113 protein-coding genes and 4 tRNA genes (1 of these 117 running past the window's edge) are annotated in these 108,962 nt (G+C 65.5%); 72 read left to right on the forward strand and 45 right to left on the reverse strand.

Annotated elements, in window-relative coordinates; all coding sequences use genetic code 11:
* Window positions 1-969 precede the first annotated feature (969 nt).
* Window positions 970-1,707 carry a Crp/Fnr family transcriptional regulator gene (locus C8J26_RS11620; RefSeq protein WP_107958235.1) on the reverse strand — a complete coding sequence of 246 codons (738 nt, stop codon included), beginning with the start codon at window positions 1,705-1,707 and terminating at the stop codon, window positions 970-972.
* A gap of 1,209 nt (window positions 1,708-2,916) precedes the next feature.
* Between C8J26_RS11620 and C8J26_RS11625 the strand changes: the two genes are divergently transcribed.
* Window positions 2,917-3,321, forward strand: a complete 405-nt coding sequence (locus tag C8J26_RS11625; protein ID WP_107958237.1) for a LexA family protein — start codon at window positions 2,917-2,919, stop codon at window positions 3,319-3,321.
* A complete protein-coding gene (locus C8J26_RS11630) occupies window positions 3,302-3,919 on the forward strand; it encodes a hypothetical protein (RefSeq protein ID WP_146168817.1) in 618 nt (205 codons plus the stop codon). Before C8J26_RS11625 ends, C8J26_RS11630 begins: the two co-directional genes overlap by 20 nt.
* On the opposite strand, the gene C8J26_RS11635 is transcribed toward C8J26_RS11630, so the two are convergent.
* Window positions 3,896-4,141 (reverse strand): response regulator transcription factor, encoded by a 246-nt coding sequence (locus C8J26_RS11635; protein ID WP_334000473.1) that lies wholly within the window; start codon window positions 4,139-4,141, stop codon window positions 3,896-3,898. The genes C8J26_RS11630 and C8J26_RS11635 overlap by 24 nt on opposite strands.
* Window positions 4,142-4,573: 432 nt before the next feature.
* On the opposite strand from C8J26_RS11635, the gene C8J26_RS11640 reads away from it, so the two are divergent.
* Genes C8J26_RS11640 through C8J26_RS11650 form a run of 4 tightly spaced genes read left to right on the forward strand, consistent with a single transcriptional unit; the run spans window position 4,574 to window position 6,010 of the window.
* The gene (locus C8J26_RS11640; RefSeq protein WP_146168818.1) at window positions 4,574-4,840 is read left to right on the forward strand and encodes a hypothetical protein; all 267 of its coding nucleotides are present in this window, start codon (window positions 4,574-4,576) and stop codon (window positions 4,838-4,840) included.
* Window positions 4,840-5,007, forward strand: a complete 168-nt coding sequence (locus tag C8J26_RS20475; protein ID WP_165391676.1) for a hypothetical protein — start codon at window positions 4,840-4,842, stop codon at window positions 5,005-5,007. The genes C8J26_RS11640 and C8J26_RS20475 overlap by 1 nt, the downstream gene beginning before the upstream one ends.
* Entirely contained in the window at window positions 5,004-5,642 is a 639-nt protein-coding gene (locus C8J26_RS11645; RefSeq protein ID WP_056411395.1) for a DUF3164 family protein, read from the forward strand. The genes C8J26_RS20475 and C8J26_RS11645 overlap by 4 nt, the downstream gene beginning before the upstream one ends.
* A 5-nt stretch (window positions 5,643-5,647) precedes the next feature.
* The gene (locus C8J26_RS11650; RefSeq protein ID WP_244185271.1) at window positions 5,648-6,010 is read left to right on the forward strand and encodes an HNH endonuclease; all 363 of its coding nucleotides are present in this window, start codon (window positions 5,648-5,650) and stop codon (window positions 6,008-6,010) included.
* Between the two features lie 55 nt (window positions 6,011-6,065).
* On the opposite strand, the gene C8J26_RS20105 is transcribed toward C8J26_RS11650, so the two are convergent.
* Window positions 6,066-6,482: a hypothetical protein gene (locus C8J26_RS20105; RefSeq protein WP_146168819.1), complete on the reverse strand. Its 417-nt coding sequence runs from the start codon at window positions 6,480-6,482 to the stop codon at window positions 6,066-6,068.
* Between the two features lie 47 nt (window positions 6,483-6,529).
* Window positions 6,530-8,179 (reverse strand): hypothetical protein, encoded by a 1,650-nt coding sequence (locus C8J26_RS11660; RefSeq protein WP_107958244.1) that lies wholly within the window; start codon window positions 8,177-8,179, stop codon window positions 6,530-6,532.
* On the opposite strand from C8J26_RS11660, the gene C8J26_RS11665 reads away from it, so the two are divergent.
* From C8J26_RS11665 to C8J26_RS20885, 3 genes are read left to right on the forward strand one after another with little or no spacing between them, the layout of a single operon-like run.
* Window positions 8,178-8,438, forward strand: coding sequence for a hypothetical protein (locus C8J26_RS11665; RefSeq protein ID WP_107958246.1), 261 nt, complete (start codon window positions 8,178-8,180; stop codon window positions 8,436-8,438). The two genes, C8J26_RS11660 and C8J26_RS11665, sit on opposite strands and share 2 nt — an antisense overlap.
* A complete protein-coding gene (locus C8J26_RS21085; protein WP_268796141.1) occupies window positions 8,435-8,569 on the forward strand; it encodes a hypothetical protein in 135 nt (44 codons plus the stop codon). Before C8J26_RS11665 ends, C8J26_RS21085 begins: the two co-directional genes overlap by 4 nt.
* A gap of 41 nt (window positions 8,570-8,610) precedes the next feature.
* Window positions 8,611-9,495, forward strand: a complete 885-nt coding sequence (locus C8J26_RS20885; RefSeq protein ID WP_235516719.1) for a glycoside hydrolase family 108 protein — start codon at window positions 8,611-8,613, stop codon at window positions 9,493-9,495.
* An 872-nt stretch (window positions 9,496-10,367) separates the two neighbouring features.
* On the opposite strand, the gene C8J26_RS11675 is transcribed toward C8J26_RS20885, so the two are convergent.
* Window positions 10,368-10,652 carry a hypothetical protein gene (locus C8J26_RS11675; RefSeq protein WP_146168821.1) on the reverse strand — a complete coding sequence of 95 codons (285 nt, stop codon included), beginning with the start codon at window positions 10,650-10,652 and terminating at the stop codon, window positions 10,368-10,370.
* Window positions 10,653-10,663: 11 nt separating this feature from the next.
* On the opposite strand from C8J26_RS11675, the gene C8J26_RS11680 reads away from it, so the two are divergent.
* Window positions 10,664-11,869, forward strand: a complete 1,206-nt coding sequence (locus C8J26_RS11680; protein ID WP_056411387.1) for a tyrosine-type recombinase/integrase — start codon at window positions 10,664-10,666, stop codon at window positions 11,867-11,869.
* A 212-nt stretch (window positions 11,870-12,081) separates the two neighbouring features.
* On the opposite strand, the gene C8J26_RS11685 is transcribed toward C8J26_RS11680, so the two are convergent.
* From C8J26_RS11685 to C8J26_RS11700, 4 genes are all read right to left on the reverse strand, one after another.
* Window positions 12,082-12,969: a hypothetical protein gene (locus C8J26_RS11685; protein ID WP_107958248.1), complete on the reverse strand. Its 888-nt coding sequence runs from the start codon at window positions 12,967-12,969 to the stop codon at window positions 12,082-12,084.
* A 298-nt stretch (window positions 12,970-13,267) separates the two neighbouring features.
* A tRNA-Arg gene (locus C8J26_RS11690) sits at window positions 13,268-13,344 on the reverse strand.
* A gap of 172 nt (window positions 13,345-13,516) precedes the next feature.
* On the reverse strand, window positions 13,517-13,777 hold the full coding sequence (locus C8J26_RS11695) for an SWIB/MDM2 domain-containing protein (RefSeq protein ID WP_056411383.1): 261 nt from the start codon (window positions 13,775-13,777) through the stop codon (window positions 13,517-13,519).
* Window positions 13,778-13,824: 47 nt separating this feature from the next.
* A complete protein-coding gene (locus tag C8J26_RS11700) occupies window positions 13,825-14,028 on the reverse strand; it encodes a hypervirulence associated TUDOR domain-containing protein (protein WP_056411381.1) in 204 nt (67 codons plus the stop codon).
* Window positions 14,029-14,147: 119 nt separating this feature from the next.
* Between C8J26_RS11700 and C8J26_RS11705 the strand changes: the two genes are divergently transcribed.
* The 3 genes from C8J26_RS11705 to fghA are packed head-to-tail and all read left to right on the forward strand — an operon-like array spanning window position 14,148 to window position 16,480.
* Window positions 14,148-15,254: an S-(hydroxymethyl)glutathione dehydrogenase/class III alcohol dehydrogenase gene (locus tag C8J26_RS11705; protein WP_056411378.1), complete on the forward strand. Its 1,107-nt coding sequence runs from the start codon at window positions 14,148-14,150 to the stop codon at window positions 15,252-15,254.
* A 9-nt stretch (window positions 15,255-15,263) separates the two neighbouring features.
* Window positions 15,264-15,647 carry a VOC family protein gene (locus C8J26_RS11710; protein ID WP_056411377.1) on the forward strand — a complete coding sequence of 128 codons (384 nt, stop codon included), beginning with the start codon at window positions 15,264-15,266 and terminating at the stop codon, window positions 15,645-15,647.
* Window positions 15,647-16,480 (forward strand): S-formylglutathione hydrolase, encoded by an 834-nt coding sequence (gene fghA, locus C8J26_RS11715; protein ID WP_107958250.1) that lies wholly within the window; start codon window positions 15,647-15,649, stop codon window positions 16,478-16,480. The genes C8J26_RS11710 and fghA overlap by 1 nt, the downstream gene beginning before the upstream one ends.
* Before the next feature lie 506 nt (window positions 16,481-16,986).
* On the opposite strand, the gene C8J26_RS11720 is transcribed toward fghA, so the two are convergent.
* Window positions 16,987-19,947 (reverse strand): TonB-dependent receptor, encoded by a 2,961-nt coding sequence (locus tag C8J26_RS11720; RefSeq protein ID WP_107958252.1) that lies wholly within the window; start codon window positions 19,945-19,947, stop codon window positions 16,987-16,989.
* A gap of 203 nt (window positions 19,948-20,150) precedes the next feature.
* Here C8J26_RS11720 and folE point away from each other — a divergent pair, with 203 nt between their 5' ends.
* The 4 genes from folE (at window position 20,151) to C8J26_RS11740 (ending at window position 22,679) form a co-directional block, all read left to right on the forward strand.
* On the forward strand, window positions 20,151-20,789 hold the full coding sequence (gene folE, locus C8J26_RS11725) for a GTP cyclohydrolase I FolE (RefSeq protein WP_107958254.1): 639 nt from the start codon (window positions 20,151-20,153) through the stop codon (window positions 20,787-20,789).
* Window positions 20,786-21,547: an SDR family NAD(P)-dependent oxidoreductase gene (locus tag C8J26_RS11730; protein WP_107958256.1), complete on the forward strand. Its 762-nt coding sequence runs from the start codon at window positions 20,786-20,788 to the stop codon at window positions 21,545-21,547. The genes folE and C8J26_RS11730 overlap by 4 nt, the downstream gene beginning before the upstream one ends.
* Window positions 21,540-21,896 carry a dihydroneopterin aldolase gene (locus C8J26_RS11735; RefSeq protein WP_107958258.1) on the forward strand — a complete coding sequence of 119 codons (357 nt, stop codon included), beginning with the start codon at window positions 21,540-21,542 and terminating at the stop codon, window positions 21,894-21,896. Before C8J26_RS11730 ends, C8J26_RS11735 begins: the two co-directional genes overlap by 8 nt.
* A 105-nt stretch (window positions 21,897-22,001) precedes the next feature.
* The gene (locus C8J26_RS11740; protein WP_107958903.1) at window positions 22,002-22,679 is read left to right on the forward strand and encodes a type 1 glutamine amidotransferase domain-containing protein; all 678 of its coding nucleotides are present in this window, start codon (window positions 22,002-22,004) and stop codon (window positions 22,677-22,679) included.
* Window positions 22,680-22,721: 42 nt separating this feature from the next.
* Here the strand turns inward: C8J26_RS11740 and leuA are convergent, their stop codons facing one another.
* From leuA to miaA, 6 genes are all read right to left on the reverse strand, one after another.
* On the reverse strand, window positions 22,722-24,380 hold the full coding sequence (gene leuA / locus C8J26_RS11745) for a 2-isopropylmalate synthase (protein WP_107958260.1): 1,659 nt from the start codon (window positions 24,378-24,380) through the stop codon (window positions 22,722-22,724).
* Window positions 24,381-24,573: 193 nt separating this feature from the next.
* Window positions 24,574-25,179 carry a YceI family protein gene (locus C8J26_RS11750; protein WP_107958262.1) on the reverse strand — a complete coding sequence of 202 codons (606 nt, stop codon included), beginning with the start codon at window positions 25,177-25,179 and terminating at the stop codon, window positions 24,574-24,576.
* A 535-nt stretch (window positions 25,180-25,714) separates the two neighbouring features.
* Window positions 25,715-26,734: a ketol-acid reductoisomerase gene (ilvC, locus tag C8J26_RS11755; RefSeq protein ID WP_031439771.1), complete on the reverse strand. Its 1,020-nt coding sequence runs from the start codon at window positions 26,732-26,734 to the stop codon at window positions 25,715-25,717.
* Window positions 26,735-26,917: 183 nt separating this feature from the next.
* Entirely contained in the window at window positions 26,918-27,433 is a 516-nt protein-coding gene (gene ilvN, locus C8J26_RS11760; RefSeq protein ID WP_031395186.1) for an acetolactate synthase small subunit, read from the reverse strand.
* Between the two features lie 138 nt (window positions 27,434-27,571).
* Entirely contained in the window at window positions 27,572-29,320 is a 1,749-nt protein-coding gene (locus tag C8J26_RS11765; protein ID WP_107958264.1) for an acetolactate synthase 3 large subunit, read from the reverse strand.
* Between the two features lie 82 nt (window positions 29,321-29,402).
* Entirely contained in the window at window positions 29,403-30,326 is a 924-nt protein-coding gene (gene miaA, locus C8J26_RS11770) for a tRNA (adenosine(37)-N6)-dimethylallyltransferase MiaA (protein WP_208631383.1), read from the reverse strand.
* Here miaA and serB point away from each other — a divergent pair.
* Entirely contained in the window at window positions 30,325-31,206 is an 882-nt protein-coding gene (gene serB / locus C8J26_RS11775) for a phosphoserine phosphatase SerB (protein WP_107958266.1), read from the forward strand. The two genes, miaA and serB, sit on opposite strands and share 2 nt — an antisense overlap.
* Window positions 31,207-31,361: 155 nt before the next feature.
* Here serB and C8J26_RS11780 read toward each other — a convergent pair whose 3' ends face one another.
* The 4 genes from C8J26_RS11780 to C8J26_RS11795 all read right to left on the reverse strand — a co-directional run bounded on the left by C8J26_RS11780 (window position 31,362) and on the right by C8J26_RS11795 (window position 33,388).
* Window positions 31,362-31,844, reverse strand: a complete 483-nt coding sequence (locus C8J26_RS11780; protein ID WP_107958268.1) for a hypothetical protein — start codon at window positions 31,842-31,844, stop codon at window positions 31,362-31,364.
* Between the two features lie 100 nt (window positions 31,845-31,944).
* Window positions 31,945-32,145: a hypothetical protein gene (locus C8J26_RS11785; protein ID WP_107958270.1), complete on the reverse strand. Its 201-nt coding sequence runs from the start codon at window positions 32,143-32,145 to the stop codon at window positions 31,945-31,947.
* Window positions 32,146-32,207: 62 nt separating this feature from the next.
* Window positions 32,208-33,212, reverse strand: coding sequence for an SPOR domain-containing protein (locus C8J26_RS11790; protein WP_341871502.1), 1,005 nt, complete (start codon window positions 33,210-33,212; stop codon window positions 32,208-32,210).
* Complete coding sequence (locus tag C8J26_RS11795) at window positions 33,209-33,388, reverse strand: hypothetical protein (protein ID WP_107958272.1); 180 nt, start codon at window positions 33,386-33,388, stop codon at window positions 33,209-33,211. Before C8J26_RS11795 ends, C8J26_RS11790 begins: the two co-directional genes overlap by 4 nt.
* 37 nt (window positions 33,389-33,425) lie before the next feature.
* Here C8J26_RS11795 and C8J26_RS11800 point away from each other — a divergent pair, with 37 nt between their 5' ends.
* From C8J26_RS11800 to C8J26_RS11810, 3 genes are read left to right on the forward strand one after another with little or no spacing between them, the layout of a single operon-like run.
* Window positions 33,426-34,130: a ParA family protein gene (locus tag C8J26_RS11800; RefSeq protein WP_056411350.1), complete on the forward strand. Its 705-nt coding sequence runs from the start codon at window positions 33,426-33,428 to the stop codon at window positions 34,128-34,130.
* Between the two features lie 4 nt (window positions 34,131-34,134).
* Window positions 34,135-34,590, forward strand: coding sequence for a hypothetical protein (locus C8J26_RS11805; protein WP_107958274.1), 456 nt, complete (start codon window positions 34,135-34,137; stop codon window positions 34,588-34,590).
* Window positions 34,591-34,607: 17 nt separating this feature from the next.
* Entirely contained in the window at window positions 34,608-35,900 is a 1,293-nt protein-coding gene (locus tag C8J26_RS11810; protein WP_107958276.1) for an SPOR domain-containing protein, read from the forward strand.
* A gap of 152 nt (window positions 35,901-36,052) precedes the next feature.
* Here the strand turns inward: C8J26_RS11810 and C8J26_RS11815 are convergent, their stop codons facing one another.
* The 4 genes from C8J26_RS11815 to C8J26_RS11830 form a co-directional block, all read right to left on the reverse strand.
* Window positions 36,053-37,273, reverse strand: coding sequence for a dihydroorotase (locus C8J26_RS11815; RefSeq protein ID WP_107958278.1), 1,221 nt, complete (start codon window positions 37,271-37,273; stop codon window positions 36,053-36,055).
* Window positions 37,270-38,256: an aspartate carbamoyltransferase catalytic subunit gene (locus C8J26_RS11820; RefSeq protein ID WP_107958280.1), complete on the reverse strand. Its 987-nt coding sequence runs from the start codon at window positions 38,254-38,256 to the stop codon at window positions 37,270-37,272. Before C8J26_RS11820 ends, C8J26_RS11815 begins: the two co-directional genes overlap by 4 nt.
* Before the next feature lie 202 nt (window positions 38,257-38,458).
* Window positions 38,459-38,926 carry a Holliday junction resolvase RuvX gene (gene ruvX, locus C8J26_RS11825; RefSeq protein ID WP_055872724.1) on the reverse strand — a complete coding sequence of 156 codons (468 nt, stop codon included), beginning with the start codon at window positions 38,924-38,926 and terminating at the stop codon, window positions 38,459-38,461.
* Entirely contained in the window at window positions 38,923-40,032 is a 1,110-nt protein-coding gene (locus C8J26_RS11830) for a DUF3089 domain-containing protein (protein WP_107958282.1), read from the reverse strand. Before C8J26_RS11830 ends, ruvX begins: the two co-directional genes overlap by 4 nt.
* A 357-nt stretch (window positions 40,033-40,389) precedes the next feature.
* Here C8J26_RS11830 and gatC point away from each other — a divergent pair, with 357 nt between their 5' ends.
* The 3 genes from gatC to gatB are packed head-to-tail and all read left to right on the forward strand — an operon-like array spanning window position 40,390 to window position 43,659.
* Entirely contained in the window at window positions 40,390-40,692 is a 303-nt protein-coding gene (gene gatC / locus C8J26_RS11835) for an Asp-tRNA(Asn)/Glu-tRNA(Gln) amidotransferase subunit GatC (RefSeq protein ID WP_031396405.1), read from the forward strand.
* On the forward strand, window positions 40,692-42,176 hold the full coding sequence (gene gatA / locus C8J26_RS11840) for an Asp-tRNA(Asn)/Glu-tRNA(Gln) amidotransferase subunit GatA (protein WP_107958284.1): 1,485 nt from the start codon (window positions 40,692-40,694) through the stop codon (window positions 42,174-42,176). Before gatC ends, gatA begins: the two co-directional genes overlap by 1 nt.
* Before the next feature lies 1 nt (window position 42,177).
* On the forward strand, window positions 42,178-43,659 hold the full coding sequence (gene gatB / locus C8J26_RS11845) for an Asp-tRNA(Asn)/Glu-tRNA(Gln) amidotransferase subunit GatB (protein ID WP_107958286.1): 1,482 nt from the start codon (window positions 42,178-42,180) through the stop codon (window positions 43,657-43,659).
* Window positions 43,660-43,910: 251 nt separating this feature from the next.
* Here the strand turns inward: gatB and C8J26_RS11850 are convergent, their stop codons facing one another.
* The 3 genes from C8J26_RS11850 to C8J26_RS20480 are packed head-to-tail and all read right to left on the reverse strand — an operon-like array spanning window position 43,911 to window position 45,016.
* Entirely contained in the window at window positions 43,911-44,579 is a 669-nt protein-coding gene (locus tag C8J26_RS11850) for a retropepsin-like aspartic protease family protein (protein ID WP_244185272.1), read from the reverse strand.
* 60 nt (window positions 44,580-44,639) lie between these two features.
* Window positions 44,640-44,858 carry a hypothetical protein gene (locus C8J26_RS11855; RefSeq protein WP_056411332.1) on the reverse strand — a complete coding sequence of 73 codons (219 nt, stop codon included), beginning with the start codon at window positions 44,856-44,858 and terminating at the stop codon, window positions 44,640-44,642.
* A 2-nt stretch (window positions 44,859-44,860) separates the two neighbouring features.
* Window positions 44,861-45,016 (reverse strand): hypothetical protein, encoded by a 156-nt coding sequence (locus tag C8J26_RS20480; protein ID WP_165391673.1) that lies wholly within the window; start codon window positions 45,014-45,016, stop codon window positions 44,861-44,863.
* A gap of 111 nt (window positions 45,017-45,127) precedes the next feature.
* On the opposite strand from C8J26_RS20480, the gene C8J26_RS11860 reads away from it, so the two are divergent.
* The 5 genes from C8J26_RS11860 to clpX all read left to right on the forward strand — a co-directional run bounded on the left by C8J26_RS11860 (window position 45,128) and on the right by clpX (window position 50,391).
* A tRNA-Leu gene (locus C8J26_RS11860) sits at window positions 45,128-45,212 on the forward strand.
* A gap of 69 nt (window positions 45,213-45,281) precedes the next feature.
* On the forward strand, window positions 45,282-46,922 hold the full coding sequence (gene tig, locus C8J26_RS11865) for a trigger factor (protein ID WP_107958288.1): 1,641 nt from the start codon (window positions 45,282-45,284) through the stop codon (window positions 46,920-46,922).
* Between the two features lie 222 nt (window positions 46,923-47,144).
* Window positions 47,145-48,071: a glycosyltransferase family 2 protein gene (locus tag C8J26_RS11870; RefSeq protein ID WP_056411327.1), complete on the forward strand. Its 927-nt coding sequence runs from the start codon at window positions 47,145-47,147 to the stop codon at window positions 48,069-48,071.
* 230 nt (window positions 48,072-48,301) lie between these two features.
* Window positions 48,302-48,991, forward strand: a complete 690-nt coding sequence (locus C8J26_RS11875) for an ATP-dependent Clp protease proteolytic subunit (protein WP_056411324.1) — start codon at window positions 48,302-48,304, stop codon at window positions 48,989-48,991.
* Between the two features lie 134 nt (window positions 48,992-49,125).
* Window positions 49,126-50,391 (forward strand): ATP-dependent Clp protease ATP-binding subunit ClpX, encoded by a 1,266-nt coding sequence (gene clpX / locus C8J26_RS11880; RefSeq protein ID WP_056048170.1) that lies wholly within the window; start codon window positions 49,126-49,128, stop codon window positions 50,389-50,391.
* A 479-nt stretch (window positions 50,392-50,870) separates the two neighbouring features.
* Here the strand turns inward: clpX and C8J26_RS11885 are convergent, their stop codons facing one another.
* The gene (locus tag C8J26_RS11885; RefSeq protein WP_107958290.1) at window positions 50,871-51,329 is read right to left on the reverse strand and encodes a hypothetical protein; all 459 of its coding nucleotides are present in this window, start codon (window positions 51,327-51,329) and stop codon (window positions 50,871-50,873) included.
* A gap of 100 nt (window positions 51,330-51,429) precedes the next feature.
* Between C8J26_RS11885 and C8J26_RS11890 the strand changes: the two genes are divergently transcribed.
* Window positions 51,430-52,554, forward strand: coding sequence for a calcium:cation antiporter (locus C8J26_RS11890; protein WP_107958292.1), 1,125 nt, complete (start codon window positions 51,430-51,432; stop codon window positions 52,552-52,554).
* Window positions 52,555-52,558: 4 nt separating this feature from the next.
* Here the strand turns inward: C8J26_RS11890 and C8J26_RS11895 are convergent, their stop codons facing one another.
* Genes C8J26_RS11895 through C8J26_RS11905 form a run of 3 tightly spaced genes read right to left on the reverse strand, consistent with a single transcriptional unit; the run spans window position 52,559 to window position 54,977 of the window.
* Entirely contained in the window at window positions 52,559-52,945 is a 387-nt protein-coding gene (locus C8J26_RS11895; protein ID WP_107958294.1) for a c-type cytochrome, read from the reverse strand.
* Window positions 52,942-53,256, reverse strand: coding sequence for a hypothetical protein (locus tag C8J26_RS20890; protein WP_244185273.1), 315 nt, complete (start codon window positions 53,254-53,256; stop codon window positions 52,942-52,944). The genes C8J26_RS11895 and C8J26_RS20890 overlap by 4 nt, the downstream gene beginning before the upstream one ends.
* Window positions 53,253-54,977, reverse strand: coding sequence for a M1 family metallopeptidase (locus C8J26_RS11905; protein ID WP_107958298.1), 1,725 nt, complete (start codon window positions 54,975-54,977; stop codon window positions 53,253-53,255). The genes C8J26_RS20890 and C8J26_RS11905 overlap by 4 nt, the downstream gene beginning before the upstream one ends.
* Before the next feature lie 246 nt (window positions 54,978-55,223).
* Here C8J26_RS11905 and lon point away from each other — a divergent pair, with 246 nt between their 5' ends.
* From lon to C8J26_RS11940, 7 genes are all read left to right on the forward strand, one after another.
* Window positions 55,224-57,617, forward strand: a complete 2,394-nt coding sequence (gene lon / locus C8J26_RS11910) for an endopeptidase La (RefSeq protein WP_107958300.1) — start codon at window positions 55,224-55,226, stop codon at window positions 57,615-57,617.
* Between the two features lie 128 nt (window positions 57,618-57,745).
* The gene (locus C8J26_RS11915; RefSeq protein WP_056411315.1) at window positions 57,746-58,018 is read left to right on the forward strand and encodes an HU family DNA-binding protein; all 273 of its coding nucleotides are present in this window, start codon (window positions 57,746-57,748) and stop codon (window positions 58,016-58,018) included.
* A gap of 67 nt (window positions 58,019-58,085) precedes the next feature.
* Window positions 58,086-58,160 (forward strand) — tRNA-Val (locus tag C8J26_RS11920).
* A gap of 272 nt (window positions 58,161-58,432) precedes the next feature.
* A complete protein-coding gene (locus C8J26_RS11925; RefSeq protein ID WP_107958302.1) occupies window positions 58,433-59,071 on the forward strand; it encodes a CerR family C-terminal domain-containing protein in 639 nt (212 codons plus the stop codon).
* Window positions 59,068-60,240, forward strand: coding sequence for an HlyD family secretion protein (locus tag C8J26_RS11930; RefSeq protein WP_107958304.1), 1,173 nt, complete (start codon window positions 59,068-59,070; stop codon window positions 60,238-60,240). The genes C8J26_RS11925 and C8J26_RS11930 overlap by 4 nt, the downstream gene beginning before the upstream one ends.
* Window position 60,241: 1 nt before the next feature.
* Window positions 60,242-61,858: a DHA2 family efflux MFS transporter permease subunit gene (locus tag C8J26_RS11935; RefSeq protein WP_056411308.1), complete on the forward strand. Its 1,617-nt coding sequence runs from the start codon at window positions 60,242-60,244 to the stop codon at window positions 61,856-61,858.
* Window positions 61,858-63,321: an efflux transporter outer membrane subunit gene (locus C8J26_RS11940; RefSeq protein ID WP_107958306.1), complete on the forward strand. Its 1,464-nt coding sequence runs from the start codon at window positions 61,858-61,860 to the stop codon at window positions 63,319-63,321. Before C8J26_RS11935 ends, C8J26_RS11940 begins: the two co-directional genes overlap by 1 nt.
* 593 nt (window positions 63,322-63,914) lie before the next feature.
* Here C8J26_RS11940 and acnA read toward each other — a convergent pair.
* A complete protein-coding gene (acnA, locus tag C8J26_RS11945; RefSeq protein ID WP_107958308.1) occupies window positions 63,915-66,599 on the reverse strand; it encodes an aconitate hydratase AcnA in 2,685 nt (894 codons plus the stop codon).
* 245 nt (window positions 66,600-66,844) lie between these two features.
* Between acnA and C8J26_RS11950 the strand changes: the two genes are divergently transcribed.
* A complete protein-coding gene (locus C8J26_RS11950) occupies window positions 66,845-67,957 on the forward strand; it encodes a lactonase family protein (RefSeq protein WP_107958310.1) in 1,113 nt (370 codons plus the stop codon).
* On the opposite strand, the gene C8J26_RS11955 is transcribed toward C8J26_RS11950, so the two are convergent.
* Complete coding sequence (locus C8J26_RS11955) at window positions 67,954-68,229, reverse strand: hypothetical protein (RefSeq protein WP_146168822.1); 276 nt, start codon at window positions 68,227-68,229, stop codon at window positions 67,954-67,956. The genes C8J26_RS11950 and C8J26_RS11955 overlap by 4 nt on opposite strands.
* A gap of 320 nt (window positions 68,230-68,549) precedes the next feature.
* On the opposite strand from C8J26_RS11955, the gene C8J26_RS11960 reads away from it, so the two are divergent.
* Genes C8J26_RS11960 through C8J26_RS11970 form a run of 3 tightly spaced genes read left to right on the forward strand, consistent with a single transcriptional unit; the run spans window position 68,550 to window position 70,956 of the window.
* The gene (locus tag C8J26_RS11960; protein WP_107958314.1) at window positions 68,550-69,560 is read left to right on the forward strand and encodes a KpsF/GutQ family sugar-phosphate isomerase; all 1,011 of its coding nucleotides are present in this window, start codon (window positions 68,550-68,552) and stop codon (window positions 69,558-69,560) included.
* A 5-nt stretch (window positions 69,561-69,565) separates the two neighbouring features.
* Window positions 69,566-70,384 (forward strand): 3-deoxy-manno-octulosonate cytidylyltransferase, encoded by an 819-nt coding sequence (gene kdsB, locus C8J26_RS11965; RefSeq protein WP_107958910.1) that lies wholly within the window; start codon window positions 69,566-69,568, stop codon window positions 70,382-70,384.
* Window positions 70,381-70,956, forward strand: a complete 576-nt coding sequence (locus C8J26_RS11970) for a histidine phosphatase family protein (protein WP_341871503.1) — start codon at window positions 70,381-70,383, stop codon at window positions 70,954-70,956. The genes kdsB and C8J26_RS11970 overlap by 4 nt, the downstream gene beginning before the upstream one ends.
* 5 nt (window positions 70,957-70,961) lie before the next feature.
* Here the strand turns inward: C8J26_RS11970 and kdsA are convergent, their stop codons facing one another.
* Both kdsA and C8J26_RS11980 read right to left on the reverse strand, forming a co-directional pair.
* Window positions 70,962-71,798 carry a 3-deoxy-8-phosphooctulonate synthase gene (kdsA, locus tag C8J26_RS11975; RefSeq protein WP_107958318.1) on the reverse strand — a complete coding sequence of 279 codons (837 nt, stop codon included), beginning with the start codon at window positions 71,796-71,798 and terminating at the stop codon, window positions 70,962-70,964.
* Window positions 71,798-72,103, reverse strand: coding sequence for a hypothetical protein (locus C8J26_RS11980; RefSeq protein WP_107958319.1), 306 nt, complete (start codon window positions 72,101-72,103; stop codon window positions 71,798-71,800). The genes kdsA and C8J26_RS11980 overlap by 1 nt, the downstream gene beginning before the upstream one ends.
* A gap of 74 nt (window positions 72,104-72,177) precedes the next feature.
* Between C8J26_RS11980 and C8J26_RS11985 the strand changes: the two genes are divergently transcribed.
* Both C8J26_RS11985 and C8J26_RS11990 read left to right on the forward strand, forming a co-directional pair.
* The gene (locus tag C8J26_RS11985) at window positions 72,178-73,248 is read left to right on the forward strand and encodes a hypothetical protein (RefSeq protein ID WP_244185275.1); all 1,071 of its coding nucleotides are present in this window, start codon (window positions 72,178-72,180) and stop codon (window positions 73,246-73,248) included.
* Complete coding sequence (locus C8J26_RS11990) at window positions 73,245-74,591, forward strand: cytochrome P450 (protein WP_107958323.1); 1,347 nt, start codon at window positions 73,245-73,247, stop codon at window positions 74,589-74,591. Before C8J26_RS11985 ends, C8J26_RS11990 begins: the two co-directional genes overlap by 4 nt.
* 6 nt (window positions 74,592-74,597) lie before the next feature.
* Here C8J26_RS11990 and C8J26_RS11995 read toward each other — a convergent pair whose 3' ends face one another.
* From C8J26_RS11995 to C8J26_RS12010, 4 genes are all read right to left on the reverse strand, one after another.
* Window positions 74,598-76,148, reverse strand: a complete 1,551-nt coding sequence (locus C8J26_RS11995; protein WP_107958325.1) for a DHA2 family efflux MFS transporter permease subunit — start codon at window positions 76,146-76,148, stop codon at window positions 74,598-74,600.
* A 289-nt stretch (window positions 76,149-76,437) separates the two neighbouring features.
* Entirely contained in the window at window positions 76,438-77,613 is a 1,176-nt protein-coding gene (locus tag C8J26_RS12000) for an HlyD/EmrA/EmrK family protein (RefSeq protein WP_107958327.1), read from the reverse strand.
* Window positions 77,610-79,025, reverse strand: coding sequence for an efflux transporter outer membrane subunit (locus C8J26_RS12005; RefSeq protein WP_107958911.1), 1,416 nt, complete (start codon window positions 79,023-79,025; stop codon window positions 77,610-77,612). Before C8J26_RS12005 ends, C8J26_RS12000 begins: the two co-directional genes overlap by 4 nt.
* Window positions 79,026-79,030: 5 nt before the next feature.
* A complete protein-coding gene (locus C8J26_RS12010) occupies window positions 79,031-79,501 on the reverse strand; it encodes a MarR family winged helix-turn-helix transcriptional regulator (protein WP_056411276.1) in 471 nt (156 codons plus the stop codon).
* A gap of 256 nt (window positions 79,502-79,757) precedes the next feature.
* Between C8J26_RS12010 and C8J26_RS12015 the strand changes: the two genes are divergently transcribed.
* Window positions 79,758-81,497: a glycosyltransferase family 2 protein gene (locus C8J26_RS12015; RefSeq protein ID WP_107958329.1), complete on the forward strand. Its 1,740-nt coding sequence runs from the start codon at window positions 79,758-79,760 to the stop codon at window positions 81,495-81,497.
* A gap of 2 nt (window positions 81,498-81,499) precedes the next feature.
* Window positions 81,500-82,768 (forward strand): glycosyltransferase, encoded by a 1,269-nt coding sequence (locus tag C8J26_RS12020; RefSeq protein ID WP_107958331.1) that lies wholly within the window; start codon window positions 81,500-81,502, stop codon window positions 82,766-82,768.
* Between the two features lie 355 nt (window positions 82,769-83,123).
* Here the strand turns inward: C8J26_RS12020 and rplA are convergent, their stop codons facing one another.
* Window positions 83,124-83,816, reverse strand: coding sequence for a 50S ribosomal protein L1 (gene rplA, locus C8J26_RS12025; RefSeq protein ID WP_056411270.1), 693 nt, complete (start codon window positions 83,814-83,816; stop codon window positions 83,124-83,126).
* Between the two features lie 4 nt (window positions 83,817-83,820).
* Window positions 83,821-84,252 (reverse strand): 50S ribosomal protein L11, encoded by a 432-nt coding sequence (rplK, locus tag C8J26_RS12030; RefSeq protein ID WP_031392847.1) that lies wholly within the window; start codon window positions 84,250-84,252, stop codon window positions 83,821-83,823.
* Between the two features lie 301 nt (window positions 84,253-84,553).
* Here rplK and C8J26_RS12035 point away from each other — a divergent pair, with 301 nt between their 5' ends.
* The 4 genes from C8J26_RS12035 to C8J26_RS12050 all read left to right on the forward strand — a co-directional run bounded on the left by C8J26_RS12035 (window position 84,554) and on the right by C8J26_RS12050 (window position 89,741).
* Window positions 84,554-86,983 carry a TonB-dependent receptor gene (locus tag C8J26_RS12035; RefSeq protein ID WP_244185277.1) on the forward strand — a complete coding sequence of 810 codons (2,430 nt, stop codon included), beginning with the start codon at window positions 84,554-84,556 and terminating at the stop codon, window positions 86,981-86,983.
* Window positions 86,984-87,194: 211 nt separating this feature from the next.
* The gene (locus tag C8J26_RS12040) at window positions 87,195-87,953 is read left to right on the forward strand and encodes a hypothetical protein (protein ID WP_107958334.1); all 759 of its coding nucleotides are present in this window, start codon (window positions 87,195-87,197) and stop codon (window positions 87,951-87,953) included.
* 1 nt (window position 87,954) lies between these two features.
* Window positions 87,955-89,136: a M48 family metallopeptidase gene (locus tag C8J26_RS12045; RefSeq protein ID WP_244185278.1), complete on the forward strand. Its 1,182-nt coding sequence runs from the start codon at window positions 87,955-87,957 to the stop codon at window positions 89,134-89,136.
* Between the two features lie 8 nt (window positions 89,137-89,144).
* Window positions 89,145-89,741 (forward strand): hypothetical protein, encoded by a 597-nt coding sequence (locus C8J26_RS12050; protein WP_107958914.1) that lies wholly within the window; start codon window positions 89,145-89,147, stop codon window positions 89,739-89,741.
* 329 nt (window positions 89,742-90,070) lie between these two features.
* Here the strand turns inward: C8J26_RS12050 and nusG are convergent, their stop codons facing one another.
* Complete coding sequence (gene nusG, locus C8J26_RS12055; protein WP_055872668.1) at window positions 90,071-90,607, reverse strand: transcription termination/antitermination protein NusG; 537 nt, start codon at window positions 90,605-90,607, stop codon at window positions 90,071-90,073.
* A gap of 13 nt (window positions 90,608-90,620) precedes the next feature.
* Window positions 90,621-90,818 carry a preprotein translocase subunit SecE gene (secE, locus tag C8J26_RS12060; RefSeq protein ID WP_056047594.1) on the reverse strand — a complete coding sequence of 66 codons (198 nt, stop codon included), beginning with the start codon at window positions 90,816-90,818 and terminating at the stop codon, window positions 90,621-90,623.
* 751 nt (window positions 90,819-91,569) lie between these two features.
* Here secE and C8J26_RS12065 point away from each other — a divergent pair.
* Entirely contained in the window at window positions 91,570-94,314 is a 2,745-nt protein-coding gene (locus C8J26_RS12065; protein ID WP_208631384.1) for a methyl-accepting chemotaxis protein, read from the forward strand.
* 251 nt (window positions 94,315-94,565) lie between these two features.
* Here C8J26_RS12065 and C8J26_RS12070 read toward each other — a convergent pair.
* Window positions 94,566-94,642, reverse strand: a tRNA-Trp gene (locus tag C8J26_RS12070).
* Between the two features lie 419 nt (window positions 94,643-95,061).
* Here C8J26_RS12070 and rpsL point away from each other — a divergent pair.
* From rpsL to C8J26_RS12095, 5 genes are all read left to right on the forward strand, one after another.
* The gene (gene rpsL, locus C8J26_RS12075; RefSeq protein ID WP_010164594.1) at window positions 95,062-95,433 is read left to right on the forward strand and encodes a 30S ribosomal protein S12; all 372 of its coding nucleotides are present in this window, start codon (window positions 95,062-95,064) and stop codon (window positions 95,431-95,433) included.
* 77 nt (window positions 95,434-95,510) lie between these two features.
* Window positions 95,511-95,981 carry a 30S ribosomal protein S7 gene (gene rpsG, locus C8J26_RS12080; protein WP_055872660.1) on the forward strand — a complete coding sequence of 157 codons (471 nt, stop codon included), beginning with the start codon at window positions 95,511-95,513 and terminating at the stop codon, window positions 95,979-95,981.
* Window positions 95,982-96,105: 124 nt separating this feature from the next.
* On the forward strand, window positions 96,106-98,202 hold the full coding sequence (gene fusA / locus C8J26_RS12085) for an elongation factor G (protein WP_056411262.1): 2,097 nt from the start codon (window positions 96,106-96,108) through the stop codon (window positions 98,200-98,202).
* A gap of 106 nt (window positions 98,203-98,308) precedes the next feature.
* Window positions 98,309-99,502 carry an elongation factor Tu gene (gene tuf, locus C8J26_RS12090; protein WP_031393767.1) on the forward strand — a complete coding sequence of 398 codons (1,194 nt, stop codon included), beginning with the start codon at window positions 98,309-98,311 and terminating at the stop codon, window positions 99,500-99,502.
* Window positions 99,503-99,616: 114 nt separating this feature from the next.
* On the forward strand, window positions 99,617-100,057 hold the full coding sequence (locus C8J26_RS12095) for a hypothetical protein (protein ID WP_146168824.1): 441 nt from the start codon (window positions 99,617-99,619) through the stop codon (window positions 100,055-100,057).
* Between the two features lie 91 nt (window positions 100,058-100,148).
* On the opposite strand, the gene C8J26_RS12100 is transcribed toward C8J26_RS12095, so the two are convergent.
* The gene (locus C8J26_RS12100; protein WP_244185279.1) at window positions 100,149-100,466 is read right to left on the reverse strand and encodes an endonuclease domain-containing protein; all 318 of its coding nucleotides are present in this window, start codon (window positions 100,464-100,466) and stop codon (window positions 100,149-100,151) included.
* Between the two features lie 267 nt (window positions 100,467-100,733).
* On the opposite strand from C8J26_RS12100, the gene rpsJ reads away from it, so the two are divergent.
* The 17 genes from rpsJ to rplF form a co-directional block, all read left to right on the forward strand.
* The gene (rpsJ, locus tag C8J26_RS12105; RefSeq protein ID WP_007406109.1) at window positions 100,734-101,042 is read left to right on the forward strand and encodes a 30S ribosomal protein S10; all 309 of its coding nucleotides are present in this window, start codon (window positions 100,734-100,736) and stop codon (window positions 101,040-101,042) included.
* 287 nt (window positions 101,043-101,329) lie between these two features.
* Window positions 101,330-102,076: a 50S ribosomal protein L3 gene (gene rplC, locus C8J26_RS12110; protein WP_055872654.1), complete on the forward strand. Its 747-nt coding sequence runs from the start codon at window positions 101,330-101,332 to the stop codon at window positions 102,074-102,076.
* Between the two features lie 2 nt (window positions 102,077-102,078).
* The gene (rplD, locus tag C8J26_RS12115) at window positions 102,079-102,705 is read left to right on the forward strand and encodes a 50S ribosomal protein L4 (protein WP_056411256.1); all 627 of its coding nucleotides are present in this window, start codon (window positions 102,079-102,081) and stop codon (window positions 102,703-102,705) included.
* Window positions 102,698-103,012, forward strand: coding sequence for a 50S ribosomal protein L23 (locus tag C8J26_RS12120; RefSeq protein WP_031393763.1), 315 nt, complete (start codon window positions 102,698-102,700; stop codon window positions 103,010-103,012). Before rplD ends, C8J26_RS12120 begins: the two co-directional genes overlap by 8 nt.
* A 4-nt stretch (window positions 103,013-103,016) precedes the next feature.
* Window positions 103,017-103,856, forward strand: a complete 840-nt coding sequence (rplB, locus tag C8J26_RS12125) for a 50S ribosomal protein L2 (protein ID WP_056411252.1) — start codon at window positions 103,017-103,019, stop codon at window positions 103,854-103,856.
* A 1-nt stretch (window position 103,857) separates the two neighbouring features.
* Entirely contained in the window at window positions 103,858-104,133 is a 276-nt protein-coding gene (rpsS, locus tag C8J26_RS12130) for a 30S ribosomal protein S19 (protein WP_031393761.1), read from the forward strand.
* Complete coding sequence (gene rplV / locus C8J26_RS12135; RefSeq protein WP_037529220.1) at window positions 104,133-104,510, forward strand: 50S ribosomal protein L22; 378 nt, start codon at window positions 104,133-104,135, stop codon at window positions 104,508-104,510. The genes rpsS and rplV overlap by 1 nt, the downstream gene beginning before the upstream one ends.
* Window positions 104,510-105,217 carry a 30S ribosomal protein S3 gene (gene rpsC, locus C8J26_RS12140; RefSeq protein ID WP_055872646.1) on the forward strand — a complete coding sequence of 236 codons (708 nt, stop codon included), beginning with the start codon at window positions 104,510-104,512 and terminating at the stop codon, window positions 105,215-105,217. Before rplV ends, rpsC begins: the two co-directional genes overlap by 1 nt.
* Before the next feature lie 15 nt (window positions 105,218-105,232).
* Complete coding sequence (gene rplP / locus C8J26_RS12145; protein ID WP_031393758.1) at window positions 105,233-105,667, forward strand: 50S ribosomal protein L16; 435 nt, start codon at window positions 105,233-105,235, stop codon at window positions 105,665-105,667.
* Between the two features lie 4 nt (window positions 105,668-105,671).
* The gene (gene rpmC / locus C8J26_RS12150) at window positions 105,672-105,878 is read left to right on the forward strand and encodes a 50S ribosomal protein L29 (RefSeq protein WP_055872644.1); all 207 of its coding nucleotides are present in this window, start codon (window positions 105,672-105,674) and stop codon (window positions 105,876-105,878) included.
* Window positions 105,879-105,888: 10 nt separating this feature from the next.
* Window positions 105,889-106,161 carry a 30S ribosomal protein S17 gene (gene rpsQ / locus C8J26_RS12155; protein WP_031393756.1) on the forward strand — a complete coding sequence of 91 codons (273 nt, stop codon included), beginning with the start codon at window positions 105,889-105,891 and terminating at the stop codon, window positions 106,159-106,161.
* Window positions 106,162-106,325: 164 nt separating this feature from the next.
* Complete coding sequence (gene rplN, locus C8J26_RS12160) at window positions 106,326-106,694, forward strand: 50S ribosomal protein L14 (protein ID WP_031393755.1); 369 nt, start codon at window positions 106,326-106,328, stop codon at window positions 106,692-106,694.
* Entirely contained in the window at window positions 106,694-107,011 is a 318-nt protein-coding gene (gene rplX, locus C8J26_RS12165; RefSeq protein ID WP_055872640.1) for a 50S ribosomal protein L24, read from the forward strand. Before rplN ends, rplX begins: the two co-directional genes overlap by 1 nt.
* The gene (rplE, locus tag C8J26_RS12170) at window positions 107,004-107,627 is read left to right on the forward strand and encodes a 50S ribosomal protein L5 (protein ID WP_208631385.1); all 624 of its coding nucleotides are present in this window, start codon (window positions 107,004-107,006) and stop codon (window positions 107,625-107,627) included. The genes rplX and rplE overlap by 8 nt, the downstream gene beginning before the upstream one ends.
* A 158-nt stretch (window positions 107,628-107,785) precedes the next feature.
* Complete coding sequence (rpsN, locus tag C8J26_RS12175; RefSeq protein WP_056015537.1) at window positions 107,786-108,091, forward strand: 30S ribosomal protein S14; 306 nt, start codon at window positions 107,786-107,788, stop codon at window positions 108,089-108,091.
* Window positions 108,092-108,101: 10 nt separating this feature from the next.
* Window positions 108,102-108,497 carry a 30S ribosomal protein S8 gene (rpsH, locus tag C8J26_RS12180; protein WP_031393751.1) on the forward strand — a complete coding sequence of 132 codons (396 nt, stop codon included), beginning with the start codon at window positions 108,102-108,104 and terminating at the stop codon, window positions 108,495-108,497.
* Window positions 108,497-108,962, forward strand: the 5' portion of a protein-coding gene (gene rplF / locus C8J26_RS12185; RefSeq protein WP_107958338.1) for a 50S ribosomal protein L6. 68 nt of this gene lie beyond the right edge of the window; 466 of the gene's 534 nt are visible here — the first part of the coding sequence; the start codon lies at window positions 108,497-108,499; its stop codon lies beyond the right edge, outside the window. The genes rpsH and rplF overlap by 1 nt, the downstream gene beginning before the upstream one ends.

Genomic DNA, 108,962 nt, shown 5'->3' on the forward strand with positions numbered 1-108,962 from the left:
CGGTTGTTCGTTCATGAAGGAAGATTCTTACGCTGTGTCGTACGGCGCACCTATCCTATGTTTGGGACAGAATGTCTAACCTATGCATCGTCCGAGACTGGCGGCGGTATAGAACATGTTCCGCGCGAAGATGAGCGGAAGCGGAGTGGTCGGAATGGGCACGATTGCGGACCGTCCGCTTTGGAGCATAGTCGTTCGTTTAAGACCAAGCGATGCACTGTTGAACGTTTGCCCCGCCCTCGTTCGTGCTAACCGAGCAGCCGGGCTTTGCCGTCCTCACAAGGCCCGAGCATCTCGAGCGCCTCCGCGATCTGGATAGCTACCAGTGATAGGTCTAAGGCATCTGCCTGCGCCAAGGCATCCTCCAGGTCTTCGCGCAGGCGCTGAACGGGCGAGAGGGCGACTCGTGGCATGACGATGACTTAAACTATATCAAGATTTATGCTATCCCAGCCGTCATTGTTTACTTTCCTCGCCCCGTGTAGCTGAGACTGTCCGATCACGCGGTAAACCCGACTGGATGTCGCCTCATAAAAAGTGCCGGTTGGGAAAGGAAAGCTGTCAGGCTGCTTTGGATGAAAACTGACGCATATTGACGTTTTAGCGTTCAGTCTCAGCTTTACGCATCCGTTGGATAAGTGCGGCGATCCCACACAGCAGCCAGAAGCTGCCTCCCAGCAGCATTACTGTGCTGGGCGTTGGATCATCCCACCACAGCGACAAATGACTGGCGCCAATTAAGGCAGGTAGCCAGATGTAAACAGCGTACCGATCGGTATGGCGAGCCCGCATGCGGCCCTTCTACAGCCAATGGGAACGGACGCAAATACATGGTCGGGAATGGCCAGTAAGGAAAGGAGCGCAAACTGTCTGCTTACGGTATCAGGGATGGAGAGGTAAGGCGATAATAGCCGACATGGAACCGCTTAGCATTTAACGTTATATGTCGAGGTATCCACGCAGCAATAATTATTCAAAAAAATCATTGACTGTAAGAAATTGTTCTGAGAATTGACCAGCTTGCCTAAATCCGTCTAGATTAACTATTTTGTATTCTCTGTTTGTGTGATTGATTAACTCGCTTTCAACTAGAGACCTGATAGCCCTGTTAACGTGAACAGGTGTAATTCCGACGGCGTCCCCAATCTGCTCCTGCGAGATGGGCAGGTAAAACCGCAAACCATCATTCAAGCCGCGTAGCCTCGTTCTAGCAGCAAATTCGTTCAAGAAATGAGCTACACGAGTTCTTGCGGAACGCCCGCCTATATTTAATAGCCACTCCCGTAATTGGCGTGATTCTGCAGTAGTGATTAAATCTAAGGCCAGCCGAATGTATGAATGGGAGTCCATTAATGAATCAAACTCGGATTTTTGCACATACCCGATGCTAGATTTTTCCGCACAAACCACGTTATGGTCCAGATTATTCACAAATCTGTTTTCTGGATTAACTATGTCTCCAGGAATTATTAATGATACAATTTGCCGGTGACCGTCCGATGTCTGCTTTTGGCGGAATAAATACCCCGATATTACAAATGCATATTCTGAAATTGGCAAGCCTTCCCTGAATACGTAGCTTCCCGAATCGAAGGTTCTTGTTCGAGCTTTCAAACGGCCCAAAGCTCCGTCGTCAAAAACCTGTATCTGCGAATGCGCTAAGAGATTTTTTGCAAACAAACCGCGAGGGTCAATTTCTGAGATCAAAACGCAGTTCCCGTAATATCGGCGGGAGCATTGAGTCTCTCAGTTGCCAAGGGCCGTGCTCGATCAGCAATTTGTGACTCATACCATAGGTTGCCGGATAATACTTGATTGAAGTTAATCTTCACGGCGCCTTTACGGTACGGCGGCAGGTAAGGGTCGCCGTTCGGAGCAGATGGGGCAAATTTAAACCGGGAAAGATGCGCTGAACGAATGGCCGTTATCGGGAGTCATGATTTGTGACCGAAGCGTCCGGAATTGAGCGGAAGCGGGCTGGCCGGTATGGGAGGAAAGCGGTCTTATGATCGTTGCCAGCTGTTACCAGAGGATGTGGTCGGTGATCACGCCCGCCCGTACGAGAAAGCCCAGCGCCGCCCCGATGCAAACGATCGCTCCATACACAGCGATCGCCCGCGTTCGGCTGCGATGGTCCGTCTTGTAGCTCATTGTTCGTTACCTCGTGGCCTCAGTTGGCCGCGAAGATGAACGATCGCACCGCTGTCTGCAATTGGGCGGAAGCGGACGAGCACGGAGGCACGATCCATCTTTGATTGCGCTAGCTGTCGAGCGCTGCCTGCCAGGGGTATCGTTGGGGTACATCGTGGCATAGCCTCCTCGCAAACCGCAGGTTTCTGCGGGGTGTGATTGGCTGCGGCGGAGGGGGCCTCCGCCGCATAACATAGGGAAGCCACCGCGTGACGAAGACCGCCTACCCAAACAGTGGATGTCCGTGGTCGGAAGGCGACGAGCAAGTCATAGCCCGATGGGTTGCCACGAAGCATATCGCGGAAATTGCCGACTTGCTTGGTCGTACCCCGGCGTCGGTCTACGTGAGAGCACGAGCCATGGGGCTTAGTACGCGCCGCATTGCGCCTGGCTAATGCAGAGTGGTCGGGATGACTCCGATAGCGGCCTTTATGAGCGCCCCAACGACCTTCAGGTCCAGCTGGATCGCTAAGGAACGCAAGCCCCACAAGCCCTCAATTAGGTCCTGGACTGATCCTCGCTCATTCCGCCTCATCGCTGAGACTTGCAGCTGCCGATGAGACTGTCGACAACCAATGGTCGAATATAGGGTCCAACATTTGACCATCACGCCCGTCGTCTGGCTGCGTGGATCCTTCAGGTTGCGTTCTAATATGTAGTGCCCGTCATGGAGCTAGCGCTGAATCGTGATTCTCACTATGTTTTCCTAGGGGATTTGGGGGAACAATGGGGGCATATTCAGAGGTATTACCGGCAGCAGCTAGCCGTAAGCAGCAGGCGCTCGATTTCATATCCGAGTACATCCTCGAGCACGGCCGCAGTCCCGCAATGCGTGAGATCGCGCTCGCGCTCGACGTTAGTGACACCCGGGCAAAGGCCTTGGTGAAGAAGCTGGCATTCGAGAAGATGATCGAGCGCGCAGCTGGCGCGCAACGGGCGATCACCGTGCCCGGGTTGCTCGAGCGGCAGTTGCTTGATCGGATGCGTCAGCTCGGCGTCGTCGTGAACGAGGATTTCGCGAACGCCGATCGCGTGCGGCCGTTACCACAAGGTCATCTCCCGCTCGTGGCGATCCTCGAGCATATCCCTGACGTCGACGCCGGGGATCTCCATGCCACACCTACCTACTGACCAGGCAGCGCCTGCTCTCACAACCGAACGCGAGCAACAGCGCGTCGCGCACCTGGTGCTTGGCGAGCCGCGTCCGAAACCCAAGGGCGCCAACCGGCGCAAGAAGGGCAAGGCGGCGGCGACGGTGACGCTCGTGCCTGGCATCGAGGAGCGCGTGCAGCTGCGCGAGCGCTGGTCGCACAAGACGAACGGCACGGCTGAGACGCACGAACACGCTGCTGCGCAAGCGCGACGTGAGGGGTCGCTCGCCCGCCTCGTCGGAACCGGTGCGATCGACGCGCACCAGCTTGCCGCGGCGGATCAGATCGCCGAGGCGTACCATTCCATCACGGCCGAGGTTGCGGTGCGCACTGCGAACTTGGAGCCGCGCAGCTCGGGCGGCGGTCCGCACAGCGCTTCGCACGCGCCTATCGCTGCCGTGATTCGTGAGCGCGCATACGCCCGTTGGCGTGAGGCGGTCGCTCCGCACGGTGCGATGCTGCTCGCGATCATCGTGGACGACATGGCGCTGACGACGGCCGCGCGGGACTGGCGGCTTTCCAACCGACGGGCCCGATCGCTCCTGGTCTCGGCGTTAGACAGCTGGAAGCGCTGCTAGCCAGTTATCTCGCATAACGACCGCGATCATATGAGCCCTGTTCCGAGTCCGTGTCTTAAGTCGCACATTTTCGATGTGGCGCTCGACGGTACACGGCGCGATGCTAAGCTCTTGAGCGACCTCTTTGGCCGAGCGCCCTCTAGCGACAAGCCGGAACACTTCTTCTTCGCGAACGGTCAAATGTGGGATTGCAGAATATTGCATTTCGTCCCTCCAATTCATTGCCAAGGGTGGCTAGAAGATTAGCAGCCATCGCCCCCGCGACGCAGGCATTCTGCGCGCGCTCTATTAGCAGATCGTCGGCAACTGGCACGAACTAGCAGGATTAAATACATTCCCGATTCGCGCGTTGTTAATATGACACGTTGCCAAATGTTAATAAATAAGGCACGGACCTAACCTCGTGTGATAAACGTACAATGGCGATTTAGTGGACCGAACCTGTAAGTCGCTCGACGTGTCCAGTTCAAACCAAAAAGCTCCCCTATCTGATGGAGGGCATGGCCAAAGTTTGGGGGTGACCTTTGGGGAACTTCCCACAAGGTCACCTCCCCAAACGGTCACGTAACTCGCAAATCGACCCCGCCACAGCTGTATCCGCTGGCCGCCGCCCGCCCCCTTTGTGCGTGCGTCCTACGTGAAGGGAGATCTGATATGCGTCACGATGTTCCCCGATCCGGTGCAGTGGCCGCCCAGTCGAACTCGAACCTGGCCGATCAGCTCGAACGCATCACACCGCGGTTCGATGAGCTGACCCAACGAGTGCGGCTGGGCGTTGTATCTTCGGACGATTACAACGTCCTCGAGGAGCAGGCGCAGGGCATCGCCCGCGACCTGCTCGCCGCCTTCCGGGGCAGCGCCACCCGCGCTACCCGGCCCCCCCTCTATGTCAGTGCCGATGGCACGAAGGCCGGTTGGTGATGGCAATCCCTCGCGAAGCGATTCAGCGCGCGGTCGACGCGGGTCATCCGGATCATGCCCTGGTAGGCGTCCCGGTGAGCCTATTGCGCGAGATCCTCAGCATCCTCCCGGTCGCGACGATCGCCGCGCGCGTCGCGCCACCCGCCAACCAGGGCGCACCAGCATGAGCACCGCCAAGCACCCCGCCGCGGTCGACGTCGCCGGCACCCCGTATCTTCGTGACGCCAAGGGCAGCCTGGTCCCGCTCGCCGCGGTCAAGCCGGTCGACCTGCTCATGGACGAGACGGTGCGTGCGATCCTGACGGACGCGCGCGAACTGTCCGCCCTCATTGCCGCGTTCAAGGCGCGGACGTTCGAGCGCGTCGGCGCGTTCCAGGCGCTGCTCGCGCAGGAGTACGGCACGACCGTCGGCGGGAAGAAGGGCAACATCACGCTGCTCACCTTCGACGGCCGCGAGCGCGCCCAGGTGCAGGTCGCGGACCTGCTTGAGTTCGGCCCCGAGCTGCAGGCCGCGAAGGTGCTGATCGACGAGTGCCTCATGGGCTGGGCAGGCGGCTCGCCGGTCGAGCTGCAGGCGATCGTCAACGGCGTCTTCCAGGTCGACAAGGAAGGCCGGATCAACCGCGCTGAGCTGTTCCGCCTGCTCCGACTCGACTTCACCGACCCGCGCTGGCTGCGCGCCATGGAGGCGATCAAGGACTCGATCCGCGTCATCGGCTCGCGCACCTACGTCCGCTTCTACGACCGGCCAGCGCACGACGCGCCGTGGCATCCGGTCACCATCGACTTGGCATCGGCGTAACCACCGTGGGGAAGCTCAAGGCCGTCGGCAGCACGCTCACCAGGCTCAAGCCGACGATGGGCTCCCTTGCGCCCGTCGAGCGCAGCGCCGACGCCTACCGCCGCCTCTTCAAGCCCTGGCACAAGTGGTACAAGTCGGCGCGCTGGCGTGCGCTGCGCGTGCTCGTATTCACTCGCGACCTTTACACCTGCCAATGGCCTGGCTGCGGTTTCACCTCGGCCGACACGTCGCGCCTGGTGGCGGACCATTGCGAACCGCACCGCGGCGACGAGCGTCTCTTCTGGCTGTTCGCCAACCTGCAGACGCTCTGCAAGCCGTGCCACGACAGTCGCAAGCAGCGGGCGGAACGCGCAGCGCTCCTAGCCTGATCGCGCGGGGCAGGGGGGTGGGTCGATCCCTAACGGGGGCCGACCCGCTGGACCCCTATGGCTCCCACGCGGAGATTTTTTCCTCCTGGGCGATCCTGGGTGCGTACTTTCGGGGCGGGGGGCTGAGCGATGGCGACCCGCAAAACACCTGACGAGTGGGCGCAAATCGAGCGCGAATACTTGTCGAGCGACGACTCGATCCGGGAAATAGCTGGCCGGTGTAGCCCATCACCGTCGCGATGTTCGACAGCATCGCCGACACTTCCGGATCGCTCAAGGCGAGCGCCTCGGACTGGCTGGACGATACCGTCGCGAACGGCGTGACGGTCGCCGCGGTGAAGATCGAGGTCAGCGCAGCCAGGCCGGCGAGCCGCGCCTGGCGCGCAGCTTCGCGCTCCTGCCAGGCCACGAAACTCTTGCGGTAGTTCAGTTCGTCCAGGAGCGCCTGGTCCTCGGGCGTGAATGTGGCCACTTTACTCTCCTCTGTTAAATTGTCCGGCCGCTGCTGCGGCCGTGGGGTCAGCCCTCGACGGCGATGATCGACAGGCGCTGCGCCACATTGCCCGAGCTGTTGGTGTATCCGCGATTGAGACCCAGGCGGACCGTCCGATCGGTCGCGACGAGTTGGGGATCGTTGACCGTGAAACCGCCGCCCATCGTGAACGTGATCGTCGCGCTACCTGGTGCGTCACCGATGACCGGGGGATTGCCGACGAACGTCGCCGTTTCGGTCGTGTAGCGATGCTCGTCGAGCTGCTCCAAAGCCGAGCCGCTGAAGGACCGCGCAAGCGTGACCGTCGTCGCAGCGCGTTCGAACGTCGCCACGCCGAACTCGTCGGAATTGGCGTTGTAGGTGTTCGCGGCCTGGCGGTATTGCTGCAGGCCAGCTTGCGACGCAGCGTAGGTCGCCTTGACTTCGGTACGATACGCCCAGCTGGCGAGATATTTGACAGTCCCGCCGTTCGATCCGAACGGACCGACCGCGGCGAGTTCCTGTGTGCCGGTGCCGCTCGATGCCGAGCTGTTCTTCAGCTGGCCGGCCGATAGCGAACCGCCGAAATATGCGGAGCCATCGGTCTTGATGTACTGGAGCGCGTTCGCCTCGGTGCATAGCGCGGTGCTGCTAAGGCTCGGCCCGACCCATTCGATGAATTGCCGGTTCGAACCAAAGCCGACACCCGACACCTTCATGACCGAGCCGTTGTTGAAGCTGATCCCGTTGTCGCTATCGATGGTGATCGTCTTGCCGCCCGCCGTCTTCTGCGCCTTGATCGTGCCGACGATATTGAGGTCGGCGCCGAAGTCGATCGCCGCGCCGTTCGTGGTGTCCGATCGGATCGTCATCGATGCCCGACCGCCTGGTGAAAGGGCGGAGATCTCGACGCGGGCCGCGGCGAGCTTGCTGGTGGCGCTGGCGACGGCAGTCTCGACGATCCCGGTACGCGCCTCGACGTTGCCCGCCCTCGCCTCGACGTTCGATGTCCGCTGCGCCAGCGCGCCGTAGATGTTGGTGAGCGTGGAATTGACCTGCTCGATGCGGGCGGCATTCGTCGTGGCATCGATGCGCGCCTTACGGCCGTCGATCTCGCCCTGGTCGGCCGGCCGGATAAGCGCCTTGTGCCAGATCGTGCGGACGAAGCCGGTGCCGTTGCCATACGAAACGCCGAAGCCTTCCCAGCCAGCCATCAAATAGAATTTGGCGTCAGCAGCCGATGGAGCACCGTTGTAGAACAGGATTCCGAACTGCCGGCGCGTACCGTTGGGCGCGGCCCCCGCAAAGAACGAGCCCGACCGCACATCCGAGGTATCGAGCTGCTCGGAGAAGAGGAAGTTGAAGGCGTAGCCGTTGGCTAGGTTGATATGCGCGCCGGTACCATTCCAGTCGCCATCCTCCATGTAGATGTCGAACTCGGCAACGTGCCACCCCTTCGCCAGCGTGATCGGCTGGACGATGCCGGAGTTCGGACCGCCGCGATCCATCTGCAGAGCGGGAAGGCCGGTGTAGAACGACGCGGTCGTGCTCTTGCCGGTGTAACCGCCCGGCGCGCGAAACCAGATCGCCCATTCGGGCGGGGCGTTGTCGTTGGTGTTCGTGTCGCCGTTCCACCCCGGCGTCCCAAAGTACGCATTACGGCTGAGCGCACCTTGCGAGAAGCGCGAGGCGAGCATGGCCGTGGTGTTCGCGGACGATGCACTGGCCGACGCCGCAGCTGCACTGGTCGCGGCCCCGCTTGCGGTCGTCGGCGGCATGTTCCGCGCTGACGGCAACCGCTCCGCGCAGATCGATACCAACACCCGTCGTATCGAAGTGCTCGAGGCCGCCAACCAGGCCAAGACCGATCTGCTGACCAAGATCGACGGCCGCACGATCCGGATCGAGACCAAGCTCGAGATGATGGCGCCGGCGCCGAAGATGGCCGCGCGATGATCGACGGTCCTATGCTCATGATCCTGGCGGGCGCCGCGATCCAAGGAATCCCGCCCGCCTGCCGGCTGATCGTTCATATCCGACGTCGCCCGCGCGCCGCGCCGGCGCTGGGCTCACCCGCCCGCACCTGATCCCGCCGGCGGCCGGCCGCCCCCCCTCACAGGAGATACCGATGAAACTCGACGCCATGCGTCGGGTGCGTGACCTATGGTCGCGCGCCTGGCCGCTGTGGTCCGTGCGCATGTCCGCGCTCGGCGCCATCCTCACCGCCTTTGCCGCGGCCGCCCCCGACACGCTGCTCCAGATCTGGAACGGACTGCCCGACGACATTCGTGCGGTATTTCCTGAGTCGGTTGCGCGCGTGATTCCGACGCTGCTGTTCGTCGCGACGATCTTCGTGCGCCTGATCCCGCAGAAGCCGGCCGGTGAGCGCAAGAGCCTGTGGAAGTCGATCACCGGCAAGGTCGCGCCGAAGGCGGCCGGCGGGATCGCGGCGATCGCGCTCGCCATGATCGCCAGCGTGATCACGATCGAGGGCGGCTATGTGAATCACCCGGCCGACCCAGGCGGCGAGACGCACATGGGGATCACGAAGGCCGTCGCCGTGCAGAACGGCTACACCGGGCCGATGCGGACGCTGCCGCGCGACGTGGCGGAAAGCATCTATTACAAGCGGTACCTGGTGCAGCCCGGCTATGCCGCCCTGGTGCCGATCGACGCCGCGGTGACGGCCGAGCTGTTCGACACGACCGTGAACATGGGGCCGGCGCGCCCGTCGACGTGGTTCCAGCAATCGACCAACGCACTGTGCGGTACCAAGCTGGTGACTGACGGCCGCGTCGGGCCCGGGACGATCGCGGCGTACCGCGCGTGCCAGGGCAAGCTCGGCGCCAGCAACCTGTGCGTCGCAACGCTGGTCAATCTCGATCGCGCGCAGGCCGCGGAATATGCGCGCCTGGTCCGCGTGAATCCGAAGCTGAAGGTCTTCTATAAGGGCTGGATCGCGCACCGGATCGGCAACGTTGATCGCGGCCGGTGCAAGGTCGCAACGTCGTGACGCGGATCCGCGTCATCGTCGCGCTGGCAAGGCGCGCTGATCTTCGTGCTTTCGAGTAGCTATTGCGGCGTCTGCGCCGGGGTATCGCCTACCCAAAAGTGGGGTACATGCCCCGCTGAAACCTGCGAGAAAGCGTCATTGCGGCGGAGGGTTTCTCCGCCGCGGCAATGTCTCATCTTGGTGGCTAGCTGCCGTCCGTGAACAGTGGCTTGTCGGCGGAGAAAGGAACCATGCTTCGGGGTTCAGCTCCCTCTGACCTACGCTGATACTCTTCTGCCATATCTGCGTGGATTTTGCGTATCGCCGGGTCTGATGCTTCGGAAGCCGATATGCGTTCCGTCGCGGCACGTCGAGCAAAGTAGGCGCGGTCCTGGGCATCGAACATGGTAACCTCCTAACACCCAAATTTCAGCATTGCGGTCAGTCTGTTGTCAAGAGGCCCTCCAGAGCGGGCATTCTGGCCGCTTTTGGGCGAAAGCCGCCGGGGTATCGACCGGTCAAATCGGAGGTATCGTCGCGGTTAGAACCGGCAGGATAGCGTCACTGCGGCGGAGGGGACCTCCGCCGTCAAGCTCAGTTTCTGACCCTGGTAGGGTCCAGCGGGCGGAGAAGATCGATGATGTCGTGCAAACGCGCAGCGATAAGCTCCAAGTCCAATAGTTCTGCCTCTACCACACCGCTCTCGAGGATACTCAAAAGCTTCGCGGCTCGGGATAAAGGCGTTTTTTGCATCAGCGCTTCTGACTGCTGACTCGCTACGCGTCGCCATCATATGAGGGACGCTCACAATCTAATCTGTGTTGAGTTCCGCACCGATTGCGGGTGGACTGGCTATTTTCGGGCCAGCCGGTCCAGGCGGCGAAGCGTTCATTTCAATGCAGGCGAGTAGCGCCTTTGTCGTCGTCGACCGCCGAGCTCAAGGCATCGAGGATGAGCGGAAGCGCTCGCTTCATCTCTGAAATTAGCGCGGCGTCAGCGCGGTCCTGACTATGCGGCGATCCGCTCATGATCATGGCGATGGGATGATCGCCGCTATCGTCTGCGTCGATATAGACCGTGCCATCCACTTCCGTTGCCGCCCAATCGCCAGGCGTAGCAGCGCTCAAAAGTTCGCGCAGTCGCTTGATTCGCGGTCCTAATTTTTTCCTGTCCACCATTGGAGCATTCTATGCTGACCAACGCCGCGGTGAAAGCCGCGCGGCCGCGCGCGGCCCCCTACAAGCTGTTCGACCAGGGCGGCCTGCACCTCTATGTCGCGCCGACGGGCCGGAAGTCATTCCGGATGAAGTTCCGCCTCGGCGGGAAGGAGCAGCTGCTGACGATCGGCGCCGTGCCCGAGGTGACGCTCGACGCCGCCCGTGCCCGGTGCGACCAGGTGCGCGAGCAGCTCGGCCGCGGCGAGGATCCCCGGACGTGCGAACTTGCGCAAACCGGCCAGGCTCGTGCTTTCGAGCACGTCGCGCGCCAATGGCACACCCACATGCGCCTGCGTTGGACGGACGTGCATGCCGGCGACGTCCTCGCCAGCCTCGAGCGTGATGTGTTCCCGGCGATCGGCGCGATGCCGATCGGCGCCGTCACTGTGCCGGTGATTCTGAACGCGCTGCGCGTCATCGAGGAGCGCGGCAGCCTGGTCACCACCGGTCGCGTGCGTCAGCGGATCTCGGCCGTATTTGCCTATGCGATGGCAGAGGACCTGGTCGACCAGGATCCCGCGGCGATCGTCAGCCGCGCGCTCACCCCGCCAGCGCCGGCACAGCACCATCCCGCGTTGCTCGAGATCGAGGACGCGCGCGCGCTGCTCGCCGCGGCCGAGCTGGTCGACGTCGCGCCGATCGTGAAACTCGCATCGCGATTTCTGGCACTGACGGCGGTCCGTTTCGCCGCGGTACGCGGCGCGCGCTGGGAGGAGATCGAGGATCTCGACGGGGCTGCGCCGCTTTGGCGGGTACCGGCCGCGCGGATGAAGCTGGCGGCAGCAAAGAAGCTCGATGCGAAGAACGATCATGCGGTGCCGCTGTCGCGCCAGGCGGTCGCGCTGTTGCGCGAGGTCCGGGCAATTATGCATCAGGACGATGCAAATATGCATGGTTTGATCTTCGATTGCGGCGCCGGCCGAATGATCGGGGAGAAGTCGATCGGCACGCTGTACGATCGCGCCGGTTTCGAGGGGCGGCATGTCCCGCACGGTTGGCGCGCTACGTTCTCGACGCTGATGAACGAGAAGGCGCAGGGAGCAGATGGCGATGTCGTCGAACGGGCTCTGGCACATACGCCGAAAGACAAAGTGAAGGCGGCTTACGATCGCAGTGCTCAGCTTCAGCGACTGCGCGACCTGTTCCAGGAGTGGGCGGATCTGTTGGTCGACATCTGATCAGCGCCGCATACGCGACGCAAGAAAAGAACAACCACTTTCGTTCACTCCCCCCTCGACAGCCCGGGGCGGCGCAAGCCGCCACGTTCCGACAGCCGGATCTTGGCGGTCGGGTCCTTGAGCCATGCCGTTTCGGCTTTGGGGGAGAACAAATCTACGCCGGCTTCGCGTTCAGCGAAGACGTTCTTTTTTCATTATAAACCTAGAAGCTTTCATACTCGGCCAAGATGTCCGTCTGAGGCAAGAAGGGAGGCACCGAAGCCGGCAATAGTGCGGCGGAGTTCAGCGACGTCCTTCGACGGAGCGGGCTGCACGGCCTGCTCAGGCTTGGCAGCGGCCTTGGTGATCCCGAACCGCAGGCGCCGTCGATCGCGCAGCTGGACGAAGCGCTGGTAGACCCGCTCCGCCATCCGTTTCTTGAGATCGAGGAAATACGCGTGGCTCGTTTGCACCCGCTGCTTCACCGCGGGATCGCTCCGGCGTGATTTGGTAGTGCTGCGGCTGATCCATGCGAGCAGCCCGTGATGCCCGAGGCGGCGCAACGCTCGACCGACGCTTTTCTCGGAGCATCGTGCCGCGACCGAAATCTTCGCCCAAGACGGAAACCAGCGCCCCGAGCCCGCGAAGCACAGAAAGTTGAAAACCGCTTCGTATACCGCAACGTCAGTGCGGGTGATCCCAAGCGAATGCTTCTCGAGGTCCGCCTTGATCGCGGCCAGCGCGATCCGGATAGCGGCGGGGCGACCGTTCGGACGATCGGCGTCGGGGCACCCCATCAGTTCCTCCAGCTCAGCTGACAGCACCTCACGTTCATGCTTGAGCTTCTGCTTCGTGCCCCGCGGAAATTCCGCGGCATGTTCCGCCTGCAGCTCTTTCGCTACCGCCACCAGGGACTCGACGGTCGAGATCCTTTCAGCGGTCGACTCGAATCGGTTGCGGTCCCACGGTTGCGCTGCTGGTGCGGCCTCATCGACGCAGCCGCGGCGAACCTGTGCGTCGGGTCCGCGATCGCGGACTGATCCGTCCGCAGCTTTAGCGATGGTGCCTGCGATCTGGCCGAAGCCCCGCAGCGTAGGTGTGGAAGAGAAGGTAAGCGACATCGTGTCGGCTCCCGGAGGGAAGTCGATGGGCGCACGAAAGCGCCAGCTGAATCGGTGTGTTCAGCCGCGCGGACGTGTTTTGGGGTGGTGGCGCGCCAGTCAGAGCGGGCGCTGGAGCCTCATCAGGCTAAGTATTGGGAGGTGGAGCACGCGCGACTCTGCGTCGCCGTGCAGTGGCACGACGGCGGAACGGGCGGAGAACATAATGTGCCGCCGACTGTGTCGGGGCGAACCGTAGCTTGTCGCGCGTTTCGCGCTTTGCGTAGGACCAGTTTTCCGCAGAAATCCGCGGAAAAGCTGGTGCCCCCGGCGAGATTTGAACACGCGGCCTACGGTTTAGGAAACCGTCGCTCTATCCGGCTGAGCTACGGGGGCATCGGGTCGCGCAATACCGCGGTCGTTGGCGACTATCAAGCGTGGGGCAAGCTTGGGGAGATCGCGCGGACGTTAAGCCGGGCGCGAGTTGATCAGGGTCGGATCGACTCGGTATCAAGGGCGGCGGGTATCGCGTGAATCCCCGCCGCCGCTTGTCGTGCAGTGCTGGCGGTTAGGCCTTGACGTGCTGCGAGATGTACTTGTTCATCTCGAACATCGTGCACTTGTCACGCCCGAAGACCTTCTTCAGCTTCTCGTCCGCGAGGATCTCGCGCTTGTTCTCAGGGTTCTGGAGGTTGTTGGCCTTGATGTAGACCCACACCTTGCTGATCACTTCGCTGCGCGGCAGCTTGTCGTTGCCGACGATCTCGCCGAGCTCGGGAGAGGGCTGAACGGGGGCGTGGATGCCGCCGGTCTTGGGAGCTGTAGCCATAAGCATTCCTTCCTGTTGCGCGCGTGCGTTTGGCACTGCGCGCGTGGTCACGCCTTGGTGAGCGCGTCCGCCTTGTGCGCTGCCTTGCCGCCCTTGTCACTCTTTACGATGAACTGGGGCTCCTCCTTGGAGGCCTTGACGGTGTGGCCCTTGATCGTCGTGTCGCTCGTCTGTTTCTTTTCGACGGTGCCGTGCGCTTCGCCGCCGTGCGATTTCCAAGTGACCTCGTCGCCCTTCTTTGGATCCTTCATCGTCGCATCTCCTTGATTTGCAACGATCAACCGCGGGACTGCGCGATTGGTTGCATCGGCGGCGGGTTGCGAAGGGGCGAGCCGCGGGGCATCAGGGCGGCAATCAAGGAGACCGACCGATGAAGACCCGCGCCGCCGTTGCGTTCGAGGCAAAAAAACCGCTCGAGATCGTCGAACTCGACCTCGAGGGACCGAAATCCGGCGAAGTTCTCGTCGAAATCATGGCGACGGGCATCTGCCACACCGACGCCTACACGCTCGACGGGCTTGATTCGGAAGGGTTGTTTCCGAGCGTGCTGGGCCATGAAGGCGCTGGCATCGTCCGCGAAGTGGGCGCGGGCGTGACCAGCGTCGCGGTCGGCGATCACGTGATCCCGCTCTACACGCCCGAATGCCGCCAGTGTAAGTCCTGCCTCAGCGGCAAGACCAACCTGTGCACCGCGATCCGCGCGACGCAAGGGAAAGGGCTGATGCCCGACGGGACGACGCGGTTCAGCTACAAGGGGCAGCCGATCTTCCATTACATGGGTTGCTCGACCTTCTCGAACTTTACCGTGTTGCCCGAGATCGCGGTCGCCAAGATCCGTACCGACGCGCCGTTCGACACGAGCTGCTATATCGGGTGCGGCGTGACGACGGGGGTCGGCGCGGTCGTGCACACTGCGAAGGTCCAGCCGGGCGATACCGTCGTCGTGTTCGGGCTCGGCGGGATCGGGCTGAACGTGATCCAGGGCGCCAAGCTCGCGGGCGCCGGGATGATCGTCGGTGTCGACATCAACCCCGACCGCGAGGAATGGGGCCGGCGCTTCGGCATGACGCATTTCGCCAACCCGAAGGAGGTGGGCGACATCGTGCCGCACATCGTCGCGCTGACCGACGGCGGCGCGGACTTTACCTTCGATGCGACGGGCAACACGACTGTCATGCGGCAGGCGCTCGAGGCGTGCCACCGCGGCTGGGGCACGTCGATCGTGATCGGCGTGGCCGAGGCGGGCAAGGAAATCTCGACGCGGCCGTTCCAGCTCGTCACCGGGCGCAACTGGCGCGGCACCGCGTTCGGCGGCGCGCGCGGGCGGACCGATACGCCCAAGATCGTCGACTGGTACATGAACGGCATGATCGAGATCGACCCGATGATCACGCACCGCCTGACGCTCGACGAGATCAACAAGGGCTTCGACCTGATGCATGCCGGCGAGAGCATCCGCTCCGTCGTGATCTACTGAGGAGCGGCCATGTTCACGCATATCATGCTCGGAGCCGACGATATCGCGGCATCGAAGGCGTTCTACGACGCGGCGCTGGGCGCACTCGGCGTGCCGGCGGGTGTTACCGATGAATGGGGGCGGGTAATCTACGCGCATGCCGGGGGCCGCTTCCTGCTGACCAAGCCGATCGATGGCCAGCCGGCCAGCCACGGCAATGGCAGCACGATGGGGTTCGCTGCCGCCTCGACCGATGCGGCGGATGCGTGGCACGCCGCCGGCCTCGCGCATGGCGGCACCGCCTGCGAGGACCCGCCGGGCGTGCGCGAGGCGACCGGCGGGCGGAAGCTGTACCTGGCGTATTTGCGCGATCCGTCGGGCAACAAGATCTGCGCGCTGCACCGGGTCGCGTGATGGAGACCGTCTCCACCAGCAAGGCCTATGGCGGCATCCAGGGCGTGTACCGCCACGCCTCGACCGCGACCGGCACCGACATGATGTTTGCCGTGTACGTCCCGCCGCATGCCGAGGGTGCGCGGCTGCCGGTGCTGTGGTTCCTGTCGGGGCTGACGTGCACGCATGCCAACGTCATGGACAAGGGCGAGTATCGCCGCGCCTGCGCCGAGCTCGGCGTGATCCTGGTTGCGCCCGATACCTCGCCGCGCGGCGACGACGTGCCCGACGACGAGGCGTATGACTTCGGCAAGGGGGCTGGCTTCTATGTCGATGCGACGCAGGCGCCCTGGGCGGCCAATTTTCGGATGCGGTCCTATGTCGAGGACGAGCTGCCCGCGCTGATCGCGGCGCAGTTTCCGATGGCGGATATGGGCCGTCAGGGGATCACGGGGCATTCGATGGGCGGCCACGGCGCGCTGACGATCGCGTTGCGCAATCCGGATCGGTTCAGGAGCGTCTCGGCGTTCGCGCCGATCGTGGCGCCGTTGCAGTGCACCTGGGGTGAGAAGGCGCTTGGTGGGTATCTTGGCCCCGATCGGATGGCGTGGCGGTCCTACGACGCGTGCGCGTTGATCGCGGATGGCGCGCGGGTGGCGGAGATCCTGGTCGACCAGGGTGACGCGGATGGCTTCCTCGTCGAGCAGCTCAGGCCGGAATTGCTGGCGGAGGCGTGCGAGGCGGCGGGGATCGAGCTGACGCTTCGGATGCAGCCGGGCTATGATCACAGCTATAATTTCATCTCGACGTTCATGGGCGATCATGTCGCCTGGCATGCCGAGCGGTTGGTGTAGCGTCGGGTCGGGCAGAATGGCTTGAGGTAGCCGTCGGACGTTTTCGCGGCCCCACTCCGTCATCCTGACGAACGTCAGGATCCAGAGCCAAGCAGCGCAGCATGTGTAACCCTGGATCCTGACTTTCGTCAGGATGACGAAGGCGGCGGCGCGTAAATCCTTCCCCGCCAGGGGGAGGTGGCTGGCTCTTGCCGGACGGAGGGGGAGGGTAGGAAGACCCCCGTTGCGTGTCCTCCCCCTCCGTCGCTTCGCGCCACCTCCGCCTGGCGGGGAGGATCGTCAGCGGTTTGAACGGTTGCGCCCGCCTGCTCCGTCATCCTGACGAACGTCAGGATGACGGGCGGGGGGGCGTAAATCCTTCCCCGACAGGGGGAGGTGGCTGGCTCTTGCCGGACGGAGGGGGAGGGTAGGAAGACTCCCGTTGCTTGTCCTCCCCCTCTGTCGCTTCGCGCCACCTCCCCTGGCGGGGGAGGATTGTTAGAGCCGCAGCCGGCGGGCTTGCCCGGTCAGAACTTGAACCCCGCCGCTACGCCATACCGCCGTGGTTCGATCGTGAAGATGTTGGTGAACAGGCCCGCCGACTGGTCCGTGACATATTGCCCGGTGGTCGCGTTGTTGTTCGCGAGGTTCTGCACGAAGCCGCGGACGTAGAACCGGTCTTCGCGCGCGTTGAGCTGGATCTGCATGTTGACCACCGCATAGCCCGGGATGCGATCGACCGCGGTATTGAAGATGCTCGCCGCGAACCCGCCCGTATAGTTGAGGTCCGCGCGCGGGACGATGTTCATGCCGTTGGCGAAGTCGATCGTGTACTGCGCGCCGACCGACCATTTATAGGTGGGCGCCTGCGGCAGGCGGTTGCCGCGGATGTTGGTCGTCACGCCGTCGAGCACCGATACGCCGCTCGCCGCCGCATTGGCCTGCAACACGCTGCAGATGCCGAACGCACCGGTCGCCGCGACCGTCGGGATCGCGGTGGGTGCGCGCAGGCCCACCCGCGCATTGACCGCCGCGACATAGCCGTTCGCCAGCGCGGCATTGCCCGCCACGTTGGGGACGACGACGCAGTTCGATGCGTTGGTGATGTCCTTGATGATCACCGCGTCCGCACGGCCCCCCGACACGTCGCGCGGGTTGACGAGGAACTTGTCGCTCGACACCTTTGAATGCAGGTAGCTCGCATTCATGTTGACGACGAATGCCGGGATCGGGCTCATGATCGCCTCGGCCTCGACGCCGTAGATATCGGCGTTGACGTTGTCGTTGACCGAGGTGCGTGCGACGATCCGGCTCAGCTGGAGGTTCTTATACTGGTAATAGAAGCCGGTGAGATTGAGCCTGAGCTGGCCGCCGCCAAAGGTATTCTTCGAGCCGATCTCGTACGCGTTGACCTGTTCCGGATCGAACGTGCTGCTGACGTTGAACAGCGGCAGCAGCGGCGGGTTGATCCCGCCCGATTTATACCCGCGCGAATAGGAGGCGTAGAGCAGGTTGTTCTCGGTGATCCGGTAGTCGAGCACCGCGCGACCGGTCAGCCGCGAGAAGCTGACCTGCGCATTGGCGAATTCCTGCCGGCCGGGCAGGTTGGGGTCGAAATCGACCGTGCCGTAGTTCAGACCCTGTTCGATGCCCGTCGCGCCGATCGGCGTCAGCACGTTGAGCGCGAGGTTGCGCGCCTGGTCGGTCTTCTTGTCGTGATTGTAGCGCAGACCGACAGTCAGCTTGAGCGCGTCGGTGAACTTGAAATAGGTCTCGCCGAAGATCCCGTACGACTTCAGGCGGAACTCGGTATCGCTGTTGCGATAGAACGGCGTCGACAGGAAATAGCCGTTGCCTGCGGGCAGCCCGAGCCCCGCCGCGTTCGCCGAGCCGAGGATGCCCGAGGCGTAATCGAGCCCGAAGGCGTTGACGAAATAATCGGTGTTGGTCGATTTGCTGTCGACATAGATGCCGCCCAGCAGGAAGTTGAACATCCCGTCGAAGCTGCTGTCGAGATGCGCTTCGGCCGAATATTGGCGGTTCACCTGACGCGAGCGATCGAAGTCGAGGCTCTGTGCGTAACAGCCGATCGAGTTGCCGCCATAGACGCCGACATTATTGGGGTCCGCCGCCGACTGGCAGACGCCGCCCGCGGGGCCGTTGGGGATCAGCGTCTGCCGCACGCCGTTGAGGAACGCGAATGGCGAGCCGGTGCGGGCGAGCGCGTTCAGCGTGGCAAGCCCGGCATTGTTGGTGAGCGAATTCTCGACTGCAAGGTTGTAGTCGGTGCCGCTGTCGACGACGTTGCGCGTGTAGCCGCCGGTGAAGTTCAGGCTGAGCGGGCCGAAATCATGGAAGATCTTGGCGGTATATTGCTCTTCCTCGGCGAAATAGGTCGGGCTGTAGTCGAGCGACACGGTGCGGACGTCGGCCGGGTTGACGACACCGGCATAGGTATCCTGGCCGTAGAGGCTCTGCAGGCCGAAGCGCGCGAGCGCGGGGTTGTTGACCGCGAAGAACTCGCTCGAGCTGAGCACCGCGGCGAGCGTCGAGTTGCCGTTGGCGGTCTCGTTGGCGAGCCGGTCGGGCAGGCAGCCCAGGATCCCGGTCGGGTCGCGGTGGCACAGCTGCTTCTGCAACCGCGAGCGATCGTCCTTCTCGCGGAAATACGACCCGATCAGGTCGATCCGGGTTGCGCTGGTCGGCTCCCAGGACAGCGTACCGCGGACCGAATAGAGATCGCGGCCATCGATGTCGCGGCCGTCATACAGGTTCTTGGTATAGCCGTTGCGGTTGAGATAGGTGCCCGCGACGCGGATGCCGAGCGTGTCGGTGAAGGGCAGGTTGAACATCGCCTTCACGCGCTTCGAATCGTAATTGCCATATTCGAACTCGGCCGCCGAATGGATCGCGGAGAGATCGGGCTTGGCGGAGATGAAGTTGACCACGCCCGAGGTCGCGTTGCGACCGAAGAGCGTGCCCTGCGGCCCGCGAAGGACCTCGATCCGTTCGAGATCGAAGAACTCGCTTTCGAACAGGCGGGTCGTCACCAGCGGCATGTCGTTGACGTGGATCGCGGTCGCGGTGTCGCAGGTCGCGCCGGTGCACAGGTCGCCGATCCCGCGGATCGTGAAGCTCGACGTGGTGAAGTTGGTCTTGGTGAAGGTGATGTTGGGCAGCGTCTGCTGGAGCGCGCTCGGGTTGACGATCTGCTGCTTGGCGATGTTGTCCGCGGTAAAGGCACTCACAGCAATCGGAACGTCTTGCAGACGCTGCGATTGGCGTTGCGCGGTAATCACGATATCCTGCGAGGCGTAGGCGCTGGATGGGGTGTCGGCCGGGGCGGTCTGCGTGGAGGGCGCCTCCTGACCGGGGCCGTTGGTGGGCGCGGTGTTTTCAGCGGACGTGGTGGTCGCGGTCTGCGCCATTGCCGGCGCAATCGACAGGAGTATCATCGCCGATGCGGCGAGCAATTCGAACTTTGCCATGGCAGTCCTCTCCCCGATCGTGCCGGTCTTTGCCGATTCACGATTTAGTTTTTCAGGTATGGCGAAGTAACGACTAAAAAAATCAACCGTCAACGCTTTTTGAGGCCTGTTTTACGGGTATTTACGCGGCGTTGCTCAAATGAAACAGTTGCAAAAGAGGACCCATGTTCCGATGTTTGGGTATGTAGATAAAGGGTGTTGCGATGCGGGATGAAACGGGCGGGGCAGAGGACTGGTCCGCGGTCGCCAACCAAGTGGGTCCCGATGGCAAGCCGATTGTGCCCGAAGACGTAGCGTCGGCGATCCGCACGCTCATCCGCTGGGCGGGGGACGATCCGACCCGTGAGGGGCTGCTCGATACGCCGCGGCGTGTTGCACGTGCGTGGAAGGAATATTGCGCGGGCTATGGCGACGATCCCGCCAGGCATCTCGAACGCGTGTTCGAGGAAGTCGGCGGTTATGACGAGATCGTGCTGCTCAAGGACATTCCGTTCCAGTCACATTGCGAGCATCACATGGCGCCGATCATCGGCAAGGCGCACATCGCGTACCTGCCCAAGAACCATGTCGTCGGCATCTCGAAGCTCGCGCGCGTGCTGCACGGCTTTGCGCGGCGGTTGCAGGTCCAGGAGCGGCTGACCGCGGAGGTCGCGGATTGCATCTGGGACAATCTCAAGCCGCAGGGCGTCGCGGTGGTGATCGAGGCGACTCATGCCTGCATGGCCGCGCGCGGGGTGCGGACTCCGGGGGTGACGATGGTCACGAGCCGGATGATGGGCGTGTTCCGCGACGATGAGCGCAGCCGCAAGGAAGTGCTGTCGCTGATGGGCGCGCGCGCATGAGCCGAACCGTCCTGGTGACGGGCGGGGCGAAGCGGCTGGGCGCGGCGATCGCCCGTCGGCTGGCGGCGGACGGGCATGCGGTGGTCGTGCATCAGGGGCATTCGCCTGGCGAGGCCGCTGCGCTGGTCGACGAGATCGTCGCGACGGGCGGACGCGCGGCGGCGGTCGAGGGGGATCTGGGCGATCTCGGTGCGATCGGCGACCTGTTCGCGGCGGCGCGGGCTGCGATCGGGGGGGCGATCGACGGGCTGGTGAACTGCGCGTCGAAGTTCGAGTTCGACCGGCCGCCGGCGGTCGATCCGGCGCTGTTTGCGGAGCTGGCCGCGATCAACTGCGGGGCGCCGGTGCTGCTGGCCTCGGCGCTGGCGTCGCAGGAGGACGTGCGCGATGGCGCGATCGTCAATCTGCTCGACCAGAAGGTGGCGAATCTCAATCCCGACTTCTTCTCCTATAGCTGCGGCAAGATCGCGCTGGAGGGGGCGACGGTGATGCTGGCGCAGGCGCTGGGGCCGCGGATCAGCGTCAATGCGGTGGCACCGGGGCTGACGCTGCCAAGCGGCGACCAGACCGATGCCGAGTTTGCGGCGGTGGCGAGCGACAATCTGCTGAAGCGGCCGGTCGGTGCGCAAGCGGTGGCGGACGCGGTCGCGTGGCTGCTTGGCGCACAGGGCGTGACCGGGCAAATGGTGTTCGTCGATTGCGGGCAGCGGTTTCTGGCGCGTGATGGCGACGTGATGTTTGAGGGGCGGCATGGCTGAGTTCACGACGATCCTCGACGGGCTCGAGGTGATGATGCGGCTGGGGATTCATCCGCACGAGGTGGCGCCGCAGCGCGTGGTCGTCTCGGTCGAGATGACAGTCGTGTATCCGGGGCGGCTCGGCGAGGATGCGATCGGCGAGGTGCTCGATTACGACTTCGTCCGCGAGGGGATCCTTGCGATGGCGGCGGAGCGACCGTTCGCGTTGCAGGAGACATTGTGCGAGGCGATCGCGGCGCTGTGCCTTGGTGACTCACGGGTGCGGCGGGTTGAGGTCGAGACGATGAAGACCGATATCTACCCAGACGCCGCGATCGGGTGCCGTATCGTGCGGGAACGCGCGATCTAGTCGAAGCGATAGTCCCACGATCGGGCGCATTTGGTTACCGAGAGCGGCGCCGATCCTGAAGCCGGTTCGTTCCCTCCCCATACCCCCCTTATCCGGAGACTTATGGTGAACATTCTCGTCGTTCTCACCTCGCATGCCGATCTCGGCGATACCGGCCGCAAGACCGGCTTCTGGCTCGAGGAGCTTGCCGCACCCTATTACGTGTTCAAGGATGCCGGCGTATCAATCACGCTCGCCTCGCCGGCGGGTGGCCAGCCGCCGCTCGATCCGAGCAGCGCGAAGCCCGACGCGCAGACCGATGCGACGCGTCGGTTCGAGGCGGATGCCGAGGCCAGCGCGGCGCTCGCCGACACGCGGAAACTGTCCGAGATGAAGATCGCCGACTTCGACGCGGTGTTCTATCCGGGTGGACACGGCCCGCTCTGGGATCTCGCCAACGATAAGGCATCGATCGCGCTGATCGAGACGACCATCGCCGCGGGCAAGCCCGTCGCGCTGGTCTGTCATGCGCCCGGCGTGCTCCGCGACGTGAAGGTGGCCGATGGGTCGCCGCTCGTCAAGGGGAAGACGGTCACCGGCTTCACCAATACCGAAGAGGCGGCCGTTGGGCTCAGCGATATCGTGCCGTTCCTCGTCGAGGATATGCTCACGCAGCAGGGTGGCCGCTATTCGAAGACCGCGGACTGGGGCGTGCATGTCGTCGAGGACGGCTTGTTGATCACCGGGCAGAACCCCGCCTCGTCAGAAGACGCGGCAAAGATGCTGCTGGCGAAGCTCGCCTGAGGGAACGGCCACCGGCTTGACCGGTGGCCGCCCTTTTCGGTGTCAGGCGCGGTTGGCGGCGCTGAGGACGGCGCGGACCGAGGCGGTCGCGATGTCGGTGTCCATGCCGACGCCGAACACCGTCTTGCCCGCCGCGGTCCGGCATTCGACATAGGCCGCGGCTTGCGCGTCGGCGCCGTGGCCGATCGCGTGCTCGTTATAATCCACGACGTCGAGCGTTGGGCCGGTCGACTCCGCGATCGCCGCGATCACGCCCGAGATCAGCCCGTTGCCGCGGCCCGAGATCGACCGCTCCTCGCCATCGATCGCCACGCGGCCGATGAAGACGCGCTGGCCCGCGGTGCCGCTTTCCTCGTAATCACGCAGTTCGACGCGGTCGTTCGCCTGCGGCATGTATGTCCGCTCGAACAGGCCCCAGATGTCCGCCGCGTTCAGTTCGCGGCTCGTCTCGTCGGCATAGGCCTGCACATGACGGCTGAAATCGGCCTGGAGCCGCTTGGGCAGCTTCAGCCCCTTGTCCTGCTCGATCACCCAGGCGACGCCGCCCTTGCCCGACTGCGAATTGACGCGGATCACCGCCTCGTAGCTGCGGCCGAGATCGGCGGGATCGATCGGGAGGTAGGGGACTTCCCACAGCGTGTCGTTCTTCGCCTCCTGCGCGGCGAACCCCTTCTTGATCGCGTCCTGATGAGACCCCGAAAACGCGGTGAAGACGAGATCGCCGGCATAGGGCGTGCGCGGGTGGACGGGGATGTTGGTGCAGTAGTTGACCGTGTTTACGACGCCGTCGATGTCCGACAGGTCGAGCTTCGGGTCGACGCCTTGCGTGTACATGTTGAGCGCGACGGTCACGAGATCGCAATTGCCCGTGCGCTCGCCATTGCCGAGCAGGCAGCCCTCGACGCGGTCCGCCCCCGCCATCATGCCGAGCTCGGCGGCGGCGACGCCGGTGCCGCGATCGTTGTGCGTGTGCAGGCTGATCGCGACCGAGTCACGATTCCGGATGTGGCGGCCGAACCATTCGATCTGGTCGGCATAGATGTTCGGCGTCGCGCATTCCACGGTGGCGGGCAGGTTGAAGATGATCGGGTTGTCGGGCGTCGGCATCAGCACGTCCATCACCGCCTCGCAGACCTCGAGGCTGAACTCGAGCTCGGCGGTCGAGAAGGTCTCGGGCGAATATTCGAACTGCCAGCGGACGTTCGGCTGCTTGGCGGCCTCGTCGCGCAGCACCTTGGCGCCGTCGATCGCGATCTGCTTCACCTGCGCGCGGTCCATGCCGAACACGATCTTGCGCCACGCCGGGCTGACCGCGTTGTAGAGATGGACGATCGCGGTCTTCGCGCCGACGAGGCTGGCAAAGCTCGTCTCGATCAGGTCGCGGCGCGACTGCGTCAGCACCTGGATCGACACGTCGTCGGGGATCCGGCCGGTCTTCACCAAGCCGGAGATGAAGTCGAATTCGGTCGCGCCCGCGCTCGGGAAACCGACCTCGATCTCCTTCAGCCCCACCTTGCAGAGCAGGTCAAAGAAGCGAGTCTTTTTCTCGGCATCCATCGGGTCGATCAGCGCCTGGTTACCGTCGCGAAGATCGGTCGACAGCCAGCGCGGCGGCTTGACGATCGTCTTCGACGGCCATTGGCGGTCGGGCAGGTCGATTTGCGGGAAGGGTCGGTATTTGGTCGATGGGTCGCGCAGCATGGCTCGTGTCTCTCGTGATCGGGAGCGTTCGGGTCAGCCCTTAGGCGCGAGGCGCGGGGGCTGGCCACCACGCAAACGATCGGCGCGCCTAAGGGCGCGTAAGTCGAAGCAGCAGGAGGCGACCGTGAGACATTGCGTCTTCCCTATCGCGCGGACACGGTAAATGTCCAGCGCGATAGGGCAGGGTTACGTATTATTGCGCAGCGAAGGCCGCGTTGATCGTCAGGTCGACCTTGTCGGACACGACGGGGGCATAGGCACCGATGTTGAAATCGCTACGCTTGATCGAGGTCGTCGCGCGGAAGCCGAAGTTCAGCTTCTTGTTCATCGGGTTCGCGCCGGCGCCGACGAACGTGGCCTGCAGCACGACCGGCTTGGTGACGCCCTTGATCGTCAGATCACCGGTGATCGTCGCCTTGTCGCCGGTCGCTACGACCTTGGTCGAGACGAACTTGGCGGTCGGGTAGGTCGCGGCGTCGAAGAAGTCCTTCGACTTCAGATGGCCCGCAAACGGGGCGGCGGTCACCGAAAGCTGGTCGATCGCGAAATTGACCTCGACCTTGGTCGCGTTCGGCTTGGCGGGATCGATCGTGATGCTGCCGCCCGACGCGCCAAACTGCCCTTCGAGCATCGAGAAGCCCATGTGGTTGACCTGCCACGTGACCTGAGTGTGGTTGGGGTCGACGGCATAGGTACCGGCGGCGACGCGCGCCTTGACGGGGGCGCCGGGGACGGCGGCGGTCTGGGCCAATACCGGCGCGGCGGTGAGGGCGAGGATCGTGGCTAGGACTAGGCGCATGCGGGGTCTCCTGTTTGAGGCGCGATGCTGGCCGAGCGGCTGCGCTGCGTCAAACGGCGTTATGCCAACGCTGTGTTTCGGATTTGGGTCGGTGGGGGGGTAGCTTGTTCCCCCGCGGATGCGGGGGCCCAGCTAAACCACGATCACTGCCCGAGACCCTGGGCCCCCGCCTTCGCGGGGGAACAAGGGCGGCTGGGGGGGGGGGGGGTAGCGGGAGCGAGGGTAGCAGGGAACGGGAGTGGTGTCGGAGGAGGAGTGGTGCAGGAGCGGGAGTGGTGGGGGAGAGGAGCGCTTACCCCCAAAACGCCACCACCCCGGCGAAGGCCGGGGCCCAATTGGGGGGCGTCGGTAACGGAGGATCGTTCTCCGTTACTACAACCTTTCCAATTGGACCCCGGCCTTCGCCGGGGTGGAGTGAGGGTGTTGGGGCAACCGAAGCGCACTCTCCGCGCCCGCCCGTCGGCCACGGCGAAGCCGCGCCCTGTGGGCGGGCTCCGTCGCGCCGGCCGCGCTCACGCGCTATCGCGCGTTCGCGTCAGTTCTTCGCCTTGTCGACCAAAGCGTTCTTCCCGATCCACGGCATCATCCCGCGCAGCTCGCTGCCGATCTTCTCGATCGGATGCGCCAGCGCCTGCTTGCGGGCGGCCTTCAGCTCGGGCTGGCCGGCGCGGTTGTCGAGGATGAAGTTCTTCACGAAGCGGCCCGACTGGATGTCGGCCAGCACGCGCTTCATCTCAGCCTTGGTCTCCGAGGTGATGATCCGCGGGCCCGTGGTGATGTCGCCATATTCCGCAGTGTTCGAGATCGAGTAGCGCATGTTGGCGATCCCGCCCTCATAGAGCAGGTCGACGATCAGCTTGGTCTCGTGCAGGCACTCGAAATAGGCCATTTCGGGCGCGTAGCCGGCTTCGGTCAGCGTCTCGAACCCGGCCTGGATCAGGTGGGTGATGCCGCCGCAGAGCACGGCCTGCTCGCCGAACAGATCGGTCTCGCATTCCTCGCGGAAGTTGGTCTCGATGATGCCCGAGCGACCGCCGCCGACGCCACTGGCATAAGCGAGCGCGATGTCGTGCGCGTTGCCCGACTTGTCCTGGTCGATCGCGATCAGGCAGGGGACGCCGCCGCCGCGGACATATTCGCTGCGCACGGTGTGGCCGGGGCCCTTGGGCGCGATCATGATGACGTCGAGATCGGCGCGCGGCTCGATCAGGCCGAAATGGACGTTGAGGCCGTGCGCGAACGCGATCGTCGCACCCTGCTTCAGATTGTCGTGCAGGTCGGTCGCGTAGATCGCGGCCTGATGCTCGTCGGGGGCGAGGATCATGACGATGTCCGCCCAGGCGGCCGCCTCGGCGTTCGACTTGACCGCGAAGCCGGCCTCGATCGCCTTCTTGGCGGTGGGCGATCCTTCGCGCAGCGCGATCGCGACGTCCTTGACGCCCGAATCGCGCAGGTTCTGCGCATGCGCATGGCCCTGCGAGCCGTAACCGACGATCGCGATCTTCTTGTCGGTGATCAGGTTCAGGTCGGCGTCGCGATCGTAATAGACACGCATTGGGGGAGTCCTTTCTTGAAGCGTTGCATTGGGAAGCTTCGACGCCCGCACATCCGTCATACCAGCGAACGCTGGTATCTCATGCGGCTCTTGGGGACAGGAGCCGCGGGGAGACCCCAGCGTTCGCTGGGGTGACGGAGTGGGGGCGACGGGCTTCGGTAAAAATCGTGGTCGGGTGTTAATTCAGGCCGGCTCTTTGCCGCGGGCGATCGCGACGATGCCGGTTCGGGCGACCTCGATCAGACCGACTTCGCCCATGAGTTCGACGAACTTGTCGATCTTGTCGATCCCGCCGGTCACCTCGAACACGAAGCTCGACGTCGTCGCATCCACAACGCGTGCGCGATAGACGTCGGCGAGGCGGAGTGCCTCGATCCGGTGGTCGCCGGTGCCGCGCACCTTGACCAGCGCCAGCTCGCGTTCGACGTGCGCGCCCTGTGCGGTCAGGTCGGTGACCTTGTGGACGGGGACGAGCCGGTCGAGCTGCGCGAGGATCTGCTCCATCGTCGCCGGCGACGCGCTGGTGACGATCGTGATGCGGCTGACCGCCTTGTCGGCGGTGATCTCCGACACGGTCAGGCTCTCGATATTATAGCCGCGCGCGGTGAACAGGCCGGCGATCCGGGCGAGGATGCCGGGTTCGTTGTCGACGATGACGGCGAGCGTATGCCGCTCGGCCTTTTCCTGGGATATGTGCATGGTTTTTTTACTCTCCCCTTCCGCTTGCGGGAGGGGTCGGGGGAGGGGAGGCGAGGGCTGCCGACGATCTGTCCATCAGGCCCTCCCCTAACCCCTCCCGCAGGCGGGAGGGGAATTCAGTTGCGATCCTGACAATCATCACACCAGCGCCTTCGCTTCGTCGTCCATCGTGCCCGACACTTCGTTCGCCTGCAGGATCATGTCGGTATGCGCCGCTCCGCTCGGAATCATCGGGAAGCAGTTGGTCAGCTGCGACACGCGGCAATCGACGATCACCGGGCCGTCATGGGCCAGCATCTCCGCAATCCCGCTGTCGAGCTGGTCGCGCGTCTCGATCAGGATGCCTTTCCAACCGTAAGCCTCGCCCAGCTTCACGAAATCGGGCAGCGAATCCGAATAGCTCTCGGCATAGCGGCTCTCATAGGTGAGTTCCTGCCACTGGCGGACCATGCCCATATACTGGTTGTTGAGGATGAAGATCTTCACCGGCAACCGGTATTGCGAGGCCGTCGCCAGCTCCTGGATGTTCATCTGGATCGACGCCTCGCCGGCGATGTCGATCACCAGCGCGTTCGGGTTGCCGAGCTGCGCGCCGATCGCGGCGGGCAGGCCGTACCCCATCGTGCCGAGACCGCCGCTGGTCAGCCACTTGTTCGGCTTCTCGAAACCGAAATGCTGCGCCGCCCACATCTGGTGCTGGCCGACCTCGGTGGTGATGATGGGGTTGCGTGCGTGCGTCGCGTCGAACAGCGCCCGGATCGCGCGCTGCGGCATGATCTCGTTCGGGTCGTTCTCAGGGAAATCGAGGCACTTCACCGCGCGCCAGCCGGCGATACGACGCTGCCAGTCAGTCGTGTCGGGCTTGGGATGCTGGCGGCTCTTCCAGATCCGCACCATGTCCTCGAGCGCATGGCCGACGTCCGCGATGATCCCGAGATCGACACGCACGGTCTTGTTCACCGACGAGCGATCGATGTCGATATGCACCTTGCGCGAGTTCGGGCTGAACGCGTCGAGCCGTCCGGTCACGCGGTCGTCGAACCGGCTGCCGAGCGCGACGACGAGGTCGGCCTGGTTCATCGCCATGTTGGCCTCGTAGGTGCCATGCATCCCGAGCATCCCGAGCCACTGCTCGCCGCTCGCGGGATAGGCGCCGAGGCCCATCAGCGTCGACGTCACCGGCGCGCCGGTGATGCGGACGAGCTCGCACAGCAGCTGGCTCGCGGCGGGGCCGGAATTGATGATGCCGCCGCCGGTGTACAGGATCGGGCGTTCGGCCGCGGCGAGCATGTCCACCAGCTGCTCGATCTGCGACTGGTCGGCCTTCACCTGCGGGCGATAGGTCTTGTGCTGGATCGGGCCGGGCTTGGCGTAGCGCGCGGTGGCGACCTGCACGTCCTTGGGAATGTCGACGACCACCGGCCCCGGGCGACCCGAGGTGGCGATGTGGAACGCCTCGTGGATCACGGCGCCCAGGCGGGCGGGGTCCTTCACGAGATAATTGTGCTTCGAGCAATGGCGCGTGATGCCGACGGTATCGGCCTCTTGGAACGCGTCGGTACCGATCAGCGCGGTCGGCACCTGGCCGGTGATCACGACCATCGGGATCGAATCCATCAGCGCGTCGGTGATCCCGGTCACCGCGTTGGTCGCACCGGGGCCGGAGGTGACGAGCACCACGCCGGGCTTGCCGGTCGAGCGGGCATAGCCCTCCGCCGCGTGCGTCGCCGCCTGTTCGTGGCGCACCAGGATGTGCTTGATCCGGCCACTGCGGAACAGCGCGTCGTAGATCGGCAGCACGGCACCACCCGGATAGCCGAACACGACCTCCACGCCGAGATCGCACAGCGCCTCGATCAGGATATCGGCTCCACTCTTCTCGGTCATCACGTCATAATCCTTTCGAATGCGCCGCCTTTAGCGCCTCGTGGAGGGGGCGGCTACCGATATAAAAGATGCGTGTCAAACATCATTTGAGCAATATAGTTTCAAATTGCTGCAGGCGCGTTGGAAAATCGCGCGCGTCGGTGCGCGTCCAGGCGGCCGGTGGCTGGTGTCGGAGCCAGGTATATTGCCGCTTGGCGTAGCGCCGCGTGGCGAGTGATCCGGCGGCTATCGCGTCGGTCAACGACGTCTCGCCGCGGACTAGCGCGGCGATCTCGGGGACGCCGATCGCGCGGCGGATCGGCGCGTCCTGCGGGATGTCGGTGCGGGCGAGGAGTGCGGTAACTTCCGCTTGGCTCGTCTCGGCCATCTCGGCGAAGCGCTGGTCGATGCGCGCGTTCAGCCAGTCGCGGTCGGGGATGAGGATGAGCGCGCGGACGTCGAGGCGGTCGCCGATGCCGCCCGCCCGTTCGGTCTGCCAGTTGGCGAGCGTACGGCCGGTGCCGCGGACCACCTCCAGCGCGCGCGCGACGCGTGTCGTGTCGGCCGCGTTGAGCCGCGCGGCGGCGGGCGGGTCGAGCTGCGCAAGCGCGGCATGCGCCTCGGCGACGGGGAGCGCGCGGATCTGCTCGCGAAGCGCCGGGTCGATCGCGGGGACGGGGGCGATGCCGTCGAGCAACGTGCGGACGTAGAGACCCGTGCCGCCGACCAGGATCGGCAGCCTGCCCTCCGCGAGCGTGGCGTCGATCGCGCGCGTCGCCTCGGCGGCCCAGCGTGCGGCGGAATAGGTCGCGTCGGCGGCGTCGACATGGCCGAACAGGCGGTGCGGCGCGCTGGCCTCCTCCTCGGCCGAGGGGCGCGCGGTCAGGATGCGGAGATCGGCATAGACCTGCGCGGAATCGGCGTTGATGACGACGCCGTTGTGCGCGGCGGCGATGGCGAGCGCGAGCGCGGACTTGCCGCTCGCGGTCGGCCCTGCGATGAGCGCGACCTTCGGGAGATTATTCATGTTCACGGCAACGCTTATAGCCTCGGGCACGCTGACCGCAGGCGATATTTCGACCGCGATGGACCGGCTGCGCGATGCCGGATGCGCACCGGGCGCGAGCGGCTGGATCGACGAGGGCGATGCCGCCGACCTGATCTTCGGGATGGCACCGGATGCGGCGCGCCGCGCGCTCGAGGGGGCGTTCGCGCAGACCGATGTGGTCGTGCAATCGAGCCTGACGCGGACCAAGACGTTGCTGGTAGCGGATATGGATTCGACGATGATCACCGTCGAGTGCATCGACGAACTCGCGGATTATGCGGGCATCAAGCCGCAGATCGCGGAGATCACCGAACGTGCGATGCGCGGCGAGCTCGATTTCGAGGCGGCGCTCGATGCGCGCGTCGCGCTGCTCAAGGGGCTGGCGGAGAGCGACATCGAACGGTGTCTCGCCGAGCGCGTGACGATCATGCCGGGCGCCAAGCCGCTGGTGCGGACGATGCGGGCGCGTGGCGCGCTGGCGGTGCTGGTCTCGGGCGGGTTCACGCGGTTCGCGGAGCCGGTGGCCAAGGCGATCGGCTTCGACCGCGCGATCGCCAATGTGCTCGAGGTCGCGGGTGGCGTGCTGACGGGGACGGTGACCAAGCCGGTCGTCGGGTCGGCGACGAAGCTGACGACGCTCAACGCGGCGATCGCGGAGCGGGGAATCGCGGTGGCGGAGTCGCTCGCGGTGGGCGATGGCGCGAACGATCTGGCGATGATCGAGGCGGCGGGATTAGGGGTCGCGTATCACGCGAAACCGATCGTCGCGGCGGCGGCGGCGGCGCGCGTGGATCATGGCGACCTGACCGCGCTGCTCTATGCGCAGGGTATCGCGCGGCGGAACTGGATTGTGGACTAGCTACCCGTACGATCCTCCCCCGCCGGGGGGAGGTGGCGCCGAAGGCGACGGAGGGGGCGGACACGAAACAGCTGTTGCCCTTTCCTCCCCCTCCGTCTGGCAAGAGCCAGCCACCTCCCCCTGGCGGGGGAGGATCAGGTTTGGACGCAGTCGGGTTATGCCTTGGCCAGCGGCGTACCGCTCGCTGCGCAGACATAGGTCGCGAGTTCCTCACGCAACGGCAGGCCCTTGATCGGGCGCAGCGGGCCGTCATGCGTGATGTTGGTCTCTACCAGCGCACGGTTCGGGCCGACGCCGAGGACGTGGAACAGGCGGTTGGCGCAATCGGTCTCGGTCCGCGCATAGGCGATCCTGCCGTCATGCTCCTGGCGCAGGATCGCGATGATCGTGCCGCCGACGGCTTTCCGCTCGCGCAGCAGGAAATGGCGCGACGTCGGGTCGGACGGGGTAGGGATCAGCCGGCCCCTGACGGTCAGCTGCTCGGGCTTGGGGACTGCGACGTCGGTGTCGGCGAGGTTGCGCAGCGAGACGCCGTTATCCGCCAGCGTGTCGGTATTGGTCGTTGCAGGCTGCTGGCCAGAACAGGCGGCCAACAGCGTTGCGCCGGCAAGTGCCAGCGCCAAGGTCTTCGAAATCATCCATCTAGCTCCCGGTCGATGTCGAAACGAAACGACTGGTCCGGCTATTTGATCCCTGCGGCGGCGTATCCGGCATTGGCCGCGGGGGCCTCGGGCTTGCTCAGCGCGCTTTCTTGTCGGTGGTCCGGTCCCGACGCGCCGGGGTTTTGGCCGGCACGCAGATGCGGCGCGTCGATTGGCAGGCGATGCCCACCGTCGAGCAGGCGCCCACGCTCCCGCCGGTCGGGCAGGCCCGACATTGCTGCTTGATATCGGTGCAGGTCGGCGACGCGGACACCAGGGCCAAGGTCAGGAACAGCATGCGGACATCCTCGTCAGGAGCAGTCGGTTACGCGACCATGCGCCGGTCCTGGCGCTTGCAGGTCAGGGCGCGACGATCACGCAGGGGACGCGCGCTGCCGAGCAGGCCCGCGTCGCGTCTGCCTTGGAGGCGAACCCGCCGGCCTGCAGCCGGGTCACGCCGCCAGCCTTGGGGTAGAAGGGCTGGGCGCCGCGAAGCTTGCCGCGGACCGTGTTCCACAGCGTCTCGGCATTGTTCTGATCGCGGAATGCGCCGAGCTGGACGCGCCAGTTGCCGGTGGCTTTGACGGGGGCAGGCTTGGGGGCGGGCTTTGCCGCAACGGCTTTCGCAGGGGCCGGCTTTGCGGGGGTTGGCTTCGCTGGCGCAGGCGTGACGGTTGGCGGCACACGTGTCGGCCGAGGCGTCTCGGCGATCCGCGAGGGGGGTACGTCGATCCGTCCGCTCGCCTGTCCGCCTGCCTTCGCCGCCGTCTCGCGCGGCGGCGTGGCCGAGCTTGCCTGCAATGCATAGCGCTGCGCGAGTGCGGTGCCCTTTTCGCGATCGGTGGACGAGATATACTGGTCCATCTGCGCCAGCGTCTGCGCAGCGGATTGCAGGCCGGACGCCGAGGCGCGGGTCATCAGCGCATAGGCGCGGGGGAAATCGCGCGGGATGCCGTCGCCGTTGAACAGCATCGTGCCGAGCACCAGCTGCGTGCGCGGTTCGCCGCGTGCCGCGGACTTTTCGAGCCAGGGCAGCGCATCGGTCTTCTTGCCCGCCTGGAACAGCGCGAGGCCGTAATTGTCGCCGGCCTGGAGATGGCCTTGCAACGCGGCCTTGCGGAACCAGCTTTCGGCGAGCGCGGGATCGAGCGGAACGCCGCGGCCGAGCTTGTACGCCTGCGCCAGGTTGAACTGCGCATCGGGATCGCCGGCGATCGCGAGCGGGCGCCATTCGGTGATCGCACGCGGGAAGTCGCCCTTGGCCCAGGCGTCGACGCCGGCCTTGACGTCGGCCAGCGCGGGCGTGGCGACGAGCGCCCCCGCCACCGCGATCGCACCCAGGAAAAGCTTGCCAACCGTCATCATTCCAACCCCATCGCGCCCGCCGCCATCAACTCGTCCACACCATGCCGTCGTTCGTCGCGCAAGGCAAAGGTCACGGCTTGCGCAAGAACAGACGCGGGCATCGCGACGCCGTCCAGCCGCGACACCGCCGCGCGCGCATCATGAAGCGCCGTTAACCGGTTCTTAGACCACCGCATGGCACATATGCGTCGATTGCCAGGGGGTTGGGGACTTATGCGCGTTCTAGCGTTCGCATCGCAGAAGGGGGGATCGGGGAAGACGACCCTGACGGGTCATCTCGCCGTCCAGGCGGAGCGGGCGGGGCATGGCCCGGTGGTGCTGATCGACATCGATCCGCAGGGCTCGCTGTCCGACTGGTGGAACGAGCGCACCGCCGAGGAGCCGGCGTTCGCGCAGACCACAGTCTCGCGGCTCGCGGCGGATCTCGAAATCCTCCGGCAACAGGGCTTCAAGCTGGCGATGATCGATACGCCGCCAGCAATCACCATGGCGATCCAGAGCGTGATCCAGGTCGCCGAGCTGATCGTCGTGCCGACCCGGCCGTCGCCGCATGACCTGCGTGCGGTCGGTGCCACCGTCGACATGTGCGCGCGCGCCGGCAAGCCGCTGATCTTCGTCGTTAACGCGGCGACGCCCAAGGCGCGGATCACCGCCGATGCGACGCTGGCGCTGTCGCAGCACGGCACCGTCGCACCGGTGATCGTCCACCAGCGCACCGACTTCGCGTCGTCGATGATCGATGGCCGCACCGTCATGGAGCTGGACGCCAGGAGCAAGTCGACCGCCGAGATCGAGGCGCTGTGGACCTATGTCTGCGACCGGCTCGAGAAGAATTTTCGCCGCACCGTGTTCAGCGTGCCGACCGCGGTCGGGCAGCGTCCTGCCGCCGGTGGGTTCGGCCGCCGCGTGGTCGGCTGACGTCATGGCGCAGCCCAAACCACTCGCGTCGCTGACCTCCTCGCTGCTGGCGCGAAAGGGCACCGCGCGCCCGGCGATGCGGCCGCAGGACCTGACCGTGCCGTCGACCGATGCGCTCGACGATCTCGGCTGGAACGACATGGGCACGGCGCCGCCGCCGGTGCTGGTCGAACGCGCCGCGCTGAAGGTCGAGATCGAGCGCCCGGTGGCGATCGCGCCCGTGTCGGCGGCGACCGCGGTACGGATCGGGCGCGAGAGCCTGGCCAAGGCCAAGGGCGCGAAGGTGGCGTTCACCTTGCGGCTCGAGACCGAGCGGCATCTCCAGCTGCGGCTGGCGAGCGCGGTCACCGGCCGGTCTGCGCAATATCTCGTCACGCAGGCGCTCGACGCCTTTCTGAACAGCTTGCCGGAGGTCGATGCGCTGGTTGCGCAGCTACCGCCGGCCAAACGCAAATGTTGACACAGGGATACTCCGCGATGAACACGCGCGCACTTCTCCTCGGCGGTATCTCCGCCCTCCTCCTCGGCGGGACGATGGTCGGCTGCGCCGCCAATGGCGGCAGCCTCGCCTCGGCCGGCGACCGCAGCGGCGTGGCGGCGGCCAAGGGCGCGGCGACCAATGCGGGCAAGGCGCAGACCGCGCTGGCCCGGCGCGATGGCGGTGCGGCGATCGGCTACGCAGAAGGCGCGGTGGCGCTGATGCCGCAGTCGGCGGAGTATCGCATGCTGCTCGGTCAGAGCTATCTGCAGGGGGGGCGGTTCGCGTCCGCCTCGCAGGCGTTTGCCGATACGCTCGCGCTGTCGCCGACCAGCGGCAAGGCGGCGCTGAACCTCGCGCTGTCGCAGGTCGCGACCGGCGACTGGCAGGCGGCACGACAGACGCTGGCGACGCAGGCGGCGATTATCCCGGCGCTCGATCGTGGGCTCGCGCTGTCGCTGGCGGGCGATACCGCGGGCGGGATCGCGCTGCTGACCGAGGTCGCGCGGTCGCCCGAGACGAACGTGAAGGTGCGGCAGAATCTCGCGCTGAGCTTCGCCCTGGCGGGCCGCTGGCAGGAGGCACGCGTGGTCGCGGCGGCGGACATGGCGCCGGGGGATGTCGATGCGCGGCTCGAGCAATGGGCGCTGTTCGCGCAGCCGGCCGCCGCGTCGGACCAGGTGGCGAGCCTGCTCGGCGTGCGCGCCGCGGCGGATTCGGGGCAGCCGGTGGCGCTGGCGCTGAATCCGGCGCGGGTCGCACCGGGTGTTCCGGCGCAGGCTATGGCGTCGGCGGATCCGGTCGAGGCTGTCGACGCGGGTCGTGTCGAGGTCGCCTCGGCGCCGGCCGCGGGTTTTTCGAAGGTGACGTTCGGACCGCGGCAGGAGGTCGTCCAGGCGCTGCCGGCGATGATGCTTCGCCCGGCTGGGGGGGCGATCAAGCTCGCAGCGGCGTCCGCGCCGGCGGCTGCCTATCCGGTGAAGCCGCAGGGGCCCGGCAGCTGGTACGTGCAGCTCGGCGCGTTCGAGAGCGCGGGCGTGGCGAAGGATGCGTGGGGCCGCGCGTCACGCCGGTTCGCGGTGCTCGCTGGCCATTCGCCGAACGGCATGGCGTTCAAGGCCAAGGGCGAGGATTTCTACCGCCTGTCCGTCGGCGGGTTCAGCCGTTCGGCTGCGGACTCGATGTGCCGTCAGTATCGCGCGAAGGGCGGGGCGTGCTTCGTTCGCCAGGGCGCGGGCGACATGATGGCGCAGTGGTTGCGCAAGCCGGGCGTGCAGATGGCTTCGCGGTAAGAGGGGGCAGGCGGTCCAGAGCTACCACCCCGGCGAAGGCCGGGGTCCAGTTGGGGAACGTTGTTAACTGAGGGCGGCGCTCCGTTACGCCGACCTTTCCAACTGGGCCCCGGCCTCCGCCGGGGTGGTTCGGGTGCTTGGTCGAGCCCGCCTCACCGAACCTCGCGGCCACCCTTCCACAACCGCAGCACGCGGCCCTGCACGGGCAGTCCGTCGAACGGCGTATTGCCCGCCTCGGCCTTGAAGTCGTCGCCGACGATCTGCCACGGCGCCTGGCCGTCGAACAGCATCAGGTCGGCAGGCTTGCCCACCTCCAGCGTCCCCGTATCGAGTCCCAGCACCCGCGCCGGGTTGCACGCCAGCAGCGCGAACAGGCGCTGCAGCGTCAGATGCTCGTCGCGCACCAGCATCAGCGCGAGCGGCAGCAGCGTCTCGGCGCCCGCCATGCCGCTGGTCGCGTCGGTGAACGGCAGCCGCTTCTCTTCCGGCCCGCGTGGTTCGTGGCCCGAGCACAGCACGTCGATCGTCCCGTCGGCGATAGCCGCGAGCGCCGCACGCCGGTCGCTCTCCGCGCGCAACGGTGGTGACAGCAGCGCGAACGAGCGGAAATCGCTGACCGCGATCTCCGACAGATGCAGGTGCGCGGGCGTGATCCCGCACGTCACGGCGACGCCGCGGCGCTTGGCCGCGCGGATGAGGTCGAACCCGGCGGCGGTCGTGACCTGGCGGATGTGCAGCCGCGCGCCGGTATCCTCGGCGAGCATCAGGTCGCGCGCGATCGCCAGCGCCTCGGCGACCGCGGGCGCGGCGGGCAGACCGAGCCGGGTCGCGGTCTCGCCCTCGGTCGCGACCGCGCCGGCGGTGAGCCCGCCATCCTCGGCATGCGTGACGACCGTCACGTCGAGATCGCGCGCATAGGCGAGCACGCGCCGCATCACGCCGCTGTCGGCGATCCAGTGCCGGCCGGTGCCGACCGCCTTCGCACCCGCCGACAGGCAGATCGCCATTTCGGCAAGGTCGTGGCCTTCGAGCCCGCGCGTGGCGGCGGCGATCGGGTGGATCCAGAGGTCGGGCTTGCCGATCAGTGCGGCGCGCTGGACGATGCCGGGATCGTCGAGCACGGGCGACTGGTCGGGCATGAGGCCGATCCGGACGATGCCGCCCGCGCGGAACGCGGCGCGATCGACCTTTGCCACGCCGAGATCGACGATTCCCGGCGCGATGGTCTTGCCACCGCAGTCGACGATCTCGGCGTCGGCGGGGATGTCGACGATCCCGGTTGCGACGATCGCGCCGTCGCGGACCAGCAGATTGCCCGTCATCACGCCGCCGACCGGGCAGGCGAGCGTCGCGTTGGTGAGCGCGAGGATCATGCCCAACCCTCCACGCCGCGCGCTCTTCGCGTCAGCACGTCGAGGCACGCCATCCGGACCGCGACGCCCATCTCGACCTGTTCGGTGATCGCCGAGCGCGCATGATCGGCGACCGCCGAGTCGATCTCGACGCCGCGGTTCATCGGGCCGGGGTGCATCACCAGCGCATCGGGCGCGGCCTTTGCGAGGCGATCGAGCGTCAGCCCGTAGCGCAGCCGGTATTCGCGCGTGGAGGGGACGTACGCGCCGTCCATCCGCTCGTTCTGCAGGCGCAGCATCATGACCACGTCCGCGCCCTCCAGCGCCTTGTCGAAATCGGTAAACGCAGTGACGCCCATCCGCTCGATCATCGCCGGCATCAGCGTCGACGGCGCGCAGACGCGGACCTCGGCGGCGAGTGCGGTGAGCGCGAGGATGTTCGAGCGCGCGACGCGGCTGTGCAGGAGGTCGCCGCAGATGACGACGCGCTGGCCGGCGATCGTACCCTTGCGGCGGCGGATCGTCAGCGCATCGAGCAGCGCCTGCGTCGGATGCTCGTGGCGTCCATCGCCCGCGTTGAGAACCGGGCATCCAACCTTGTCCGCGATCAGCCGCACCGCGCCCGACGACATATGGCGGATGACGATCACGTCGGCGCGCATCGCGTTGAGCGTCATCGCGGTATCGATCAGCGTCTCGCCCTTCTTCACGCTCGACTGCGCGGCGTGCATGTTGACGACGTCCGCGCCCAGCCGCTTGCCGGCGATCTCGAACGAGAGGAGCGTGCGGGTGCTGTTCTCGAAGAAGGCGTTGATCTGTGTGAGCCCGGCGAGCCGCTTGTCGGGCGTCGCATGCGTGCGGTTCGCCTCGACCCAGGTTTCCGCCTCGTCGAGCAGGAACGCGATCTCGTGCGGCTGGAGCCCGTCGATACCGGTGAGGTGCCGGTGCGGGAAGACGGCGCCGCCTTCGATGAGGGCGGCGGGGCGGTGATCTGAGGTTCGCATTAAAAGCGCGGAATAGTGGTGGTGGGGGCGGGGGGCAAGGCCTTCGAGGCGCGCCGATCTGGCTTCTTAATCCTCCCCCGCCAGGGGGAGGTGGCTGGCGCTTGCCAGACGGAGGGGGCGGTGAGCGATGACTGGTGTTTCGTGTCCGCCCCCTCCGTCACCTTCGGTGCCACCTCCCCCTGGCGGGGGAGGATTGGGCGGGTCAGATCTGCGCGGTCACCAGCGCGTCGATCGCGCCCTGGAGGATGTAGGCGGCGGCCATCTTGTCGACGAGTTCGGCGCGCTTGGCGCGGCTGGCGTCCTGCTCGATCAGCGTGCGCGTGACCGCGACGGTCGACCAGCGCTCGTCCTGGAGCAGGATCGGCAGCCCCATGTCCTTGAGATTCTGCGCGAACGCGCGCGTCGATTGCGAGCGCGGGCTTTCGCTGCCGTCGAGGTTGATCGGCAGGCCGATGACGAGGCCGACGACCTTCTGCGCGGTGATGATCTCGGCGAGCGCGGCCTTGTCCTTCTGGAACTTGGTGCGGCGGATCAGCAGCGCAGGGCTCGCGAACGACCAGCCCGCATCGCACAAAGCGGTGCCGATCGTCTTGGTCCCGACGTCGAGGCCGATCAGCCGGCCGCCATCGGGGAGCGCGTCGCGGAACTGGGCGGCGGAGAGCGTGATCATTGCGCGAAGGCCTTCAGGCGGCGGTTGGCGTCGGCGCCGACGTTCGCCCAGAATAGGCTATAGTCGTAGACGTGGTAGTTGTTGCCCGGCAGCACATAGGGCCCAAGGTTCGGGCCATCGCCGATCAGCAGGAAGCCGCGGTCGGCGCACCGCGCGGGCACGCTGCCGACCGCCATCGTCGCGGTCGCGAGATCGGCGGCGGGGACCAATGTGCCGAGGTTGGCGGTCGCGGGCGCGGCCGCGTCGGCGGTGCCGGTCAGCGGGTTGGTGCAGACGATCGGCGTGCCCTTGCGCGGGCGGCCGTCGAACCCGATCGTCGCGTCATAGGCGTCGACGATCAGCGACGGATCGGCGGGCTCGGCGAAACTCTCCCAGGACAGGATGCAGCCGGTCTGATCGGCGGCGCGGCATTCGGGCAGGCCCATGCGCGGCAGGTCGGTGGTGCGCGAGACGGGCCAGCCGACGACATAGGCGGCGACTATCCGCGCGCGCAGCTTGGGGTCGGTCGCGATCCGGTCGCGCAGCAGGCGAGTGAGGTGCGCGCCGCCCTGGCTGTGGCCGGCGAGGATGATCGGGCGGGTCGGGCCGACTTCCTTGAGGAAGCGGTCGAACGCCGCCGAGACGTCACCGTATGCGAGCGCGAGCGCGCGTTCGCTCTCGGCGGCGCTGGTCAGGAATGCGCCGAACGTCGCCTGGCGATAGCGCGGCGCCCAGATGTCGCCGGCCTCGTTGAACGCGCTCGCCTGGCCGCGGAGGAACAGTTCGGCACGCGCATTGGTCTCCGGATCGTCGATCGGCGCGTTCCAATGGTCGCGGTTGATGTACGATGTCGGGTGGATGAAGAAGATCGCCGCGCCGGTGCCGCGCTGCCCGGGCGTATAGCCGGGGGGCGTCCAGAGCGCGGGGTTGCCGGGCTTGTCGGGCCGCGCGAGCCACATAATCTTGCGCGCATAGATGTTGCGCGGGGCTTCGGACTGCGCCTCGAACGTCGCGCGCGGGACCATCGCCATGCGGATCATGTCGGTCCCGAACAGGCGGTAGGCGAGCAGCGCGGCGATCGCGAGAACGATCATCGCGGCGACGAAATAGAGGAATTTGCGGGCCAAGCGGGACCTTCCGTGCAGGCGGTGTGGCTCCCGTGCCGCAAGCCGGGGGCGGTTGCAACGGGCGCTTTTCGTCGAACTACGCGGTTCCCCCGCGGAGGCGGGGGCCTAGGGTCTCGAGCGATACCGCCTGTAATCGTGGGCCCCCGCCTCCGCGGGGGAACTAGAAGGGCGATCAATCCTCCCCCGCCAGGGGGAGGTGGCGCCGAAGGCGACGGAGGGGGAGGACACGGAACATCGGTTTCCCTTTCCTCCCCCTCCGTCAGGCTGACGCCTGCCACCTCCCCCTGGCGGGGGAGGATTAGATCTCGCACGGGAAACATATTGCGCCTTCGCGTCGCGCGGTGCTAGCCGAGCCTCATGTCCGTAGATACTGCAACCGTGAAGCGGATCGCGAGCCTTGCGCGCATCGCGATCACCGACGAGGACGCCGCCCGCATGGCGCCGGAACTCGGAAACATCCTTGGCTGGATCGAGATGCTGGGCGAGGTCGATACGACCGGCGTCGAGCCGATGACCGCCGTCATCCCCAACACGCTGCGGCTGCGCGACGACGTCGTCAACGCCGATCCGCTGACCGGCGGCAATATCCGCGAGCAGGTCCTGGCCAACGCCCCCGTGGCAGAGCACGGCTTCTTCGCCGTGCCCAAGGTGATCGAATAATGACCGACCTTACCGATCTCGGCATCGCCGGCATCCGCGACGGCGTGCGCGATGGCAGCTTCACGGCGCGCGACGTCGCCGATGCGTTCATCGTCAAGGTGAGCCAGGCCAAGGCGCTCAACGCATTCCTGGTCGAGACGCCCGAGCATGCGATCGCCGCCGCCACCGCCGCCGATACCGCGCGCGCCGCCGGCGAGACGCTCAAGCCGCTGGCCGGCGTGCCGATCGGCATGAAGGACCTGTTCTGCACCAAGGGCGTCACGACGACCGCGGCGAGCCATATCCTCGAAGGCTTCACGCCGACCTACGAATCGACGGTCTCGCAGAATCTGTGGGATGCGGGCGCGGGGATGCTCGGCAAGCTGAACATGGACCAGTTCGCGATGGGCTCGTCGAACGAGACCTCCGCGTTCGGCAATGTGATCAGCCCGTGGAAGCGCAACGACGGCGGCAACGCCTCGCTCGCACCCGGCGGGTCGTCGGGTGGCTCCTCGTCGGCTGTCGCCGCGCGGCTGTGCCCCGGCGCGACCGGCACCGACACCGGCGGCTCGATCCGCCAGCCCGCCGCCTTTACCGGCATCAGCGGCATCAAGCCGACCTATGGCCGCTGCTCGCGCTGGGGGACGATCGCGTTCGCCTCGTCGCTCGATCAGGCCGGACCGATGGCGCGCGACGTGCGCGACTGCGCGATCCTGCTCGAGGCGATGGCCGGGTTCGACGCGAAGGACGGCACCTCGCTCCAGCTCGACGTGCCGAAATGGGAAGCGGGTCTGTCGGCCAGCCTCGTCGGCCTGCGCGTCGGTATTCCCAAGGAATACCGCGTCGACGGCATGCCCGAGGAAATCGAGGCGCTCTGGCAGAAGGGCATCGAGTGGATGAAGGATGCCGGCGCGACGATCGTCGAGGTCTCGCTCCCGCACACCAAATACGCGCTGCCCGCCTATTACATTATCGCGCCCGCCGAGGCGTCGTCGAACCTCGCGCGCTATGACGGCGTGCGCTACGGCATCCGCGACCTGCCTGCGGGCTCGGGCCTGCAGGACATGTACGCCGCGACGCGCGCGGACGGCTTCGGCCCCGAGGTGAAGCGCCGCATCATGATCGGCACCTATGTGCTGTCGGCCGGCTTCTACGACGCGTATTATACACAGGCGCAGAAGGTCCGGACGCTGATCGCGCGCGATTTCGAAAAGGCGTGGGAGACGTGCGACGTCCTGCTCACGCCGACCGCGCCTTCCGCGGCGTTCGCGCTCGGCGAGAAGTCGGCCGATCCGATCGCGATGTATCTGAACGACGTCTTCACCGTGCCGTCGTCGCTGGCGGGTCTGCCGGCGATGTCGGTGCCGGGCGGTCTCGACAAGCAGGGGCTCCCGCTGGGCTTGCAGATCATCGGCAAGCCGCTCGACGAACAAGGCGTGCTCAACGCAGGGCTCGCGATCGAACAGCGGGCAGGATTTACGGCACGACCAGAGGCTTGGTGGTAACATGAGCGATTATCGTATCCAGGGCGAAACCGGCGAGTGGGAGGTCGTGATCGGCCTCGAAGTCCATGCGCAGGTGACGTCGAACGCCAAGCTGTTCTCGGGCGCGGCGACCGCGTTCGGGGCTGAGCCGAACACGCAGGTCAGCCTCGTCGATGCGGCGATGCCCGGCATGCTGCCGGTGCCGAACCGCGAGTGCATCCGCCAGGCGGTGCGCACCGGCATGGCGATCGAGGCGCAGATCAATAAGTGGTCGCGGTTCGACCGGAAGAATTACTTCTACGCCGATCTGCCGCAGGGCTATCAGATCAGCCAGCTCTATCATCCGATCGTCGGCGAAGGCGCGATCGACATCAGTCTCGACGAGAAGAACCCCGACGCGGCCGGCAAGCGGATCGGCGTCCAGCGCATCCATGTCGAGCAGGACGCGGGCAAGCTGATGCACGATCAGCATCCGACCCAGTCCTATGTCGATCTCAATCGCTCGGGCGTCGCGCTAATGGAGATCGTGTCGAAGCCCGATCTCGCATCGCCGGCCGAAACCGGGGCTTACCTGCGAAAGTTGCGGTCGATCCTGCGCTATGTCGGATCGTGCGACGGCAACATGGAAGAGGGCTCGATGCGCGCCGACGTCAATGTCAGCGTGCGCAAGCCCGGCCACGAGCTCGGCACGCGGACTGAGACGAAGAACGTCAATTCGGTGCGCTTCGTGATGGCGGTGGTCGAGCAGGAGGCCAAGCGCCAGGTCGAAGTGCTCGAGGCTGGCGGCAAGATCCAGCAGGAGACGCGGCTCTACGATCCCGATCGCAACGAGACGCGCTCGATGCGGTCGAAGGAAGATGCGCATGATTACCGCTACTTCCCCGATCCCGATCTCTTGCCGCTCGTGCTCGACGACGCGTTCCTCGAGGAATGCCGCGCGTCGCTGCCCGAACTGCCCGATGCGAAGCGCGCGCGCTACGAGGCGCTCGGGATCACCGCCTATCAGGCGACGGTGCTGACCGCCGAGGTCGAGGCGGCGCGCTGGTTCGATGCGTTGCTCGATGCGGGCGTGAAGCCGGCGGCTGCGGCCAACTGGACGACGTCGGAGCTGTTCGGCGCGCTCAACCGGACGGGCAAGGATATTTTGAACTCGCCGGTGTCGCCGGCGCAGGCAGCCGAACTGCTGGGGCTGATCGCCGACGGTACGCTGTCGGGGAGCCTCGCCAAGCAGGTGTTCGAGGTGATGCTCGAGACCGGCGACGGCGCGGCGAAGGTCGTCGAGGATCGCGGGTTGAAGCAGACCAGCGACACCGGTGCGATCGAGAAGGTCATTGCCGAGGTGATGGCGGCGAACGCGGACAAGGTCGCGGATTACCGCGGCGGCAAGGACAAGCTGTTCGGGTTCTTCGTCGGGCAGACGATGAAGGCGATGGGCGGCAAGGCCAACCCGGCGGTGGTGAACGAGGTGCTGAAGAGCGCGCTCGGGGAGTCGGTGGCGCCGTAAGGCCTTTACTCTCAACCTCTGTTCTCCCGCGAAGGCGGGAGTCCAGGGTAACGGAGCGGCGCACTGCTTGATTCCTGGGCCCCCGCCTTCGCGGGGGAACGGTAGAACTAGAGAGACACTCCTACCCTCTGCCACCACCCCGGCGAAGGCCGGGGCCCAATTGGGAGGGCGAGGCAACGGAACGCAGCGCCTGATCAGCAACGTCCCCCAATTAGGCCCCGGCCTTCGCCGGGGTGGTGTGGTCGTAAGCGTTACGCGCCTACCTTCTGCGGATGATGCGGCACCAGGATCAGCACATTCTCCTCGACCCGCCACGACGCGAGGCGCGACAGGAAGTTCATCCCCAGCACGTTCGTGTCGCCGAACGCAGGCGACACCACCACCTGGAGGTCGCGAGCGACGATCGCGCCGAACTTCAATTCGCGGATCCGGCCCGATTGCGCGGGGATCGCGCCATTGGCGGTCTGGAGCACGATCGGCACGACGCTGGTCCGCGCATCGATCCCCGCCGCGTCCGCGGTCTTCGTCGACAGCGCGGTGATCGTCGCGCCGCTGTCGATCAGCAACCGGCGCTCGACGCCGTCGATCCGCGCCCGCGCCCAGAAATGGCCGTCCGCCGCCATGCGGATACGGACCTCGCCGCCGACGACCTGCTGGTCCTCGATCCGCAGAAGCTTGGCGATCTTGCCGAGATAGGGATCGAACTGGCTGCGCTGCCCGATCGCCACGAAGAGCAGGCCGACCAGCACCAGCGTCATCGCGAAATTGACGAGTGTTCGAACGATCGGGATCCGCTGCGCGACGACGAAGACCAGCACTGCGAGCCCGAGCGCCACGTACAGCGTCTGATGCTGGGCCAGGTCGGGGAGCAGCCCCGAAAGCGGGGTGCCGGCGGGCGTGGAAATGGGCGGATCCTGCAAGAAGGGGGTGGACAGCCTATGCTATCCACCCCCGGATTTACGGTTGCTGACCGGCGCGGCTTACTGCGCGTCGCCGTCCTGGTTTTTCGTCACGCCACCGGTGCCGCCGACGCCGTCCGGCATGCCCGTATCGGTAAACGTCTCGGGCTCGTCACCGCCTTCGCCGCGCTCGACCGCATCGGAGCGCGACTGCACCGCCTGTTCGATGTCGCTGCGCGGGTCCGCGTCACGATCCTCGGGACGCGTTTCGGGATTGGTGCCTGCATGCGGATCGGTCATCGTCACACCTCCGGTTGGATGGGAGCGGGATCGGTCGAGGGACCGCTCGGATCGGGATAATCCACGTCGGGTGCGGGTGGATTGAACTCCGGCGGGGGCGTCGTCGGCTCGGCAGGCGACGAGGGCGTCGGGAATTCTGCGGGGGGTTGGGTAGCCATGATGCTCTCTCCTTCTTCTGCATCAACGCGTGCGATCACGTGTAGTTGCCTTGCGTGCTTGCCCCGGCATACAACGTTGGTATAGACGCGCCCGCTACGGCGATGTCCTGTGCGGGCGTGGCGGAACTGGTAGACGCAGCAGGTTTAGGTCCTGCCATCGCAAGATGTGGGGGTTCGAGTCCCTTCGCCCGCACCACTCCGCCGCTCGGGCGGGGCGACACCCAGACGAATTTTTCCCGAATGCTCTTTTAGACAAAGGCCGGACATGCAGACTGTCGAGACGTTGAACGAGGGCCTCAAGCGCGCCTACACCCTCACCATCACCGCGAAGGATATCGATGCGAAGGTCGATGTCGAGCTGAAGCGCCTCGCGCCGCAGATGAAGATGCCGGGCTTCCGTCCGGGCAAGGTGCCGGCGAACCTCATCCGCAAGATGCACGGCCCGGCGCTGACGCAGGACGCGGTGAACGCGGCGATCCAGGAGGGCGTCCAGACGCTCGTCGCCGAAAAGCAGCTGCGCCCCGCGATGCAGCCTTCGGTCGAGCTGGAAGACGGCTACGACATCGGCAAGGATGCGGTCGTCAAGGTCGAGCTGGAAGTCCTCCCGCAGGTGCCGGCACCCGCGATCGACGGCCTGAAGCTCGAGCGCCTGACCGTGCCCGTCGCCGACGAGGCGGTCACCGAGCAGCTCCAGAAGTTCGCCGACCAGCAGAAGAAGTGGGACGATGCCGCTGACGACTATGTCGCGGCGATGGGCGACCTCGTCACCGTCGATTTCGTTGGCAAGACCGCCGATGGCGTTGCGTTCGACGGCGGCACGGGCACCGACATGGGCGTCGAGCTCGGCGCAGGGCGTCTGATCCCAGGCTTCGAGGATCAGCTCGTCGGCGTGAAGACCGGCGACGACAAGGTCCTGAACGTGACCTTCCCCGAGGAGTATCAGGAGAAGTCGCTCGCGGGTCAGCCGGCCACGTTCGACATCACCGTCAAGTCGGTGAAGACCGCGGGCGAGAGCGCGATCGACGAGGATCTGGCCAAGTCGCTGGGTCTCGAGAGCCTCGAGCAGCTCACGGGCCTGCTCAAGGGTCAGATCGAGCAGGAGCATAACGGGCTCACGCGCACGCACATGAAGCGCAAGCTGCTCGACCAGCTCGCCGAGGGTCACGACTTCGAGGTTCCGCCGTCGATGGTGGAAGCCGAGTTCAACCAGATCTGGCAGCAGCTCCAGCACGAAGCCACGCACGAAGCCGATCCCGAGGCCGCGATGGCCGAGATGGAAGGTGAGCGCGACGATTACCGCAAGATCGCCGAGCGTCGCGTGCGCCTCGGCCTGCTCCTGTCCGAGATCGGCCAGGCGAACGGCGTCGAGGTGTCCAACCAGGAAATGCAGCGTCTGCTCGCGCAGGCTGCGCAGCAGTATCCCGCCGAGCAGCGTCAGCAGTTCATGCAGTATGTGCAGTCCGAGCCGATGGCCGCTGCCCAGCTGCGCGCGCCGCTGTACGAGGACAAGGTCGTCGACTTCCTGTTCGAGAAGGCCGAGATCACCGATCGCGAAGCGACCCGCGAGGAGCTGGAAGCTGCGATCGAGAGCGAGGACGGTTTCGCGAGCGGCACGCACGTGCATGACCACGACAACCACAAGCCGAAGAAGAAGGCTGCCGCCAAGAAGGCCAAGCCTGCATCCGACGACGCTGCTGCGGACGACACCGTGACGGACGAGGCTTCAGACGAGGCCAAGCCCGCCAAGAAGGCGCCTGCCAAGAAGAAGGCGGCACCGGTCGAGGCCGAGACCGCGGTGACCGAGTCGTCGCCGGTCGCGGGCGAGAATGCCGAGGGCACCGAAGCCGCCGACGCACCGGTGAAGAAGCCGCGCGCCAAGAAGGCGCCGACCAAGACCGAGGCGTAACGCCGATCGAGTGCCTCGTCGTCGAGGCACTCGACCCGTTTTCGGGCCACCTCCCCGGCGGAGGCCGGGGTCCAGTTGGAAAGGCTACTATAACGGCGCGTAAAGCTCCGTTATGGACCTTCCCCGACTGGACCCCGGCCTCCGCCGGGGATTTGCGTTTCAGGGGGTTCGGTGGCCGAAAATAGCATCTGCAAGGCAGCCTCCGGCACGATAGGGCAGGGCATGACTGAACCCAGAATCGCCGTCCTCCTCCCCTGCTACAACGAAGCGGCGGCGATCGCGCAGACCGTGGCGGGGTTCCGCGCCGCGCTGCCGGGCGCCACCATCTACGTGTACGACAACAACAGCGCGGACCGGACGGTGGAGGTCGCGCGCGCGGCGGGTGCCGTCGTGCGAACCGAGCGGATCCAGGGCAAGGGCGCGGTCGTCCGCCGCATGTTCGCGGATATCGACGCCGACATCTATGTGATGGCGGACGGCGACGCGACCTATGACGCGGCGTCCGCACCGGCGCTGGTCGCGCGCGTGCTCGACGAGCAACTCGACATGGTGGTCGGCTCGCGTATCAGCCAGGTTCAGGAGAGCTATCGCCGCGGGCACCGGTTCGGCAACGCGCTGCTGACGGGGATGCTTGCGCGGCTGTTCGGGCGCAGCTTCACCGATATCCTGTCGGGCTACCGCGTGTTCTCGCGCCGGTTCGTGAAAAGCTTTCCGTCGCTGTCGGCGGGGTTCGAGATCGAGACCGAGATCAGCGTCCACGCGCTCGAGCTCAAGATGCCGATCGGCGAGGTCGAGACGCCCTATTATGCGCGGCCAGAGGGATCCGAGTCGAAGCTCAGCACCTATGGCGATGGGTGGCGGATCCTGCGGACGATCATGACGCTGTACCGGATCGAGCGGCCCTTGTGGTTCTTCGGCGTGATCGGTGGCGCGTTTGCGGTGCTCGCGCTGGTCCTCGGTATCCCGTTGGTACTTACCTATATCGAGATCCACCAGGTGCCGCGCTTTCCGACCGCGATCCTGATCACCGGCCTGGGGATCTTCGCCGCGCTGAACGTCTTTACGGGGCTGATCCTCGATACGGTTGTCCGGGGCCGTCGCGAGGTGCGGCGGCTGGCCTACCTGGCCTACCCCGCGCCTGGAGTCTGATTCCCTCGCCCCTCCGGGGAGAGGGAAGGAGGAGTCGTAGGCGACGGGAGGGTGAGGGGCGGTTGGCGGATCCCAACTGCCCCTCACCCTCCCACCCGGCTCCGCCGTGCTGACCCCTCGCTCTCCCCGGAACGGCTAGGGTAGGTGGTTCTCCTGACGGGTAGCAGGGCTTGAACTCCCCGTTGCGAGCGCCGATGTTGGCGGTTCACTGGGGCATAAGAGAGATTTCCATGCACAATCCGTTCGAGACCGGCGACTTTGCTAGCCCATTGGCCAGCGCCGGGCTCGGCCTGCAGCAGACGCAAGCAGGCCTGGTTCCCATCGTCATCGAGCAGTCGAACCGCGGCGAGCGCTCGTTCGACATCTTCTCGCGCCTGCTCCGCGAGCGCATCATCTTCGTGACCGGTGGCGTCGAGGACGGCATGGCCTCGCTGATCACCGCCCAGCTGCTCTTCCTCGAGTCCGAGAACCCGAAGAAGGACATCTTCATGTACATCAACTCGCCGGGCGGTGTCGTCACGGCGGGCATGGCGATCCACGACACGATGCGGTACATCCGTCCGCGGGTCGGCACGGTGTGCATCGGCCAGGCGGCCTCGATGGGCAGCTTCCTGCTCGCGAGCGGCGAGCCGGGCATGCGAGTCGCGATGACCAACGCGCGCATCATGATCCATCAGCCATCGGGTGGTGCACAGGGCATGGCCAGCGACATCGAGATCCAGGCGCGCGAGATCCTGCGGATCCGCAAGCGTATGAACGAACTGTACGCGCAATATACCGGCCAGCCGATCGAAGAGATCGAGCGCCGGATGGACCGCGATACGTTCCTCGAAGCGAACGAAGCGAAGGATTTTGGCCTGGTCGACGAGGTGTTCGACAAGCGTCCCGCCCCTGCGGACGACACGGCGAAACCTGCGTAAAGCCCGCTCAAGCGGGGCCGGCATGGGGCGAATCGTAAATCCCGCCGGTTTATTTGATTGTAGGAACTCCGGGGTACGTTACGGTAGCGGCCCCGGAAACGGCACGTGCACCGACATGCGCGAGAGGTGATTGAATGACGAAGCTGAGCGGTGGCGACTCGAAGAGCACCCTCTATTGCTCGTTCTGCGGCAAGTCGCAGCACGAGGTCCGCAAGTTGATCGCCGGGCCGACGGTCTTCATCTGCGACGAGTGCGTCGAGCTATGCAACGACATTATCCGTGAGGAGACGAAGTCGGCGTTGGTGTCCAAGAAGGACGGCGGCGTGCCGACTCCGCAGGAGATCTGCGACGTCCTCGACGATTACGTGATCGGCCAGAAGCGCGCCAAGCGCGTCCTGTCGGTGGCGGTGCACAATCACTACAAGCGGCTCAACCACGGCGCGAAGGGTGCCGATGTCGAGCTGTCCAAGTCGAACATCCTGCTCGTCGGGCCGACCGGTTGCGGCAAGACTCTGCTCGCGCAGACGCTCGCCCGCATCCTCGACGTGCCGTTTACGATGGCCGATGCGACGACGCTGACCGAAGCCGGCTATGTCGGCGAGGATGTCGAGAACATCATCCTCAAGCTGCTCCAGGCCTCCGACTACAACGTCGAGCGGGCGCAGCGCGGGATCGTGTATATCGACGAGATCGACAAGATCAGCCGCAAGGCCGAGAACCCGTCCATCACGCGCGACGTGTCGGGCGAGGGCGTGCAGCAGGCACTGCTCAAGCTGATGGAAGGGACGACCGCGAGCGTTCCTCCGCAGGGTGGTCGCAAGCATCCGCAGCAGGAGTTCCTGCAGGTGGACACGACGAACATCCTGTTCATCTGTGGCGGTGCGTTCTCGGGTCTCGAGAAGATCATCGGCGATCGTCTGCAGGGCAAGTCGATCGGCTTCGGCGCCTATGTCGCCGGGCCGGACGAGCGCAAGACGGGCGAGACGTTGAAGTCCGTCGAGCCTGAGGATCTGCTCAAGTTCGGGCTCATCCCCGAGTTCGTCGGTCGTCTGCCGGTCATCGCGACGCTCGAGGATCTCGATGTCGACGCGCTGGTGAAGATCCTGAAGGAGCCGAAGAACGCGCTGGTCAAGCAGTACCAGAAGCTGTTCGAGATGGAGGACGTCGCGCTCGGCTTTACCGACGACGCGCTGGTCTCGGTCGCCAAGAAGGGCATCGAACGCAAGACCGGTGCGCGCGGGCTTCGTTCGATCCTCGAGAGCATCCTGCTCGACACGATGTTCGACCTGCCCGGCATGGACGGCGTCGACGAGGTGATGATCGACAAGGACGTGATTGAAGGCCGCAAGGAACCGATCCGCGTCTATGCCGAGAAGAAGAAGACCGGCGACGCGGCGTAAGGCTCGGCCGGTTCGAGATTGGGAAAGGGCGCCGAGCGATCGGCGCCCTTTTTCGTTTGGGGTGAAACTCGCCGCTTAAACCCCCTCCCGTCATCCTGACGAAAGTCGGGATCCAGAGTACCGAGAGCGGGCCTGTGTGGCTCTGGGTCCTGACTTTCGTCAGGATGACAGTGGGGGGTGTTGGCGCGCACATATTTTGGCGTCCTCCGTGCCGATGAGAGCAAGACCGGCGACCTGGCGTGACGGCCTGTCGGTTCGAGTTTGGGGAAAAGCACTGGGCGACCCGCGCCGCGTTTCGTTTGGGGAGCGAGCCGATTCGTAAAAACCCCTCCGTCATCCTGACGAAAGTCAGGATCCAGGGTACCGAGCGCCGGCCTGTGTGGCCCTGGGTCCTGACTTTCGTCAGGATGACCGAGTGGGGGACGTGGTGGCGCCCTACATTCTCCATCGCGTTGGGAAGGGGGGGGCCGGGTTGGCCGCTAGGGTTGCGTGGTAAGCAGCCGGATCCGCTCATCATCCTTCGGGCGCCCGAACAGCCTAAGCATCTCGGCCAGTTCGTCACGACGCGGCACATAGATGGTTGCCTCTTCCACCCCGATCGGCACGCGCGTCCGCGGAAGCACCTCCGTCCACCCCGCCGAAGTCGCGACATGAAACCCCGCCATGATCTCGACCATCAGTGGCGGCGCCTTCCACTGGCCGAACACCGTGGATCGGAACATCAAGCTGGCCGACTCCTTCGCCGGACCGACTCCCAGTCGCGCCATCACGCGGCGGGCATCCTCGACGCTCGTCACCAGGTCGACGTCGGCGACCGTGATCGGCACCACCCCGTGAAGCGCGACCGCCGCGCTGGAAATCACCCACCACGGATCGCGTGCGTCGTGCATCGCGTGCGCCACCATGACGAGCGTTTGGCGAAGATCGGGGGGCAACATCGGGCCAATCTACCCGAACCCGGCCCCTGCACAATCGCCCGCACTCGGACCCTTATCGGCCGTCACGCATTCGTTGGGTAAGTGAAACGAGGGAGCTTGCATGACGATCGAAGTGGCCGACCGACCGAACGCAGACGTGGCGGAGACGATGCCCGACCGTCTGGCGCTCCCGATCTGGACGCTCGTCGCGCCGGGGCTGGGGCTCGTCGCGATCCTCGTCGGGCTGGCCAAGATGGGCGCGCTCGGCACGGCAGCCGCGGTGATCGTGCTGATCGGCAGCGTGCTGGCGGCGGTGCATCATGCCGAGGTGATCGCGCACAAGGTGGGCGAGCCGTTCGGCACGCTCGTCCTCGCGATCGCGGTCACGGTGATCGAGGTGTCGCTGATCGTCTCGCTGATGCTCTCCAACGCGGGCGATGCGACCACGCTGGCGCGCGACACGGTGTTCGCGGCGATCATGATCATCCTCAATTTCATCATCGGCCTCTGCCTGCTCGCGGGCGCGGTGCGGCATCACGAGCAGCGCTTCACGTTGAAGGGCATGACCGCCGCGCTTGGCGTGCTCGCGGCGATGGCGGTGCTGTCGCTGATCCTCCCGAACTACACCTCGTCGACCTCGGGTCCGACCTATGCGGCGTCGCAGCTGATGTTCGTCGCGGTCGTCTCGCTGATCCTCTACGGGACGTTCGTGCTGGTGCAGACGGTGCGCCACCGCGACTATTTCCTGCCCTCGACCGACGACAAGGACGATCATGCCGCGCCGCCGTCGCGTCGTGCGACGGGGATCGCGTTCGCCGCGCTGCTGGTGGCGCTCGTCTCGGTGGTGCTGCTCGCCAAGACCTTGTCGCCGACGATCGAGGCGGCGGTGCTCGGGGCCGGCCTGCCGCTGACCGTGGTCGGCGTGGTGATCGCCGCGCTGGTGCTCGCGCCCGAGAGCCTCGCCGCGTACAAGTCGGCGCGGCGCAACCGGTTGCAGACGAGCCTCAACCTCGCGCTCGGCTCCGCGCTGGCGACGATCGGGCTGACGATCCCGAGCGTGGCGATCGTGTCGCTCGTCCTCGACCTGCCGATCGCGCTTGGGATCGACGCCAAGAGCATGACGTTGCTCGCGCTGTCGCTGTTCGTCGCCACGCTGTCGCTCGGCACCGGGCGGACGACGGTGTTGCAGGGCGTCGTCCATCTCGTGATCTTTGCGGCCTATCTGTTCACGACCGTGGTGCCGTGATGCGTCAGGGGCGCTGCGTCGCTAGATAGGCGATGACGTCGGCGCGGTCCTTCGGGTCGGCAAGCCCCGCAAACGCCATCGTCGTGCCGGGGACCATCCGGCGCGGGTTGGCGAGCCATTGGTCCATGCGCGCCGCGTCCCATGTTCCGCTGAGTGCCTTCAGGCCGGCGGTATAGGCGAAGCGCGGGCGGCGCTCGCCGACGGGGCCGCCGAGTACGCCGTAGAGATTGGGGCCATCGGTATCGCCCGCATAGCGCCCGATCGTATGGCATGCGGTGCAGCGGCGGAAGACGCGCTCGCCGCGCGCGATCTGGCTTGTCGAGGCCGCGTCCGGCGCTGACCCGCATCCCGCGAGTGCCAACGCGAGCAAGGACCAGCCCGCGGCGTTCATGGTCTCTGGCGAGCCGCCAAGGCGAGGCCTGCGGCGATCTGCACGACCGCATAGAGGCGGCGACGGCCGGGGCGGTCGACGAAGGGCGAGACCAGTTTCTCCGTGCCGAGCGCGTCGTCCTTCCAGAGATCGACGTGGCGGCGCGGCTGGAGCAGGCCGATCAGGCCGTCGCCGACCATGAAGATCGCGGCCATCTCCGCCGCGCGCGCTGGCCAGATGTTCTCCTGCGCACGCAGGAGCCCAGGGTCACGCGTGTTGGCTTTTGAGATTCCTGGACCCCCGCGTTCGCGGGGGAACGGCGGCGTGGTCATTGTGGCTTACCCTTTGCGGCTTGCGCGGCTTTCCAGGCGGCCACGTCTTCGAGCGCGATACTGCGGCGGAGGACCAGAGAGTCCGGGTCGATCACGACATGCGCACCCGCCGGGACCGACAGGCTCGCCTTCCCGCCGGTCATCGGCACCGTCCGCGTCCTGCCGTCGACCTGTACCTCGACCGGCAGCGGGAACGCACCATTGCCCGGCACCCTCCACGCCAACGTCAGCATGGTTCCGGTCCGAGTCTCGACCAGCTCGGGCAGCGCCGCCTGGCGGAGATAGACGTCGAAGAACCAGCCATAGTCCTTCCCCGTCACCTTGCGGACGAGCGCTTCATATTCCTTCGTCGATCCGAACCGCGGTTTGAAATTCCCCGGCTTGGGATCCGCGCGGCCGTATACCGCCAGCCGCGTGACGTCGAAAAACGCCTTGTCGCCGATCAAGGCGCGCAGCGTGTGCAGCATCCACGAGCCCTTATAGTAGATGTCCTGCCCAGCACCGCCCTTGTCGAGTTCGTACACCTCTTCCTCGGTGGTGATGCGCTGTTGCGTGATCGGCTTCAGGTTCATGATCGAGGTCCGCTCGCCCTGCATCATCGCCGCATAGCGCGCACGCCCCTCGCGCCACTGGCCGTAGAGCGGCTGCATGTACGTGCCATAGCCCTCGTGCAGCCAGTAATCGTCCCAGTTCGCCGCGGTCAGCTGATTGCCGAACCACTCATGCGCGAACTCGTGCTGGAACAGCCAGTCGAACCCTTCCGGCGCCTTGGCATACTCGTTGCCATAGGCGTTGATCGTCTGGTGCTCCATGCCCTTGTGCGGAGTCTCGACCACGCCGAGCTTTTCGTCGCCGAACGGGTAGGGGCCGATCATGCTTTCGAAGAAGTCGAGCGTCGGCGCGAATTCGGCGAATAGCGTCTCGGCCTGCGCCTTCTCGCCGGGGAGGTACCAGTAATGCATCGGGATGCTGTTGCCGTAGCGGCTCTTGTAGGTGCCGCTGATCTCCTCATACGGCCCGACGTTCAGCGCGATGCCATAGGTATTGGGATGCTTGGCGCGCCAGTTCCAGATCGTTCGGCCGTCGGCCAGCGTATCGACCCCGAGCAGTACGCCGTTCGACGGCGCCTTCAGCCCCTTGGGCACGGTGATGTGGAGCGTGACCAGCGCGGGCTCGCCGGTCGGGAAATCGAGGCACGGCCAGAACAGGTCGCAGCCATAGCCCTCCGCGGTCGTCGCAAACCAGGTGCGGCCGTCGGGCGTCTTCGACCAGACCATGCCGTCGTCCCACGGCGCCTTCACCGCGACATGCGGCGTGCCGCCATAGGTGATCTTCGCGGTGACCTTGCCGCCAGCCGCGACCGGCTTGGGCAGCGTGATCGTCAACCGCCCCTCGGGATTGCTCCACGCCGTCGGCGCGAGCGGCACGCCGTCGATCGCGATCGCGCTGACGGGCAGGTTGCGGTCAAGGTCGATCGGCAGGCGGCTGATTGGTGCCTTTGCGGTGAAGACCAATGTGGCCACCCCGTTCAGGCTTTCCGTCTCGGGAAGCACCTCGAACGCAAGATCCGCGCTGTCGAAGGTGAGCGCGGTCTGCTCGGCGGTCAGCACGCCGCCGGACCGCTGCGTCTGCGCGGTGATCGCCGGTTCGCCCTTCGTCGGGAGCGGGGCGGCGGCAAGAAGCGCAGTGGCGCTGGTGGCGAGTAGAAGACGCGAAATCATCCGTTCACTCTCGCGCCGGACGCCGTCCGTTACAACCCCGTGGCCCCGGGCAGCGTGATGCCGCGGAGGCCTAAGGTCAGGGTTACGTGCGCGATGTTCGCGGCTCCGGTCGCCCGCGCTTGCGCGAAATGGCCGGACTTGGCGCGAAGCGACACCGCTTAACCGCACCAACCAATTGATGGACGCTTCATCCTCACCATATAAGACTCAATAATGCCCTCCATGCAGGCACCCACCGGAGCGTTCATGACCCAGTACCCCGTCCTTCCCCTTCGCGACATCGTCGTCTTCCCGCACATGATCGTGCCGCTGTTCGTCGGTCGCGATAAGTCCGTTGCCGCGCTCGAAGCGGCGATGGCGGCGGACAAGGAGATCTATCTCGTTGCGCAGGTCGATCCGGCCGAGGACGATCCCTCGCGTGACGACCTGTACTCGATGGGCGTCACCGCCACCGTGCTGCAGCTGTTGAAGCTGCCCGACGGCACGGTTCGCGTGCTCGTCGAGGGCAAGCAGCGCGCGACGCTGGAGACGCTGGACGAGAGCGGCGAGTTCCTGACCGCGACGGTCGAGCCGGTTGCCGATGCCGAGGTCGAGGGCGCCGAGGTGACCGCACTGATGCGCTCGGTCGTCGACCAGTTCGAGAATTACGCCAAGCTCAACCGCAAGCTCGCGTCCGAGACCGCGGTCCAGATGTCGGAGATCGAGGACGCATCGAAGCTGTCCGACGCGGTCGTCGCCAACATCGCGATCAAGGTCGCCGAGAAGCAGGCGATGCTGCTCGAGACCAACCCGTCCAAGCGCCTCGAAATGGCGATGACGGCGATGGAGGGCGAGCTGGGCGTCCTGCAGGTCGAGAAGAAGATCAAGAGCCGCGTCAAGCGCCAGATGGAGAAGACGCAGCGCGAATATTACCTCAACGAGCAGTTGAAGGCGATCCAGCGCGAGCTCGGCAACGAGGATGGCGAGGGCGAAGGCGACGAGATCGCCGAGCTGACGCAGAAGATTGCGACGCTCAAGATGAGCAAGGAAGCGCGCGGCAAGGCGACCGCCGAGCTGAAGAAGCTCAAGACGATGGCACCGATGAGCGCCGAGGCGACCGTCGTGCGCAACTATCTCGACGTGCTCCTCGGGCTCCCCTGGGGCAAGAAGTCGAAGATCAAGAAGGACATCGCCGCCGCGCAGGGGACGCTGGACGAGGATCATTACGCGCTCGAGAAGGTCAAGGACCGGATCGTCGAGTATCTTGCGGTGCAGGCGCGCACCAACAAGCTGAAGGGGCCGATCCTGTGCCTCGTCGGCCCTCCCGGTGTCGGCAAGACCTCGCTCGGCAAGTCAATCGCCAAGGCGACGGGTCGCGAGTTCATCCGCCAGTCGCTCGGCGGCGTGCGCGACGAAGCCGAGATCCGTGGCCATCGCCGCACCTATATCGGCTCGCTGCCGGGCAAGATCGTGACGAACCTGAAAAAGGCCGGCACGTCGAACCCGCTGTTTCTGCTCGACGAGATCGATAAGCTCGGCCAGGATTTCCGCGGAGATCCGGCGTCGGCGCTGCTTGAGGTGCTCGATCCGGAACAGAACGGCAAGTTCCAGGACCATTATCTCGAGGTCGATATCGACCTGTCGGACGTGATGTTCGTGTGCACGGCGAACTCGCTGAACCTGCCGCAGGCGCTGCTCGACCGCATGGAGATCATCCGTCTGGAGGGCTATACCGAGGACGAGAAGGTCGAGATCGCCGAGCGGCATCTCGTTGCCAAGCAGATCGAGGCGCACGGGCTGAAGCCCGGCGAGTTCACGCTGACGCAGGCGGGGCTTCGTACGCTCATCCAGCAGTATACGCGCGAGGCAGGCGTCCGCACGCTCGAGCGCGAGATCGCCAAGCTGTGCCGCAAGGCGCTGCGCCAGATCCTTGAGAACAAGACGACCAGCGTCACGATCACGCCCGAGAATGTCGGTGAGTATGCCGGCGTGCAGAAATACCGTCACGGCCTTGGCGAGACCGAGAACCAGATTGGTGCGGTCACCGGGCTCGCCTGGACCGAGGTCGGCGGCGAATTGCTGACGATCGAGAGCGTGACGGTCGCGGGCAAGGGCCAGGCCAAGCTCACCGGCAAGCTCGGCGACGTGATGAAGGAATCGATCGAGACCGCGTTCAGCTTCGTCAAGGCGCGCGCGCCGAGCTACGGGATCAAGCCGAGCCTGTTCGCGCGCAAGGACATCCATATCCATCTGCCCGAGGGTGCGGTCCCGAAGGACGGTCCGTCGGCGGGGATCGGCATGGTCACGTCGATCGTCTCGACGCTGACCGGCGTGCCGATACGGCGCGAGGTGGCGATGACTGGCGAGGTTACGCTGCGCGGCCGCGTACTGCCGATCGGCGGCCTCAAGGAGAAGCTGCTGGCCGCGCTGCGCGGGGGGATCGAGACGGTGCTGATCCCGGCGGAGAACGAGAAGGACCTTGCGGAGATCCCGGCCAACATCAAGGAAGGGCTGAAGATCATCCCCGTTTCGCATGTCGACGAGGTGCTGCGTCTTGCGCTGACCGAGCCGCTCGAGGCGATCGAGTGGACCGATGCGGACGAGCTTGCGGCACTGCCGCCGGCACCGATCGCACCCGTCGGGGGCAGCCTGCACCACTAATCCATGTTTGGATTCTCTGCGGTGATGCGGCGGTTTCGTTTGACAGCAGACGAGGCCGCCGCATTATTGAGCGCTGACTGCGGCGGTGATTCTATCGCGGCCGAATTGTGACTTTTTCGGGGGATTTTATGAACAAGCAGGAGCTGATCGCGACGGTCGCCGACACGTCGGGGCTCGTCAAGGCCGACGCAGTAAAGGCGGTCGAGGCGGTGTTCGACGCGATTGAGGCATCGCTGAAGAAGGGCGAGGAGGTTCGCTTGGTCGGCTTCGGCACGTTCTCGATCTCCAAGCGCAAGGCGTCGACGGGCCGCAACCCGCGCACCGGCGAGCCGATGACGATCAAGGCCTCGACCCAGCCGAAGTTCAAGGCCGGCAAGGGCCTCAAGGACGCGGTCAACTAGGACCGGTGTCGATAGGGCTGGACAGGCAGGCGCAGTCTGCTTAAAGGCCCGCTTCCGAACGAGTTTCGGGCGCGTAGCTCAGCGGTAGAGCACACCCTTCACACGGGTGGGGTCACAGGTTCAATCCCTGTCGCGCCCACCAGATTTACGCCGGTCTTCTCGTTGAGAAGGCCGGCGTTTCTGTATGTGGCGTGCGTCCGGCATCGCGATTTCTGCGCACGGATTATTCCAAATACCCCGTCATCCTGACGAAAGTCAGGATCCAGTGCCACGGAGGATCGCCGCCGATTACTCTGGATCCTGACTTTCGTCAGGATGACGGATGGCGGCGTTTACCGAAGGTCTGGTCGTTGACTTAGATCATGACACTTTCTTCATTAGGCCCGTTCGTTCGATCGAACTAAACGCCGCCGCGTGGTCCAGTCCCGACTCCTAGACATCGCGATCAGCGAATTCGGCGCCAAGGGCCTCGAAGGCGCCAGCACGCGCGGGATTGCCGCGGCGGCCGGCACCGCGATGTCGTCGATCACCTATCATTACGGCGGCAAGGAGGGGCTGTACCTAGCCGCCGCCGACCGGATCGCCGAGCGCATGGCCGCGGTGATGGGCGAGCCGATCGAGCTGTCGCCCGAGATCGCCACCGACGACGCCGCGGGCGCGCGCGCGCGGATCCACCGCATTCTCGGGCGCCTGGCAGACAAGATGGCAAGCGCCGACAGCGCCGACTGGACGCTGTTCGTGCTGCGCGAACAGATGAAGCCGAGTGAGGCGTTCGAGCGGATCTATGGCGGCGTGATGGGCCAGATGGTCCGCCAGCTCGGCGACCTCGTCTGCATCGTCACCGGGCACCGCAACGTCCGCACGGCGCGGATCGCGACGATCACGCTGCTCGGGCAGGTGGTGGCGCTGCGATCGAGCCACGCGACTTGCCTCAAACTGCTCGAGCGCGACACGCTCGAGCCTTCCGACATTCTCGATATCAAAGCGCGGATCGACGCCAATATCGACGCCATTCTCGATTCGATGCGTGCTGAAGAACAGGGCCAGGCATGACCGACCAGACGAACCATTCCGACACCGACCATGACGACGAGGACCGCAAGCGCGATCCGAACGGCGAGGACCAGCAGTCCGATACCGACCAGCAGGACGAGTCCGACGAGTCCGACGACGACAAGAAGCCGTCGGTCTTCCAGAAGCCGCTGTTCTGGATCATCCTCGTCATCGTCGTCGGCGCGCTGATCATCGGCGGCGTGTTCTACTGGCTGCACGCGCGGCAGTTCGAATCGACCGACGACGCGTTCGTCGACACGCACATCGTCCGGCTCGCACCACAGGTCGCGGGCACACTGGTGCAGGTCGCCGATATCGACAACCGCCATGTCGAGGCTGGCCGCCTGCTCGCGGTGATCAAGGCGTCGGGTCGCGACGCACAGGTCGCCGAGGCGCAGGCCAACGAGCAACAGTCGCGCGCGCAGTTCGCGCAGGCGCAGGCGCAGGTCACCGCCGCCGAGGCGCAGCGCCAGCAGGCGGCGGCGCAAGCCCGCGTCCCGATGGCGGCCGCGGTCAAGGCGCAGCAGGATCTCGCGCGCTACGAGGCGTTGCTGCGGCTCGATCCGAGCGCGGTCGCAGGCCAACAGCTCGACCAGGCGCGTGCCACCGCCCGCCAAACCGCGGCGGATGCAGCACAAGCCCGCGAGCAGATCGACACCGCGACCGCGCAGATCACGGTCGCGCGGAGACAGGTCGGCGCGGCGAAGTCGGTGATCGACGCCAAGCGCGCGCTGGTCGACCAGGCAAACGTCAGCATCAGCGACCTCCGCCTGACCGCGCCGGTCGCGGGGCAGGTGGTCAACCGCTCGGTCAACATCGGCTCCTATGTCGCCCCCGGCACGCAGCTGATGGCGATCGTCCCCGACACGATGTGGGTGACCGCGAACTTCAAGGAAACGCAGCTCACGCTGATGAAGATCGGCCAGCCCGTCGACATCAAGGTCGACGCGTATCCGGGCATCGAGTTCAAGGGCCATGTCGATTCGATCCAGCGCGGCGCGGGCCAGGCGTTTGCCTTGCTGCCCCCGCAGAACGCCACCGGCAATTACGTGAAGGTCGTCCAGCGCGTCCCCGTGCGGATCGTGTTCGACGTCAAGAACGGCCCCGATCCGAAGCGCTATCCGATCGGCCCCGGCATGTCGGTGGTGCCGACCGTCAAGGTGCGCTGAGGTGGCAAAAGCCGCTAAGGTCGATGCGGGCGGCGGCCACACCTGGTCGCCGAGCCGGTCGGCGGCGGGCAAGTACAGCCCGTGGCTGATCGTCGCGATCATCTCGATCCCGACCTTCATGGAGGTGCTCGACACCTCGATCGCCAACGTCGCTCTCGATCATATCTCGGGCGGGCTGTCGATCACCACCGATCAGGCGACCTGGGTGCTGACCAGCTACCTCGTCGCCAACGCGATCGTCATCCCGATCTCGGGCTGGCTGTCCGACGCGATCGGGCGGAAACGCTATTTTCTCCTCTCGATCGCACTGTTCACCTTTGCTTCGCTGCTGTGCGGCCTTGCGCCGAACATCGGGACGCTCGTCGTCGCGCGCGTGCTGCAAGGGATAGGTGGCGGCGGATTGGCACCGGTCGAGCAATCGATCCTCGCCGACACCTTCCCGCCCAAGCAACGCGGCATGGCGTTCGCAGCGTTCGCGATCGTCGTCGTCGTGGGGCCGGTGCTCGGGCCGACGCTCGGCGGGTACATCGTCGAATATTCGAGCTGGCATTGGGTGTTCCTGATCAACGTGCCCGTCGGCATCCTCGCCTGGTTCCTCGTCGAGGCGCTGGTCGACGAGCCCGACCAGGTGAAGAAGGACCGCGACGAACGCTTCAAGCACGGCCTGACGATCGACTATGTCGGCGTCGCGCTGGTTGCGCTGGGTCTCGGTTTCCTCGAGCTCACCTTCGATCGCGGCGAGCGCGAGGACTGGTTCGCCAGCGGCTTCATCGTGATGTCGGCGATCATCGCCGCGGTGTCGCTGATCAGCCTCGTCGTCTGGGAATTGAACCACAAGGACCCGGTGATCGACCTTAAGCTGCTGAAGAACCGCAACTTCGCGCTGACGATCGGCGTGATGGGCGTCACCGGCATGATCCTGTTCGGCACGACCCAGTTGATTCCGCAGATGCTGCAACAAGTGCTTGGCTATAGTTCGCTCGATGCCGGGCTCGCGCTCACCGCGGGCGGTCTCGCGACGCTCGTCATGGTGCCGTTCGCGGGGCGGTTGAGCGGGCTCGTCGACGTTCGCCTGCTGCTGTTCCCGGCGTTGCTCGTCCAGGCGTTCGCGCTGTGGAACATGAGCCATCTGAGCGCCGACATCGCGTTTTCGGATGCGGCATTCGCACGACTGTTCCAGGCGATGGCGCTGCCGTTCCTGTTCGTGCCGATCAACGCGATCGCCTATGTCGGGCTCAAGCAGACGCAGACCGCGCAGGCGTCGAGCCTGCTCAACGTCTCGCGCAATCTCGGCGGAACGATCGGCATCTGCTTTGCGCAGACGCAGCTTGCGGGCGGATTGCAGCGGCACCAGTCCGAACTGACTCAGACGCTCAACCCGCTCGATCCGAACTATAACGACTGGATGCAGAAGGCGGCGGGTGCGTTTGCGGGGCAGGGCGATCCGTCCACCACGCCGCTCGCGGTGCTCTACAGCCAGATGCAGCGGCAGGCGACGATGCTCGCCTTCCTCGACGTGTTCCGCGCGATGATGGTGGTCGTGCTGTGCGTCGCGCCGCTGGTATTATTCATGCGCTCCGGCAAGACCGGCGGCGCCCCCTCGGGAGGGATGCATTGATGCGTGCGCGGTTCATGGTGGTTGCGGTCGCGGCCCTGCTCGCGGGGTGCACCGTCGGCCCGAATTACGTCGCGCCCGAGATGGCGGTGCCGCCGGCGTTCGTCGGTCCGCAAGCCACGGTCGGTGCGACCGTCGATCCGGCGCGCTGGTGGTCCGCATTCGGCGATCCGCAACTCGACAGCCTCGTCGAGCGCGCGCTCAAGGGCAATCCCGACATCGCGATCGCCGCCTCGCGCGTGCGGCAGGCGCGGTTGCAGGAGATCGTCGCGCGGTCTCAGGGGCTGCCCAGCGTCAACGCGAACGCCAGCCCGAGCCATGTCGAGTTCAGCAAGAATGCGGGCCTCTCGCAGATCGCGCGTGCGTTCAGCGGCGGCACGGGGGCGGGCGGGACCGGCTCGACCGGCGGGATCGCATTGCCCGGCAGCGGGATTACGACCTACTCGGTCGGGTTCGACGCGAGCTGGGAGCTCGACCTGTTCGGCGGCGTCCGGCGCAATACCGAGGGCGCGCGGGCACGGACGGAAGCTGCGGTCTGGTCGAAGCGCGACGCTGCGGTGACGCTGGCGGCCGAAGTCGCACAGGCCTATTTCGCGTTACGACTCGATCAGGTGCAGATCGCGACGATCGAAAGCGAGATCGCCAACCAGCGTCGCGCGCTGACGATCGCGGGCAACATCGCCAAGGTCGGCCTCGTTCCGCCGATCGACGTGACGCGCCAGCGCGCGTCGATCACGTCGACCGAGGCCCGCGCCGAACCGGTCCGTGCGGATGTCGATGTCCGCATGCATGCCTTGGCAATCCTGCTCGGTGAGCCGCCCGCGACGTTGATGTCCGAACTCGCCGCGCCGTCGGTTGCGCCGCTGGGCGTGCCGACGATTCCCGCGGGGTTGCCATCGGAGTTGCTGCGCCGCCGCCCCGACGTCCGCGCGGCGGAGCGCGAGCTCGCGGCTTCGACGGCGGATATCGGCGTCGCGGTGGCGGACATGTATCCCAAGTTCAGCCTGACCGGCATGGGCCAGCTGATCTCGACCGCGCTCGGCAATCTGTTCTCGGGCGACAGCCTGCAATTGACCGCGAGCGGTGCGGCGCAGTTCCCGCTGCTCGACTGGGGCCGCCGCAAGGCGACCGTCAAGTCGCGCGAGGAAGACCGCGAGCAGGCATATCTGCGCTATCGCTCGACTGTGTTGCAGGCGTTGCGCGACGTCGAGGATCCGCTCGCGCAGATCGCCGCCGAACGCCGCCGGAACGCGGCGTTGCAGCGCGCGGTCGTCGATGCGCAGAGCAGCGCGCAGGCCGCGCAATCGCAGTACCGGACCGGGTTCGTCGCGCAGGATACCGTGCTGAATACGCAGACCGACGTGCTGGCCGCGCGCGAGCAGCTGGTAGCGAGCGATGCACAGCTGCGGCAGCTGACCGTGGCCTTGTTCAAGGCGCTCGGCGGGGGCTGGGACCAGGCGGAGTGACGGGGTCCACCTCGGGCGTAGCGTCCACCCGACGCGGCGCGCCAACCTGCATTAAATTATCGTCACGTCCGTTCCGACATATCGCTGCAACATATCGGCGCGAAAGAGAGTGCGTCGCCGCCCCTCTCCCCCTGTGGTCGGCGACCTGACCGGGTCTCCCCTGTCCCGGTCTTCTCCCTGAACTACGGGGCGACCATCGAGGTCGCCCCGCCTTTTTCGGTTCGGGAATAGTGCGCCACGTGCCGCGCGGGGATCAGTCTCGAATACCACCGTCCAACCGATCCTCCCCCGCCAGGGGGAGGTGGCAGGCACTTGCCTGACGGAGGGGGAGGCAAAGGAAACCGCTGTTCCGTGTCCGCCTCCTCCAACGCCTCCTGTGCCACCTCCCCCTGGCGGGGGGGGATCCAATACACGTCATCCCAGCGAACGCTGGGATATCCCTCGTGGTGCGCGACATGGGCCTCACGGGGATATCCCAGCTTTCGCTGGGATGACGGTAGTGTTGGGACGTCGCTAATGCTGGAACGTCGGTAGTGTTGGGTAGCTTAAAGCAGTGCCGTCGTCCCGGATCGCTCCGGGACGACGCCAGTCGCTTAGGCGGCCAGCTTGCGCAGGACGTACTGGAGGATGCCGCCGTTGAGGAAATATTCCAGCTCGTTGACGGTATCGATCCGGCACTTGGTCTGGAACGTCTCGCTCGTGCCGTCGGCGCGGGTCATCTTGACCGTCACGTCCTGACGCGGGCGGATGCTCGCCACGTCGAGGATCGTGAACGTCTCCGAGCCGTCGAGGCCGAGCGTCTTGCGATCGGTGCCCTCGGCGAACTGGAGCGGCAGCACGCCCATGCCGACCAGGTTCGAGCGGTGGATACGCTCGAAGCTCTCGGTGATGACCGCGCGGACGCCGAGCAGGTTGGTGCCCTTCGCCGCCCAGTCGCGCGACGAGCCGGTGCCATATTCCTTGCCGGCGACGATCACGAGCGGCGTGCCGTCCTGCTTGAAGCGCATCGCGGCGTCGTAGATCGCCATGACCTCGCCGTCATACTTCGACATGCCGCCTTCGACGCCGGGGACCATCTCGTTCTTGATGCGGATGTTGGCGAAGGTGCCGCGCATCATCACGTCATGGTTGCCGCGGCGTGCGCCATAGCTGTTGAAGTCGGCCTTGCTGACCTGATGCTCCTGGAGGAAGCGGCCGGCGGGGCTGTCCGCCTTGATCGAGCCTGCGGGCGAGATGTGATCGGTGGTAATCGAATCGCCGAGGATCGCGAGCGGCTTGGCGTCGATGATGTCCTGCACCGGCGACGGCGTCATGCTGAGGCCATCGAAGTAGGGCGGGTTGGCGACATAGGTCGACCCTGCGCGCCATGCGTAGGTGTCCGAGCCCGTGACGTCGATCCCGCGCCACTTCGAATCGCCTGCATAGACGTCGCCGTAGCGCGCGCCGAACATCGACGCGTCGATGTTTGCGTCCATCGTGCTGCGGACTTCCTCGTTGGTCGGCCAGATGTCGCGCAGATACACGTCCTGACCGTCGGTGTCCTGACCCAGCGGCGTCTCGATCATGTCGGTCGTGACGGTGCCCTTGATCGCATAGGCGACGACGAGCGGCGGGCTGGCCAGGAAGTTGGCGCGCACGTCGGGCGAGACGCGGCCCTCGAAGTTGCGGTTGCCCGAGAGGACTGACGCCGCGACGAGGTCGTTCTCGTTGATCGCCGACGAGATCGCCGGCGCCAGCGGGCCCGAATTGCCGATGCAGGTCGTGCAGCCATAGCCGACGAGGTTGAAGCCGAGCGCGTTCAGGTCCGCGGTAAGCCCGGCCTTGTCGAGATAGTCGGTGACGACCTGCGAACCCGGCGCGAGCGACGTCTTCACCCAAGGCTTCGACTTCAGGCCCAGAGCGTTCGCCTTGCGCGCGACGAGGCCGGCGGCGACCAGCACCGACGGGTTCGACGTGTTGGTGCAGCTGGTGATCGCGGCGATCACGACGTCGCCGTCGCCGATGTCGTGCTCACGACCCTCGACCGCGACGCGCGCGGGCTGCTCCTTGTGGTACAGCTTGTGGAGGTCGCTGTTGAACACCTCGTCGACCTTGTTGAGGCTGACGCGGTCCTGCGGGCGCTTCGGGCCGGCGAGCGATGCGACGACCGAACCCATGTCGAGCTCGAGCGTGTCGGTGAAGACGGGGTCTTCTGCGTTCTCGTCGCGCCAGAAGCCGTTGGCCTTGGCATAGGCCTCGACCAGCTCGACATTCTCGTCCGAACGCGCGGTGAGGCGCATGTAATCGAGCGTCTTGTCGTCGATCGGGAAGAAGCCGCAGGTCGCGCCATATTCGGGCGCCATGTTGGCGATCGTCGCACGGTCGGCGAGCGTCATCGACGACAGGCCGGGGCCGAAGAACTCGACGAAGCGGCCGACCACGCCCTTGGCGCGCAGCATCTGCGTGACGGTGAGCACGAGATCGGTGGCGGTGATGCCTTCGTTCAGCTTGCCGAGCAGCTTGAAGCCGACGACTTCGGGGATCAGCATCGACACGGGCTGGCCGAGCATCGCGGCCTCGGCCTCGATCCCGCCCACGCCCCAGCCGAGCACGCCGAGACCGTTGATCATCGTCGTGTGGCTGTCGGTGCCGACCAGCGTGTCCGGATACGCGATCATCGTGCCGTCGCCGTGATCACCCGACGACGCCGACGACCAGACGGCCTGGCCGATATATTCGAGGTTCACCTGGTGGCAGATGCCGGTGCCGGGGGGGACGACCTGGAAATTGTCGAGCGCCTTGCTGCCCCACTTCAGGAACTCGTAGCGCTCGATATTGCGCTCGTACTCGAGATCGACGTTATCCTCGAACGCCTTGGGCGTGCCGAACTCGTCGACCATCACCGAGTGATCGATGACGAGGTGGACGGGAACCTGCGGGTTGATCTTCTCGGGGTTGCCGCCGAGCTTGGTCATCGCATCGCGCATCGCGGCGAGATCGACGACGCAGGGCACGCCGGTGAAATCCTGCATCAGCACGCGCGCAGGGCGATACTGGATCTCGCGGTCGCTGCGACGCTCCTTCTGCCAGTCGACGATCGCCTGGATGTCGTCGCGCGTGACGGTCACGCCGTCCTCGAAGCGCAGCAGGTTCTCGAGCAGCACCTTCATCGAAAAGGGCAGGCGGCTGATGTCGCCGAGCTGTTCCGACGCCTTGGCGAGGCTGTAATAGTCATACGACTTGCCGCCGGTGGAGAGGCTCGTGCGGGTCTTTAGGGTGTCCTGGCCGATGGCAGTCATAGGGGTCCTTCCCGTGGGCGTCGGGCCGCCGGGCGCCGAGGGGAAAGCGGCCATATAGGCCACGCGGGCGCACCGGGAACCGAGCGAAAAATGCTGTTACCGAGGGGGCCTTAGCAAGGGGGAGCGGATCGGGGAAGGGCGCGGGTGGCCCGGCGGACCGGATAACTGCGATTGTGGCCGGCCGGGACGGCGCAGGTCGACCAAATCCGCCTGTCGCTGCCGCCGGAAGCGGGTAAGACGGACGGATGACGAACCTCGATCCCGACCTTCGCACTGCCCGACCCGCAGCCGCCCGGCTCTTTGTCGGTACCTATGCCGGCGGTGGCGGCGAGGGGCTGTATCCGCTCCACCGCGACGCCGATGGCGGGCAATGGGCGATGTATGCGGCGGACGAAGCGGCGCAGAACTGCTCGTTCGGCGTCTATGCCGAGCGGACCGGTCTTCATTATCTCGTCGACGAGCATGGCGGATCGGTCGGGGTGTTCCGCGACAGTGGCGACGAATGCGACGGCTGGGCGTGTCTTGTGCGGACTCCGGCCGGCGGTGCTGCGCCCTGCCACATCGCGCTCGATCGCAGCGAATCCTGGTTCGCCGTCGCCAATTACGCGGGGGGCAGCATCATGGTGCAGCGGCTCGATCCGCAGACGGGGTTGCCGGTCGATGCGCCGATCGTGCGCGCCAATGCCGGGTCGGGGCCGAATCCCGATCGGCAGGAGGCGCCGCACGCGCATTGGGTCGGGTTCAGTCCGGACAATCGCTGGCTGTATGCGACCGATCTGGGCACCGACCAGGTGCTGGCCTTTGCCTTCGATGCGGGAAACGGCACGCTCGGCCCACCCATCGTGGCGTTCGACGCGCCGCCGGGATCGGGGCCACGCCATCTGCTGTTGCATCCGAATCGGCCAGAGTTGGCCTATCTCGCCTGCGAATTGACGAGCGAACTGATCCTGCTCGATGTCGCGGGTCCGGCGTTCGTTGCGCGGACGATGGTGTCGACGCTTCCTGCCGACGCGGCGGCGGGGTCGATCGTGGCACATATCGCCGCCAACGCGGCGGGCGACCGGGTCTATGTTTCGAACCGGGGTGACGACAGCATCGCCGTCTTCGCGCTCGATGATCGCGGCGAACCGCGGCTGATGGAGCATGTCGGCAGCGGCGGTGCGTCGCCGCGCTTCTTCCTGCTGCTCGAGGACGAGAAGCAGATGGTCGTCGCGCATGAACGCGATCACCGCGTGACCCGGCTCGATATCGCGCCGGACGGTACGCTGTCGCCTACCGACACCGGAATCGTGGTTCCCGGTGCGGCCTTCGTGCTCGACGCGCGGCCTCGGTCGCGCGCCGAGCCGCCGGTCGGCTAGCTCACGCTGGCGATCAGCAGCGTCAGTTCTTCACGAACCGGGTTCCGCTCGATCCGGCTTGGCCGAATGGCGCGGCGCTTGCCCGGATAGGCGGCGCGGACGGCTTCGCACAGGTCACTGACGGGGACGCGGATGCACGCCCCTTCGTCGCAAACGAGTCGCGGCCTGCCGGCGGCGGTGCCGCACACCGGCCCCTCGCCGGCGAACGCCGGTGCGGTAGTAAGGAAGAGACATGCGGCTGCAATCCGCAAAACGGGTGTAGTATTCTTCATAGGTCTGGCCCCCCACAGGCGTTTGAACTTGGTAAGTGGATCGTTAGGCTCAAAAAGTTTCGGTATCGTTTCGATCGCGGGCAGGTCGGCACGAAAGCTGCGGAAAATCCGCGACCCCCGCGCCCCTGGCCGATTGTAAGGGTCAACTATTGGCCCCTCTCGATCGCTCCGCGTAAGATTAAAACCAACATGGTCTTGATGGAGATGCTGTCCGGCAAATGGTAAGTTGCCGAAGGGTGCCGGATCACGTCTGCGATACTGTCATAGGCGACGACAGTTGAAGCATCGGAAGACTTTAAATCGCGCTGGGGGGCGGGGTGATGACGGGGCTGCTGAAGGGGGAAGCGCGAATACTGCCGTTGTCGCGGACCGCGGCATCCGCACTTCGCACGCTGGCGATCACGTCGGAAGGGCTCGAGGCGCTGTTCGACCGCTTCGGTGACGGCCCGTTTCGCGATGCATTCGAACGGCTGGTGCAGCAGATCTATCGGCTCCGCGGCCGTGTGATCGTCACGGGCATGGGCAAGAGCGGGATCATCGGCCGCAAGCTGACCGCGACGCTAACCTCGACCGGCACCCCCTCGATGTTCCTGCATCCCGCCGAAGCGGGGCACGGCGATCTCGGCATGATCACCGACAAGGATCTGGTGCTGATGATCACGCTCTCAGGCGAGAGCGCCGAGCTTGCCCCGATCATCACCTATTGCAAGCGGTTCGGTATTCCGACGGCGGCGATCACCTCGCGTGCGCAGAGCATGGCGGGGCGCGCGGCCGATGTGCTGCTCAACCTGCCCGCCGTCCGCGAGGCTTGCCCGATCCAGCTGACGCCGACCACCTCGACGATGCTGCAACTCGTGCTGGGCGATGCGCTGGCAATGGCGCTGGTCGATCTGCGGGGATTTTCGGCGGACGACTTTTACAAATTCCACCCCAATGGCCGGCTCGGCGCGCAATTGCTCAAGGTGCAGGACCTGATGTCGACCGGCGCGGACGTGCCCAAGGTCCGCCGTGACGCGACGCTGCTCGATGCCACCACCGAAATGACCCGCGCCCGGTTCGGCGGAACCGCGGTCGTGGACGCAGACGACCGTTTGGTCGGCGCCTTTACCGATGGCGATCTGCGGCGGACGATCACCGGTGGCGGCAACATGGGCGCGCGGGTGGGGGCGTGGATGACGCCCAACCCGATCGAGATCGCCCCGAACGAACTCGCGTCCGAGGCGCTTCGCAGGATGCAGGCGAACAGCGTGACGATGATGTTCGTCGTCGAAGCGGGCTATCTCCTCGGCGTCATCCACATGCACGATACGTTGCGCGCGGGGATAGCCTGACTATCCTGGTCGCCATTCCGGCCCGCGGCGGCTCCTCGCGGCTGCCGATGAAGCCGCTGCGGACGATCGCCGGTCTCAGCCTGCTCCATCGGACGATCGGGCTCGCCCGCCGTGCGATCGCGCAGCTCGACGATGTCGCGCTGGTGGTCGCAACGGATACGCCGGAAATCGCGGCGCATGCCCGCGCGATCGGGTGCGACGCGGTGATGACGCGGGGGGCGATCACGTCGGGATCGGGACGCGCGCTCGCCGCGGCGCTGGCCGCACGGCCGCGGGGGAGGGGGCGGCCCGGAATCGTCGTCAATCTCCAGGGCGATGCGCCGTTCCAGTCGCCCGGCTCGGTGGCCGCGGTCGTATCCGCGCTGTCGGCGGGCAGCGCGGATATCGCGACCTCGGTGGTGCGGCTCGACTGGTCCGCGCTCGATGCGCTGCGCGTGCACAAACGCACCGCGCCGTTCAGCGGCACGACCTGCGTCCGGACGGCCGCGGGGCGCGCGATGTGGTTCTCGAAACAGATCCTGCCCGCGATCCGCGACGAAGCGACGGTGCGGTCGCAATCAGCGGCGCTCTCTCCGGTGTGGCGCCATACCGGGCTCTACGCGTACCGGCTCGCGGCGCTGCAGGCGTTCGAGGCTGCGGCGCCGAGCGATCTCGAACGCTATGAAGGGCTTGAGCAGCTGCGGTTGCTCGAGCTTGGGCTGACGATCGACGCGGTCGAGATCGCGCCCGCGCGGTTCGACATATCGGGGATCGATACCGAGGCCGATATCGTCCGGGCGGAGGCGCTGATCGCGGCGCATGGCGACCCGCTGGACGATCCATGATGGCGCGCGTCTTCGTCGTCCGGCATGGCAATACGTTCGCCGCGGGGGATGCACCGCGGCGGATCGGCGGTCGTACCGATCTGCCGCTGGTGGTCCACGGCCGGGATCAGGCGCGCGCGCTTGGCCAGGATTTCGCCCGGCGCGGGATCGTCTTCGACCGCGTGGTCTGCGGTCCCTTGCAGCGGACCCGACAGACCGCGGACATCCTGTTGGCGGCGGCGGGGCAGAAGTGCGCGGTGACGATCGCCGAATGGCTCCGCGAGATCGACCATGGTCCCGACGAGGATCGCTGCGAGGCGGCGGTCGTTGCGCGGCTCGGCCAGCGGGCGCTGGATGCGTGGAAGACGGACGCGATCCCGCCCGCCGGCTGGCGCGTCGATGCCGATATGCGGCGTACCGCCTGGCGCGAGACGCTGGCGAAGGCCGTCGGCACGCTGCTGATCGTCACCAGCAACGGCAGTGCGCGGTTCGCGCTGCCCGACGCCGCACCGCTGCGCACCGGTGCCTATGGAACGATCGCGGTCGCGGCGCATACCCCGCCGGTGGCGATCGCGTGGGACGTGCGTCCGTAGCGCGGCTAGCCCTTTACGACCGCGTCGATCGCGACCAGCTTGGCCAACAGCGGCGCGATCCACTCGAGCGGCAGCATGATCGCGCCGTCCGACGGTGCGTTGGCCGGATCGTCATGCGCTTCGGCGAAGACCGCGGCGACCCCCGCCGCGACGGCGGCGCGTGCGAGCACTGGCGCGAAGCTGCGGTCGCCCCCGGAGGAATCGCCAAGGCCACCGGGCGCCTGTACCGAATGAGTCGCGTCGAACATCACCGGATAGCCCGTCCGCGCCATGATCGGCAGCGCGCGCATGTCCGACACGAGCGTGTTGTAGCCGAAGCTGGCGCCGCGATCGCACAGGACGATCCCGGTGTTGCCGGTCGACTCGATCTTCGCCGCGACCGCGGTCATGTCCCACGGGGCGAGGAACTGGCCCTTCTTGACGTTGATCACGCGCCCCGATCGCCCCGCCGCGAGCAGCAGGTCGGTCTGCCGGCACAGGAAGGCGGGGATCTGGAGGATGTCGACGACGTCCGCCACCGCGGCGACCTGATCGACCGCATGGACGTCAGTGAGCACCGGGCAGCCAAACGCGTCGCGAACATCGCCGAGGATGCGGAGTCCCTCGTCGAGGCCGATGCCGCGCTGGCCGAGCCCCGAGGTTCGATTCGCCTTGTCGTACGACGCCTTGAACACGAACGGTACGCCGGCGGTTCGCGTCGCGGCGGCCAGATGCTCGGCGAGCCGCAAGCTGTGGTCGCGGGATTCGATCTGGCACGGTCCGCTGACGAAGACGAACGGAAGGTCCGCCGCGAACGTCACCCCGCCGACGGTCACACGCCGGGTCGGAAGCGCTGCGGTCATCACGATGGTGCCTTCACGAAGCGCCGCAGCATCTGCCCGCGCCAAAGCCAGCAACCTGCATGGTAGTTGAAGAAAAACCAACCAAAGCCGAGACATGCGATCAGTGTCGGTAGCGCCATCGGGTCCCCCTGTTCGCGCATTCTTCGGTAAAGTACAGTATCGGCAGCCCAACGGACCCGTTCGCTGCCGCCCCCGGCAATGCCATATGCATTGTCATGCAATTGGCAGCCCCGATTGCGATTATATTTGCGGTGGTCCAGGAAGTGACAATAGTTGCGCTCGGGCGGTATCTGGTCGGTCGGCATACGGGAAGTAGGCGGCGATTGTGACGACATTCAAGCGTAAAGTCTTTTACCTAGGTGGGTTTGACCCACGTGGCGTGCGATTTTATTACAATCTCGCCAAGGAACAGCTTGGCCGCTATGCCGACAAGACCGGCGAGACCGTCACCGTCTCGCCGCGCAGTACGGGGTCGCCGATCCGCAGCGACTGGACGGTGCGCAACGACACCGCGGACGTGACCACCGACTATAGCGTCCTGCGGTGGGAGGACATCGTCCGGCAGGCGTGGATCCGCAATCCTGTGCAGCTCGGGATCCGTGCCGCGCGCGTGTACCGCGATCACGCACGGCTGTACGATTTCGCGACTGTCAGGGCGCTGGCGATCGGCCCGCTGGTAACGATGCTGTATCCGCCGATCCTGAGCCTGGTGTTGCCGCTGCTGCTTGCGCTGCCGGTGGTCCTGGTCGCGCTGGTCTGGCTGCCATGGTGGCTCGCGCTCGGCGTCGGCCTCGTCATCGGCGGCGCGGCCGCGGTCCCGGTGCTCGACGCGATCCGCGCGCCGTGGCTGCTGCGGTTCGCCGTGTTCAACGGCGAGTTCGGCGACGGCGAGGGCAGCTCCGCGCTCCAGGCACGGCTCGATGCATTCGCCGACGAGATCGCACGCGATCTACACGCTGATCATCACGAGGTGCTCCTAATCACCCACAGCAACGGCTCGATTCTCGCGATGCTGTTGATGGCGCGGCTGCTCGAACGCCATGGCGGTACGCTGCCGGCGAATTTCGTGCTCGTCACCTATGGCCACTGCATTCCGCTGATCGCCTGCCGCCGCGACGCGACGGGGTTCCACGCAAGGCTCCGCTATCTGTCGGCGCAGGATTTCCGTTGGATCGATATCGGCTCGCCACCCGACGGGGCGGCGTTCTTCGGCGCGAACCCGCTGCTGCTGGTCGGCCCGGCGCCACGCCCGCGGATCGACCTGCTCAGCCCGCGCTTCCACCGCTTCTACACGCCCGAAACCTATCACAAGGGCTGGCGCAACAAATACGAGATCCACTTTGATTACCTGCGCGTCGGCGATCGGGTGAGCCCGCTCGACCTGCCGAGCCTCACCGCCTCCGCGCGTGGCATCGAGGCCTCGGTCCTTGCCTTCCGGGCGATCGCATGACGGTCCGCTTCACGCCGCCCTATCCGCCGCCGCACGCCACCCGATCGTCGCTGCTCAAACGTTTCCTGCGTGGCTGGAATTCGTGGATCCACGCGCTGTTCGACAAGAGCTACACGATGAAGATGGGCGAAATGCATCTGCCTGCGCTATCGTTCTACATCGCCAACGAGCTGCCGCTGGTCCGCCGCATCCTCGAGACCGATGCGGAGATATTTCCCAAGCACGCCTTTCTCCACGACCTGCTGGATCCGCTGATCGGCAATTCGGTGTTCTCGTCGAACGGGCAGGACTGGCACGACCAGCGGGCGATGGTGAACCCGGCGTTCAGCCATACCGCGCTGAAGCGCGTGTTCCCGATGATGGCCGCGGCGGTCGACGATCTGCTCGCGACGATGCGTGCGCGCGATCTGTCGCAGCCGGTCGCGATCGACCCGCTGGCGACGCATGTCGCGGCTGACGTGATCTTCAGGACGATGTTCTCATGTGCGCTGGATGCGGATGGCGCGCGCGAGATCTTCGATGCGTTCCACGACTATCAGAAACAGGCGCAGCGCCATTCGATGCTGCGGCTCTATCGCCTGCCGGGGCTCGGCTATCAGGGCCGGGCGCGTCGCGCCGCGGAACGGATCCACGCGGTTTTCGCGGGGATCGTCGCCGCGCGCTATGCCGCGACGCACGACCGGGGCGAGGATATCCTCCAGTCGCTGATCGATGCGCGCCATCCGTCCACCGGCGCGGCGTTCACCGAACGGGAGGTGATGGAGCAGATCTCGACGATCTTCCTCGCCGGGCACGAGACCGCGGCGAGCGCGATCACCTGGGCGCTGTACCTGCTCGCGCGCGACCCCGCCTTGCAGGACGCGATCCGCGCCGAGGCGGGCAATGCGCCGCTGACCTACGAGTCGCTCAAGGGGCTGACCGTCACGCGCAACGTCTTCCGCGAGACGTTGCGGCTGTATCCGCCGCTCAGCTTCCTCGTGCGCAGCGTCACCTGTCCGGTCGACATGCGCGACAAGCATCTCGAGCCCGGCGCGATGCTGGTCGTCTCGCCGTGGCTGGTGCAGCGCAACCGCGATAATTTCCCCGAGCCGCACGGCTTCGATCCCGATCGGTTCGACGATCCGGCGCAGGCGCAGGCCTGTCGCCACGCCTATCTGCCGTTCGGCAAGGGCCCGCGCGTCTGCATCGGCGCGGGGTTCGCGCAGCAGGAGGCGCTGCTGACGCTGGCGGGGATCGTCGCCAGCTTCGATCTGGCGACGATCCCCGGCGACGATCCCGAGCCGATCAGCCGGCTGACGCTGCGCGCGGGCAACGGCGTGCGGCTGCGGCTGACCCGGCGATGACCTGCCTCAGTCCGCCGCGATCGGGCCCTTGGGCGGATCGGGCCGGCGGGTGAACCAGACCAGCACGATCAGTGCGAGGCACAGCCATGACGACAGCCGGAACAGGTCGGTCGAGGCGAGCAGATAGGCTTGCCCGACCATCTGCCGGGTGATGACCGCTGCCGCTTGCACGTCGGTCAGCCCCATCCGCGCAAGCCCCTCGCGCGCCATCTGGTAGGGCGACGCCGCGCCGACCGCGTCCGACAACCGGCTCTGGTGCAGCGTCTCGCGACGGTCCCAGGCGGTGGTGATCAGCGATGCGGCGAAGCTGCCCGCGGTGATCCGGACGAAGTTCGAGATGCCGGTCGCCGACGGGAGCCGTTCGGCCGGGATGCGATCGAACGAGATCGTCAGCATCGACAGGAAGAAGGTGCTCATCGCGATCCCCTGCACCAGCATCGGCAGCATCAAATCGTAGAAGCTCGCATAAGTCGTGTAGCCCGAGCGCAGGTAATAGGAATAGCCGAACGCCGCGAACGCCACGCTGGCGAGGATGCGCGCGTCGAACCTGCCCGCGAGCTTGGCGACGAACGGCGTCAGGATCACCGCGACCACGCCGCTGGGCGCCGCGACCAGCCCGGCCCAGGTCGCGGTATAGCCCATCTGAGTCTGCAGCCAGAGCGGCAGCAGCAGCGTGTTGGCGAAGAACACCGCATAGCCGAGGCAGAAGGCGGTGGTGCCGATCGCGAAGTTGCGGTTCTTGAACAGCGACAGGTTCACCGCCGGGTTGGCATCGGTCAGCTCCCAGATCAGCCAGCCGACAAAGCCGATCGCGGCGACGATCGTCGCGATGACGATCCGGTCGGCGGCGAACCAGTCGTCGTTCTTGCCGAGATCGAGCACGATCTGGAGTGCGCCGACCCACACCACCAGCAGGATCAGCCCGACCTGGTCGATCGGCAGCTTGCGCGTCGGTGTGTCGCGCTTGCCGAGCTTGTTCCAGCACACGAAGCCGCAGAACATCCCGAACGGCACGTTGATCAGGAAGATCCAGCTCCAGTGATAATTGTCGGAGATGTAGCCGCCGAGGATCGGCCCCATGATCGGTGCGACCAGAGTCGTCATCGACCAGATCGCCAGCGCGGTACCGCGCTTGTGCGCGGGGAAGATCGCGATCAGCAGCGCCTGGCTGCCCGGGATCATCGGCCCGGACACCGCGCCCTGCAGCACGCGAAAGCCGATCAGCGAGGGCAGGTCCCACGCGATGCCGCACAGGAACGAGGCGAGCGTGAACAGGACGACCGAGGTGCAGAACGTCTTCACGACGCCGAACCGGCCCATCAGCCACCCGGTGAGCGGTACCGCGACGCCATTGGCGACCGCGAAGGCGGTGACGATCCAGGTCGAATTGTCGCTGCTGACGCCGAGATTGCCCGCGATCGTCGGCAGCGACACGTTGGCGATCGTGGTATCGAGCACCTGCATGAACGTGCCGAGCGCCAGCGCGAACGCGGTCAGCGCGAGCGATCCGCCGACGAGCGGGGCGGGGCCGGTGGTGGAGGGGGCGGGGGCGGCCATCAGCAGGCGGTCCGGAGGGCGGAAAATATTCCCACCAGGCCACCACCCCGGCGGAGGCCGGGGCCCAGTTGGGAAACGTTGCTAATGGGAGACAGCACGTTGTTACGACCACCTCTCCAACTGGGCCCCGGCCTCCGCCGGGGTGGTGTGGAATGCGGGCGGGCGGCCAGCACCAAGATTGTTTCCCCGCGAAGGCGGGGACCCAGAATGGGCTCCCGCCTTCGCGGGAGAACAAGGAGGGGGACGCCGACAACGGCCCGACATGACGGGAGGGAACGCCCCGCGATCATCACCGGTTCGCCGCGATGATCTGGCGGATCTTCGCCTCGACGGCGGCGTCGCCGGTGCCCGTCGCGAGCCCCTTGTACGCAGCCTTGGCGGGCCGGCCGACCATCGTGCCGGACGTGTCCGCGGTCTCGACCGTCGCGGTCACCGACAGTCCGACGCGCAGCGGGTTGCGCCGCAGTTCGCCCTTGTCCAGCGCGATCCGCACCGGCACGCGCTGCGTGATCTTGATCCAGTTGCCGCTCGCATTCTGCGGCGGCAGCAGTGCGAACGCATTGCCGCTGCCAGCCCCCAGGCCGACGACATGACCGTGATAGACCAGATCGTCGCCATACATGTCCGCGGTCACCGTCGCCGCCTGCCCGATCCGCAGATCGCGCAGCTGCGTTTCGCGGAAGTTCGCATCGACCCACACCCGGTCGAGCGGCACGACCGCCATCAGCGGCATGCCCGCCGAGACCTGCTGCCCGAGTTGCACCGTCCGCTGCGCGACGACGCCGTCGATCGGCGCGACGACATGCATGTGGCTGCGCGTGATCGCCGCGCGACGATAGGCCGCGATCGCCGCCATCACCGCGGGATTGTTCGACACGGTGGTGCCCGCGACGCCGCTGCGCGACTGCGCCTGCTGGCTGCGCGCGAGCTGCAGCGTGGCCGCGGCCACCTTCACCTGATCCGCCGCATGGCTCAGCTCCTCGCCCGAGATCGCGCCCTCGGCCGCCGCACCCCGCCTGCGCGAAAGGTCGTTGCGCGCGCGCGCCAGCTCGGCCTCGGCCTGCACCACCGCAGCCCCGGTCTCGTTCACCTTCGAAAAGTCCGACCGGGTCGAGCGTACCGCGCGGGCGAGCTCCGCCTCTGCCGACGCGACGCCGACGTCCGCGGTCGCCGCGTCGAGGTCGATCAGCGGCTGGCCGGCTTTCACGACCTGCGTGTTGTCGGCATGGATCGCGGTCACCTGGCCCGGATCGCGCGCGGTGATCGCGACGACGTCGCCTGCGACATAGGCGTCGTCGGTTTCCTGCTCGGGTGCTGCTAGCAGGAAATGGAACACCGCCCAAACGATCGCGCCGATCGCGACGATCACGCCGAGGATCGTCAGCGCGCGCTTGCGACCCCGCGGATTGCCGGCGGGCGCGGGGTCGGGGGCAGGCGCGGGGGGCGGGGTCTGCGTATCGGTCATCGTGTCATATCCTGAAAATCAAAGCCGCCGCCCAGTGCCAACACGAGTTGGACCCGCTGTTGCGCGGCATCCGCGGCAAGATCGGCATCGGCCTGTTCGGCCGCGAGCAACCGCACGTCGTTGTCGACAAGGTCGAGCCGGCTATCGAGCCCGCTCGACACGCGGATCGCGTTCAACCGCCCGGTCTCGGCATAGCCGCGCACGACCTCGGCTTGCCGCGCGCGATCGGCGTCCAGCGCGCCGATCCGCGCCACCGCATCTGCCGCCTCGCGTACCGCGCCGACCACGCGGTCGTTGTAGCTCGACGTGGCGAGGTCCAACGCAGCGGTCGCGCCCGCCAGATCCGCCTTCAGCCGACCATTGTCGAACAGCGGCAGATGGATCGCCGGCCCGACGCCGACCGTCCCCGCATCGAGCGACAGCAGATTGCCGAGCCCGACCGCCTGGAACCCCGCCAGCGCGGCGAGATTAACGTTGGGATAGAAGGCGCGCCGCGCGACCTGGCGCCCGGCCGCCGCCGCCTCGATCCGTCCCTGCGCCGCCGCGATGTCGGCGCGGCGCGCGAGCAGGTCGGCGGGCACCGTGGCGGGCAACGGCACCACCGCATCGAGCTTCAACGCCGTCGCGCGGATCGTCGCGGGATAGTCCACGCCCCGGCCTGCGAGCGCTGCGAGTGCGTTCCTGGCGAGCACTTGCCCGGCCTGCGCGCGCAGCAACGCCTGGCGCGCCTGCGCGAGCAACGTCGTCGCCGCCTGCGCATCGAGCTTGCTGCCGAGCTTGTTGCGGATCCGGACGTTGACCAGCCGCAGCGTGTTCTCGCGCGTTGCGATCGTCCGCGTCGCGATCCCCGCCTGCGCCTCGGCCCGTTCGAGATCGATATAGGTCTGCACCACCGCGCCCGAGAGCGCGAGCCGCGCCGCCGCGAGATCGAGCGCCGCCGCGCGCACCGACGCGCGGGCGCCTGCGATCGCCGCCTTTTGTCGGCCGAACAGATCAAGGTTCCACGACAGGTTCGCCGCCGCGGTGCCGACGAACCGGGTCGTCCCGGCATAAGGCGGCGGGATCGTGTAGCGCCCGCTCAGCCGCGCGACCTGGGCCTGCGTGTCGAGCGTGACATCGGGTCCTAAGTCCGCCTGGTTGGTCGAAAGCACCGCCTGCGCCTGCGTGACCCTCGCCAGCGCGGCATCGAGCGACGGATTGCCCGCCACCGCATCCGCGACCAGCCGGTCGAGCTGCGGATCGCCGAACCCCCGCCACCAGTCCGCGGCGATCGCGGTCGGGCGGGGATCCGTCAGGCCAAGCGCCGGCGCGGCGATCGGCGTTACCGTCGTCTGCGAGGCGGGCACGGCACAGCCGGCGAGCAATCCCGTCGCGACCAATGCGGCCATCGTCGTCGCGGCGTGCGGTTTCATGCGGATCATGCCCCTCGGTCCTCGATCGCCGCCGATTCGAGAGTCCCGCGCAGTTTCTGCATCAGCGCGATCAACGTTTCGACGTCGCTGCGATCCCAGTCCGCCAGCACGCGGTTCCAATAGTCGACCGCCAGATCGCGACATTCCAGCGTCACCGCCGTGCCCGCGGGGGTCAGCATCAACTTGACGACGCGCCGATCGTCGGTCGCGCGGGTGCGGGTGAGCCAGCCCTGCTGTTCGAGCGTATCGACGAGCCGGGTCGTCGCCCCCGGATCATGCGCGAGGTCGCGGGCGAGATCCGCGCTGGTGCTCGCCCGTCCAAACCAGATCGACACCATCGCCGACCACTGCGTCATGGTTGGCCCGGCCTCGGCGAACAGCGGCTCGAGCGCGCCCTGTACGCCTTGGTGCAGACGCCGGGCGAGAAACCCCAGCGAGCAATCGGGGCCGAATGCCTCTTTCGTGTAAAAGTCCATATCGCTGCATTGGCAATGATTGCCTAGGCAGTCAATATCGAGCGGGGTTCCGGTAAGGATCACACGCTTGCGCACCCTTCCGCCACAGCTATGGTATCGGCGGGGGTGTAGCGCTGGCCGGCAACCGTCTCACCGGCCTGATCGGACACGCGGGGGCGGGAAAGCCTGACTATCGGAGCGTTCCGGACCGGCCGGAACCGCGCGCGTGCGAGCTCGACCGCCTCATCATCTGCGCCACCAAGAGGCCATCCGAATTATGACCGTCGAGACCATGTTTATCGATTCCGGCGTCGTCGTCGCCGGCAAGATCGTCCTGACGGGGTGGACGGTGGGCGAGGACGATCCGGTGACCTTCCGCCTGGAGACCAGCGATGGTCGCGTCGGCGAGGCCGGGGTAGAATGCTGCGTCCGGTTCGACCGCGCCGACGTCGCCGAGCTTTACGGCCATGCGGCGATCGACGTCGGCTGCGCGATCGGTATCGCGGTCGAGCCGTTCGCGGGGCTCGATCTGGTCGGGGCGCCACTGACGCTGACGGTACTCGATGCCGCGGGCGACATCGTCCACGCCCAGGCCTTTGCGATGGCGAGGCTGGTGGTGGGGCCTGATGGGGTCGCGGCCGACCAGCGCTGGCCGATCGACCTCGTCATCGGCGGCGCGCTGTTCGCGCCCGCCGTCGCGCGCGCGCTGCAATGGGGACTGGACGGCGGTTGCGCGGTCGAAACGCCGCATATCTTCCTCGATAGCTGGGCGCGGGTCGGTGGCGGCGTGATCGTCAGCGGCTGGATCGAGAATGCCGCCACGCGGCAGCTCGTCGTCCTCACCGACACGCTCGACGCGGCACGCGCGGGAAGCGATCTGGCGACCTTCGACCGTCCCGACGTCGCCGACGCGATGCGACGCCGCGGGGCGGCGGTCGAGACCTCGCATCATGGGTTCCTGACGACCTTGCCGTTGGTGGATCGCGAGAACGCGCTGCTGTTCGTGCTGGCCGACCATGGTGGCAGGGTGCGCCCGCTCGGCGCGCTCGTGCTGGCCGCCGATCGGATCGACAGCGTCGAGAACGCCTTAAACAATTTCACCACCCATTTCGGCGGCGGCGCGCTGCCGTCGCCCGCGGTGATGGTGCGGCATGTCAGGCCGTTGCTGACGGGCCAGTCTGCCCCGGCCGTCACGCATGAGGTGCTGCGTCTGCGCGAACCGACCGCGCCGCCGCGGCTGTCGGTGATCGTGCCGCTATACGCGCGGCCGTTCCTGCTGCGCGCGATCCTCGCCAACCAAGCCGCCTATCCGGCGGGCACCGAGTTCATCTATGTCAGCGACGATCCACGCCAGCATCTGGTCGTCCGCAATTACCTGATGGATCGACGCGGCCTGATCGATCGACCGACGACCCTGGTCATCAACGGCGGCAATTACGGGTTTTCGGTCGCCAACGCGATCGGCGCCAGAGTCGCGTCCGCGCCGCTGCTGCTGTTCCAGAACTCCGACGTGTGGATCGAGGATGGGCAGGCCCTGACGGTCGCCACCGCCGAACTGGACCGAGGCCGGTTCGGGATCGTCGGGTTCCGGCTGCTGTATGAGGACGATACGCTGCAACATGACGGGATGGTCCTGCGCAGGGGACGCCACGTGCATGACCTGTTCGCCGCCGAACATCTGGGCAAGGGATTGCCGCCCGAGCCGATCGCGGCGGACGCGGCGATGACGATCGGCGTACCCGCGGTCACCGGGGCGATGATGATGATCGCGCGGGACTGGTATGATGCGCTTGGCGGGTTCGATCCGGGCTATGTCCGCGGCGATTTCGAGGATGCGGACTTGTGCCTGCGGTCCGTCGCGGGCGGTCGTCCGGTCGGTCTGGTCCGGACCGGTGGGATGCGGCACCTCGAACGCCAGTCGCTCGTCCACAGCGGCGGCGACGCGCTGCGCAGCGCGATCACCTATCTGAACTGCATCCGCTTCAACGCGCGCTGGCACGAGGATCTTGCAGCGTGACGATGCGTGTATTGATCCTCGCGCACGGGCATCCCGCCTTCTCCACCGGCGGCGGCGAACAGGCCGCGCACGCGCTGTATGCGCGCCTGCTGGAACGCGACAACGTTGCACCGGTGCTGGTCGCGCGCGCACCGCGCAGCGCGATCGGTCACGATGCGTCGTTCGGGGCGTTTCAGGCCAGCCCGACCGAGATCCTCGCCGATCCCCCCGAGCAGGACCATTTCTCGCTGGAAAGCACGCAGTTCGCGGTGCTGGAGGCGATGGTCGAGCAATTGCTCGAGCGCTTCCGCCCCGACCTCGTCCATATCGAGCATCTCGCCTATTGGAGCATCGACATCGTCGAGCTTCTCGGGCGGGCGGGCGTGCCGATCGTGCTGACGCTGCACGAATTCCTGCTGATCTGTCACCATGACGGGCAGATGATCAAGACCGACGGCCGGCTCTGCCGCGCCGAGTCGCCAGCGGCATGCGCGGCCTGTTTCCCGCACCACAGCGCGGGCGAATTCTACCTGCGCAAGCGGATGATCCTCCAGCGTCTCGCCCCCATCGCCAGGTTCGTGTCGCCGAGCGCGTTCCTCGCCGACCGCTTCGTCGCCTGGGGTCTCGACCGCGCGCGCATCACGGTGATCGACAACCCGCTGTCGCCCGATGTGATCGCCCAGGGAAACGCGCCCGATCGCGGGGTGGCGGACGACGCCGATCGGCTGGCGATCCGGATCGGCTTCTTCGGACAGGTCAATCCCTACAAGGGGTTGGACGTGCTGCTCGGCGCGGTGTCGCAGATCCCGAAGCCGCTTCGCGCGTCGCTGTCGGTCGGGATCCACGGCGCGAACTTCGACGCGCAGGGCAGCGATTTCCGGGCGAAGATTGCCGCATTGCTTGAGGCGAACGCCGACGTGGTGGCCAATGAGGGGCGCTACGCCAATGGCGATGTCGTCGCGTTGATGCGCCAATATGACTGGATCGTGGTGCCCTCGATCTGGTGGGAGAACTCCCCCGTCGTGATCCAGGAGGCACTGGTCGCGCGCCGGCCGATCCTGTGCAGCGCGATCGGCGGGATGGCAGAGCGGGTCGCGCAGGGTGTCGGCGTCACGTTCCAGCCTGGCAGTGCGGCCGATCTCGCGCGGACGCTCGTCGCGATCATCACCGGGCGGATCGTCGCGCCCGATATGACGGCGGCCTGTGCGCCCGACGTCGAGGAAGCGCGCGTGACGCACTATGTTTCGGTGTTTGCGACGGCACTCGCTGCAGGACGCGCGCCGGCGGAATGAAGCGGGCGTTCGTGCGGAACGCCACGTTCCGATCCTCCCCCGCCAGGGGGAGGTGGCTGGCTCTTGCCGGACGGAGAGGGCGGTAAGCGACGTCCAGCGTCGCTCTGAAGGTGGCACGCGACGTCCAGCGTTGCGCGTCCCCCCCTCCGTCGCCTTCGGCGCCACCTCCCCCTGGCGGGGGAGGATGGGTATTCATCTCGACCGGACACGCAAAAAGGGCCGGGATCGCTCCCGGCCCTTTTCGATTTCAGCAGCAGGACAAGAATGAGTCCCGTCCTCGTCGGTCGCGGTTGCCCGCGCCGGCCGGCCTGTCGCCATACGTGGCTAGCGTTCGCTAGCCACGTGCGGCTCGGGCTTAGGCGCCAGCCACTTCGGTCGTGTCGACCTTGATGCCTGCACCCATGGTCGACGAGATCGCGACCTTCTTGACGTACTTGCCCTTGGCGCCGGTCGGCTTGGCCTTGACCACTGCGTCGACCAGTGCGTCGAAGTTCGCGCGCAGATCTTCCGCCGGGAACGACGCCTTGCCGATGCCCGAATGGATGATGCCGGCCTTCTCGACGCGGTATTCGATCTGACCGCCCTTGGCGGCTTCGACCGCGGCGGCGACGTTCATCGTCACCGTGCCGAGCTTCGGGTTCGGCATCAGGCCCTTCGGACCCAGCACCTTACCGAGGCGACCGACGATGCCCATCATGTCCGGGGTCGCGATGCAGCGATCGAAATCGATCGTGCCACCCTGGATGGTTTCCATCAGGTCTTCCGCGCCGACGACGTCTGCGCCTGCTGCAAGGGCCTCTTCAGCCTTTGCGCCGCGGGCGAACACGCCGACGCGGACGGTCTTGCCGGTGCCCTTGGGCAGCGTGACGACGCCGCGGACCATCTGGTCTGCGTGACGCGGATCGACGCCCAGGTTCAGCGCGACTTCGATCGTCTCGTCGAACTTCGACGTGGCGCCCGACCGTGCGAGACCGATAGCCTCGTCGATGCCGTGCAGCTTGACGAGGTCGACCGTGATGGCCTTCTGCTTCTTGCTCAGCTTAGCCATGATATCAGCCCTCCACCACTTCGAGGCCCATTGCGCGGGCGCTGCCTTCGATGATCTTCGTCGCAGCGTCGATATCGTTGGCGTTGAGGTCCTTCATCTTCGTCGTGGCGATCTCGCTCAGCTGCGAGCGCTTGATCTTGCCAGCGACGACCTTGCCCGGCTCCTTCGAACCCGACTTGAGACCAGCGGCCTCCTTGATCAGGTACGATGCCGGCGGGGTCTTGGTCTCGAACGAGAACGAGCGATCCGCATAGACCGTGATGACGGTCGGGATCGGCATGCCCTTCTTCAGTTCGCTCGTGCCGGCGTTGAACGCCTTGCAGAACTCCATGATGTTCACGCCGCGCTGACCCAGCGCAGGCCCGATCGGCGGCGCGGGCTTTGCCTCGCCTGCAGGCACCTGCAGCTTGATGTATCCGGTAATCTTTTTAGCCATGTCACTCTCTTTATGTGAGCCTAGCGGTGATGGCGGCCATCTCGCGACAGCCTCCCGCAATTCCAACAGTGAAGGTGGAAGCCGGCGCGCATAGCCGAAAACGCGCAGAGCGGCAACACCCTGCTGCGCCCCTCTCGCCTGGTGATCCCCGCTTATTGATACCCGCCTAGTGATACCCAATCGTCACACGCTGTCGCACAAATTAAAACTGTAGCGAAACGGTCACCCGACTGTCGCCGCGCCGCCATAGGTGCCGCCCCGGGGAGTGATGATCGACCGATCTCGCTAGGGGTTTTCAAGAATGACGATGTTTTCTCGTACCGCCGCACGGCTGTTGTGCGGCGCTGTCGGCCCGGTCGCGGTCGCGGTCGCGGTCGCGGTCGGGTTCGTACCGGTCGCCGTATCGGCGCAATCTCTGGTCGCCAAGGACGCCGAGCCCGGCTCCCCCGCGCCGGTCGCCGCGCCCGAGCCCGTGCCGGCCGCCGGCCAGGACGACACGATCGTCGTCACCGGCACTGCCACGCGCTCGGTCGCGCAGATCAGCGGCGTCGACATGCAGAAGATCCTCCCCGGCGTCAGCCCGCTCAAGGCGTTGCAGACGCTGCCGGGCGTGACCTTCCTGACCGCCGATCCATGGGGCAACAACGAACAGAACATCTCGCTGTTCGTCCACGGCTTCAACGCGCAACAGCTCGGCTACACGCTCGACGGCCTGCCGCTGGGCGACCAGAATTACGGCAATTACAACGGCCTGTCGCCGCAACGTGCGATCATCTCGGAGAATGTCTCGCGCGTGACGCTGGCCAGCGGCGCGGGCGATCTGGGCACTGCATCGACCAGCAACCTCGGCGGCACGATCGACACCTTCTCGAGCGATCCGCGCAAGGAAATGGGCGTGCAGATCGACCAGACGCTCGGCAGCCATTCGACCTCGCGACTGTTCGCGCGGATCGACAGCGGCACCTTCGGCAACGGCAACAGCTTCTACATTTCGGGCTCGCGCCAGAAGGCGAAGGCGTGGGATTTCAACGGTATCCAGGGCGGGTATCAGGCCAATGCGAAGTTCGTCCATGACGATTCCAACGGCAAGCTGACGCTCTACGCGGCCTATTCGGACAAGACCGAGCCGAACGAAGACTCGACCGTCATCACCACCGCGACGCAAGGTACTGCGCCGTATGTCCGTCCGTTCAAGTTCCCCGACTTCCAGGGGATGCTCAACTATCTGAACTCGGGCGCGTACAAGGCCGACGGCTCCAACTACAGCAACTATTACGGCGTCGCCGCGCGGACCGATTATCTCGGCTACGTCAAATATGACTGGAACGTCAGCGACCGCGTGACCTTCTCGAACCAGGCCTATTACCATCATAATGACGGCGTCGGCATCATCGGCGGCCCGATCGACGTCGCCGGCCTGCCCAAGCTGTTCTCGTTCTATTATCCCGGCCAGAACCTGACGACGGTGTTCGGCGGATCGGGGCTGGCGACGCGGACGACCGAATATCGCATCGCCCGCGGTGGCCTCGTGTCGACCGTCGGCATCGATCTCGGCGCGCATCACATCGAGTTCGGTGCCTGGTACGAGCATCAGAGCTCGTCGGCCTATCGCCGCTGGTATCCGTTCCCCGTCAACGACCCCACGACGCCGTATCAGCGTCCCCGCGACTCGCTGACTCCGCTGATCACGCAATATCATAGCGAAGTGCGCGTCGACGAATACCAGGCGCACATCCAGGATAGCTGGAAGCTGCTGCCGACCCTCACGCTCCAGGGCGGCGTCAAGAGCACGTTCCAGAACGCGTCGCAGCGCGTACCGACCCAGCCGATCCCGGGATCGTTCACCGGCTCGGTCGCGCTGCCGGTCGGCAAGATCGACACGCACAAATACTTCCTGCCGCAGCTTGGCGCGCTGTGGGATGCGACCGACACCGAGCAGGTGTTCGTCAACGTCCAGAAGAACATCCGCCAGTTCCAGACCAGTGCCGCCGCCGGCCTGTCGCCGTTCGCGCTCGGCAGCCAGGCTGCGTTCGATCTGTTCAAGGACAATGTCGAGCCCGAGACGAGCTGGACGTACGAGGCGGGCCTCCGCTCGCATCACGCGCTCAGCCTTGGCCCGATCACCGGGTTCGAGGGCCAGATCAGCGTGTATCACGTCGATTTCAGCAACCGCCTGCTCGGCATCAGCCCGACGCCGGTGGTCACCGCGGTCGTCAGCGGCGCGGCGATCCTCCAGAATGTCGGCGCGGTGAAGACCGATGGCGTCGATATTGCGGGCACGATCCGGTTCGGCCCGCACTTCTCGTTCTACGACGCGCTGTCGTACAACAACTCGCGCTATGAGCAGGACTATGTCAGCGGCACGACCACGGTCGGCACCGCGGGCAAGAAGGTGCCGGGCAGCCCCGACTGGCTCAACAAGTTCACCGCTTCGGCCAATTACGACATCTTCGACGCGCAGCTCATCGGGGATTATATCGGCAAGCGGTACGCGACCTACACCAACGACCTGTCGGTAAAGTCCTACTTCACGCTGTCGGGCCGGATCGCCGCGCGCGTGCCCTTGTCGGAAGGGCAGATCGTCAAGACCGCGACGGTCAGCCTGAACGTGACGAACATCACCAACAAGCTCGCCGCCTCGACGCTTAGCATCGGTGCGGCGAGCGGCACGTTCAACCAGTTCCCGGTCGCCCCGCGCCAGGTCTTCGGCACGATCAGCGTCGGGTTCTGATCGCGGTCGAGTCCTCCCTTGGGCGGGGAGGGCTCGACACTGCGGTGCAGCCGCGGCGGGGCGATCACGAGGTCGCGGATGCGTACCGGTCATGGGGGTATGACCCGGCAGGTATCGATCAAACCCGACCCAATAATCTCCGAGTGCGAACCATATTGTCGGCTAGCATCGACCGCGATCGGATCGAGCATCCGACGATATCGGGGGGATCATGGTCAAACCTTTTCGCACGCTGCTTGCCGCGTTGTGCCTGTCGCTGCTCGCCGCCGCGCCTGCCTTTGCGCAGGAAAAGACCGGTGCGAAGCCCGGCTTCGTGCTCAAGCCTGGTACCGCGCGGGTCGTGCTGATGCGGCCGTCGATCCTGGTCGGCGCGCAGTCGACGGGCGGGATGTTCGAACCCAATGCCGACTGGACCGATCAGGCGAAGGAAAACCTCGCCGCCGCGCTCGCGGCTGCGCAGACGGGGCTCGGCAACAGCGTCGTCGCCTATGCAGAGCCGGTCGGTGCGGACTCGGCGCGGGTGGCGGAATATCAGGAGCTGTTCGACGCGGTCGCGTCGTCGGTGATCGAGTATCAGTTCTTCGCGGGCAACCGCCTGCCGACCAAGAAGCGCAAGGACCAGTTCGAATGGGGGCTCGGCCGCGAGGTCGGCGCGCTGCCAGGCCTGGCCAATGCGGATTACGCGCTGTTCATCACCACCGAGGATCATTTCGGTTCGACAGGGCGCAAGGTGCTGCAGCTCTTCGCGGCGATGGCGAACGTCGGCGTGACCGCTGGCGTCCACAAGGGGTTTGCCGGGCTCGTCGACCTGCGCACCGGCGACCTCGTCTGGTTGAACGCCGACATGCAGATGGGCGGCGACGTCTGCGATCCGGCGGGCGCGGGCAAGCGTGTCCGGCAGTTGTTCGAGGGCTTTCCGGGCAAACCGGTGGAGGCGCCCGTCTCCGGCACCCCCGCCGCGGTCCGCTGACATGCGCACTCACGTGGCAGCGCTGCTGCTCGGCGCGACGGTTTTCGCGAGCGGCGCGGCGGGTATGGCGACTGGCGCCGGCGACACGGGGCGGCTGGCGCTGCCGACCTATTCGCAGGCCTATACCCCGACCACGGTCGACGAACGCGGGGTGTGGATGGAGGCGGACGAGGACGAGCGACGGTTGCGCGAATCTCCATCGGTGATCCGGGATCCGGCGCTCAACGCCTATGTCCGCGGGGTATTGTGTCGCACCGTCGGGGACGATCGCTGCCGGTCCGTGCGGATCTATATCGAGCGGGTTCCCGCGTTCAACGCGTCGATGGCGCCCAACGGGACGATGATCGTCTGGTCGGGGCTGCTGCTCCGCGTGCGGAACGAGGCCGAGCTCGGCGCCATCCTGGGTCATGAATTCGGCCATTTCGAGCTGCGGCATAGCGTGCTGGGGTTCAGGAACCGGCGGAGCGGCACCGATCTGATGGCGTGGGCGTCGATCCTCATCCGCAACAGCGGCGACATCCAATATGCGGCGATCGGCCAGATCTACGCCTTCGATCGCGCGCAGGAGCGCGAGGCCGACATGATCGGCTTCCGGTATCTCGCGCGGTCTTGCTATCCGGGCTCGGCCGCGGCCGATGTCTGGGACCATATCATGGGCGAGTCCGACGCGACCGCGCTGGGGCGCAGGGGCAGGGCGCAGCATAAATATGTCGCGGGCTTCTTCGCTTCCCACCCGACCGAGCTTGCACGGGCCACCTATCTGCGCGCCGCGTCGCTCGGGATCGCCGAGGCCAAGTCCGTCGTCGTCGATACGCATCAGGCGGCGATGGCGGCATGGTTGCCGATCTTCCTCAACGACCAGATCAAGCTCAACGATTTCGGCGGCAGCGAATATATCCTGGCGAACCTCGCCGCGGGCAGCGGCTGGACGACGCCGCTGCTCTACGCGCGCGGCGAGCTGTACCGCGAACGCGGCAATCCCCGCGATCTCGTCAGCGCGGCGCAATTCTACCAGGAGGCGATCGGTCGCGGCGATGCTCCGGTCGAAGCGTATCGCGGGCTCGGCCTCGCGCTGCTGCGCAACCAGCAGGCCGCCGAAGGGCAGGCCGCGCTCGCCACCTATCTCCGCCTGAAGCCGGCCGCGCCCGACGCCGCGCTCATCGCCACCCTGGTCTCGCAATGAGGAAGATCATGTCCATCACGTATCGCACTGGGCTTTCGGCCCTGGCCGTGTTCGCGCTCGCCGCCCCCGCCATGGCCGGCAACACGCTCATTCCACCCGGTTTGCGCGTCGCGGTCGCCAAGTCCGCGATGACGGTGGTGCCGAGCATCGAATGGAACAAGCTGGGCGCGCGTCCGGGGCGCAATTCGGAGAGCTGGACGCAGGACGGCGACGATTTGAACGACCTCACCTTCTATGGCGGGATCGAGGCCGGCCGGCCGCTGTTCCGCGAGGTCGACAAGAAGAACCAGCCGCTGCCGAAGGTGTCGGCGACGATGCTGATCACCGATATCCCGGTGTTGCTCGAAAACAGCTACCGCGTCGCGCTGGGTGCGGCGTCGTTCAAGGTCGACCTCGTCGAGCCGCTGCCCTTTGCCGGCAACAAGGGGGTGCGCTTCACCTACAGCTTTTCGAAGCAGAACGAGACGCTCCAGCGCCGCGGCGAGGCGCGCGGCGCGGTGATCGCGGGCAAGCTGTACCTGATCACCTATGAGGCGCCGGGCCTCTATTATTACGATCGCAGTGCCGCGGCGTTTCGGGCGGTGGCCGAGAGCGTGAGGCTGTAACGGGCCGGGCCGAGGCAGCTTGGTACGGCCCGCCTACTAAGGCCCTATTGGCGCGGTCCCCAGACGCACCAACATTGTGCACTCTGTAGCCAACTGCGGACTACCCGGGACGCATCCCCTCTCCTGTCATCCTGACGAAAGTCAGGATCTCAAGCAGCTAGAACGGTGTCAGAGGTGCAGGTATTCACTAGGCCGCGTCTCGTGCGCCAAAACGCGACGCGGGAGTAAATCCCGCGTCGTCGGCCGGGCCGTTGGCCCGCCGGCCGGTCGAGGCCGTCTCAGGATCAGCTCGCGCTGATCCTGTGCGGCCGCAAGTAACGCTTTGCGCGTTACTTGCTTCTCTCGACCTGCTCGAACTCGAGCTCGACTGGCGTCGCGCGACCGAAGATCGACACCGACACCTTGACGCGGCTGCGGTCGAAATCGAGTTCCTCGACCAGGCCGTTGAAGGTCGCGAACGGACCGTCGAGAACCTTGACCTGATCGCCGATCTCGTAGTCGACCTTGACCTTCTGCTTGGGGGCCGCGGCGGCCTCTTCCTTGCTGTTGAGCATCCGCGTGGCTTCCGCCTCGCTGATCGCCTGCGGCTTGCCCATGCTGCCAAGGAAGCCGGTCACCTTGGGCGTGTTCTTGACGAGGTGATACACGTCGTCGTTCATGTTCAGCTTGGCGAGCACATAGCCCGGCATGAACTTGCGCTCGACCGCGATCTTCTTGCCGCGGCGGGCCTCGGTCGTGGTTTCGGTCGGGACTTCGATCTGCTCGACGAGCTGTTCGAGACCCATGCGGGTCGCCTCGGCCATGATCGAGTCGCGGACCTTGCCCTCGAAGCCCGAATAGGCGTGAATGATGTACCAGCGCGCCATGACGGAACCTTGCTTACTGAGCGAGTTTGAGGAGAGCGGAGACGATCGCTTGCAGGATCGAGTCGACGCCCAGGAAGAACAGCGCGAGGATCGTCGTCATGATCACCACCATCACGCCGGTCATCACTGTTTCGCGACGCGTCGGCCACGTGACCTTCGCGGTCTCGTTGCGGACCTGCTGGATGAATTCGAGAGGGGACGTTTTCGCCACGATGTTCTTCGAACCCGCTGATTGAGAAAATTGAGATGCGAGGCATAAACCATCTGACCGCTCCCTGTGAAGGGCAGCGGCGGCGGTCCGTCCTCGCTGTCGGAAGCGCGGCAGATAGCTTTGGCGGGTGACGAAAGCAAGTGCGCGGGTCGGCGGAGGGCCAAGGCGTCGCGCAGCGATCGCGCGGACGAAAAAAAAGGCCGGTACGAAACCGGCCATATAAGGTTTTAGGAGAGGATGCCTGAAAGGCGTGATCTTTGTGCGTTGCAGCACGGGAATGCGCAATTGCGTAAATTGCATTATGGATTGCGTTTCCTGCAACCGTAAGACGCGCATCGCACCACGGCTACGTGCCTGGCGGGATCGATACGCGAAAGACACGCTGCCTTTGGCCGCCGGCCCCACACATGGGCTCGGCCTCGCCCCCGTCGATAACGGTCGAAATATCTTGCCCGTCGCGCGCCCGGTCCACGGCGTTCGTCCTAAGATACCGTAAGATCCTTGTCGGTGGCCGGTCGTGACCCGCGTTCCCGGCAGGGGCGAGCCGGCATGAGAGCGTGAGGTACAGGTGGCCCAGGTCATATCCCAGATGGAAACACCGCCAGGACCCGCGACGGTCGCCGCGGAGCGCTATGCGGGCCCGGCAAGACGGTCGTCATTACCGCGCGTGCCCGGCGCGGGCAGAGCAGCATGGCGCGCTGGGGGCGGCGTCGCGCTGCAATCCCGGCAGCCGGTCAAAGGACTTTAATCGATGGTTCCTGAACTCTTCGGCGGTGTATCCTCGCGCGTCGTGATGACCGAACTGGCGCGGCTCGAAGTCGCGATGGCGGGCGGCAATCTGGCGGAGCGCGCCAGTCTCTCCGACGCCAGGGGGCAGACCCGGCACGTCCTCGACGCGATCAACCGGCTGCTCGATCGTACGCTCGAGCCCGTCACGGCGCTAGACGACGCGATCGCGGGCATGAGTGCGGATCACGACCGGGGCGATATCGACGCCGTGCTGCCCGCGGACTCGTTCCAGGGCAGCTTCGCCGTCACCGCGAAGCGCGTGAACGCGATGGTCGCCGGGCATATCGCGGTGAAGAAGAAAGCGATGGCCTGTGTGAAGGCGTTCAGCGAAGGCGATTTCGAGGCCGCGCTGGAGCCATTCCCCGGCAAGAAGGCGTTCATCAACGACACCATCGAGACGCTGCGCGGCAACCTGAAGGGGCTGATCGCCGAGATGCGGCACATGTCGGCCGAGCATGACAAGGGCGACATCGACGTCTTTGTCGCCGCGCAGAAGTTCAAGGGCGATTTCGGCGTGATGGCGCAGGGCGTGACCCCGGTCGCCGCGCTGAACGTCGGCATCGGCACGATGGCCGCGGCGCATGATATGGGGGACATCGACGTCGTCCTGCCCGTCGAACGCTTCCATGGCGACTGCGCGTTCATGGCGCGGCGCGTCAACGCCATGGTCGCCGCCCATATCGCGGTGAAGAAAAAGGCGATGGCCTGCGTCAAGGAGATCAGCGAGGGGCGTTTCGAGGCACCGCTCGAGCAGTTTCCCGGCAAGAAGGCGTTCATCAACGAGACGATCGAGGCACTGCGCGGCAATCTCAAGGGCCTGATCGCCGAGCTGAACCACATGTCGGCCGAGCATGAGAAGGGCGATATCGACGTCATCGTCGCCGCCGACACTTTCAAGGGTGACTTCGGCGTGGTGGCGCGCGGCGTGAACGAGATGGTCGCCAGCCATATCGCGGTGAAGAAGAAGGCGATGGCCTGCATCAAGGAATTCGGCGAAGGCAATTTCGAGGCCGCGCTGGAGCCATTCCCCGGCAAGAAGGCGTTCATCAACGACACCGTCGAGACGCTGCGCGGCAACCTGAAGGGCCTGATCGCCGAGATGCACCACATGTCGGCCGAGCACGACAAGGGCGACATCGACGTCTTCGTCGCCGCGCAGAAGTTCAAGGGCGACTTCGGGGTGATGGCGCAGGGCGTGAACGACATGGTTGCCAGCCACATCGCGGTGAAGAAGAAGGCGATGGCGTGCATCAAGGCGTTCGGCGAAGGCGATTTCGACGCGCCGCTCGAACAGTTCCCGGGCAAGAAGGCGTTCATCAACGACACCGTCGAGACTCTGCGGCACAATCTGCGCGCCATCACGCAGGAGATCCAGCGGCTGATCATGGCCTCGACCGCGGGACATCTGAACGAGCGCGGCGACGCCACGCGGTTCGTCGGCGACTTTGCGGCGCTCGTTTCGGGGATCAACGGCATGCTCGATGCGATCCTGCTGCCGATCGTCGAGGGTAATCGCGTGCTCGACCTGGTCAGTGCAGGCGACCTCAGGGAGCGCGTCGAGATCCCGTGCGACGGCGATCACCGGCGGATGAAGGACTCGGTGAACGCGCTGGTCGACAATCTGCGCACCGGCGCCAGCCTGGCGGACAGGATCGCCGATGGCGACCTAACCGTCAGCCACACGCCGCTCTCCGACCGGGACATGCTCGGCCAGGCGCTCGTTCGCATGGTCGATCGCCTGCGCGACGTGGTGGGCAACGCCAACGCCGCCGCGACCAGCGTCTCGTCGGGCAGCCAGGAATTGTCGGCAAGTTCGGAACAATTGTCGCAAGGCGCGACCGAACAGGCGGCGGCGACCGAACAGGCCTCTGCCTCGATCCAGGAGATGGCGGCCAATATCCGCCAGAACGCGGAAAATGCCGCACAGACCGAGAAGATGGCCCGCCAGTCGGCGCGCGATGCCGAGGTCAGCGGGGTGGCGGTCGACAAGGCGGTCGGCGCGATGCGCACGATCGCCGACAAGATCGGCATCGTCCAGGAGATTTCCCGCCAGACCGACCTGCTCGCGCTGAACGCCGCGGTCGAGGCGGCGCGCGCGGGCGAGCATGGTCGCGGCTTTGCGGTCGTCGCCTCCGAGGTGCGCAAGCTCGCCGAACGCAGCCAGAGCGCGGCGGCGGAGATCAGCCTGGTCTCGTCGGAAACCGTCAAGGCGGCGGCCGATGCGGGCCAGATGCTGTCGCGACTGGTGCCCGACATCCGCCGGACCGCCGAACTCGTGCTCGAGATCAGCTCGGCGTGCCGCGAGCAGGATATCGGCGCGTCGCAGATCACCGAGGCGATCCAGCAACTCGACCAGGTCACGCAGCAGAATGCCAACGCGTCCGAGCAGATCTCGTCGACCTCGGAGGAACTCGCAACGCAGGCCGAGGAGCTGCAAGCCAGCATCGCCTATTTCCGTGTCGGCGACGAGGCCTCCGCACCGCTGCCCGACATTCCGCCAGCAACGGCGCGTCGGCGTGCCCCGGCGCCGGCGGCCAAGCCTGTGGAGAGCATAGCAAGGAAGGTCGCGCACCGCCCGAAAGCCGCCAGCGGCGCCAGGTCCAACACCATCGCCGGCCGGCTCTCACAGCGCAAGGGCTTCGCGCTGGACCTGAGCCTGGGCGGCCCCGACCCGGACGATGCCGATTTCGGCGGCAAGTCGGTCTGAGCGGTAGGGAGAGGGGCTTCAGGTCGCCCCCACCGACGTCGCCGGAATCACGGTGGTGCCCGGTTTCGGCGTAGGATTATGCGCTGAACGCCGGGCACTGGCGTAAAAGCCGGTGAGGCAGGGCAAGCCTCAGACGAGGCCGGACGTCGACGACGAGTCGCCAGACTTCTTATCGCTGATGTCGTACCGCGATCGCGACTCGGTCCCCGAAAATCCCGGTCGGGCGATCATGCGCCCGTTACGGGGCGTTGTGGCAGGAGTGCTCGGATTCGAACCGAGGGCCTTCGGTTTTGGAGACCGACGCTCTAACCAACTGAGCTACACTCCTAGGCGGTCGCGCCCTTTACCCAGCGGTTTCGGGGAGGGCAAGCGCTCTTTCGCCATCGTTCGTCCGCATGGTGAATATTGGTCGCAATTTCCTGGTCGCGTGCGATGAGCATCGGTCTTTCGATCGATACGGGAGAGCGAGTCCTGATGGCCGTTCGCCGTGGCGCCGTCCGCCCGGGCGGGGCGGTGGTTCGTCGACGTGGAAAGGTCGTTGGAGGCTGTCGCCGCCGGTTGACCGACGCCCTATCCTGGCATATAGGCGCGCCCTGTTCTTCGGGAGTCTTTCCCGCCGGGCATGCTTGAACATTGCTGGATGCATTCCAGGGCCTGAGGAGCGGTTTCGCTTCCTAGGGTCCTTTTTGTATTCTCAGGCGCCTCAATGGCTCCAGCAAAGTAACCACTTGAAAGGTGAAGGCTTCAATGCCGACGATCAACCAGCTGGTCCGCAAGGGCCGCGATCCGCAGAAGGCCAAGTCGAAGGTCCCTGCGATGGAAGCAAATCCGCAGAAGCGTGGCGTTTGCACGCGCGTCTACACGACGACCCCGAAGAAGCCGAACTCGGCTCTGCGCAAGGTGGCCAAGGTTCGCCTGACCAACCAGCGCGAAGTCATCAGCTACATCCCGGGCGAGGGCCACAATCTTCAGGAGCATTCGGTTGTCCTGATCCGTGGCGGTCGTGTCCGCGATCTTCCCGGTGTTCGCTATCACGTCCTGCGCGGCGTGCTCGATACACAGGGTGTGAAGGACCGGCGTCAGTCGCGTTCCAAGTACGGCGCCAAGCGTCCGAAGTAAGCCGGTCGATGCCAGCCGACGCAAGTCGGCACTGGTATGATTCGATCATCAAGGCTGAAGTTTAGAAGGAATATAAAATGGCACGTCGTCGTCGTCCCGAAAAGCGGGTCATCCTGCCTGATCCCAAGTTCGGGGATGAGGTTCTGTCGAAGTTCATGAACAGCGTCATGCTGGACGGCAAGAAGTCCGTCGCAGAGCTGATCGTGTACGGTGCATTCGAAACCGTCGAGCAGCGCGCCAAGCGCGACCCGATCGGCGTTTTCCACGATGCGCTGAACAACGTGAAGCCGGGCATCGAAGTCCGTTCGCGTCGCGTCGGTGGTGCAACCTACCAGGTTCCCGTCGAAGTGCGTCCCGAGCGTGCACAGGCGCTGGCGATCCGCTGGCTGATCGGTGCGGCACGTTCGCGCAGCGAGAACACGATGGCCGCGCGGCTGTCGGGCGAGCTGATGGATGCTGCCAACAACCGCGGTAACGCGGTCAAGAAGCGCGAAGACACGCACCGGATGGCTGAAGCCAACCGTGCATTCTCGCACTACCGCTGGTAAAAGCGGGCTTCGAAGCCTAGCATTGGTAACCGCGGTCGCGGGCGGTCTTTCGCCCGTAACGCAAACACCTATATATTGGGGAGCCGGCACGTTCGGCTCCCCATATCCTTAAGGAAGCACGATCATGGCCCGCAGCCATCCGCTCGACCGTTACCGCAACATCGGCATCATGGCGCACATCGACGCCGGCAAGACGACGACGACCGAGCGCATCCTCTATTACACCGGCAAGTCCTACAAGATCGGCGAAGTGCACGAAGGCACCGCGACGATGGATTGGATGGAGCAGGAGCAGGAGCGCGGGATCACGATCACGTCGGCTGCAACCACCTGCAAGTGGCGCGCCGAAGAAGGTAAGGGCGAAGAGCACCTTATCAACATCATCGACACCCCGGGCCACGTCGATTTCACGATCGAAGTCGAGCGTTCGCTGCGCGTCCTCGACGGCGCGGTCGCGTGCTTTGACGGCGTTGCCGGCGTCGAGCCGCAGTCCGAGACCGTGTGGCGTCAGGCCGACAAGTACGGCGTGCCGCGCATGTGCTTCGTCAACAAGCTCGATCGCACCGGCGCCGATTTCTACTTCTGCGTCAACTCGATCATCGATCGTCTCGGTGCGCGTCCGGCGGTCCTGTACCTGCCGATCGGCATGGAAGGCGGCTTCAAGGGCCTCGTCGACCTCGTCGAGAACCGCGCGATCATCTGGCTCGAAGAGAGCCTGGGCGCTAAGTTCGAATATGCCGAGATCCCCGAGGACATGGTCGAGAAGGCTGCGAAGTATCGCAGCGAGCTGATCGAGATGGCCGTCGAGCAGGACGATGCTCTGATGGAAGCCTATCTCGAGGGTAACGAGCCGAGCGTCGCCGACCTCAAGAAGCTGATCCGCAAGGGTACGCTCAGCATGGCGTTCGTGCCGGTGGTCTGCGGTTCGGCGTTCAAGAACAAGGGCGTCCAGCCCCTGCTCGACGCCGTGGTCGACTATCTGCCTTCGCCTCTCGACGTTCCCGCGATTCAGGGCCTGAAGCTCGACGGCGTGACGCCGGACGAGCGTCCTTCGTCGGACGAGGTTCCGTTCTCGGCGCTGGCGTTCAAGATCATGAACGATCCGTTCGTCGGCACGCTGACCTTTGCCCGCATCTATTCGGGCAAGCTGGAGACCGCATCGCAGGTCACCAATTCGGTCAAGGACAAGAAGGAAAAGGTCGGCCGCATGCTGCTTATGCATGCGAACAGCCGCGAGGACATCCAGGAAGCCTTTGCTGGCGACATCGTCGCGCTCGCGGGCCTCAAGGACACCACGACGGGCGACACGCTCTGCGCGATGAACGCACCGATCATCCTCGAGCGGATGGAATTCCCCGAGCCCGTGATCGAGCTGTCGGTGGAGCCGAAGACCAAGGCCGACCAGGAGAAGATGGGCGTCGCGCTCAATCGTCTCGCACGCGAGGATCCCTCGTTCCGCGTGTCGTCGGACCCCGAGTCGGGCCAGACCATCATCAAGGGCATGGGCGAGCTCCATCTCGAGATCCTGGTCGACCGCATGAAGCGTGAGTTCAAGGTCGAGGCCAATGTCGGCGCTCCTCAGGTCGCGTATCGCGAATATCTGAAGAAGCCGGTCGACGTCGACTACACGCACAAGAAGCAGTCGGGCGGCACCGGCCAGTTCGGTCGCGTGAAGGTCAAGGTCACGCCAGGCGAGCGCGGTTCGGGCATCACGTTCAAGGACGAGATCAAGGGCGGCAACATTCCGAAGGAATATCTGCCCGCGATCGAGAAGGGCTTCCGCGAAACCGCCGCTTCGGGTTCGCTGGTTGGCTTCCCGATCATCGATTTCGAGATCGTGCTGTATGACGGCGCGTATCACGACGTCGACTCGTCGGCACTGGCGTTCGAAATCTGTGCACGTGGCGCGATGCGCGAAGTGGCACAGAAGTCGGGCATCACGCTGCTCGAGCCGGTCATGAAGGTTGAGGTTGTTACCCCGGAGGATTATCTGGGTGACGTCATCGGCGACATGAACAGCCGTCGTGGCCAGATCCAGGGCACCGATAGCCGCGGCAACGCGCAGACGGTCGAGGCGATGGTGCCGCTGGCCAACATGTTCGGTTACGTGAACTCGCTCCGCTCGTTCACGCAGGGTCGTGCACAATACTCGATGCAGTTCTCGCATTACGACGAAGTGCCGCAGAACGTCGCCGACGAGGTGAAGGCGAAACTGGCCTAACCCTTTAAGGGGGTAGGGCTAGCGTCAGGCTTTAACAGCCGCTATGGGGCCGCGTTCGCGCGGTTCCCGGTGTGGCACCGGAATACGAATCAGAAGGTAGGAAACAATGGCCAAGGCAAAATTTGAGCGGAACAAGCCGCATCTCAACATCGGCACCATCGGTCACGTCGATCATGGCAAGACGTCGCTCACCGCTGCGATCACGAAGGTTCTGGCAGAGACGACCGGCGGTACCGCTGTCGACTTCGCCAACATCGACAAGGCTCCCGAGGAGCGCGAGCGCGGCATCACGATCTCGACCGCACACGTCGAGTACGAGACGGCCAACCGTCACTACGCGCACGTCGATTGCCCGGGCCACGCCGATTATGTGAAGAACATGATCACCGGCGCAGCCCAGATGGACGGCGCGATCCTCGTCGTTTCGGCGACCGATGGCCCGATGCCACAGACCCGTGAGCACATCCTGCTCGCACGCCAGGTCGGCGTGCCTGCCATGGTCGTGTTCATGAACAAGGTCGATCTGGTCGACGACGAGGAAATCCTCGAGCTGGTCGAGATGGAAATCCGCGAGCTGCTCAGCTCGTACGACTTCCCGGGCGACGACATCCCCGTCATCAAGGGTTCGGCAACCTGCGCGCTGTCGGGTTCGAACCAGAAGCTCGGCGCCGACGCCGTCACCGAGCTGATGCAGGCTGTCGACGACTACATCCCGCAGCCCGAGCGTCCGCTCGACAAGCCGTTCATGATGCCGATCGAGGACGTGTTCTCGATCTCGGGTCGTGGTACGGTTGTCACCGGCCGCGTCGAGACCGGCATCGTCAAGGTTGGCGAGGAAGTCGAGATCGTCGGTATCCACCCGACCGTTCGCAAGACCACGGTCACGGGCGTCGAGATGTTCCGCAAGCTGCTCGACCAGGGCCAGGCTGGCGATAACGTCGGCGCGCTGATCCGCGGCGTTGCACGCGACGAAGTCGAGCGTGGCCAGGTGCTCTGCAAGCCGGGCACGATCAAGCCGCACACCGACTTCAACTCGGAAGTGTACGTGCTGTCGAAGGAAGAGGGTGGCCGTCACACGCCGTTCTTCGCCAACTACCGCCCGCAGTTCTACTTCCGTACGACGGACGTGACCGGCACCGTCGAGCTGCCCGAGGGCACCGAGATGGTCATGCCAGGCGACAACGTGTCGCTCGGCATCAAGCTTATCGCCCCGATCGCCATGGACGTGGGCCAGCGCTTCACGATCCGCGAAGGCGGCCGTACCGTCGGTGCAGGCGTCGTGAGCCAGATCGACAAGTAAGCATCTTCTCCTTCGGGAGTTGATCGAAAAGAGCCCGGCTTCTCGTGAGAGAGGCCGGGCTTTTTCGTGTTTGGTGAATTGGGGGGCAATGTGGTCCGGTGCGATATGTCCGCAATGAACCGCCTCACTCTAAAGTATGCGTATGATCGGAGTTTCTTCGATCCAAAACTTACGCGTGACGATTTCGGTTACCTCTCGATATCTGCGCGAACGGATAGCTTTTCCGGGCGCGGAGGCTTTTGGGTACAGTGGCAGGATGTGCGGGAATTTAGCGAAGCCCTTGCGACGTTTCCCATAGCGACAAATGCGCCGATCGCGGCACAGTGGGGCTACGAGATGCAGGAAGGTGACGACCTCATCCTGCGAATCGCGATCGCCGCGGCGAACAAGCATGGCGATCTTCTTGCTAGCTTCGTGATCGCCGATCTACACAGTCGGAGTAGTCGGGTTAGCGGCTCGTTTCAGACAAACTATCCGGACATTGAGGATTTCCGTTTGAGCATCGCTCGAATGATGGACAGTGAATTCGAAGAGGCCGTTCTAGAAGGTCGGTAGCTTAGGCCCGACCCCGCGACCGACCCCGGGCTGCGATCCTCCCCCGCTTGGGGGGAGGTGGCGCCGAAGGCGTCAGAGGGGGAGGGGGCGATTAGCTCTCGAAGGAGGTGCGCCGGTCGACTGCGACGGACGTGATCTGGCGGAGGACGTCGTCCAGATTTGCTAGCATTTCCCGGGCTGGGTAGCGGAGGATGTGGATGTTTTGGGCGACTAGCCAAGCGTCTCGGGCTGCATCTCGTTCGGGGCGGTCGCCGTGGTTGTGGCATTCGCCGTCGACTTCGATCGCGAGTCGGGCAGGGGCACAGTAGAAGTCGAGAACGTGCCCTCCTGCTGCATGTTGTCTTCGGAAACGCAGGCCTGCCTCGTTGCTTCGCAGTACGAGCCAAAGCGCTATCTCCGGTGGGGTCATTTACTTTCGCAGGCGCTTAGCGTTGCCGCAGCCGGGTTGGGATCCATCGAGTCGCATCGCCTGCCTCCCCCTCCGTCACGCTTCGCGTGCCACCTCCCCCTTGCGGGGGAGGATTGATGGGTAGCATGCTGCGGGACGAGATGAGCCGGAAAACCCGCAACCCCCAGTTGCATTTCACCCGACTCTCCCGTAATGGCCCGCCTTCGGTTTAAACATCAACCAGCAAGAGCCCGGAAACGGGCCCGCTCTTTCGCATCGGTAGGGACTATGGACAGCAATATCCGCATTCGTCTGAAGGCGTTCGATCACCGTGTGCTCGATCAGGCCACTGGCGACATCGCCGACACCGCACGCCGCACCGGCGCGCTCATCCGCGGTCCGATTCCCCTTCCGACGCGCATCGAAAAATTCACCGTGAACCGCGGCCCGCACATCGACAAGAAGTCGCGCGAGCAGTTCGAGGTGCGCACGTACAAGCGTATGCTGGATATCGTCCAGCCGACGCCGCAGACGGTCGATGCGCTGATGAAGCTGGACCTCGCCGCTGGCGTTGACGTCGAGATCAAGCTCGCCTAAGGGCGAGCGCGGCGCGGTCGACCGGTAACGGTCCCGCGCCGCTCGACATTGGGATACCGCCGTCGGTGCAAACCGACGGGGCAGCGTCCCCCGTCACGTTCCTGCTTTTGCAGGAACACCAGCCCGGGACGGGGCGCGTTTCGTATTTACCGGGTTGATCCGACTCCATTCAGGGCATTTGCCGGGAATGGGGTCAGGTGGATGCATCATGGAGCTTGCTCCGGACATGGTCCGCAAGCCCCCGAGGAATAGTCCGACGGGGCCTCTGTCTAGGAAGGGACAAGATCATGCGTACTGGCGTGATCGCGAAGAAGATGGGGATGACCCGCCTGTTCCAGGAAGATGGTCGGCACGTGCCGGTCACCGTTCTGGCACTCGAAGGCAATCAGGTCGTTTCCGTTCGCGAAATGGATCGTGACGGCTACACCGCCGTCCAGCTTGGTGCAGGCGTTGCCAAGTCGAAGAATGTTGCAAAGCCGCAGCGCGGCCATTTCGGCAAGGCCGAAGTGGAGCCCAAGGCTGTCGTCCATGAGTTCCGTGTGAACGCAGACGGCCTGCTCGACGTTGGCGCCGAGATCTCGGCCGACCATTACGTCGCAGGCCAGATCGTCGATATCCAGGGCAAGACCCAGGGTAAGGGTTTTCAGGGCGGCATGAAGCGTTGGGGCTTCGGCGGTCTGCGGGCAACCCACGGCGTGTCGGTCTCGCACCGTTCGCTCGGTTCGACCGGTCAGCGCCAGGATCCGGGCAAGGTCTTCAAGAACAAGAAGATGGCCGGCCACATGGGCGACAAGTATCGCACCCAGCAGAACCTCGAGATCGTATCGACGGACGTCGAGCGTGGTCTCCTGTTCGTCAAGGGTTCGGTTCCTGGCTCCAAGGGCGGCTGGCTCTTCGTCAAGGACTCGGTGAAGGTCGCGCGCCACGCCGACGCACCGTTCCCCGCCGGTCTCAAGACCACCAACAGCAACACTGCAGCAGACACGCCGGCCGAAACGACCGACGCACCTGCAGCCGACGGCCAGGAGGGCTGAGCGTGAAGATCAAGGTTTCATCTTTCGCCGGTACCGACGCTGCGGACATCGAGCTCAACGACGAGGTCTTCGGCCTCGATCCGCGCGCCGACATCCTGCACCGTGTCGTCACCTGGCAGCTCGAGAAGCGTCGCGAGACGGCTCGCGGCACCCGTGAGCGCGCAGACGTCGCCCGCACCGGCAAGAAGTTCGGTCGCCAGAAGGGCGGCGGTACGGCGCGTCACGGCGATCGTCGCGCCCCTGTGTTCATCGGTGGTGGTAAGGCTCACGGCGCTCGCGTCCGTGACTTCAACCCGTCGCTGAACAAGAAGGTTCGCTCGCTCGGTCTGCGCATGGCGCTCAGCAGCCACGCCAAGGCGGGTTCGCTGGTCATCATGGACAGCTTGGCTGTCGAGGGTGGCAAGACCAAGACGCTGCTCGGCGATCTCGCCAAGCTCGGCTTCGGCAAGCGTGCGCTCGTCATCGACGGCGACATGGTCGACACCAGCTTCGCATTCGCTGCGGGCAACCTGTACGAAGTGAACGTGATGCCGGCAGCCGGCGCCAACGTTTACGACATCCTGAAGCATGACACGCTGGTGCTGACGCGCGCCGCTGTCGAAAAGCTGGAGGCGCGCTTCCATGGCTAAGAAGCAGAAGGCGGGCATCGATAATCGTCATTACGACGTTATCCTGGCCCCGCACATCACCGAGAAGACGACGACTCTGTCGGAGCACAACGCGGTGGTGTTCAAGGTGTCCAACGACGCCACGAAGCCCGAGATCAAGGCGGCCGTTGAGGCGCTGTTCGACGTGAACGTCGTCGGCGTGAACACGCTCGTCCAGAAGGGCAAGACCAAGAAGTGGAAGGGCACGAACTACTCGCGCTCGGACATGAAAAAGGCAATCGTGACGTTGAAGGACGGTCAGTCCATCGACGTGACGACGGGGATCTGAGGCCATGGCACTCAAGCATTATAATCCGACATCGCCGGCACGCCGCGGTCTCATCCTGGTCGACAAGTCGTCGCTCTGGAAGGGTCGCCCCGTCAAGGCGCTGACCGAAGGTAAGCACAAGACCGGCGGTCGTAACAACAAGGGCCATGTGACCTCGCGCGGCATCGCCGGCGGTCACAAGCAGAAGTACCGCTACATCGACTTCAAGCGTCGCAAGTGGGACGTCGAAGGCACCGTCGAGCGGATCGAGTATGATCCCAACCGCACCGCGTTCATCGCCCTGGTCAAGTACCCGGACGAAGAACTCGCCTATATCCTGGCGCCGCAGCGTCTGGCGATCGGCGACAAGGTGATCGCGGCCAAGAAGACCGACGTGAAGCCAGGCAATGCCATGGAACTCGGTCAGATGCCGGTCGGCACCATCGTCCACAATGTGGAGATGAAGCCGATGAAGGGTGGCCAGATCGCCCGTTCGGCCGGCACGTATGTGCAGGTCGTCGGTCGCGACAAGGGCATGGTGATGGTCCGCCTGAACTCGGGCGAGCAGCGCTACATCCGCAGCGATTGCATGGCGACGGTTGGCGCGGTCTCGAACCCCGACAACCAGAACCAGAACCTGGGCAAGGCCGGTCGTTCGCGCTGGATGGGTATCCGTCCGCTGACGCGCGGCGTCGCCAAGAACCCGGTCGACCATCCGCACGGCGGTGGTGAAGGCCGTACCTCGGGTGGCCGTCATCCGGTTACGCCGTGGGGCAAGCCGACGAAGGGTGCGCGTACGCGTCACAACAAATCGACCGACAAGATGATCATCCGGTCGCGTCATTCGACGAAGAGGAAGGGCTAACATGGCTCGTTCAGTCTGGAAGGGCCCCTTCGTGGACCTTCATCTGCTCAAGAAGGCAGAAACCGCCCAGGACACCAACGCGCGTTCGCCGATCAAGACCTGGTCGCGTCGCTCGACGATCCTGCCGTCGTTCGTGGGCCTCACGTTCAACGTGTATAACGGCCGCAAGTTCGTGCCGGTCTCGGTCAACGAGGACATGGTCGGGATGAAGCTGGGCGAGTTCGCGCCCACGCGCTACTTCCCCGGCCACTCCGCCGACAAGAAGGGCAAGCGCTGATGTCTAAGCAAGTCAGCCCGCGCAAGGTCGCGGACAACGAGGCGCTTTCGGTCGGTACGCAGATCCGCGGTTCCGCACAGAAGCTCGGCCTCGTCGCTGCGCTCATCCGTGGCAAGAAGGTCGGCGATGCGATGAACATCCTCGCCTTCTCGACCAAGGGCATGGCGATCGAAGCCCGCAAGGTGCTGGCCTCGGCCATCGCCAATGCGGAGAACAACCACAACCTCGACGTCGACTCGCTGGTCGTCGCCGAGGCATCGGTTGGCAAGTCGATCACGATGAAGCGCTTCGCTACCCGCGGCCGCGGCAAGTCGACCCGCATCCTCAAGCCATTCAGCCGTCTGCGCATCGTCGTGCGCGAGCAGGAAGAAGCATAATGGGTCAGAAGAGCAACCCCATCGGTCTGCGTCTGCAGATCAACCGTACCTGGGATAGCCGCTGGTACGCCGAAGGCGCCGACTATGGTCGGCTCCTGCTCGAGGATCTCAAGATCCGCGCATTCATCATGAAGACGCTGCCGCAGGCTGCGATCTCCAAGGTGGTCATCGAGCGTCCGGCCAAGCTGGCCCGCATCTCCATCTTCGCTGCACGCCCCGGCGTGATCATCGGCAAGAAGGGTGCGGACATCGAGAAGCTGCGTTCGACGATCGGCAAGATGACGTCGTCGACCGTGTCGCTGAACATCGTCGAGATCCGCAAGCCGGAAGTCGATGCGCGTCTCGTCGCGCAGGGCATCGCCGATCAGCTTGAGCGTCGTATCGCCTTCCGTCGCGCCATGAAGCGTGCGGTTCAGTCGGCGATGCGTCTCGGTGCCGAAGGCATCCGCGTGAACTGCGGCGGCCGTCTTGGCGGCGCCGAGATCGCACGGTCGGAGAGCTATCGTGAGGGTCGGGTTCCGTTGCACACGCTGCGCGCGAACATCGATTATGCCGAGGCTACGGCGCACACGTCTTACGGCGTTTGCGGCGTGAAGGTCTGGGTCTTCAAGGGCGAGATTCTCGGCAACGATCCGACGTCGTACGACCGCATCATGATGGAGGCTCAGACCTCCGGCGTGCGGCCGCAGCGCGACGATCGTCGCTAAGGGGCAGGAACAGACATGCTGCAACCAAAAAAGACCAAGTTCCGGAAGGCCTTCAAGGGCAAGATTTCGGGCGACGCCAAGAGTGGCTTCTCGCTCAATTTCGGTTCCTACGGCCTGAAGGCCATGGAGCCTGACCGGATCACCGCACGCCAGATCGAGGCGGCACGCCGCGCGATCACGCGTCACATGAAGCGCCAGGGGCGTTTGTGGATCCGCATTTTCCCAGACCTTCCGGTCTCGGGAAAGCCAGCCGAAGTCCGCATGGGTAAGGGCAAGGGCGCGCCGGAATATTGGGCCGCTCGCGTCAAGCCGGGTCGGATCCTGTTCGAGCTCGACGGCGTCGACGGCAAGATCGCCGCCGAGGCGTTCGAGCGGGCGGCCATGAAGCTGCCGATCAAGGTAAAGGTCGTTGCCCGCCTGGGCGACACCTCGCATCTGGGAGGCGAGTAAGATCATGGCTCGTATCGACGACATGAAGACCAAGAGCGACGACCAGCTGTCGGAGTCGCTCGGCGAACTGAAGCGCGAGCAGTTCAACCTGCGCTTCCAGGCCGCCACGAACCAGCTCGAAAAGCCGAGCCGCGTTCGTGAGGTCCGCCGCGACATCGCTCGCATCAAGACCCTGCAGGCTCAGCGCACCAGCGCTGAAGCCGCGAAGTAAGGAACACATCATGCCGAAGCGCGTGCTGACCGGTCTGGTCGTGTCCGACAAGGGCGACAAGACGGTGGTCGTGAACGTCGAGCGTAAGGTGAAGCACCCGCTCTACGGGAAGATCATCCGTCGCTCGAAGAAGTATCATGCTCATGACGAGAGCAACGAGTTCAAGCAGGGCGAGACCGTGCGGATCGAAGAGACCGCACCAATCTCCAAGCTGAAGACCTGGAAGGTGATCGAGCGGGTCAACACCCACGCGACGCCGGAACGGGCTTCGGCCGAGGGCTGAATCAAACATGAGGGCAGGGGGGCAACTCCCTGCGCTCTTGTTTTCGTAAACGGGAACGGCTAAGCGGCCGCTCCTCCCCGCTGCGGATTCGTCCGCGGCGGGGTGATTTTTTAGGCGGGGTTCGGTCGGTATCGACCCCAGAGACAGAGAAGGGATACGGATCCATGATCCAGATGCAGTCCAATCTCGACGTCGCTGACAACAGCGGCGCGAAGCGGGTGCAGTGCATCAAGGTGCTTGGGGGTTCCAAGCGTCGTGTTGCAGGCGTTGGCGACATCATCGTCGTCAGCATCAAGGAAGCGCAGCCACGTGGCCGTGTGAAGAAGGGCGACGTTCACCGCGCGGTGATCGTGCGTACCGCCAAGGATATCCGCCGTGCAGACGGTACGGTCATCCGCTTCGACGGCAACGCCGCGGTGCTGGTCAACAAGAACGAGGAGCCGATCGGCACCCGTATCTTTGGCCCAGTCGTTCGCGAGCTGCGCGGCAAGAAGCACATGAAGATCATCAGCCTCGCGCCGGAGGTGCTGTAATGGCGTCGCAGCGTATCAAGAAGGGTGACAAGGTCATCGTCCTGTCCGGCAAGGACAAGGGCAAGACCGGCGAAGTCACCATGTCGATGCCGAAGGCCGACAAGGTCGTCGTCGCGGGCGTCAACATCGCCGTGCGCCACACCAAGCCGACTCAGGGTGACCCGCAGGGTGGCCTGATCCGCAAGGAAGCACCGATGCACGTTTCGAAGGTCGCGCACGTGACCGCCGACGGCAAGCCGACCCGCGTCCGCTTCGAGGAGCAGGACGGCAAGAAGGTCCGCGTGGCCGTCAAGACCGGGGAGAAGATCAATGGTTGATCAGAACACTGGCGCAGACGCCGCTAGCACCGAGGTCGCCTACACGCCGCGCATGCGGAAGATGTACGACGAGACGATCATCAAGGCGATGGTCGACAAGTTCGGCTACAAGAACGTCATGGAGATCCCGCGGATCGACAAGATCGTTCTGAACATGGGGGTCGGCGAGGCCACGCAGGACAAGAAGAAGGTCGACCAGGCTGCTTCCGAAATGGAGCTTATTGCCGGCCAGAAGCCTGTCGTGACGAAGGCCAAGAAGTCGATCGCACAGTTCAAGCTGCGCGAAGGCATGCCGATTGGCGTGAAGGTTACCCTTCGCCGCGAGCGCATGTACGAGTTTCTCGACCGTTTCATCACGATCGCTCTTCCCCGCGTCCGCGATTTCCGCGGGCTCAACCCGAAGAGCTTCGATGGCCGTGGCAACTATGCCTGCGGTATCAAGGAGCAGATCGTGTTCCCAGAAATCAGCTATGACCGGGTCGACAAGGTCCGCGGCATGGATGTGATCGTGACGACGACCGCAAAGACCGACGACGAGGCTCGCGAGCTTCTGCGTCTGTTCGGTTTTCCGTTCCCGATCGAAGACGACGCTGCCGACGAGAAGAAGGCAGCGTAAGAAACTCCCTCTCCCCTCGGGGAGAGGGCTGGGGTGAGGGGGAGTGAGTCTCCCTCGCCCCGCCCGAAAACTGAAGGCGCGGTCCTGCTGGGCTGCCCCTCACCCCGACCCTCTCCCCGGAGGGGCGAGGGGGCAGAAGAAAGAAAGAACTTAAGTCGATGGCGAAACTGAGTTCAGTCAACAAGAACGAGCGCCGCAAGCGCATGGTCAAGCAGTATGCCCCGAAGTACGCGGCACTGAAGGCAATCGCAGCGGACAAGACGCTCGACGATGGTGAGCGTCTGATCGCTCGCCTCAAGATGGCGGCACTGCCGCGCAACGCGAACCCGACCCGCATCCGTAACCGGTGCGAGCTGACCGGTCGCCCGCGCGCTTATTACCGCAAGTTCCGGCTCTGCCGTATTCAGCTGCGCGATCTGGCCAACAAGGGCCTGATCCCCGGCGTCACGAAGTCGAGCTGGTAAGGACTAAATCATGGCAGTGACCGATCCCCTGGGTGATTTGCTCACCCGCATCCGTAATGGCCAGCGCGCGAAGAAGGACTCCGTCCTGACTCCGGCGTCGAAGCTGCGCGTCCGCGTGCTCGACGTTCTGCAGCGCGAAGGCTATATCCGTGGCTATAGCGAAGAGCAGATGGGCCCCGCGGCCGGCCTTCGCATCGAGCTGAAGTATTTCGAGGGCCAGCCTGCGATCAAGCATGTCGCGCGCGTCTCGAAGCCCGGCCGTCGCGTCTATTCCGGCTCGCAGGAACTCCCGCGCGTCCGTAACGGCCTCGGCATCACCATCGTCTCGACGCCCCGCGGCGTGCTTTCGGATTCCGAAGCACGCGAGCAGAACGTCGGCGGCGAAGTCCTCGCGGAGGTGTTCTGATGAGCCGTATTGGTAAGAAGCCGGTTTCGGTACCGGCCGGCATCACGCCGACCATCGCGAACAAGCAGCTGACCGTGAAGGGCCCCAAGGGCACGCTCACGATGCCGCTGCGCGAAGAGATCAGCTATACGATCGAAGACGGCGGCATCTCGGTGCAGCCGGCCAACGATACCAAGCGCGCGCGCGCGTTCTGGGGCATGCAGCGTACGATGGTGCAGAACCTGATTACGGGCGTGTCGGAAGGCTTCACCAAGAAGCTGCTGATCACCGGCGTCGGCTACCGTGCCGCTGCCCAGGGTCGTAACCTCAAGCTGCAGCTCGGCTACAGCCATGACGTGAACATCGACGTGCCGGAAGGCATCGAGGTGAAGACCCCGGACAACACCACGGTCGAGATCTCGGGTTCCGACAAGCAGAAGGTCGGCCAGCTGGCCGCCGAAATCCGTCAGTGGCGCAAGCCCGAGC

It is taken from the genome of Sphingomonas aurantiaca, from assembly GCF_003050705.1.
In the GTDB taxonomy this organism is placed as follows: domain Bacteria; phylum Pseudomonadota; class Alphaproteobacteria; order Sphingomonadales; family Sphingomonadaceae; genus Sphingomonas; species Sphingomonas aurantiaca.

What these genes read in the sequence shown, in the direction of transcription:
- C8J26_RS11630 (WP_146168817.1), top strand. Translation starts at nt 3,302, where the DNA reads ATGCCACACCTACCTACTGACCAGGCAGCGCCTGCTCTCACAACCGAA.
- C8J26_RS11855 (WP_056411332.1), bottom strand. Translation starts at nt 44,858, where the DNA reads ATGACCGATCCGCATGCAGGCACCAATCCCGAAACGCGTCCCGAGGAT.
- rpsG (WP_055872660.1), top strand. Translation starts at nt 95,511, where the DNA reads ATGGCACGTCGTCGTCGTCCCGAAAAGCGGGTCATCCTGCCTGATCCC.
- C8J26_RS12095 (WP_146168824.1), top strand. Translation starts at nt 99,617, where the DNA reads ATGAACCGCCTCACTCTAAAGTATGCGTATGATCGGAGTTTCTTCGAT.
- C8J26_RS11765 (WP_107958264.1), bottom strand. Translation starts at nt 29,320, where the DNA reads ATGACCGAGAAGAGTGGAGCCGATATCCTGATCGAGGCGCTGTGCGAT.
- folE (WP_107958254.1), top strand. Translation starts at nt 20,151, where the DNA reads ATGCGGGATGAAACGGGCGGGGCAGAGGACTGGTCCGCGGTCGCCAAC.
- C8J26_RS11720 (WP_107958252.1), bottom strand. Translation starts at nt 19,947, where the DNA reads ATGGCAAAGTTCGAATTGCTCGCCGCATCGGCGATGATACTCCTGTCG.
- C8J26_RS11960 (WP_107958314.1), top strand. Translation starts at nt 68,550, where the DNA reads ATGACGGGGCTGCTGAAGGGGGAAGCGCGAATACTGCCGTTGTCGCGG.
- C8J26_RS11700 (WP_056411381.1), bottom strand. Translation starts at nt 14,028, where the DNA reads ATGAAGGATCCAAAGAAGGGCGACGAGGTCACTTGGAAATCGCACGGC.
- C8J26_RS11820 (WP_107958280.1), bottom strand. Translation starts at nt 38,256, where the DNA reads ATGCGAACCTCAGATCACCGCCCCGCCGCCCTCATCGAAGGCGGCGCC.
- C8J26_RS11970 (WP_341871503.1), top strand. Translation starts at nt 70,381, where the DNA reads ATGATGGCGCGCGTCTTCGTCGTCCGGCATGGCAATACGTTCGCCGCG.
- rplX (WP_055872640.1), top strand. Translation starts at nt 106,694, where the DNA reads ATGGCGTCGCAGCGTATCAAGAAGGGTGACAAGGTCATCGTCCTGTCC.
- fusA (WP_056411262.1), top strand. Translation starts at nt 96,106, where the DNA reads ATGGCCCGCAGCCATCCGCTCGACCGTTACCGCAACATCGGCATCATG.
- kdsA (WP_107958318.1), bottom strand. Translation starts at nt 71,798, where the DNA reads ATGACCGCAGCGCTTCCGACCCGGCGTGTGACCGTCGGCGGGGTGACG.
- C8J26_RS11750 (WP_107958262.1), bottom strand. Translation starts at nt 25,179, where the DNA reads ATGCGCCTAGTCCTAGCCACGATCCTCGCCCTCACCGCCGCGCCGGTA.
- fghA (WP_107958250.1), top strand. Translation starts at nt 15,647, where the DNA reads ATGGAGACCGTCTCCACCAGCAAGGCCTATGGCGGCATCCAGGGCGTG.
- C8J26_RS11915 (WP_056411315.1), top strand. Translation starts at nt 57,746, where the DNA reads ATGAACAAGCAGGAGCTGATCGCGACGGTCGCCGACACGTCGGGGCTC.
- C8J26_RS11785 (WP_107958270.1), bottom strand. Translation starts at nt 32,145, where the DNA reads ATGCTGTTCCTGACCTTGGCCCTGGTGTCCGCGTCGCCGACCTGCACC.
- C8J26_RS11980 (WP_107958319.1), bottom strand. Translation starts at nt 72,103, where the DNA reads ATGCCGACCGACCAGATACCGCCCGAGCGCAACTATTGTCACTTCCTG.
- C8J26_RS11895 (WP_107958294.1), bottom strand. Translation starts at nt 52,945, where the DNA reads ATGAACGCCGCGGGCTGGTCCTTGCTCGCGTTGGCACTCGCGGGATGC.
- rplP (WP_031393758.1), top strand. Translation starts at nt 105,233, where the DNA reads ATGCTGCAACCAAAAAAGACCAAGTTCCGGAAGGCCTTCAAGGGCAAG.
- gatC (WP_031396405.1), top strand. Translation starts at nt 40,390, where the DNA reads ATGTCCGTAGATACTGCAACCGTGAAGCGGATCGCGAGCCTTGCGCGC.
- C8J26_RS11875 (WP_056411324.1), top strand. Translation starts at nt 48,302, where the DNA reads ATGCACAATCCGTTCGAGACCGGCGACTTTGCTAGCCCATTGGCCAGC.
- ilvN (WP_031395186.1), bottom strand. Translation starts at nt 27,433, where the DNA reads ATGCACATATCCCAGGAAAAGGCCGAGCGGCATACGCTCGCCGTCATC.
- C8J26_RS11940 (WP_107958306.1), top strand. Translation starts at nt 61,858, where the DNA reads ATGCGTGCGCGGTTCATGGTGGTTGCGGTCGCGGCCCTGCTCGCGGGG.
- C8J26_RS20885 (WP_235516719.1), top strand. Translation starts at nt 8,611, where the DNA reads ATGAAACTCGACGCCATGCGTCGGGTGCGTGACCTATGGTCGCGCGCC.
- C8J26_RS11810 (WP_107958276.1), top strand. Translation starts at nt 34,608, where the DNA reads ATGAACACGCGCGCACTTCTCCTCGGCGGTATCTCCGCCCTCCTCCTC.
- rpsC (WP_055872646.1), top strand. Translation starts at nt 104,510, where the DNA reads ATGGGTCAGAAGAGCAACCCCATCGGTCTGCGTCTGCAGATCAACCGT.
- tig (WP_107958288.1), top strand. Translation starts at nt 45,282, where the DNA reads ATGCAGACTGTCGAGACGTTGAACGAGGGCCTCAAGCGCGCCTACACC.
- ruvX (WP_055872724.1), bottom strand. Translation starts at nt 38,926, where the DNA reads ATGATCACGCTCTCCGCCGCCCAGTTCCGCGACGCGCTCCCCGATGGC.
- serB (WP_107958266.1), top strand. Translation starts at nt 30,325, where the DNA reads ATGTTCACGGCAACGCTTATAGCCTCGGGCACGCTGACCGCAGGCGAT.
- C8J26_RS11645 (WP_056411395.1), top strand. Translation starts at nt 5,004, where the DNA reads ATGAGCACCGCCAAGCACCCCGCCGCGGTCGACGTCGCCGGCACCCCG.
- rpmC (WP_055872644.1), top strand. Translation starts at nt 105,672, where the DNA reads ATGGCTCGTATCGACGACATGAAGACCAAGAGCGACGACCAGCTGTCG.
- C8J26_RS11685 (WP_107958248.1), bottom strand. Translation starts at nt 12,969, where the DNA reads ATGTCGCTTACCTTCTCTTCCACACCTACGCTGCGGGGCTTCGGCCAG.
- rpsJ (WP_007406109.1), top strand. Translation starts at nt 100,734, where the DNA reads ATGGACAGCAATATCCGCATTCGTCTGAAGGCGTTCGATCACCGTGTG.
- rpsQ (WP_031393756.1), top strand. Translation starts at nt 105,889, where the DNA reads ATGCCGAAGCGCGTGCTGACCGGTCTGGTCGTGTCCGACAAGGGCGAC.
- clpX (WP_056048170.1), top strand. Translation starts at nt 49,126, where the DNA reads ATGACGAAGCTGAGCGGTGGCGACTCGAAGAGCACCCTCTATTGCTCG.
- C8J26_RS20890 (WP_244185273.1), bottom strand. Translation starts at nt 53,256, where the DNA reads ATGACCACGCCGCCGTTCCCCCGCGAACGCGGGGGTCCAGGAATCTCA.
- rplV (WP_037529220.1), top strand. Translation starts at nt 104,133, where the DNA reads ATGTCTAAGCAAGTCAGCCCGCGCAAGGTCGCGGACAACGAGGCGCTT.
- nusG (WP_055872668.1), bottom strand. Translation starts at nt 90,607, where the DNA reads ATGGCGCGCTGGTACATCATTCACGCCTATTCGGGCTTCGAGGGCAAG.
- C8J26_RS11800 (WP_056411350.1), top strand. Translation starts at nt 33,426, where the DNA reads ATGCGCGTTCTAGCGTTCGCATCGCAGAAGGGGGGATCGGGGAAGACG.
- C8J26_RS12065 (WP_208631384.1), top strand. Translation starts at nt 91,570, where the DNA reads ATGGTTCCTGAACTCTTCGGCGGTGTATCCTCGCGCGTCGTGATGACC.
- C8J26_RS11950 (WP_107958310.1), top strand. Translation starts at nt 66,845, where the DNA reads ATGACGAACCTCGATCCCGACCTTCGCACTGCCCGACCCGCAGCCGCC.
- C8J26_RS11790 (WP_341871502.1), bottom strand. Translation starts at nt 33,212, where the DNA reads ATGATGACGGTTGGCAAGCTTTTCCTGGGTGCGATCGCGGTGGCGGGG.
- C8J26_RS11735 (WP_107958258.1), top strand. Translation starts at nt 21,540, where the DNA reads ATGGCTGAGTTCACGACGATCCTCGACGGGCTCGAGGTGATGATGCGG.
- C8J26_RS11905 (WP_107958298.1), bottom strand. Translation starts at nt 54,977, where the DNA reads ATGATTTCGCGTCTTCTACTCGCCACCAGCGCCACTGCGCTTCTTGCC.
- C8J26_RS11640 (WP_146168818.1), top strand. Translation starts at nt 4,574, where the DNA reads ATGCGTCACGATGTTCCCCGATCCGGTGCAGTGGCCGCCCAGTCGAAC.
- rplB (WP_056411252.1), top strand. Translation starts at nt 103,017, where the DNA reads ATGGCACTCAAGCATTATAATCCGACATCGCCGGCACGCCGCGGTCTC.
- C8J26_RS12020 (WP_107958331.1), top strand. Translation starts at nt 81,500, where the DNA reads ATGCGTGTATTGATCCTCGCGCACGGGCATCCCGCCTTCTCCACCGGC.
- rplN (WP_031393755.1), top strand. Translation starts at nt 106,326, where the DNA reads ATGATCCAGATGCAGTCCAATCTCGACGTCGCTGACAACAGCGGCGCG.
- rpsN (WP_056015537.1), top strand. Translation starts at nt 107,786, where the DNA reads ATGGCGAAACTGAGTTCAGTCAACAAGAACGAGCGCCGCAAGCGCATG.
- C8J26_RS12015 (WP_107958329.1), top strand. Translation starts at nt 79,758, where the DNA reads ATGACCGTCGAGACCATGTTTATCGATTCCGGCGTCGTCGTCGCCGGC.
- rplA (WP_056411270.1), bottom strand. Translation starts at nt 83,816, where the DNA reads ATGGCTAAGCTGAGCAAGAAGCAGAAGGCCATCACGGTCGACCTCGTC.
- C8J26_RS20475 (WP_165391676.1), top strand. Translation starts at nt 4,840, where the DNA reads ATGGCAATCCCTCGCGAAGCGATTCAGCGCGCGGTCGACGCGGGTCAT.
- C8J26_RS11675 (WP_146168821.1), bottom strand. Translation starts at nt 10,652, where the DNA reads ATGGTGGACAGGAAAAAATTAGGACCGCGAATCAAGCGACTGCGCGAA.
- C8J26_RS11695 (WP_056411383.1), bottom strand. Translation starts at nt 13,777, where the DNA reads ATGGCTACAGCTCCCAAGACCGGCGGCATCCACGCCCCCGTTCAGCCC.
- miaA (WP_208631383.1), bottom strand. Translation starts at nt 30,326, where the DNA reads ATGAATAATCTCCCGAAGGTCGCGCTCATCGCAGGGCCGACCGCGAGC.
- C8J26_RS12045 (WP_244185278.1), top strand. Translation starts at nt 87,955, where the DNA reads ATGCGCACTCACGTGGCAGCGCTGCTGCTCGGCGCGACGGTTTTCGCG.
- C8J26_RS11730 (WP_107958256.1), top strand. Translation starts at nt 20,786, where the DNA reads ATGAGCCGAACCGTCCTGGTGACGGGCGGGGCGAAGCGGCTGGGCGCG.
- C8J26_RS12040 (WP_107958334.1), top strand. Translation starts at nt 87,195, where the DNA reads ATGGTCAAACCTTTTCGCACGCTGCTTGCCGCGTTGTGCCTGTCGCTG.
- rplK (WP_031392847.1), bottom strand. Translation starts at nt 84,252, where the DNA reads ATGGCTAAAAAGATTACCGGATACATCAAGCTGCAGGTGCCTGCAGGC.
- C8J26_RS20480 (WP_165391673.1), bottom strand. Translation starts at nt 45,016, where the DNA reads ATGGCTACCCAACCCCCCGCAGAATTCCCGACGCCCTCGTCGCCTGCC.
- C8J26_RS11710 (WP_056411377.1), top strand. Translation starts at nt 15,264, where the DNA reads ATGTTCACGCATATCATGCTCGGAGCCGACGATATCGCGGCATCGAAG.
- C8J26_RS12010 (WP_056411276.1), bottom strand. Translation starts at nt 79,501, where the DNA reads ATGGACTTTTACACGAAAGAGGCATTCGGCCCCGATTGCTCGCTGGGG.
- rpsH (WP_031393751.1), top strand. Translation starts at nt 108,102, where the DNA reads ATGGCAGTGACCGATCCCCTGGGTGATTTGCTCACCCGCATCCGTAAT.
- C8J26_RS11795 (WP_107958272.1), bottom strand. Translation starts at nt 33,388, where the DNA reads ATGCGGTGGTCTAAGAACCGGTTAACGGCGCTTCATGATGCGCGCGCG.
- leuA (WP_107958260.1), bottom strand. Translation starts at nt 24,380, where the DNA reads ATGCTGCGCGACCCATCGACCAAATACCGACCCTTCCCGCAAATCGAC.
- C8J26_RS12005 (WP_107958911.1), bottom strand. Translation starts at nt 79,025, where the DNA reads ATGAAACCGCACGCCGCGACGACGATGGCCGCATTGGTCGCGACGGGA.
- C8J26_RS11625 (WP_107958237.1), top strand. Translation starts at nt 2,917, where the DNA reads ATGGGGGCATATTCAGAGGTATTACCGGCAGCAGCTAGCCGTAAGCAG.
- C8J26_RS11805 (WP_107958274.1), top strand. Translation starts at nt 34,135, where the DNA reads ATGGCGCAGCCCAAACCACTCGCGTCGCTGACCTCCTCGCTGCTGGCG.
- C8J26_RS12120 (WP_031393763.1), top strand. Translation starts at nt 102,698, where the DNA reads ATGGCTAAGAAGCAGAAGGCGGGCATCGATAATCGTCATTACGACGTT.
- C8J26_RS11680 (WP_056411387.1), top strand. Translation starts at nt 10,664, where the DNA reads ATGCTGACCAACGCCGCGGTGAAAGCCGCGCGGCCGCGCGCGGCCCCC.
- C8J26_RS11870 (WP_056411327.1), top strand. Translation starts at nt 47,145, where the DNA reads ATGACTGAACCCAGAATCGCCGTCCTCCTCCCCTGCTACAACGAAGCG.
- lon (WP_107958300.1), top strand. Translation starts at nt 55,224, where the DNA reads ATGACCCAGTACCCCGTCCTTCCCCTTCGCGACATCGTCGTCTTCCCG.
- rpsL (WP_010164594.1), top strand. Translation starts at nt 95,062, where the DNA reads ATGCCGACGATCAACCAGCTGGTCCGCAAGGGCCGCGATCCGCAGAAG.
- C8J26_RS11665 (WP_107958246.1), top strand. Translation starts at nt 8,178, where the DNA reads ATGGCCGTGGTGTTCGCGGACGATGCACTGGCCGACGCCGCAGCTGCA.
- C8J26_RS11660 (WP_107958244.1), bottom strand. Translation starts at nt 8,179, where the DNA reads ATGCTCGCCTCGCGCTTCTCGCAAGGTGCGCTCAGCCGTAATGCGTAC.
- C8J26_RS11885 (WP_107958290.1), bottom strand. Translation starts at nt 51,329, where the DNA reads ATGTTGCCCCCCGATCTTCGCCAAACGCTCGTCATGGTGGCGCACGCG.
- gatB (WP_107958286.1), top strand. Translation starts at nt 42,178, where the DNA reads ATGAGCGATTATCGTATCCAGGGCGAAACCGGCGAGTGGGAGGTCGTG.
- C8J26_RS11635 (WP_334000473.1), bottom strand. Translation starts at nt 4,141, where the DNA reads ATGAATTGGAGGGACGAAATGCAATATTCTGCAATCCCACATTTGACC.
- C8J26_RS11815 (WP_107958278.1), bottom strand. Translation starts at nt 37,273, where the DNA reads ATGATCCTCGCGCTCACCAACGCGACGCTCGCCTGCCCGGTCGGCGGC.
- C8J26_RS21085 (WP_268796141.1), top strand. Translation starts at nt 8,435, where the DNA reads ATGATCGACGGTCCTATGCTCATGATCCTGGCGGGCGCCGCGATCCAA.
- tuf (WP_031393767.1), top strand. Translation starts at nt 98,309, where the DNA reads ATGGCCAAGGCAAAATTTGAGCGGAACAAGCCGCATCTCAACATCGGC.
- C8J26_RS11955 (WP_146168822.1), bottom strand. Translation starts at nt 68,229, where the DNA reads ATGAAGAATACTACACCCGTTTTGCGGATTGCAGCCGCATGTCTCTTC.
- rplC (WP_055872654.1), top strand. Translation starts at nt 101,330, where the DNA reads ATGCGTACTGGCGTGATCGCGAAGAAGATGGGGATGACCCGCCTGTTC.
- gatA (WP_107958284.1), top strand. Translation starts at nt 40,692, where the DNA reads ATGACCGACCTTACCGATCTCGGCATCGCCGGCATCCGCGACGGCGTG.
- C8J26_RS12035 (WP_244185277.1), top strand. Translation starts at nt 84,554, where the DNA reads ATGACGATGTTTTCTCGTACCGCCGCACGGCTGTTGTGCGGCGCTGTC.
- C8J26_RS12000 (WP_107958327.1), bottom strand. Translation starts at nt 77,613, where the DNA reads ATGACCGATACGCAGACCCCGCCCCCCGCGCCTGCCCCCGACCCCGCG.
- C8J26_RS11890 (WP_107958292.1), top strand. Translation starts at nt 51,430, where the DNA reads ATGACGATCGAAGTGGCCGACCGACCGAACGCAGACGTGGCGGAGACG.
- ilvC (WP_031439771.1), bottom strand. Translation starts at nt 26,734, where the DNA reads ATGCGTGTCTATTACGATCGCGACGCCGACCTGAACCTGATCACCGAC.
- C8J26_RS11995 (WP_107958325.1), bottom strand. Translation starts at nt 76,148, where the DNA reads ATGGCCGCCCCCGCCCCCTCCACCACCGGCCCCGCCCCGCTCGTCGGC.
- C8J26_RS11705 (WP_056411378.1), top strand. Translation starts at nt 14,148, where the DNA reads ATGAAGACCCGCGCCGCCGTTGCGTTCGAGGCAAAAAAACCGCTCGAG.
- C8J26_RS12100 (WP_244185279.1), bottom strand. Translation starts at nt 100,466, where the DNA reads ATGACCCCACCGGAGATAGCGCTTTGGCTCGTACTGCGAAGCAACGAG.
- rpsS (WP_031393761.1), top strand. Translation starts at nt 103,858, where the DNA reads ATGGCTCGTTCAGTCTGGAAGGGCCCCTTCGTGGACCTTCATCTGCTC.
- C8J26_RS11930 (WP_107958304.1), top strand. Translation starts at nt 59,068, where the DNA reads ATGACCGACCAGACGAACCATTCCGACACCGACCATGACGACGAGGAC.
- C8J26_RS11990 (WP_107958323.1), top strand. Translation starts at nt 73,245, where the DNA reads ATGACGGTCCGCTTCACGCCGCCCTATCCGCCGCCGCACGCCACCCGA.
- C8J26_RS11780 (WP_107958268.1), bottom strand. Translation starts at nt 31,844, where the DNA reads ATGATTTCGAAGACCTTGGCGCTGGCACTTGCCGGCGCAACGCTGTTG.
- C8J26_RS12050 (WP_107958914.1), top strand. Translation starts at nt 89,145, where the DNA reads ATGTCCATCACGTATCGCACTGGGCTTTCGGCCCTGGCCGTGTTCGCG.
- rplE (WP_208631385.1), top strand. Translation starts at nt 107,004, where the DNA reads ATGGTTGATCAGAACACTGGCGCAGACGCCGCTAGCACCGAGGTCGCC.
- acnA (WP_107958308.1), bottom strand. Translation starts at nt 66,599, where the DNA reads ATGACTGCCATCGGCCAGGACACCCTAAAGACCCGCACGAGCCTCTCC.